At 73.9% G+C, this 107,695-nt stretch carries 84 protein-coding genes and 1 riboswitch; of the genes, 52 read left to right on the top strand and 32 right to left on the bottom strand.

From position 1 onward, the window contains the following. Positions 1-1,067 (top strand): tetratricopeptide repeat protein (locus tag PUR61_RS04420; protein ID WP_329875816.1); only part of this gene is annotated, 1,067 nt, incomplete at its 5' end. A gap of 86 nt (positions 1,068-1,153) precedes the next feature. Here PUR61_RS04420 and PUR61_RS04415 read toward each other — a convergent pair. Continuing rightward, positions 1,154-1,879, bottom strand: coding sequence for an NAD(P)H oxidoreductase (locus tag PUR61_RS04415; RefSeq protein ID WP_329875815.1), 726 nt, complete (start codon positions 1,877-1,879; stop codon positions 1,154-1,156). Between the two features lie 259 nt (positions 1,880-2,138). Here PUR61_RS04415 and PUR61_RS04410 point away from each other — a divergent pair, with 259 nt between their 5' ends. Next, complete coding sequence (locus PUR61_RS04410; protein ID WP_329875814.1) at positions 2,139-5,537, top strand: BTAD domain-containing putative transcriptional regulator; 3,399 nt, start codon at positions 2,139-2,141, stop codon at positions 5,535-5,537. A gap of 199 nt (positions 5,538-5,736) precedes the next feature. Next, the gene (locus PUR61_RS04405) at positions 5,737-6,915 is read left to right on the top strand and encodes an N-acetylmuramoyl-L-alanine amidase (protein WP_329875813.1); all 1,179 of its coding nucleotides are present in this window, start codon (positions 5,737-5,739) and stop codon (positions 6,913-6,915) included. Positions 6,916-7,061: 146 nt separating this feature from the next. Here PUR61_RS04405 and PUR61_RS04400 read toward each other — a convergent pair whose 3' ends face one another. After that, positions 7,062-8,714 (bottom strand): AMP-binding protein, encoded by a 1,653-nt coding sequence (locus PUR61_RS04400; RefSeq protein ID WP_329875812.1) that lies wholly within the window; start codon positions 8,712-8,714, stop codon positions 7,062-7,064. 278 nt (positions 8,715-8,992) lie between these two features. Between PUR61_RS04400 and PUR61_RS04395 the strand changes: the two genes are divergently transcribed. The 3 genes from PUR61_RS04395 to PUR61_RS04385 all read left to right on the top strand — a co-directional run bounded on the left by PUR61_RS04395 (position 8,993) and on the right by PUR61_RS04385 (position 10,882). Next, positions 8,993-9,499, top strand: a complete 507-nt coding sequence (locus PUR61_RS04395; RefSeq protein WP_329875810.1) for a M23 family metallopeptidase — start codon at positions 8,993-8,995, stop codon at positions 9,497-9,499. A 35-nt stretch (positions 9,500-9,534) separates the two neighbouring features. Further along, complete coding sequence (locus tag PUR61_RS04390; RefSeq protein ID WP_329875808.1) at positions 9,535-9,906, top strand: peptidase inhibitor family I36 protein; 372 nt, start codon at positions 9,535-9,537, stop codon at positions 9,904-9,906. Between the two features lie 172 nt (positions 9,907-10,078). Then, a complete protein-coding gene (locus PUR61_RS04385; protein ID WP_329875806.1) occupies positions 10,079-10,882 on the top strand; it encodes an FHA domain-containing protein in 804 nt (267 codons plus the stop codon). A gap of 67 nt (positions 10,883-10,949) precedes the next feature. On the opposite strand, the gene PUR61_RS04380 is transcribed toward PUR61_RS04385, so the two are convergent. Beyond that, positions 10,950-11,294 carry a hypothetical protein gene (locus PUR61_RS04380; protein WP_329875804.1) on the bottom strand — a complete coding sequence of 115 codons (345 nt, stop codon included), beginning with the start codon at positions 11,292-11,294 and terminating at the stop codon, positions 10,950-10,952. A 260-nt stretch (positions 11,295-11,554) separates the two neighbouring features. Then, a complete protein-coding gene (locus PUR61_RS04375) occupies positions 11,555-13,036 on the bottom strand; it encodes an MFS transporter (RefSeq protein ID WP_329875802.1) in 1,482 nt (493 codons plus the stop codon). Between the two features lie 169 nt (positions 13,037-13,205). Here PUR61_RS04375 and PUR61_RS04370 point away from each other — a divergent pair, with 169 nt between their 5' ends. After that, on the top strand, positions 13,206-13,685 hold the full coding sequence (locus tag PUR61_RS04370) for a MarR family winged helix-turn-helix transcriptional regulator (protein WP_329875800.1): 480 nt from the start codon (positions 13,206-13,208) through the stop codon (positions 13,683-13,685). A 191-nt stretch (positions 13,686-13,876) separates the two neighbouring features. Here the strand turns inward: PUR61_RS04370 and PUR61_RS04365 are convergent, their stop codons facing one another. After that, entirely contained in the window at positions 13,877-14,095 is a 219-nt protein-coding gene (locus PUR61_RS04365) for a hypothetical protein (protein ID WP_329875798.1), read from the bottom strand. Positions 14,096-14,326: 231 nt separating this feature from the next. Here PUR61_RS04365 and PUR61_RS04360 point away from each other — a divergent pair, with 231 nt between their 5' ends. Further along, entirely contained in the window at positions 14,327-15,424 is a 1,098-nt protein-coding gene (locus tag PUR61_RS04360; protein ID WP_329875796.1) for a TIGR03617 family F420-dependent LLM class oxidoreductase, read from the top strand. 41 nt (positions 15,425-15,465) lie between these two features. After that, complete coding sequence (locus PUR61_RS04355) at positions 15,466-16,107, top strand: maleylpyruvate isomerase N-terminal domain-containing protein (protein WP_329875794.1); 642 nt, start codon at positions 15,466-15,468, stop codon at positions 16,105-16,107. 51 nt (positions 16,108-16,158) lie between these two features. Here PUR61_RS04355 and PUR61_RS04350 read toward each other — a convergent pair whose 3' ends face one another. The 3 genes from PUR61_RS04350 to PUR61_RS04340 all read right to left on the bottom strand — a co-directional run bounded on the left by PUR61_RS04350 (position 16,159) and on the right by PUR61_RS04340 (position 18,453). Continuing rightward, positions 16,159-16,992, bottom strand: a complete 834-nt coding sequence (locus tag PUR61_RS04350; protein ID WP_329875792.1) for a GNAT family N-acetyltransferase — start codon at positions 16,990-16,992, stop codon at positions 16,159-16,161. Between the two features lie 88 nt (positions 16,993-17,080). Further along, complete coding sequence (locus PUR61_RS04345; RefSeq protein WP_329875790.1) at positions 17,081-17,803, bottom strand: ScbR family autoregulator-binding transcription factor; 723 nt, start codon at positions 17,801-17,803, stop codon at positions 17,081-17,083. Positions 17,804-18,048: 245 nt separating this feature from the next. Next, positions 18,049-18,453: a RidA family protein gene (locus tag PUR61_RS04340; protein ID WP_329875788.1), complete on the bottom strand. Its 405-nt coding sequence runs from the start codon at positions 18,451-18,453 to the stop codon at positions 18,049-18,051. Positions 18,454-18,645: 192 nt separating this feature from the next. Here PUR61_RS04340 and PUR61_RS04335 point away from each other — a divergent pair, with 192 nt between their 5' ends. After that, a complete protein-coding gene (locus PUR61_RS04335; RefSeq protein WP_329875786.1) occupies positions 18,646-19,272 on the top strand; it encodes a C40 family peptidase in 627 nt (208 codons plus the stop codon). A 120-nt stretch (positions 19,273-19,392) separates the two neighbouring features. Here the strand turns inward: PUR61_RS04335 and PUR61_RS04330 are convergent, their stop codons facing one another. The 3 genes from PUR61_RS04330 to PUR61_RS04320 all read right to left on the bottom strand — a co-directional run bounded on the left by PUR61_RS04330 (position 19,393) and on the right by PUR61_RS04320 (position 22,124). Then, complete coding sequence (locus PUR61_RS04330) at positions 19,393-19,611, bottom strand: hypothetical protein (protein WP_329875784.1); 219 nt, start codon at positions 19,609-19,611, stop codon at positions 19,393-19,395. A 253-nt stretch (positions 19,612-19,864) separates the two neighbouring features. Continuing rightward, the gene (gene thrS / locus PUR61_RS04325; RefSeq protein ID WP_329875782.1) at positions 19,865-21,175 is read right to left on the bottom strand and encodes a threonine--tRNA ligase; all 1,311 of its coding nucleotides are present in this window, start codon (positions 21,173-21,175) and stop codon (positions 19,865-19,867) included. Positions 21,176-21,401: 226 nt separating this feature from the next. Further along, complete coding sequence (locus tag PUR61_RS04320) at positions 21,402-22,124, bottom strand: leucine-rich repeat domain-containing protein (RefSeq protein WP_329875780.1); 723 nt, start codon at positions 22,122-22,124, stop codon at positions 21,402-21,404. A 245-nt stretch (positions 22,125-22,369) separates the two neighbouring features. Here PUR61_RS04320 and PUR61_RS04315 point away from each other — a divergent pair, with 245 nt between their 5' ends. Beyond that, a complete protein-coding gene (locus PUR61_RS04315; RefSeq protein ID WP_329875778.1) occupies positions 22,370-24,562 on the top strand; it encodes a HelD family protein in 2,193 nt (730 codons plus the stop codon). A gap of 110 nt (positions 24,563-24,672) precedes the next feature. Here PUR61_RS04315 and lpdA read toward each other — a convergent pair whose 3' ends face one another. Continuing rightward, on the bottom strand, positions 24,673-26,085 hold the full coding sequence (gene lpdA, locus PUR61_RS04310; RefSeq protein WP_329875776.1) for a dihydrolipoyl dehydrogenase: 1,413 nt from the start codon (positions 26,083-26,085) through the stop codon (positions 24,673-24,675). A 271-nt stretch (positions 26,086-26,356) separates the two neighbouring features. Further along, positions 26,357-27,862: a M28 family peptidase gene (locus PUR61_RS04305; protein WP_443035121.1), complete on the bottom strand. Its 1,506-nt coding sequence runs from the start codon at positions 27,860-27,862 to the stop codon at positions 26,357-26,359. A 229-nt stretch (positions 27,863-28,091) separates the two neighbouring features. On the opposite strand from PUR61_RS04305, the gene PUR61_RS04300 reads away from it, so the two are divergent. The 5 genes from PUR61_RS04300 (at position 28,092) to PUR61_RS04280 (ending at position 32,720) form a co-directional block, all read left to right on the top strand. Next, positions 28,092-28,268, top strand: a complete 177-nt coding sequence (locus PUR61_RS04300; RefSeq protein WP_329875774.1) for an antitoxin — start codon at positions 28,092-28,094, stop codon at positions 28,266-28,268. Positions 28,269-28,515: 247 nt separating this feature from the next. Further along, the gene (locus tag PUR61_RS04295) at positions 28,516-29,001 is read left to right on the top strand and encodes a cation:proton antiporter regulatory subunit (RefSeq protein ID WP_329875772.1); all 486 of its coding nucleotides are present in this window, start codon (positions 28,516-28,518) and stop codon (positions 28,999-29,001) included. A 4-nt stretch (positions 29,002-29,005) separates the two neighbouring features. Then, entirely contained in the window at positions 29,006-30,349 is a 1,344-nt protein-coding gene (locus PUR61_RS04290) for a cation:proton antiporter (RefSeq protein WP_329875770.1), read from the top strand. A gap of 347 nt (positions 30,350-30,696) precedes the next feature. Further along, positions 30,697-31,374, top strand: a complete 678-nt coding sequence (locus tag PUR61_RS04285; protein ID WP_329875768.1) for a TetR/AcrR family transcriptional regulator — start codon at positions 30,697-30,699, stop codon at positions 31,372-31,374. After that, complete coding sequence (locus PUR61_RS04280; protein ID WP_329875766.1) at positions 31,371-32,720, top strand: MFS transporter; 1,350 nt, start codon at positions 31,371-31,373, stop codon at positions 32,718-32,720. Before PUR61_RS04285 ends, PUR61_RS04280 begins: the two co-directional genes overlap by 4 nt. A 32-nt stretch (positions 32,721-32,752) precedes the next feature. On the opposite strand, the gene PUR61_RS04275 is transcribed toward PUR61_RS04280, so the two are convergent. Beyond that, on the bottom strand, positions 32,753-33,181 hold the full coding sequence (locus tag PUR61_RS04275; protein ID WP_443035118.1) for an MATE family efflux transporter: 429 nt from the start codon (positions 33,179-33,181) through the stop codon (positions 32,753-32,755). 49 nt (positions 33,182-33,230) lie between these two features. Here PUR61_RS04275 and PUR61_RS04270 point away from each other — a divergent pair, with 49 nt between their 5' ends. From PUR61_RS04270 to PUR61_RS04245, 6 genes are all read left to right on the top strand, one after another. Further along, complete coding sequence (locus PUR61_RS04270) at positions 33,231-33,431, top strand: hypothetical protein (protein ID WP_443035117.1); 201 nt, start codon at positions 33,231-33,233, stop codon at positions 33,429-33,431. A 259-nt stretch (positions 33,432-33,690) separates the two neighbouring features. Then, positions 33,691-34,587 (top strand): class I SAM-dependent methyltransferase, encoded by an 897-nt coding sequence (locus PUR61_RS04265; RefSeq protein ID WP_329875764.1) that lies wholly within the window; start codon positions 33,691-33,693, stop codon positions 34,585-34,587. Between the two features lie 142 nt (positions 34,588-34,729). Further along, positions 34,730-35,653: an acyltransferase domain-containing protein gene (locus PUR61_RS04260; protein WP_329875762.1), complete on the top strand. Its 924-nt coding sequence runs from the start codon at positions 34,730-34,732 to the stop codon at positions 35,651-35,653. A gap of 197 nt (positions 35,654-35,850) precedes the next feature. Next, positions 35,851-36,759 carry an isocitrate lyase/PEP mutase family protein gene (locus tag PUR61_RS04255; protein WP_329875760.1) on the top strand — a complete coding sequence of 303 codons (909 nt, stop codon included), beginning with the start codon at positions 35,851-35,853 and terminating at the stop codon, positions 36,757-36,759. After that, positions 36,756-37,055 (top strand): hypothetical protein, encoded by a 300-nt coding sequence (locus PUR61_RS04250; RefSeq protein ID WP_329875758.1) that lies wholly within the window; start codon positions 36,756-36,758, stop codon positions 37,053-37,055. The genes PUR61_RS04255 and PUR61_RS04250 overlap by 4 nt, the downstream gene beginning before the upstream one ends. Before the next feature lie 104 nt (positions 37,056-37,159). Continuing rightward, on the top strand, positions 37,160-38,152 hold the full coding sequence (locus PUR61_RS04245) for a bile acid:sodium symporter family protein (protein WP_329875756.1): 993 nt from the start codon (positions 37,160-37,162) through the stop codon (positions 38,150-38,152). 166 nt (positions 38,153-38,318) lie between these two features. Here the strand turns inward: PUR61_RS04245 and PUR61_RS04240 are convergent, their stop codons facing one another. Genes PUR61_RS04240 through PUR61_RS04230 form a run of 3 tightly spaced genes read right to left on the bottom strand, consistent with a single transcriptional unit; the run spans position 38,319 to position 41,598 of the window. Further along, the gene (locus PUR61_RS04240) at positions 38,319-39,224 is read right to left on the bottom strand and encodes a hypothetical protein (protein WP_329875754.1); all 906 of its coding nucleotides are present in this window, start codon (positions 39,222-39,224) and stop codon (positions 38,319-38,321) included. After that, positions 39,221-41,245, bottom strand: coding sequence for a GMC family oxidoreductase (locus PUR61_RS04235; RefSeq protein WP_329875752.1), 2,025 nt, complete (start codon positions 41,243-41,245; stop codon positions 39,221-39,223). Before PUR61_RS04235 ends, PUR61_RS04240 begins: the two co-directional genes overlap by 4 nt. After that, positions 41,242-41,598: a hypothetical protein gene (locus tag PUR61_RS04230; RefSeq protein WP_329875750.1), complete on the bottom strand. Its 357-nt coding sequence runs from the start codon at positions 41,596-41,598 to the stop codon at positions 41,242-41,244. Before PUR61_RS04230 ends, PUR61_RS04235 begins: the two co-directional genes overlap by 4 nt. 327 nt (positions 41,599-41,925) lie before the next feature. Between PUR61_RS04230 and PUR61_RS04225 the strand changes: the two genes are divergently transcribed. Beyond that, positions 41,926-42,852 (top strand): DUF4389 domain-containing protein, encoded by a 927-nt coding sequence (locus tag PUR61_RS04225; RefSeq protein WP_329875749.1) that lies wholly within the window; start codon positions 41,926-41,928, stop codon positions 42,850-42,852. Positions 42,853-42,984: 132 nt separating this feature from the next. Here the strand turns inward: PUR61_RS04225 and PUR61_RS04220 are convergent, their stop codons facing one another. Further along, positions 42,985-44,868, bottom strand: a complete 1,884-nt coding sequence (locus PUR61_RS04220; protein WP_443035116.1) for a S8 family peptidase — start codon at positions 44,866-44,868, stop codon at positions 42,985-42,987. A 383-nt stretch (positions 44,869-45,251) separates the two neighbouring features. Here PUR61_RS04220 and PUR61_RS04215 point away from each other — a divergent pair, with 383 nt between their 5' ends. The 3 genes from PUR61_RS04215 to PUR61_RS04205 all read left to right on the top strand — a co-directional run bounded on the left by PUR61_RS04215 (position 45,252) and on the right by PUR61_RS04205 (position 49,098). Continuing rightward, positions 45,252-45,728, top strand: a complete 477-nt coding sequence (locus PUR61_RS04215) for a GreA/GreB family elongation factor (protein WP_329875747.1) — start codon at positions 45,252-45,254, stop codon at positions 45,726-45,728. 45 nt (positions 45,729-45,773) lie between these two features. Next, a complete protein-coding gene (locus PUR61_RS04210) occupies positions 45,774-48,113 on the top strand; it encodes an FdhF/YdeP family oxidoreductase (protein ID WP_443035115.1) in 2,340 nt (779 codons plus the stop codon). 151 nt (positions 48,114-48,264) lie between these two features. Beyond that, positions 48,265-49,098 carry an N-formylglutamate amidohydrolase gene (locus PUR61_RS04205; protein WP_329875745.1) on the top strand — a complete coding sequence of 278 codons (834 nt, stop codon included), beginning with the start codon at positions 48,265-48,267 and terminating at the stop codon, positions 49,096-49,098. A gap of 8 nt (positions 49,099-49,106) precedes the next feature. Here the strand turns inward: PUR61_RS04205 and PUR61_RS04200 are convergent, their stop codons facing one another. Together PUR61_RS04200 and PUR61_RS04195 are read right to left on the bottom strand one after the other, a co-directional pair. Continuing rightward, entirely contained in the window at positions 49,107-49,862 is a 756-nt protein-coding gene (locus tag PUR61_RS04200) for a thioesterase II family protein (RefSeq protein ID WP_329875743.1), read from the bottom strand. A gap of 251 nt (positions 49,863-50,113) precedes the next feature. Further along, positions 50,114-50,749 (bottom strand): AAA family ATPase, encoded by a 636-nt coding sequence (locus PUR61_RS04195; RefSeq protein ID WP_329875823.1) that lies wholly within the window; start codon positions 50,747-50,749, stop codon positions 50,114-50,116. Between the two features lie 845 nt (positions 50,750-51,594). Here PUR61_RS04195 and PUR61_RS04190 point away from each other — a divergent pair. From PUR61_RS04190 to PUR61_RS04175, 4 genes are all read left to right on the top strand, one after another. Beyond that, positions 51,595-52,071 carry an AMP-binding enzyme gene (locus tag PUR61_RS04190; protein WP_329875741.1) on the top strand — a complete coding sequence of 159 codons (477 nt, stop codon included), beginning with the start codon at positions 51,595-51,597 and terminating at the stop codon, positions 52,069-52,071. Positions 52,072-52,219: 148 nt separating this feature from the next. Continuing rightward, positions 52,220-52,405 (top strand): hypothetical protein, encoded by a 186-nt coding sequence (locus PUR61_RS04185; protein WP_329875739.1) that lies wholly within the window; start codon positions 52,220-52,222, stop codon positions 52,403-52,405. A 264-nt stretch (positions 52,406-52,669) separates the two neighbouring features. Continuing rightward, positions 52,670-53,515, top strand: coding sequence for an aldolase (locus tag PUR61_RS04180; RefSeq protein WP_329875737.1), 846 nt, complete (start codon positions 52,670-52,672; stop codon positions 53,513-53,515). A 1-nt stretch (position 53,516) separates the two neighbouring features. Then, entirely contained in the window at positions 53,517-54,404 is an 888-nt protein-coding gene (locus tag PUR61_RS04175; RefSeq protein ID WP_329875735.1) for a dihydrodipicolinate synthase family protein, read from the top strand. Positions 54,405-54,470: 66 nt separating this feature from the next. On the opposite strand, the gene PUR61_RS04170 is transcribed toward PUR61_RS04175, so the two are convergent. The 4 genes from PUR61_RS04170 to PUR61_RS04155 all read right to left on the bottom strand — a co-directional run bounded on the left by PUR61_RS04170 (position 54,471) and on the right by PUR61_RS04155 (position 62,371). After that, positions 54,471-55,046, bottom strand: coding sequence for a helix-turn-helix domain-containing protein (locus tag PUR61_RS04170; RefSeq protein ID WP_329875733.1), 576 nt, complete (start codon positions 55,044-55,046; stop codon positions 54,471-54,473). An 83-nt stretch (positions 55,047-55,129) separates the two neighbouring features. After that, complete coding sequence (locus PUR61_RS04165) at positions 55,130-56,122, bottom strand: ABC transporter ATP-binding protein (protein ID WP_380354460.1); 993 nt, start codon at positions 56,120-56,122, stop codon at positions 55,130-55,132. Between the two features lie 79 nt (positions 56,123-56,201). Beyond that, positions 56,202-59,012: an FtsX-like permease family protein gene (locus PUR61_RS04160; RefSeq protein ID WP_329875731.1), complete on the bottom strand. Its 2,811-nt coding sequence runs from the start codon at positions 59,010-59,012 to the stop codon at positions 56,202-56,204. Continuing rightward, a complete protein-coding gene (locus tag PUR61_RS04155; RefSeq protein ID WP_329875728.1) occupies positions 59,009-62,371 on the bottom strand; it encodes an FtsX-like permease family protein in 3,363 nt (1,120 codons plus the stop codon). The genes PUR61_RS04160 and PUR61_RS04155 overlap by 4 nt, the downstream gene beginning before the upstream one ends. 337 nt (positions 62,372-62,708) lie before the next feature. Between PUR61_RS04155 and PUR61_RS04150 the strand changes: the two genes are divergently transcribed. The 3 genes from PUR61_RS04150 (at position 62,709) to PUR61_RS04140 (ending at position 65,625) form a co-directional block, all read left to right on the top strand. Continuing rightward, positions 62,709-63,422 (top strand): ABC transporter ATP-binding protein, encoded by a 714-nt coding sequence (locus PUR61_RS04150; RefSeq protein WP_329875726.1) that lies wholly within the window; start codon positions 62,709-62,711, stop codon positions 63,420-63,422. A gap of 666 nt (positions 63,423-64,088) precedes the next feature. Continuing rightward, on the top strand, positions 64,089-64,871 hold the full coding sequence (locus PUR61_RS04145; RefSeq protein ID WP_329875724.1) for a sulfite exporter TauE/SafE family protein: 783 nt from the start codon (positions 64,089-64,091) through the stop codon (positions 64,869-64,871). Positions 64,872-65,223: 352 nt separating this feature from the next. After that, positions 65,224-65,625: an SAV_915 family protein gene (locus PUR61_RS04140; RefSeq protein WP_329875722.1), complete on the top strand. Its 402-nt coding sequence runs from the start codon at positions 65,224-65,226 to the stop codon at positions 65,623-65,625. A gap of 150 nt (positions 65,626-65,775) precedes the next feature. Here the strand turns inward: PUR61_RS04140 and PUR61_RS04135 are convergent, their stop codons facing one another. Beyond that, positions 65,776-66,318: an EF-hand domain-containing protein gene (locus tag PUR61_RS04135; RefSeq protein ID WP_329875720.1), complete on the bottom strand. Its 543-nt coding sequence runs from the start codon at positions 66,316-66,318 to the stop codon at positions 65,776-65,778. 422 nt (positions 66,319-66,740) lie between these two features. Here PUR61_RS04135 and PUR61_RS04130 point away from each other — a divergent pair, with 422 nt between their 5' ends. The 6 genes from PUR61_RS04130 (at position 66,741) to PUR61_RS04105 (ending at position 74,023) form a co-directional block, all read left to right on the top strand. Further along, positions 66,741-68,663 carry a S9 family peptidase gene (locus PUR61_RS04130; RefSeq protein ID WP_329875718.1) on the top strand — a complete coding sequence of 641 codons (1,923 nt, stop codon included), beginning with the start codon at positions 66,741-66,743 and terminating at the stop codon, positions 68,661-68,663. Then, positions 68,660-68,821 (top strand): hypothetical protein, encoded by a 162-nt coding sequence (locus tag PUR61_RS04125; RefSeq protein ID WP_329875716.1) that lies wholly within the window; start codon positions 68,660-68,662, stop codon positions 68,819-68,821. The genes PUR61_RS04130 and PUR61_RS04125 overlap by 4 nt, the downstream gene beginning before the upstream one ends. A gap of 79 nt (positions 68,822-68,900) precedes the next feature. Further along, on the top strand, positions 68,901-70,847 hold the full coding sequence (locus PUR61_RS04120) for a RiPP maturation radical SAM C-methyltransferase (protein ID WP_329875714.1): 1,947 nt from the start codon (positions 68,901-68,903) through the stop codon (positions 70,845-70,847). Then, positions 70,828-71,499, top strand: a complete 672-nt coding sequence (locus tag PUR61_RS04115; protein ID WP_329875712.1) for a DUF5825 family protein — start codon at positions 70,828-70,830, stop codon at positions 71,497-71,499. The genes PUR61_RS04120 and PUR61_RS04115 overlap by 20 nt, the downstream gene beginning before the upstream one ends. 30 nt (positions 71,500-71,529) lie before the next feature. Further along, positions 71,530-72,729 (top strand): cytochrome P450 family protein, encoded by a 1,200-nt coding sequence (locus PUR61_RS04110; protein WP_329875710.1) that lies wholly within the window; start codon positions 71,530-71,532, stop codon positions 72,727-72,729. Further along, a complete protein-coding gene (locus PUR61_RS04105; protein ID WP_329875708.1) occupies positions 72,722-74,023 on the top strand; it encodes an MFS transporter in 1,302 nt (433 codons plus the stop codon). Before PUR61_RS04110 ends, PUR61_RS04105 begins: the two co-directional genes overlap by 8 nt. Positions 74,024-74,253: 230 nt before the next feature. Here the strand turns inward: PUR61_RS04105 and PUR61_RS04100 are convergent, their stop codons facing one another. Next, positions 74,254-74,640, bottom strand: coding sequence for a winged helix-turn-helix transcriptional regulator (locus tag PUR61_RS04100; protein WP_329875706.1), 387 nt, complete (start codon positions 74,638-74,640; stop codon positions 74,254-74,256). Between the two features lie 53 nt (positions 74,641-74,693). Between PUR61_RS04100 and PUR61_RS04095 the strand changes: the two genes are divergently transcribed. Beyond that, complete coding sequence (locus tag PUR61_RS04095) at positions 74,694-75,581, top strand: NAD(P)-dependent oxidoreductase (protein WP_329875704.1); 888 nt, start codon at positions 74,694-74,696, stop codon at positions 75,579-75,581. A 208-nt stretch (positions 75,582-75,789) separates the two neighbouring features. Here PUR61_RS04095 and PUR61_RS04090 read toward each other — a convergent pair whose 3' ends face one another. Next, positions 75,790-79,737, bottom strand: a complete 3,948-nt coding sequence (locus PUR61_RS04090) for a ricin-type beta-trefoil lectin domain protein (RefSeq protein ID WP_329875702.1) — start codon at positions 79,735-79,737, stop codon at positions 75,790-75,792. Between the two features lie 470 nt (positions 79,738-80,207). On the opposite strand from PUR61_RS04090, the gene PUR61_RS04085 reads away from it, so the two are divergent. From PUR61_RS04085 to PUR61_RS04060, 6 genes are all read left to right on the top strand, one after another. Then, positions 80,208-88,016, top strand: coding sequence for a ricin-type beta-trefoil lectin domain protein (locus PUR61_RS04085; RefSeq protein ID WP_329875700.1), 7,809 nt, complete (start codon positions 80,208-80,210; stop codon positions 88,014-88,016). A 43-nt stretch (positions 88,017-88,059) separates the two neighbouring features. Further along, entirely contained in the window at positions 88,060-89,502 is a 1,443-nt protein-coding gene (locus PUR61_RS04080) for a WD40 repeat domain-containing protein (RefSeq protein WP_329875698.1), read from the top strand. 294 nt (positions 89,503-89,796) lie between these two features. Continuing rightward, a riboswitch (cobalamin riboswitch) is annotated at positions 89,797-90,001 on the top strand. Between the two features lie 140 nt (positions 90,002-90,141). Continuing rightward, a complete protein-coding gene (locus PUR61_RS04075) occupies positions 90,142-91,086 on the top strand; it encodes an ABC transporter substrate-binding protein (protein WP_329875696.1) in 945 nt (314 codons plus the stop codon). Further along, a complete protein-coding gene (locus tag PUR61_RS04070; protein ID WP_329875693.1) occupies positions 91,083-92,162 on the top strand; it encodes a FecCD family ABC transporter permease in 1,080 nt (359 codons plus the stop codon). Before PUR61_RS04075 ends, PUR61_RS04070 begins: the two co-directional genes overlap by 4 nt. Next, entirely contained in the window at positions 92,159-92,977 is an 819-nt protein-coding gene (locus PUR61_RS04065; RefSeq protein ID WP_329875691.1) for an ABC transporter ATP-binding protein, read from the top strand. Before PUR61_RS04070 ends, PUR61_RS04065 begins: the two co-directional genes overlap by 4 nt. Beyond that, positions 92,974-93,714, top strand: coding sequence for a (2Fe-2S) ferredoxin domain-containing protein (locus PUR61_RS04060; RefSeq protein ID WP_329875689.1), 741 nt, complete (start codon positions 92,974-92,976; stop codon positions 93,712-93,714). The genes PUR61_RS04065 and PUR61_RS04060 overlap by 4 nt, the downstream gene beginning before the upstream one ends. Positions 93,715-93,873: 159 nt before the next feature. Here the strand turns inward: PUR61_RS04060 and PUR61_RS04055 are convergent, their stop codons facing one another. Together PUR61_RS04055 and PUR61_RS04050 are read right to left on the bottom strand one after the other, a co-directional pair. Then, complete coding sequence (locus tag PUR61_RS04055) at positions 93,874-94,734, bottom strand: CbtA family protein (RefSeq protein ID WP_329875687.1); 861 nt, start codon at positions 94,732-94,734, stop codon at positions 93,874-93,876. A gap of 17 nt (positions 94,735-94,751) precedes the next feature. Continuing rightward, on the bottom strand, positions 94,752-94,976 hold the full coding sequence (locus PUR61_RS04050) for a CbtB domain-containing protein (RefSeq protein WP_329875685.1): 225 nt from the start codon (positions 94,974-94,976) through the stop codon (positions 94,752-94,754). A gap of 324 nt (positions 94,977-95,300) precedes the next feature. On the opposite strand from PUR61_RS04050, the gene PUR61_RS04045 reads away from it, so the two are divergent. Beyond that, complete coding sequence (locus PUR61_RS04045) at positions 95,301-95,909, top strand: histidine phosphatase family protein (RefSeq protein WP_329875683.1); 609 nt, start codon at positions 95,301-95,303, stop codon at positions 95,907-95,909. Between the two features lie 67 nt (positions 95,910-95,976). On the opposite strand, the gene PUR61_RS04040 is transcribed toward PUR61_RS04045, so the two are convergent. Beyond that, a complete protein-coding gene (locus tag PUR61_RS04040) occupies positions 95,977-96,099 on the bottom strand; it encodes a hypothetical protein (protein WP_329875681.1) in 123 nt (40 codons plus the stop codon). A 58-nt stretch (positions 96,100-96,157) separates the two neighbouring features. Next, a complete protein-coding gene (locus PUR61_RS04035; RefSeq protein WP_329875679.1) occupies positions 96,158-97,747 on the bottom strand; it encodes an FAD-binding oxidoreductase in 1,590 nt (529 codons plus the stop codon). Positions 97,748-98,108: 361 nt separating this feature from the next. Here PUR61_RS04035 and PUR61_RS04030 point away from each other — a divergent pair, with 361 nt between their 5' ends. The 5 genes from PUR61_RS04030 (at position 98,109) to PUR61_RS04010 (ending at position 106,203) form a co-directional block, all read left to right on the top strand. After that, positions 98,109-98,630, top strand: a complete 522-nt coding sequence (locus tag PUR61_RS04030) for a MarR family winged helix-turn-helix transcriptional regulator (RefSeq protein WP_329875677.1) — start codon at positions 98,109-98,111, stop codon at positions 98,628-98,630. A 181-nt stretch (positions 98,631-98,811) separates the two neighbouring features. Further along, positions 98,812-99,279, top strand: coding sequence for a hypothetical protein (locus tag PUR61_RS04025; RefSeq protein ID WP_329875675.1), 468 nt, complete (start codon positions 98,812-98,814; stop codon positions 99,277-99,279). 86 nt (positions 99,280-99,365) lie between these two features. Then, on the top strand, positions 99,366-100,232 hold the full coding sequence (locus PUR61_RS04020) for an NmrA family NAD(P)-binding protein (RefSeq protein ID WP_329875672.1): 867 nt from the start codon (positions 99,366-99,368) through the stop codon (positions 100,230-100,232). 369 nt (positions 100,233-100,601) lie between these two features. After that, positions 100,602-104,672, top strand: a complete 4,071-nt coding sequence (locus tag PUR61_RS04015; protein ID WP_329875670.1) for a Pls/PosA family non-ribosomal peptide synthetase — start codon at positions 100,602-100,604, stop codon at positions 104,670-104,672. Between the two features lie 145 nt (positions 104,673-104,817). Continuing rightward, positions 104,818-106,203: a M1 family metallopeptidase gene (locus PUR61_RS04010; RefSeq protein WP_443035120.1), complete on the top strand. Its 1,386-nt coding sequence runs from the start codon at positions 104,818-104,820 to the stop codon at positions 106,201-106,203. 96 nt (positions 106,204-106,299) lie between these two features. Here the strand turns inward: PUR61_RS04010 and PUR61_RS04005 are convergent, their stop codons facing one another. Continuing rightward, a complete protein-coding gene (locus PUR61_RS04005; RefSeq protein ID WP_329875668.1) occupies positions 106,300-107,622 on the bottom strand; it encodes a YhgE/Pip domain-containing protein in 1,323 nt (440 codons plus the stop codon). Positions 107,623-107,695 lie beyond the last annotated feature (73 nt).

The following is a 107,695-nucleotide window of genomic DNA, read 5'->3' as shown; positions in this document are numbered from 1 at the left end:
TCACCGACCTCACCGCCGCCCTCACCCTCAACCCCGAGTACGCCTGGGCGTTCGCCGAACGGGGCGAGGCCCACCGCCAGACCGGCCGGCTGGAGGAAGCCGTCGCCGACTTCACCGCCGCCCTCACCCTCGACCCCGCCTATGCCTGGGCCCTCGCCGGGCGCGGCGAGGCGTACCGGCAGGCGGACCTCCCGGAGCAGGCGATCGCCGACCTCACCGCCGCGCTCGCCCTCAGCCCGTCGGACGTCTGGGCGCTCCGCGCCCGCGGCCAGGCCCACCGCCAGGCCGGCCGACCCGACGAAGCCGTGACCGACCTCACCGCCGCCGTCACCCTGAATCCTTCCTACGCCTGGGCGTTCGCACTTCGGGGCGAGGTGCACCGGCTCGCGGGCGACCTGGAGGAGGCGGTGGCCGACTTCGACACGGCGCTCGCGCTCGATCCGGACGACGGCTGGACGCTCGGCTCGCGCGGTCAGGCCCACCGTCAGGCGGGCCACGCGGAGCAGGCCGTCGCCGACCTCACCGCAGCGCTCACCCTCAACCCCGAGTACGTCTGGGCCCACGCCGAGCGGGGCCAGGCGCACCGTCAGGCGGGCCGGTCGGCCGAGGCCGTCGCCGACCTCGCCGCCGTCCTCGCCCTCGATCCCGCCGACACCGCGGTGCGGTGCGCCCTCGTCGCGGCGTACCGGCACGACGGACAGCTCACGGCCGCACGGGAGGCCCTGCGCGAGGTGCCACCGGCGGACGCGGCGACCGCGCCGGTCCTGGCGGAGGAGGCCATGCTGCGGTTGTTCGAGGCGGGGCGGGCGGCCTCGGCCCCCGAGTGGAGCGCCTTCCTCGAAGCCCCGTACGGCGATCCCGAGGACCCCTTCGAGGTGGCGGTCCGGCAGTTCGTCCACGGCCTCGTCCTCGGGGACACCGCTCCGGACGGCCTGGCACGCGCCTTCCTCGCCGTGGCCGGCGCGCGTGCCGTGCTCGCCGACATCCGCCTGTACGTGGCCGAGCTGACCCACGCGGAGCCGCCCGTCTCCGCCCGGGCCGAGGCAGCTCTGCGGCTCCTGGGGTAAGGCGGTAGGGCCGGCGGCGCCGGGCCGGCAGGAGACGGGCGGGGGCCGCGGGCGGGGCGGCGGGAGCAGGGCGGGAACGGGCCGGGCTATCCGACCGGGGCCGGAGCGAGGAGGGCGCCGATCGCGCGGTCCGTCTCGTCCAGGACGCGCCCGCCGGCGGCGAGGGAGTCGTGCAGGAGGACCACCGAGGCGTCCGTGATGCCGCAGAACTCCGAGATGCCGGCCTTGAGCAGGCGGGTGACCGTCACGTCCCAGCCCAGCTCGGCGAACTCCGCCGCCGGGTAGCTGCTCAGCCCGAGCCAGAGCATCCGCTTGGCCGCCAGCCCCGGCCGGCTGCGCCCGTAGGCGAAGCCGTAGTTCCAGACCCGGTCGATCCAGCCCTTCAGGACGGCCGGCGGGCCGAACCACCAGAGCGGGAACACGGGGACGATGACGTCGGCGGCCTCGATCCGCCGCATGTGGGCCCGGACGTCGGCGGAGTAGGTCTTGTCCCGGTGCTGCCAGTCGGGCTCGTCCTCGGGCGTCATCCGGGGATCGAAGCCTTCGGCGTGCAGGTCGAGCAGGTCCACCCGGTAGCCGGCGGCGGCGAACCGGTCTGCGGCCCGGGCGGCCACCTGGGCAGTCAGCGAGTCGGACCGCGGATGGGCGAGGACCAGCAGGACCTGCGGTCGGCGGCTCTCCGGCAGGGCGCCCCCGGAGACCTCGCCGTCCTCGCCTGCGCGGCGGGCTGCGGAGTCGGCACGGTGGAGCGCGGGGTCGGTGACGAGGTCGAGGACGGGGTCGGCGACGGGGTGGGTCACGGCTCGGGTCACGGTGCTGCTCCTCGGGAAGTCGGGCGGCCGGGCGGGAGGTCCCGCAGGGGGCCTGTCCCGGACGCTGTCGCGCGGGCGGTCGTCCGGCGGGCCCCGGTGGGCTCCGCCGTTCACGGGAATCACCCTGCCGGGCCGCGCGCACGGACCGCTCACGGCCTGCGCACGAGCGGCGCCCCGCCTGCCGTCCGCCGCCGGAGCGGCCACCCGCCGTGCACGCCCCGCCCGCCGGTACCGGACCGGCACCGCCTAACGTGGCGTCATGCGCTTCGACCTGCTCGGCCCCCTGCGGATCCGCACCGACGACGGCTCGCCCGTCACCGTCCGCGAACCGAAGGTCCGGGCCCTGCTCGCCGATCTGCTCGCCCACCACGGGCGACCGCTCCCGGCCGACCGGCTGGTGGAGGACCTCTGGGAGGACCGGCCGCCGGGCAACCCGGCCAACACCCTCCAGACGAAGGTGTCGCAGCTGCGCCGCGCCCTGGAGCAGGCCGAACCCGGAGCCAGGGCCCTGGTCGCCCTGACGCCGGCCGGCTACACCCTCCAGGTGGCCGACGAGGCCGTGGACACGGGGCGGTTCGCCGGGCTGACCGCCCTGGCCGAGCAGGCGCACCGGGCGGGGAACCGGACCGGGCGGGCCCGGCTGCTCGGGGAGGCGCTCGCCCTGTGGCGCGGCCCGGCACTCGCCGAGTTCCGCGACGCGACGTTCGCCCGGGCCGTGGCGGTCCGCCTGGACGAGCAGTACCTGACCGCCCTGGAGGCGTCCGCCGAGGCCCGCCTCGACCTCGGCCAGCACCGGGAGCTGGCCGACGAGTTGGCCGCCGCGGTGGCCGAACACCCGCTGCGCGAGCGGCTTCGGGGGGCCCACCTGCGCGCGCTGTACCGGGCGGGCCGGCAGAGCGAGGCGCTCGCGGGGTTCGCCGAGATCAAGGCGCAGCTGGCCGAGGAACTGGGCCTGGACCCGGGGCCCGAACTCAGCGGCCTGCACACCGCCCTGCTGCGGCAGGACCCGTCGCTGGGGGTACCGGCCGCCACCGCGGGCAGCGCGCCCGCGCCGCCGGAGCACGGCGAGGCCCACCTGCCGGCCCCGGTCACCGCCCTGGTCGGCCGGGCGGCGGACGCGGCCCGGGTCCACCGGCTGGTGCGGGACGGCCGGCTGGTCACCCTGGTCGGGCCGGGCGGGGTCGGCAAGACCCGGCTCGCCCTGGAGGTGGCCGCCCAGGCGTCCGGCGACCACGCCGACGGCGTCCGGTTCGTCGAACTCACGCCGCTCGCCGGTGACCTGGCCGCGGCCGTCGCCGCCGCACTCGGCCTCCGGGAGGACCACGCCGCCGGATCGGCCGCCGACCGGCTGGCGCGCGCCCTGCGGGCCCGGGACCTCCTGCTCGTGCTGGACGGCTGCGAGCACCTCGTCGACCAGGCCGCCGACCTCACCGCGCACCTGCTCCGGCACGCCCCCGGCCTGCGGGTGCTGGCGACCAGTCAGGAACCTCTCGCCCTGGACGGCGAGTCCCTCCACCTGGTCCGGCCGCTCGCGGAGAGCGACGCGATCGCGCTGTTCACCGCCCGTGCGCGGGCCGCCGCACCGGACTTCGCACTCGGGCCCGCCACCGCCGACGCGGTCGCCGCGATCTGCGCCCGGCTGGACGGGATCCCACTGGCCCTCGAACTGGCCGCCGCCCGGGTGCGCGCGCTCGGCGTGCACAGCATCGCCGCGCGCCTGGACGACCGGTTCCGGCTGCTCACCGCCGGCCGCCGGGACGCCCCGGCCCGCCAGCGCACGCTCCGCGCCGTCATCGACTGGAGCTGGGAGCTGCTCGGCGACGAGGAGCGCACGCTGCTGCGCCGGCTCGCCGTGTTCGCCGGCGGTTGCACGGCCGACGCCGCGCAGGAGGTCTGTGCCACGCCCGGCCCGCAGCCGGCCGACCTGCCCGCGTCCGCCGTCCTGGACACGCTCGGCCGGCTGGTCGACCGGTCGTTGGTGTCCGTGAGCGCGGGCACGGCGGGCCCGGGTTCCGGGGGTGCGGGTTTCTCCGGCCCGGACGGGGAGGACGGCGGCCCCCGGTACCGGCTGCTGGAGTCCATCGCCGCGTACGGGCTGGAGCGGCTGGAGGAGGCGGACGAGACCGCCGCCGTCCGGCGTCGCCACCGTACGTACTGCACCGAGCTCGCCGAGCACACCGGCAGGCTGCTCCACGGGCCCGGCCAGCACGCCGCGCTGGACCGCCTCGACCGGGAGAACCCCGACCTGTGCGCCGCCCTCGGCGACGCCGTCGAGCAGCGCGACACCGCACTGGCGACCCGACTGGTGAACGCGCTCACGTGGTACTGGTTCCTGCGCGGCCGTCCGGCCGAGGCGCACCACCGGCTGACCACCGTGCTGGCCCTCGCCGGGCCCGCCGACGCGGCCCGCGCCGCCGCACTGGCCCGCCGGGAGGCCTTCGCCCTGCTCACCGGTGAGGCCGAGGCCGCCCGGGGCCCCGGTCAGGGCGCCGGTCAGGGCGCCGGTCGGGGCCTTGCGCCTGACGAGGCTCCGGCGGACGCCGGTGCCGTCGGCACCGAGCACGGCGACGGCACCGGCCACCCGGCCGAGGCCCGGGCCCGCTGGCTGCTGGGATTCGCCCGCTGCGGCTTCGGCCGCTCCGGCACGGGAGGCACCGAGACCGTCCGTCTGCTCGCGGAGTTCCGCCGGACCGGGGACCGCTGGGGCGAGGCAGCCGCCCACGCCACCCTGACGGCGCAGGCCGGCTACCGCGGCGACCTGCCCGCCGTCCGCCACCACGCCACCGAGAGCGCAGCGCTGTTCGCGGAACTCGGCGACGGCTGGGGCCGCCTCCGGGCGACCGAGCACCTCGGTGTGCTCGCCGAGATCGCCGGTGACTACGACCGGGCGCGCCGGCTGCACGCGGAGGGTGTCCGGCTGGCGGAGGAGCTGAGGCTCTGGACCGACCTGTCCTTCCTGCTCTCCCGGGCGGGCCGGATCGCCCTGCTCACGGGGGACCTCGACGCCTCCGCGCGACTGCACGAGAGGGCCCGGACGCTCGCCGTCGAGCAGTCGCACCGACCGGCCCAGCAGTTCGCCGACATGGGTCTCGCCCTCACCGCCCGTCGCCGGGGCGACCTCGAAGCCGCGGAGGTACTGCTCCTCCCCTGGCTCGCCTGGAACCGCGAACAGGGCGTGGACGCCGGCACCGCTCTGATCCTGGCGCAGCTCGGCTTCGCCGCCGAGCAGCGGGGGGACGCCGGGCGCGCGACCGGTTTCCACCTGGAGGGACTGCGCACCGCCGAGCGGACCGGGGACGTCCGGGCGGTGGCCCTCGCCCTGGAGGGGCTGGCCGGCGCCCGTTCCCTCGGCGCGCCCTCGGTCGCCGGGTCCGCCACCGGGCAGGACGAGCAGGTCGGGCACCGCGAGCACGCCCAGTACGCCGAACACGCAGCCGAGCTCCTCGGCACCGCCGCCGAACTGCGCCGCTCGGTCGGCTCCCCGCTGCCCGCGGCCGAGCGTTTCGACACCGACCGGATCGGTGCCCGCGCCCTCGGCGCCCTCGGCGCGGAGGGCTTCGCCGCCGCCCACGCCCGGGGCGAACGGACACCGGTGGCCGACCACCCGGCCCGCTTCGCCCCGTTCGACAGCCCGGCGAGCGGCCTCCCGGCCCGGTGAATCGAAATCGGACTTTCGTGCTGTTTCTGCCCCTTCGGGCACAGGTTTTCTGAAAAATTACGAACCAAAACGATCATCTGGATAGATTCATAGCCGACTGCCGAGCCGTCATTCGGGGCACCCGTCTGCCTCCGTCCGACGGGTCGTCACGTCGGCCGTGCCCGTTTTCACCCGCTCCACACCCCGAGACAGGACACCCATGCCGAACGCCCGACCCGCCGTCACCCGGCGCACCCTGGTCACCGCGATAGGCGCCACGGCCGCCGCACTCGCCACCGCGAACGCCGCGAACGCCGCCACTGCGAGCACCCCTGCCACCGGTTCCCCGGCCGGCACGCCGGCCGCCCCGGCCTCGAACCCCGCCCGTACGGTCACCACCCCCGCCACCCGGGCCCGGTCCGCAGCCGGCGGGGCAGCCGCCGACGTCCGCGCGGAGTTCCCGATCCGCTACGTCGGTGTCAGCTGGGACGGCCCCCGGCGCGGCGCGGCCATCCGCCTCCACCACGACGGCACCGGGCCCGGCGCCTGGAAGCCGCTGACCGCCGGCTGTGCGGGCGGCCCGGACCCGGTCGGCCACTCGGACCTCGCGACGGCGGCCGCCCCCGCCGCCACCGTGCTCGTCGCCGCCGACGGCGCGGTCGGCTACGAGCTGCGCCTGCCCGACGGCGCCGCCAACCTCCGCTCCGCGGCAGTCGACACCACCCACGGTCCGGTCCGCAGCGCCTCGATCTCCCCCAGCGCTCCCACCACCTTCTGCGGCGTGCAGTACCTGCCGCGCGCCGCGTGGGGCGCCGACGAGTCCAAGCGATTCAAGAACGGCGCCGAGAACTCCCCCGCCAAGTACTACCCGCTGCAGACCCTGACGGTGCACCACACCGACACCCCGAACGCCGACGCCGACCCGGCGGCCACCGTGCGGGCGATCTACGAGTACCACGCCATCACCCTCGACTGGGGCGACATCGGCTACCACTTCCTGATCGACGAGGCCGGGCGGATCTACGAGGGCCGCTGGTCCGGCGAGGACGGCATCCCCGGGCACGACGCGACCGGCAACGTGGTCACGGCCTTCCACACCGCCGGGTTCAACTCCGGCAACCTCGGCATCGCCCTGCTCGGCACCCTCACCGGCCAGGAGCCCACCGCGCAGGCGCGGCACTCGCTCACCCTGCTGCTCGCCCTCGCGGCCGGTACGCACGGTCTGAACCCGCAGGCTCACGTCACCTACGTCAACCCGGTCAACGGTGTGACCAAGCCGGTCGACATGATCAGCGGCCACCGCGACTGGCTGGCCACCGAGTGCCCCGGCGGCGTCACGTACGCCACCCTTCCCGCCCTGCGCGCCGACGTCGCCGCCCGTATCGGCTCGGGCAGCTGACCTCCGGCAGGTGACGTCCGTCAGGTGACGTCCGACAGCTGACTTCCTGCTGCTGACTTCCTGCAGCTGACCTCCGGCTGCCGGTGGCACCGGGTACCCCCCGGGGCCACCGGTGGCCTGGCGGCACACCCGCGCAGGGACGCCGTTCAGGCGTGCTCGACGCCGGCCGCACCGCCGAGGCCCAGGAGCCCGACCGCCTGTTCGCGCATCTCCACCTTGCGGACCTTCCCGGTCACGGTCATCGGGAACTCGTCGACCAGGTGCACGTAACGCGGCACCTTGTAGTGCGCGATCCGGTCGGCGCAGTACTCCCGCAGGACCTCGGCCGTCAGCTCCGGCGCACCGGGGCGCGGCCGGACCCAGGCCATCAGCTCCTCCCCGTACCGGGCGTCGGGCACGCCGATCACCTGGACGTCCAGGATGTCGGGATGAGTGTGCAGGAACTCCTCGACCTCGCGCGGGTAGATGTTCTCGCCGCCCCGGATGACCATGTCCTTGAGCCTGCCGGTGACGGTGAGGTAGCCCTCCTCGTCCATCGCCGCGAGGTCACCGGTGTGCATCCAGCCGTCGGCGTCGATCGCCTCCGCCGTCCGGTCCGGCTCCTCCCAGTAGCCGAGCATCACCGAGTAGCCGCGGGTGCAGAGTTCGCCGGGGGTGCCGCGCAGGACGGTCGTACCGGTGTCCGGGTCGACCACCTTGACCTCCAGGTGCGGGCCCACCCGGCCGACGGTGGAGACGCGCCGCTCCAGCGGGTCCTCCGCGCGGGTCTGGGTGGAGACCGGTGAGGTCTCGGTCATGCCGTAGCAGATGGAGACGTCGCGCATGCCCATCCGGTCGACCACCTGCTTCATCACCTCGGTCGGGCAGGGCGATCCCGCCATGATCCCGGTCCGCAGGCTGGACAGGTCGTGGTCGTCGAAGCCGGGCTCGCCGAGTTCCGCGATGAACATCGTCGGCACGCCGTAGAGCGAGGTGCACCGCTCGGCGGCCACCGCGCGCAGGGTGGCGGCGGCGTCGAAGGCCGGCGCCGGGATCACGACGCAGGAACCGTGCGAGAGGGCCGCCAGGTTGGCCATGACCATCCCGAAACAGTGGTAGAACGGGACCGGCACACAGATCCGGTCCGCCTCCGAGTAGCCGCATGCCTCCCCGACGAAGTAGCCGTTGTTGAGGATGTTGTGGTGCGAGAGCGTGGCGCCCTTGGGGAAGCCGGTGGTGCCCGAGGTGTACTGGATGTTGATCGGATCGTGCGGTCCGAGCTCCGCGCCGATCGCCGACAGCCGGGCCCGGTCCCCGCGTCCGCCGGCCGCCGACAGCTCGTCCCAGTCCGCCGAGCCGATCAGCAGCACGTCCCTCAGCTCCGGACAGCGCGGGCCCGCCTCCGCCAGCATCGCCGCATAGTCGGAGGTCTTGAAGCGCGGCGCCGCGACGACCGTCCGGATCCCCGACTGGCGCAGCACGTACTCGACCTCGTGCACCCGGTAGCCCGGGTTGACGGTCACCAGGACCGCGCCGATCCGCGCGGTGGCGTACTGCACGAACACCCACTCCGCGCAGTTCGGGGCCCAGATCCCGACCCGGTCGCCCGCCGTCACGCCCAGCCCCACCAGACCCAGCGCGACCCGGTCCACCTCCGCCGACAACTCCCGGTACGTCCACCGCCGTCCGCCCGGCACGTCGACCAGGGCCTCCCGCTCCGGGAAGGCCCGCACGGCGCGGTCGAGGGCGGCACCGATCGTGTGGTCCAGCAGCGGCGTGGAGGCGCTGCCGGCACTGATGCTGGGAGACGGCGAGGTCATGGCGAGGGCTCCTGGACTCGTCCGGGCACAGGGCGACCGAGTCTACGCAGACCGCCCCACCCCGTCACCCGTCCGGACAGCGGTCCTTCGGGCCCGGGACCGGGGGCCACCGCCCGGACCCTCACAGGTCTGAGGTGCCGGGGAAGGCCCGGACGGGCCGAGGATGGTCGGCGGGCGAGGGCGGGCTCTCCGGGCGGGGCCGTCCGGCCGTCGTCGTCCGGGCGGGGACACACCTGCCGGCAGCGCACCGGAGAGTCGGGACCGTGGGGAGAGGGACCGTGGAGCGAACGACGGGAAGTACGTCGGGGCGAACGGCGTACCGGCGGGGCCTGCCGGGCGTGTTGCTGCCGGTGCTGCTCGCGGTGCTGGCCCTGCTGGGCGGGGCGGTCCCGGCCGGGGCCTCCCCCGCGCAGGGGCGGGCCCCGGCCGACACCAGGCCGATGTTCCAACTGCCCTTCCCGTGCGGCACCGTGTGGCAGTTGAACACCTGGGGGCACGACCCCGCGCTGGACATGGTGGTCGAGCACAACACCGGCTCCGACGGGCTGCCGATCCTCGCCTCGGCGGCGGGCACCGTCTCCGCCACGTACTGGCACAACGGCTCGGGCAACACCGTCCAGATCAACCACGGCAACGGCTGGTTCACGGCCTCCTACCACCTCAAGGACGGCCCGGCCGCGTACGTGCAGAAGGGCGACCCGGTGACCCCGTCCACCGTGATCGGGCGGATCGGCACCACGGGCAACTCCGGCTGGCCCACCTGCATGACGAGCAGCGCCACCTGACCACCGGTGGTGACTTCACCGACGAGAGCCACGGGGTGCCGGCGAGGTTCGACGGCGTCGAGTACGCGGGTGCCGCGCGGGAGTGGCCGAGCGTGACCAGCCGCAACTGCTCCCCCGGCCCGTCCGACGCCTGGCAGGACTGCCCGGCGGGCTGGGTCTGCTTCTACTCCGGCACGGACGGCACTGGCACCGTCTGCCGTACCGACGTCGACGTGCCCTCCAGCTCCTGCGGACTGCGCCGGTCGTTCTTCAACAACGGGAATCCGCAGCCGGGTTACGACCACGTGCAGGTGTACTTCCGGGAGGGCGGGAGCCAGTGCCTGCACTTCGGCCCGACCGACGGCCGCGGCAACCTGCCGTCCGGCGGGCGGACCGTCGACCGGATCGAGTGGCGCGGCGAGTGCTGACGACCGCACGGTGGGACCGGCTCCGGCGCGGACGGCTACGGTCACCCGGAGGACGGAGCGACCGGGATACTAGCTGATCGAGCGTCAAAAACGGTCGAGAAAAGGCACTTTCAACGGAAGTTGGCCCTCTGCACCTACCTTCTCCCGGCTGTCCGGGAGAAGGTACTGTGTCATGCACAGTATCATCGTGGTTCCGACGGCGGCCGACCCGTCCGCCCAGATTCGGCTGGCGCCCGGCGACACGCTCCACTTCGGCCGCAGCGCCCCCGCCGACCACCGCCGGCACCTCCTGCTCCCCCACGCCGGTGTCTCCCGCTCCGCCGGGGAGATCACCTGCGTCGGCACCTTCTGGTCGCTGAGCAACTTCAGCCCCTCCACCACCTACGTGGTCGAGAACCCCGAGGGCGCAGGTGAGCACATCAAGGTCGCCCCGGGCCGGGTCGAGGCGCCCGTCCCCTTCGAGTTCGCCCGGATCGTCCTGCCGGCCGGGGGCGACCTGCTCGGCCTCGACGTCTGGGCGCCACGCCACGAGTACGTCGAGTTCGGGGCGCCCGACGGCCCCGACGGACCGGACGACGCCGGCGGCCAGGGCGACCGCGGCGGTACGCCCACCGTGGTGGCCTTCCCGCTCGACCGCACCAAACGCTACTTCCTCGTCCTCACCGCCCTGTGCGAACCCCGGCTCCGCGGACGGCCACACGCGCCGCTGCCCACCGTCGAACAGGTGGTGACACGGTTGCGGCCGATCTGGCCCGAGGTCAACCGGGCGGCGGTGCAGTGGAACATCGGCTATCTCGCCGTCAAACTCCGCCTGCGCGCCGCACCGGACACGGCCGCCGCCGACCCGGACGGCCCGGGCATCCGGCTGAACGGGAAGAAGGACGCGCTCGTGTCGCTGGCGCTCCGCTTCGACCTGGTCCGCGAGGAGCACCTCGCCGCCCTCGCCGCCCCGGTGACGGGCAGGCCCCGCCGATGAGCGGGCCGGAGCAGCACCCGGCACTCACCCGCTCGGCGTCCTCCGGGTCGCTCAGCGTCCCGTCCGGCTACCGGGTCGGCCCCTGGGAGGTCGGCGAGCCGCTGGGCGCGGGCGGTCGGGCGGCAGACTCCGGTAGTACGCGCAGCGCGCGGATCAGCAGCTGCTCCGCGCGCTGCCACACGTCCAGCTCGCCCTCGGTCGGCCTGCGGACCGGACCGGCCGCACCGCCCCCGGCCGGCGCCGGGTCGGCCGCACCCCAGAGCCAGCCGCCGACGGCCAGCAGCGCCACGGCGGAGGCGAGCGCCGACAGCCGACGTGCGGCCGGGCGGTGGCGCCTCGACGCGACGCGCTCGTCCGCGCCGTCGGGCGACGCGTCCGCCGCCGTCCTCTCCCGTCCACCGAACACGCCCATCGGGCCGTCCCTCTCACCGTGCGGTCACTGCTGCCAGCGGCCATACAACCCGGGGCGCGCGGCGGCGTGAATCTGTGAAGAGTGAGGTTGACGGCGGCCCGCCGGTGGGCGGGCACAGGTCTCGGCGAACGGCTCCGCGCAGGCCGCCTCCACGCAGGACGACCGGCGCGGGACGACCGACCCGGGAGGGACGGCACGGGAGGGACGGCGAACGACGAAGGCCCCGACCCGCCGGTGGGCGGGTCGGGGCCGCGCGCCGGTCAGGCGCGCGCCGCGCCCTCCGTCGCTCCCGCCCGCTCCCCGCCGGCCGCGTCGACGCCCGGATCGGAGGCTGCCCGTCCGCCCGCGTCGTCGCGCGACACGGGGATGGTCGCGGCCACCGCGGCGGCGCCCAGCGCGACACCGCAGCCGATCAGCAGGCCCACCCGGAAGCCGGCCTCGGACGGCAGCGTGTGCCCGCCCACGGTGGTGTTCAGCTGCGCGAGGACCACGCCCACGACGGCGGCCGAGAGCGAGGTGCCGAGCGAGCGCATCAGGGTGTTGAAGCTGTTCGCCGAGGCCGTCTCCGACAGCGGCACCGCGCTCATGATCAGCGCCGGCATCGCGCCGTACGCGAGGCCCACCCCGGCGTTGCAGACCAGCGTGACCACCAGGACGCCCCAGGTGGAGCCGATCAGCACCATCGAGAGGCCGTAGCCGGTGGCGATCGCCAGGGCGCCGGCGACCAGCGTGAACTTCGGACCGCGGGCCGCGGAGAGCCGCCCGCCGAGCGGCGAGACCGCCATCATCATCAGGCCCGAGGGCGCCATCCACAGCCCCATGGCCAGCATCGACCGGCCCAGGCCGTAGCCGGTGGCCTCGGGCAGCTGGAGCAACTGCGGGATGATCAGTGCCTGCGCGTACATGCCGAAGCCGACCAGGACCGACGCCGCGTTGGTCAGCAGCACGCGCGGGCGGGCCGTCACCCGGAGGTCGACCAGCGGCTCGACGATGCGCAGCTCCCAGCGGCCCCAGGCGAGAAGCAGGAGGACGGCCGCACCGAACAGGCCCAGCGTGAGCCCGTCGGTCCAGCCCCAGTCACCGCCCTTGGAGACCGGCAGCAGCAGGCAGACCAGCCCGGCCCCCAGGCCGATCGCGCCGACCAGGTCGAAGCGTCCGCCCGCCGGGCGGACGGCGGGGGCCGGGACGAGGAACCAGATCATCGCGGTGATCGCCACGGTGAGGGCGGCGGCTCCCCAGAACAGCACCCGCCAGCTCGCGTACTCGGCCACCGCGGCCGAGATCGGCAGCCCGAGACCGCCGCCGATGCCCATGGAGGCGCTGACCAGGGCTATCGCCGAGCCGAGCCGCTCCGGCGGCAGGACCTCGCGGAGCAGGCTGATGCCGAGCGGCACCACGCCCATCCCCACGCCCTGGAGGCCGCGTCCGACGATCATCGGCAGGACGGAGGAGGTGAGCGCGCAGATCACCGAGCCGACAAACAGGGGAACGCAGCAGGCCAGCAGCATCCGCCGCTTGCCGAGCAGGTCACCCAGCCGCCCGCTGACCGGCACGAACACGGCCGCCGACAGCAGGGTCGCCGTGATCACCCAGGTGGCGTCGGACGGGGTGGTGTTCAGCAGCCTGGGCAGCTCGCCGATCAGCGGGGTGACCAGCGTCTGCATGATCGCGGCCACGGTGCCGGTGAGGGCTAGCGTGGCGACCACACCGCCGGTCCGGGTGGTGGCCTGGGGGCCGTCCATGGGGATCTCCTCGGGAACTCGGTGGGGCGGACGCATGGACGCACACGCCTCGACCTATGCATGGTACACATCATATGTATCGTGCACATTCACCGACCGGTGCACACCCTGCGATACTGGACCGACGCCGCAGGTCAGAGCTGCACGGAACCGACGGGAGGACGGCATCATGGGCGGCCCCACGGACGACGTCGCGTTCGAGTACATGGTGCTCAGCCGACACCACTACCTGAGCCCCTCCGGCGCCCGCCCGCAGGGCAGCCGGCTGGACCGGTCGGCGTACATCCTGCTCAGCCGGATCGGCATGCAGGGTCCGATGTCGATCGGCGAGCTCAGCGACGCGTTCGGACTCGACGCCTCCACCCTCAACCGCCAGACCGCCGCGATGACACGCGCGGGGCTGGTCGAACGGATCCCCGACCCCGACGGCGGGATGGCCCGCAAGTTCCGCGTCACCGAGGAGGGCCACCGTCGGCTCGAAGAGGACCGCGCGGCCCACGCACAGGCCCTCGATCTGGTGATGGCCGACTGGTCCGCCGAGGACGTCGCCGCCTTCGCCACCTACCTCCAGCGGTTCAACACCGACATCGAACGCCTCGACGGGCGCCCCTGGCCCCGCACCCAGGCTCCGTCCGCACGGGACCGGTGAGATCCGCCGGAGGGGTGCCACCGGGGCGGCACGGAGTGAGTCCGCCCGCAGAACAGCACCCGCCGGTGATGGCCCGTGAGTGTGCGTCTCGGGTCCGGCGGGCGCTCGTTCGTAGGCTACCGGGACACGGCCGACGGGCCGGGGATTCGTGCCCACCGCAGGACGAGCGTGTCACCTGCGGCGGGCAGCGCTCAGATCTGCCGCTCCGGATCGGAGAAGGTGAGGCCTCCGGCGGCGAGCGAGCGCCGGGCCGGGGCAGGGGCGGGCACGGCCTCGCCGGGCGGCTGGCGGAAGTCCGCGCCCTGCTCGACCGGAAGCAGCCGGCGCCCACCCGGCTGGGCGGGCACGGGAGCATCGGCGGCGGGCTCGGAGAAGGCGGGCAGCCCGAGGCTGCGACGGTCAGGGTTCATGGCCCCCAGTCTCGCAGCCCGTGCGGGTGCCGCAGGCCGGAGCGCTGTCACCGGTGGTAACAGTCTGACCCTCATCGTGAGGACCACGGGGCCGCCCGCGCGTTTCGGCTCCCCCGCGCACCGCCGTCGAGCCCCTGCCACCGCCGCCCGGCCCGGGGACGTACGGCCGCGCCCCGGGTGGCGTGGGAGGCTACCGGGGCACACCGCCACGCCCGACCAGGAGCCGACACCATGGACCGCCCGCAGGCCGCCGCCTTCCGACTCGACGCCACCGCCTCCGGGCACCCGGCCGGCATCCTCGACGCCGCCGAGCAGGCCGAACGGCGGGGCATGGACCGGCTGGTCGTCTCCGAGACCGCCTACGACCCGTTCCTCCAGCTGGCCCGCGCCGCCGACCGCACCAGCACCGTCGAGCTGGCCACCGGCGTCGCCGTCGCGCTCGCCCGGACCCCGATGACGCTCGCCTACCAGGCCTGGGGCCTGCACGCGGCCTCCGGCGGACGGGCCGTCATCGGCCTCGGCTCCCAGGTCAAGCCGCACATCGAGAAGCGCTTCGGCATGCCCTGGGACCGGCCCGCCGCCCGGATGCGGGAGTACGTCCACGCCGTGCGGGCGATCTGGCAGAGCTGGCAGACCGGTGAACGGCTGCGCTTCCGCGGCGACTTCTACCGGCACACGGTGATGACCCCGGTCTTCTCCCCCGATCCGGTCCCGGCGGGGGTGCCCCGGATCCTGCTGGCCGGCGTCGGTCCGCTGATGGTCCGCACCGCCGGGGCCGTCGCCGACGGCTTCCTCAGCCACCCGTTCACCTCGGTCGACTACCTCACCGGGCAGGTGCTGCCCGCCCTCGCCGAGGAGCGCGGCCGGGCCGAGGCCGAGGGGGCGGCCTGGACCGCCCGGCCGTTCGAGGTCGTCGGCAACGTGCTCACCGCGACCGGCCGCACCGAGGAGGAGCTGCGGACCAACCTGGCCGGCGTCCGCGAGCGGCTCGCCTTCTACGCCTCCACTCCCGCCTACCGGCCGGTGCTGGCCCAGCACGGTTGGGAGGACCTCCACGAGGAACTGCACCGGCTGTCGGTGCGCGGACGCTGGCAGGAGATGCCCGGGCTGATCGACGACCGGGTCTTCGACACCTTCGCCGTCGCCGGCGAGGTCGGGCAGGTGGCACGCGAGATCCACCACCGGTACGCGGGACTGGCCACCAGGATCTCGGTCAGCCTGCCGGAGGACGCCGCGCCGGAGCTGGGCCTGGACGTGCTGGACGCCCTGCGCGAACTGGGCCGACCCGGGCCGGGCGGCACCCGCGGGCGCCGTACCGGCCTCGGTTAGGGTGGGCCGCGATCCGTACGGCAGAGCAGGAGGAACAGGCGATGGCGCAGCGGACGGACCATCAGAACGACCGGTACCGGGTCCTGTTGGCCGAGCTCTGGGCGACGTGGGCCGAGCGGGGGGCGGCCCTGGACGCCGAGCAGTGGGGGCGGGCCACCCGGCTTCCGGGCTGGTCGGTGCGCGAGCTGTACGCCCACGTGGCGCCGACACCCGGGCTGTTCACCCGGATGCGGGAGGCCGTGGTCGACCGGCCGGCGACCGTGGCGCACGGCTCCGCCGTCCTGCGTGCGTACAACCGGCCCGACGGCGTGGCGCACACGGCGGCCGATCTCGTCGCCGATGACGCGCGGGAGCTGGCGGCGGCGGTCGGAACCGGCGCCCTGGTGGCCCGTTTCGCCACGGAGGGGCCGAAAGCGCTGGACGGGATCGCGGACCTGGCTCCGACGACCGTGATCGCCCACCCCCTCCTCGGTACGGCCACGCTGGGCGCCCTCGCCGAGGTCGCGGTGATGGAGGCGACCGTCCACCTGCTCGATCTCACGGCGGCGATCGGCGGCCCGCCGCCGCCGGACGGTGCGCTGCAGGCCGCCCGCGTGCTGCTGGCGGAGGTCGCCGATCCGGTGGAGTTCATCGAGGCCGCGGCGGGGCGGACCCGTACGGCGGTCCTTCCGGTCATCCGCTGAGCCTCGGCCGGCGCACGGCGCTCGGGCCGGCCCGGCCCGGCCCGGGCGCGGTCAGTGGCCGTAGTGGTACGGCGTCGCCGTGGTCAGGGCCGCGAAACCCAGGCGCTCCAGGATCGGCCGGCTCTGCGGCGAGGCGTCCACCCGCAGGTACGCGTACCCGAGTTCGTCCGCGAGCCGGGCCCGGTGCGCGACCAGCGCGCGGTAGACGCCACGGCCCCGCCACGCCTCGACCGTGCCGCCGCCCCAGAGGCCGGCGAACCCCGTGCCCGGGTGCAGCTCCAACCGCGCCGCGCTCACCGGCACCTCGCGGCCGTCCACCTCGGCGAGGGCGAGGTGGATCCGCAGGGTGTCCGGGGACTCGGCCAGCTGGGCCAGGATGCGGCGGCGCAGGCGCGAGCCGTCCGCACCGAAGGCCTGTTCGTGGACGGCCACGACCTGATCCACCCCGGCCTCGTCGGTGACCTCGCGCAACGTGATCCCGTCGGCGCCCGGCCGTCCTGCTCCGGCCGGCCCGGCGAGCAGGTCGGCGACCCGCGCGACCATCAGTGTCTCGGGTTCGTCCGGGGTGAACCCGGCGGCGAGCAACCGGTCCCCGAGGTCGGCCGGGCGGTCGTGCCCGTACAGCGTCCACTCGAAGTCCTGGCCGAGCGCGGTGAAGTAGGCGATCTGGTCGGCGACGACGCGGTCGACGCGGTCGGCGTCCTCGGCGGTGCCGACACCGGCGCGGGTGCCCAGGTCCGACCAGAGCACGCCGTTCCACACGCTGTCCGGGCCGCTCTGCCGCACCACGGCGCCGACGTGCTCGACGCGTGCCGCCGGGGACTCGGGCTGTGCGCCGCGCCGCATGTGCTCGTCGACCAGGGCAAGAAGTTCTTCATGATCCATAGCGACACAGCCCATCACTGCCGAGCTTCGGTGGCAATCGACCTAGGGTTCCCGGGAGGCGATGACGCTACGGAGTCGGGCGGAGCGATCAGGGCTTCACGGGAAAACCGGACACGCTGTTTGGTTCTGGTGCCTCGGCGACGTCGGTTGCCGTCTCCTCCGCAGCGGCCGGATCCGCGGCCGCCATCTCCGCGACGACCCGCGCGCCCCGGTCCGCCGCCAGGTCGAGCGAGGCCAGGACGCCCGGGACGGCGATGCTCGGCATCAGGTGCCGGTACAGCGTGGCGACCCGGACGGCGAGGTCCGCGCGTCCGGTGAACCGCTGCGACTGGAGCTGCACCCCCACCCAGGACGCCGTCATCAGCGCGGCCGTGTCGGCCGGCACGACGTGCGGCAGCAGCTCGCCTCGCTCCCCCGCGGCCACCAGCAACCGCTCCAGGCGCGCTATCCACCCGGGGGCCGCGTCGACGCCGAGACTGCCGTCCGCCCCTTGGTCCACCGAGAGCCTCACACCGGCGCTGAGCATCGGGTCGGTGGGGATCAGGTGGGTGACGACCATCCCCGTGTCCACGAACTCCTGAAGCTTGCAGGCCCGCTCGGGAACGGCCTCGCTGGCGTACTGCGCCTCAATGACGCCCTGGGCCAGCTCCCGTTTCGACGCGAAGTGGAAGTAGACGGCGCCCCGGGTCACACCCGCGCGGGCCACCACCTCGCCGATGGTCGCCCCCTCGTAGCCGGACTCGTCGAACACCGAGGCCGCCGCCTCCAGAATCAGCCGCCGCGTCCGCAGCGCCCGCTCCTGTCGCGCCATCACGACCACTCCCACCCAGGAAACAAAACCAAACAGCCCGTATCTTACCCGGCCGCCGATGCCGCCCACGGGCACGCCACCAGGGCAGCGGGCAGCGGCGCCGCACACTCAGCGTCAGAGAATACCGACCATGCGGTCCGGTATGAACGGTGAGACTTCCTCCCGTCGACCGCAAGGTGAACTCCCCGCCGGGGCGGACCGGGCGGCGGCGGACGACCGGGCCTGATCGGGACCGCCCGCGCCCGTCACCCCAGGACGGCGACCGCCTCGACCTCCACGAGCTGGTCGTGGTACCCGAGGACGGTGACCCCGACCAGGGTGCTCGGCACGTCGTGGTCGCCGAGGTACTCGCGGTAGACCTCCCAGACCGCCACCAGATCGCTCTGCCGGGCCGAGGCGACGTACACCGTGGTGCGGACCAGGTCGGTGAGCGCCGCTCCCTCGTCCTCCAGCACGGTGATCAGGTTCCGCATCACCTGGTGGGTCTGACCGGCGTGGTCGCCCACCGCGACGGTACGGCCCTCGGCGTCGAGCGGGCAGGCCCCGGCCAGCCAGAGCGAGCGGACCGGCGCATCGACCGCCGCCGCGTACGCGTAGTCCACGGCCGGGGTGAGCCGGTGGTTGCGGATCAACTTGACGGCGCTGCTCACGAAGTCCTCCGAAGTGGTCGCGGGTGATGCCGCGCCCATCGTTCGCACGCCGCCCACGGGCCGTCAATCGATTAACGAGGCCGACCCGGACGGCCGCGGACCCGTGTCCGGAGAATTCACCGTTCCGGGTGATGGCGGGTCGCGGCCTCCGGCCGGGATCCTGGTGGCCCGCCGACGACCGAGGAGGCTCTCGTGCTGTTTCCGCCGCCGACACCGGAATTGGGCCGCCGCCGCGTCCTGGGGCTGGCGCTGGGGGCCGGCGTCGCGCCCGCCCTGGGCGCCGGGACCGCGTCCGCCGCGGCCCCTCCCGCCCGACCCGCCCCCGTCCGACCCCGTGCCGACTCCCCCGAGCAGGCCCTGGGGCGCCGGGTGGCCACCGTGGCGACCGCGCAGATCGGAGTGCCGTACGCCTGGGGCGGCGGAGACCGGCTGGGCCCGACCCTCGGCTTCTGCGACGAGGAGAACGGCTACCTCGACGGCCGGTGCCTCGGCGAGAGCACCGTCGGCTTCGACTGCAGCGGCCTGGCGCTGTACTGCTGGTACCGGGCGAGCGGCGGTGCGGTGGAGCTGGCGCACTACACCGTCGCCCAGTACCACCGGTCCGCTCCGGTGGCACGGGCCGACCTGCTCCCCGGAGACCTGCTCTTCTTCTCCCGCCCGGGCGCGCCGCTGCACCACGTCGGCCTCTGGGCCGACGACGGCGCGATGATCCACGCCGAGCGCACCGGCACGCTGATCGCCCGGGTCGAGGGCGTGCTCGACCTGCCGCGCTGGGCCGGCGAGTTCGCGGGCGCCCGCCGCCCGCTTCCACTCGGGTAGGGCCGCCCCGCCCGGCCGTCGGGGCGAACGCGGCGGCCCGTCGTGAACCCGGCCGAGCAGGGCGCGGCGCACACCGACCGCCCGGGCCGGGGCCCGGGCGCCGAAGCGGGTGCGGGTCCGTCAGCTGCGGAAGAACCGGAGGTCGCAGACGGCGTCGGTGTAGGCCCGTCCGAGGTCGTCCTCGGCGGTGGCGTGGCCGACGACCGCGGCGCAGTACCGCGTGTCGGGGACGGGCAGCGGGCGGTGGACGGCGGGAGCCGCCGGGGCGGCGACGGCCGCGGCCGTGAGGGTCAGGGCGGCGGTGAGGGTGGCGACGGTGAGCCTGGGGGCGAGGCGCATGGGGGTACCTCCCGGTGCACGGGGACGGGGTCGGGGACGTCGGCGGCCCCGGACCCGGGCCGCCGGCCCCCATCGAACGGCGGGCCGGCCGTACGGGCGGGCCGACACACCGCACACCTCTGCTAGTCATATGTGTACGACCGCACCGCGGCCGGCCCGTCCGCCGCTCGCCCGCGCGGCCGAGACCCCGTCACGGGCCGGTACCCGGTACCCCGCCGGGCCTCCGGCGGGGTACCGGGCGCCGGCGGCCTCGTCAGCCGCCCGACTCCCGGCCCGCGGGCTCCTCGTCCCACAGGTCCAGGCTGCACGCGCCCACCAGAGCGCCGATCCGGGACAGCGCCTCGGCGGCCGGCAGCGGATCGAGCCGCCGCCCGTCCCGCAACCGCAGGGCGACGAGGTCGTCCGCCGCCTCCCGCGGCCCGATGACCGCCAGGTACGGGGCCGGCAGGGCCGCACGGATCCGGGCGCCCAGGCTCCCCCGGTCGGGCCCGGCGACCTCGGCGCGCAGCCCGCGGTCCAGACACCGCGCGCGGAGCCGCTCGGCCTGCTGCCGCTCGCCCTCGGAGAGCGGCAGCAGGACCAGCTGGGTCGGGGCCAGCCAGGCCGGGAAGGCCCCGCCGTACAGCTCGATCAGGTGCGCGACCACGCGCTCGACGCTGCCGATCACGCTGCGGTGGACCATCACCGGGCGGTGCCTGGCACCGTCCGGGCCGATGTACCGGAGCCCGAACCGCTCCGGCTGGTGGAAGTCGATCTGCACGGTGGAGAGGGTGGACTCGCGGCCGGCGGCGTCGGCGATCTGGACGTCGATCTTCGGGCCGTAGAACGCGGCCTCGCCCTCCGCCGCCTCGTACGGCACCCCGGAGCGCTCCAGCACCCCGGTCAGCAGCGCGGTGGCCCGCTCCCACAGTGCGGGATCGGCCACGTACTTGCCGCCCGCGCCCGGCAGGGAGAGGCGGTAGCGGACCGGCCGGATCCCGAGCGCCCGGTACGCGTCCCCGATCAGCTCCAGTGCGGCGACCGCCTCGTCGCCCGCCTGCTCGGGGGTGCAGAAGACGTGCGCGTCGTTCAGTTGGATCGCCCGGACCCTGGTCAACCCGCCGAGCACACCGGACGGCTCGGACCGGTACATGCCGCCCAGCTCGGCGATCCGCAGGGGGAGTTCACGGTAACTCCGGGCACGGGAACGGTAGATCAGCGCGTGGTGCGGGCAGAGGCTGGGCCGCAGCACGACCTGCTCGGCTCCCAGGTCCATCGGCGGGAACATGTCCTCGCGGTAGTGCTGCCAGTGACCGGAGATCTCGTAGAGCTCGCGCTTGCCCAGCACCGGCGAGTAGACGTGGCGGTAGCCGGCCCGGCGTTCCCGGGCACGGACGAACTCCTCCAGGGTGTGCCGGATCTCGGCCCCGTCGGGCAGCCAGTACGGCAGTCCGGCCCCGATGAGCGGGTCGGTTCCGAAGAGTTCGAGCTCGCGGCCCAGCCGCCGGTGGTCGTCGGCACGATCACCGGTCACGGGGCCGCTGCTCGCGGCGTGGGCGTGGTCGGGCACGGAGGTGCGGTTCATGGCGGCGGTCTCCACTCGGATCTGCGGGCGAGTGGACCGGTACGACGAAGCCCCGGGGCACTCGCCCCGGGGCTTCGGACTAGGTCAGCAGTCAGCGCACCGGGACTCTCTCCGGCGTCGTCGTGAGGACGGCAACAGCGCGCTTCATGTGTTCCACGGTAGCAGGGGCCCCGGACGGCGGCGAGCGGCTTTCCGCCCGCCGCCCTGTGCCGGACCTCACCGGACCTCACCGGAGGACGACGCACCCGCGTTCGGCCAGGGCCCCCAGCACGCGGGCCGCGGGCCCGAGGTCGTTCCACCGCAGGTCGAGCTTCTCCAGGGCAGGCAACTCCGCCAGCCAGTCCGGTAGTTCGGTGATCAGGTTGGCCCGCAGGTCGAGCCTGCGCAGCAACGGCAGGCCGGCCAGCGCCACCGGGACGGCGGCGAGGGCGTTCTCCCGGAGATCGAGTTCACGCAGTTCACCGAGCCCGGCGAAGGACGGCGGCAGGGTGGTCAACGCATTCCCCCGGAGCCAGAGTTCACGCAGGGCGCGGAGTCCTCCGAGCGAGCCGGGCAGCGAGGTGAGCCGGTTGTGCTGGGCGCGGAGTTCGACCAGGCCGGTCAGCTCTCCGAGGCTGTCCGGCAGCCGGTCGATCCGGTTCTCGCCGACGTTGAGGTAGCGCAGTGCGGTGAGCCGGCCGAGTGCCGCGGGGAGGCCGGTGAGCGCGTTGTCGTGCAGGTAGAGGAAGTCCGTGAGCCCCGCGAGGTCGCCGATCTCCTCGGGTACGGCGGTGAGCCGGTTGTGGCCGAGGTCGAGGGTGCGAAGTCTCCCCAACCGTCCTACGGTGGGCGGCAGTTCGGCGATGCCCGTCTCGGCGAGGATCAGGACCGTCAGGTCGGTGCGGTCCCAGACTTCCTCGGGCACCGTGCCGAGGGGCTGTCGCCAGAGGTTGAGGGTGGTGTCGGTCACCCGGTCATTCTCCCGCGCGTCCGGGTGCGGGCGCTTCAGGGGCGGGCGTTCCACAGCCCCGCGGCGATCTCGGCGTCGGCGAGCGTACCGGCCGGCGTGCCGCTGTGGACGACGACCCGTCAGTCCGGCCACGCGCCAGGGGGTCCGACGCTCCCGGGAGGACTCAGGAATCCAGTGAAGTCAAGGCTTTCGTTCGGAGGGGATCCACCGCATAGTGGTGCGCCGGACCGAGAGGAGGACCTGTCTTGTCGCAGGTCAATGACAGCACCGTGCGTGTGGTGGAGGCCGAGCGGGCCGAGGTGTCGGCCGTGTACGGGCTGCTCGACGAACGCCTCGCCGACGCGCGGGCGCGGTTGGCGCAGGTACTCACGGCGGCGCCCGGCAGCGCGGGCGAGGTGCATGAGCGGGAGCTGGCCGCACACCGGTGGGCCGCCGAGGCGCGCCGGCTGGAAGGCGCGGCGGACGGACTGGTCTTCGGCCGGATCGACGCCGGGGACGGCTTCGCGCTGCGGATCGGACGGATCGGTCTGCACGTGGAGGACGCCGATCTCCCGGTCCTGGTCGACTGGCGGGCGGACGCCGCACGGCCCTTCTACGTGGCGACGGCCGTCCACCCGATGGGCCTGCGGCGCCGCCGCCATCTGCGGACGGCCGACCGCACCGTCGTCGGGGTGAGCGACGAGCTGCTGGACGGGTCCTCGCCCACCGAGGAGGACGTGGTCGGCGACAGCCCGCTGACCGAGGCGTTGCAGGCGCGGCGGACCGGCCGGATGGGCGCGGCGGTCGCCACCCTCCAGGCCGAGCAGGACGCGATCGTCCGCTCCGCGAACCGGGGGGTGACGGTGGTGCAGGGCGGACCCGGCACCGGGAAGACGGTCGTCGCCCTGCACCGGGCCGCCTACGTGCTGTACGCGTTCCCGAGGGCCGCGGAGCGCGGTGTGCTGGTGCTCGGGCCGAACACGCGGTTCCTCGACTACATCTCGCAGGTGCTGCCCTCGCTCGGCGAGAACGACGTCGTGCTCGCCACCTGCGCCGACCTCGCCGGGATCCGGCCGGCGACCGCGGACGGTCCGAGCGGCACGGACGCCACGGACGCCACGGACGTGGCCCGGCTGAAGGGCGGCGCGGAGCTGGCCGACGCGCTGGCGGAGCTGGTGCGCTCCCGGCAGGCCCCGGAGGGCGGCTTCACCGTACGGTCGGGCCAGGAGTGGGTGGAGCTGACGGAGCAGGAGGTCGCCCGGTCCCGGGAGGTGGCCACCCGCACCGGCCTGGGCCACAACCAGGCCCGACAGGTGTTCAAGGAACAGCTGGTCGACGCCGTCACGGATGCGCTGGAGCGGGGTACCGAGGCGGTGCTGGACCTCATCGACGCCCAGGTCGCCGAGCTCACCGGCATCAACCTGGACCGGACCGCCGCCGCGGACCTGCGCCAGCTCGGCCTCGACGGGCCGCCGGTGGTCGACGCGACCGACGTGTTCGACCCCGACGCCGTCCGGGGCGCCCTGCTGGACGACCTCGGCGTCGAACGGGCGGTGGAGGAGCTCTGGCCCCGCCTCGGGGCCGAGGACCTCGTCCGGGAGCTGCTGGACCGGCCCGACGTGACGGCCCGCTACCTGCCACGGCTCACCGCCGAGGAGCGGGGCCTCCTGCGACGGAGCCCGAACGCACCGTGGACCGCCGCCGACGTGCCGCTGCTGGACGAGGCCGTCTGCCTGCTCGACGGGCCGCCGCAGCGCACCTACGGCCACGTGGTGGTCGACGAGGCCCAGGAGTTCACCGCCATGCAGTGGCGGATGGTGGCCCGTCGGTGCCCGGCGCGGTCGATGACGCTGGTCGGCGACTTCGCGCAGGCGGGCCCGGCGACGACCGCGCGGGACTGGGAGGAGGCGCTGACCCCGCAGCTCGGCTCACGGTTCACCCTAAACACCCTGACCGTCAGCTACCGCACCACCGAGGAGATCCTCGCCACCACCCGCGAGCTGCTGGCCCGGATCGCCCCGGGCCAGCAACCGAGCCGGTCGATCCGTCACGGCGAGGCTCCGCGTACGGTCGTCACGGCGCCGGACACGCTGGCCGCCGCGGTCCTCGGGGAGGTCAACGCCCAGGCCCGGGAGCACCCCGGCGACCTGGTCGGGGTGGTCTGCGCCGACGACCGGGTCGCGGAGCTCGCCGCCGTCCTGCCCGGCCCGGTCCAGCTGGTGCCGGCCTCCCAGGCGCGGGGTCTGGAGTTCGACGGTGTCGTGGTCGTCGATCCCACCGGGATCACCGGGGCGCACCCCGGCGGGGAGCGGGACCTCTACGTCGCCCTGACCCGGGCCACCAAGCGCCTCACCACGATCACCGCAGTCGCCGCCGGCCCCACGGCGGCCGGCACCGAGACCGCAGGTGTGGAGACCGCGGGCGCCGGGTCCTCCGGCGTCGCCGTGTCGCGGGACTGAGCCCGGGATCCGGGCGGGGCCGCCCCGGGATCAGGCCCCGCCTGATCCCGGGGCTCCCGGGCCCGGGTCTCGTCCCGGATCCGGGACGAGACCCGCAACCGGATCCGGAATCACATGTTGATCATGTGCCCGGCCAGCCCGTGGATCGCCTCCTTGACCGCCTCGCCGAGGGTCGGGTGGGCGTGGACGTTGCGGGCCACCTCGTGCACGGTGAGGTCCCACTGCTGGGCCAGGGTCAGCTCCGGCAGCAGCTCCGTGACCTCGGGCCCGATCAGGTGGGCGCCGAGCAGCTCGCCGTGCTTGCCGTCGCTGATGACCTTGACGAAGCCGATCGGGTGGCCGAGGCCGTGGGCCTTGCCGTTGGCGGTGAACGGGAACTTGGCGACCTTGACGTCGTGGCCGAGCTCGCGGGCCTGCACCTCGGTGTAGCCGAAGCTGGCGATCTGCGGCTGGCAGTAGGTGGCGCGCGGGATCATCGCGAAGTCCAGCTCCATGGTCTCCGCACCGGCGATGGTCTCGGCCGCGATGACGGCCATCGCCTCGGCGGCGTGGGCCAGCATCAGCTTGGCGGTGACGTCACCGATGGCGAAGATGTGCTCGACGTTGGTCCGGCCGCGCCCGTCGACGGCGATCGCACCGCGCTCGGTGAGCCTGACGCCGGTGTTCTCCAGGCCGTAGCCGTTGACGCGCGGCGCGAAGCCGATCGCCTGGAGGACCTTGTCGGCCTCCAGGACCTTCTGCTGCCCGTCCTTCGCGGTGACGGTGACGCGGACCTTGGCCGCCGGGTCCTTGTCGTCGATCGAGTCGACGCGGGTGGAGGTGAGCACCTCGATGCCGAGCTTGCGGTACTGCTTGGCGAGCTCGGCGGAGACCTCGGCGTCCTCCAGCGGCACCATCCGGTCGAGGAACTCGACGATGGTGACCTTCACGCCGTAGTTGTGGAGCACGTAGGCGAACTCGACGCCGATCGCGCCCGCGCCCGCGATGACGATGCTGCCGGGCAGGTCCTCGGTGAGGATCTGCTCCTCGTAGGTGACCACGCGGTCGCTGAGGCCGGTGCCGGGGAGCAGCCGGGTGGAGGCACCGGCGGCGATGATGCAGTGGTCGAAGGTGACGATCTCGAAGCCGCCTCCGTTCAGCGCGACCTGGAGGGTGCGGTCGTCGACGAAGGTACCGCGGCCGTCGTACTCGGTGATGCCGTTCTTCTTCATCAGGTAGTGGACGCCCTTGACGCGGCCGTCGGCGACGGTGCGGCTGCGCTTGAAGGCCTCGCTGTAGTCGAAGGTGACCTGGCCCTCGATCCTGATACCGAAGGTCTTGGCCTCCTTGGTGACGATGTGCGCGAGCTCGGCGTTGCGCAGCAGTGCCTTGGAGGGGATGCAACCGACGTTGAGACAGACCCCGCCCCAGTACTTCGACTCGATGACGGCGGCCTTCAGGCCGAGCTGGGTCGCGCGGACGGCCGCGGTGTAGCCGCCGGGGCCCGCGCCGAGGACGACGACGTCGTAGTGCGTGCTGCTCATGGTGCTGACTCCTCCGAGGGTGTCACGGTGAGGTGATCTCCGTGCCATGGTGTCAGGCGCCCCGGCGGCTCACCCATCGGGCCCCGACCGGCGCCCCGGGCGGTGGGGCGCCTGCGGCCGGGGCGCCCACGACCCCGGCCCGGCCTCCCGTCCGCACGGGGCGGGAGGGGGACCGGGCCGGGTCGGGCGCGGAGGCGGGTGGGGCCTCGGCCCCCTCGGGCGGCAGCCCTCCGGGGCCGGGGCCCGGCCCCGGGTTCCACCGCCGGTACGGTCAGGCCTCGACCTCGTGGGCGTGGCCCTCCTGGAGGCCGCCGCCGCTGCCGGCCTGGCCGTCGGTGTGCTGCGGGGCGACCGGCGCGTACAGCGAGGAGAGGTCCCACGCGTAGGTGCCGACGGCGTTCGCGATCACGGCGATGTTGACGTCGAAGGCGGCGAGGTCGAGGTTCTCCAGGTCGTCGCAGGCCTTGTGGTAGCACTTGTCGAAGGCCACCCCGGCGGTGCCGCCGTAGCGTGCGGCCTGCTCGGCGGTCTTGATCACCTCGGCGCCCGTGTCGGTGCCGCCGGCCGGGATGCCCGCCTCGATGAACGGTCCGTAGTCGGAGCGGCCGGTGAAGTCGGTGCCCTCGTGCGGAACGTCCCAGTCGTCGAGGAAGTCGGTGATGTGGCGTTCGAGCTGCGCGGAGCCGGCCGGGCCGGGGCCCGAGCCGACGTGGTCGGAGTCGTCGCCGTCGTAGACGAACTGGGCGGAGTTGGGCGAGGCGATCATGTCGAAGTTCAGGTAGAGCTTGATCTTCTTCTTCTCGGCCTCGGACAGCGACTTCACGTAGGCCTCGGAGCCCTTGAGGCCGAACTCCTCGGCGGACCACCAGGCGAACTTCACCTTGTTCTTCACCGGCCGGGTGCCGAGGTTCTTCGCGACCTCCAGGATGCCGGCCGAGCCCGAGCCGTTGTCGTTGATGCCGGGCCCGGTCGCCACGGAGTCGAGGTGGGAGCCGACGACCACGGTGTTGTCCTCGTCCCCGCCGCGGGTCTCCGCGAAGACGTTCCAGGTCTTGCGCTTCTCCATGAACGTGCGGATGTCCAGGGTGACGGTCACCGGGCCGGCCGCGGCCTTGGCGGCGAGGGCCTCACCGGCGGCCTGGGAGATGCCGCCGGTCGGGATCCGGCCGGCGGCCGGGTCGCCGAGGGTGCCGTTGAGGTCGCCCGCGGTGTTGTTGTAGACGATCGCCCCGGCCGCGCCGGCGTCGGCCGCCGCGGCCGCCTTGACGGCGAAGCTGCACCCGCCGCGGCGGATCAGGGCGACCTTGCCGGTGACCGTGCCGGCCGCGTAGTCGGTGGCCTCGCAGCCGGTCGTGGCATCCACCGGAACGACCGCGAGCCCGGTGGTCAGGCCGCCCGCCGGGCCGCTCACCGAGTAGGTCATGGTCCGCACCGTCAGCTCCTCGGCCTGCGGGGAGACCACGGCGAACCGCTCGGACAGGGCCTGGAAGAAGGTGTACTCGAACTCCTGCTTCGACACCTTCAGGCCGGCCCGGCGGGCCTGCTCGTAGACGTAGCCGGCGGACTGCTCGTGGCCGCGCGCGCCGGCCACCCGGTTGCCGCCGTTGCGGTCGGCGAAGCGCTGGAACGCCTCCAGGGTCTCGAAGGCCTCGTCCGCGCTGCTGTCGTCGACCAGCCGCGCGGCCAGCTTGGCCCCCTTGCGGGCCGGGTCCGAGTCTGCGGCGGCGGTGCCGGTGCCGACCAGCAGCAGCGGGGTCACCAGCGCCGCGACGGCCAGCGCGGCGCCCGCCGTGCGGCGGGCGGTGGCGGCCCGGGGGCGGGGCGTGGCGGCCTGGCGACCGGTCCGAACGTTCAAGGCGAGTCCTTCCGACGGTCCGTGGGACTCCCGATTTGACATGTTCCTCGCCGCCTTGCCAACCCCGGCGCGCAAGCTGACCGGATGCGGACACTCCGGTGCGCGGTGATGCTGGAGGGAGTGGGGCCGTCTCATCCAGGAGTGTGACCACATGTCCATGATGGACAAGCTCAAGCAGATGCTGAAAGGCCACGAGAGCCAGGCCGAGAAGGCCGTCGACAAGGGCGGTGACATGGTCGACGACCGGACGCAGGGCAAGTACAGCGGCCACGTCGACACGGCCCAGGAGAGGGTGAAGGACCAGCTGCGCGACCAGCCGCCCCAGTAGGGCCGCCGTTCCGGCGGTCCCGTCCCGACCGGCGGACCGCTTCCCGGCAGGCCGTCTCCCCCGGTTCGAGGTGTCGTTCTCGGCCCCTCGGACCGGGGTGTCATTTTCGGACTTTACATACTCATTACTATTGATCCGGTTGCGCGTTCGCGTGTCACACGCGGTCAGGCGCCGGCGTTCCTCTGTGCTCCGGCGCGCCCGCGCCACACGCAGCCCCGCGGAGCACCCTGACGAGAGGACAGCCGCCGTGTCGATCCCCCGTGTCCGGACCACCCCGCTGCCCGGTGTCGGCGTCCAGTACGACCTCACCACCCGAGAACAACGGCACCTGTCCGTGATCGCCCACCGGGACGGTGCGCGCAGTCTGAACGTCTACCGCTCGGACGACCCTGACGCCTGCTCCCAGGCGTTCCGGCTCACCGCCGAGGAGTCCGCCGCCCTGGTCGACGCCCTGACGCCCGCTCACCACAGCCCGGGCCTGCTGCACACCACCGACCTCGGTCTGGTCGCCGAGCGGCTCCCGGTCGAGGGCGCCTCGTACTGGAACGGGCGGCTGCTCGGCGAGACCCGGATGCGTACCGAGACCGGCGCCTCGATCGTCGCCGTCCTGCGGCGCACCGGCGCCGTGCCCTCCCCCACACCCGACTTCCGGCTGGCCGGCGGCGACATCCTGATCGTCATCGGCACCCGCGAGGGCGTCGACACGGCGGCCTCGATCCTGGATCGGGAGTGATCGGATGCACACCGCCACCGTCTTCATCGAGCTCGGCTCCGTCATCCTCGTCCTCGGCCTGCTCGGGCGGATCGCCGGACGCTACGGCTTCTCCCCGATCCCGCTCTACCTGCTCGGCGGGCTGGCGTTCGGCAAGGGCGGGCTGCTGCCGCTGAGCGCCAGCGAGGAGTTCGTGGCCACCGGCGCCGAGATCGGCGTCGTCCTGCTGCTGCTGATGCTGGGCCTGGAGTACACCGCCGCCGATCTGGTGACCAACCTCAAGGCCCAGTACCCGGCCGGCGCCGTGGACTTCCTGTTCAACGCGACCCCCGGGGCGGTGGCCGCGCTGCTGCTCGGCTGGGGCCCGGTGGCGGCGGTGGTGCTGGCCGGGGTGACCTGGATATCGTCCTCGGGAGTCATCGCCAAGGTGCTCGGCGACCTCGGACGGCTCGGCAACCGGGAGACCCCGGTGATCCTCAGCATCCTGGTGCTGGAAGACCTGGCGATGGCGGTCTACCTGCCGATCCTGACCGCGCTGCTGGCCGGCGCGGGCCTGCTCGCGGGCTCCGTCACACTGGCCATCGCCCTGGCCACGGCCGGCGCGGTGCTCTTCGTCGCCCTCCGCTACGGACGCCTGATCTCGCGGTTCGTCTCGCACGACGACCCGGAGAAGCTGCTGCTGGTGGTCCTCGGGCTGACCCTGCTGGTCGCGGGCATCGCCCAGCAGCTCCAGGTGTCGGCCGCGGTCGGCGCCTTCCTGGTCGGCATCGCCCTGTCCGGCGAGGCCGCGGAGGGCGCGCACATCCTGCTCAGCCCGCTGCGGGACCTCTTCGCCGCGGTGTTCTTCGTGTTCTTCGGTCTCAGCACCGACCCGACCAGCATTCCGCCGGTCCTGCTGCCGGCCCTGCTGCTGGCCGTGGTCACCGCGCTCACCAAGGTCGCGACCGGCTACTGGGCGGCGCGGCGCGCGGGGATCGCCACGCGGGGCCGGTGGCGGGCCGGCGGGGCGCTGGTGTCACGCGGGGAGTTCTCGATCGTCATCGCCGGCCTGGCCGTCACCGCGGGCATCGAGCCCGGCCTCGGCCCGCTGGCGACCGCGTACGTGCTGATCCTGGTGGTCACCGGGCCGCTGGCCGCGCGCTACACGCAACCGGCCGTCGAACGGCTCGGCACGGTGCTGGGACGGCAGCGGTGGGTACCGACCCGCGCGCCCGGCTCGGGGCCTGCGCACCTCCCCGGGCAGGGCGGGGCACCGGCCCAGGAGGCCGGACCGACGGTTCCGGACGCCGAGCAGATCCCGCCCGGCACGCCGACGCCGGGCTCCACGGCGGCCGATTCGGGCCAGACGCTCGACGGGCTGTCGCGCTGACGCCCTGTTCGTTCCCACGTCCGTTCCCGGGGCGGGTCACCGACGGTGACCCGCCCCGGGGCGTTCCCCGTCCGGCGCGGTGTCCGTGACGCCGTCCGGTCGTCCGTCCGTCCGTGCGTCCGCACCGGCGCGCGCGCCGGGATCCGCGCCGCCGACCGGCCCGGCGCCGATGCCGCAGTGTTCACAGGGCCCGGGCCCGGGACGCTCCCGCAGGCACCCGCACTCCTCGCACACCCGGTCCAGCCAGCAGGCCGGCTCGCCGCCTTCGTCCATGCCGCCGATTCTGCCCGCCGACCCGCTCCGACCGTGAGTAGACAATGTCTACTCGATCTTGGTAGACAGTGTCTATGACCGATCAGGACTCCACCACCGGCCTGCGCGGGCGCCTGGTGACGGCCGGCGTCGAGCTGGTGACCCACGAGGGCGTGCACGCCCTCACCCTGCGCGAGATCGCCCGCCAGGCCGGCGTCTCGCACGGCGCCCCCCGCCGCCACTTCGCCACCCACGTCGAACTGCTCGCGGCCATCGCCCGGCGCGGCTTCGACGACCTGGCCGCCTCGCTCGGCCTCGCCGGGCCGGCCGCGGACCCTGTCGGAGCAGGCGGCCCCGCCGCCGCCCGGGCGGCGCTCGGCCGGCTGGCCCGCGGCTACCTCGACTTCGCGGCCGCCCAGCCCGGCATGTTCGAGCTGATGTTCCGCCACGACGTGCTGGAGGGCAGCGGCTCCGACCTGCGGCAGACCACCCTGCCGCTCTTCGAGGTCATCGCCCGCCTGGTCTCCGAGGCCCGCCCGGACACCGCGGGCCGCACCGGCGGGCCCGGGCCGTACGCCGCCACCCCGCCCGGCGTCCCGGACCCGGCCGGCGTGCCCGACCCCGTCACCGCCGCGGCGGCGTTCTGGGCCAACCTCCACGGCCTCGCCCAGCTCCGCGCCTGGGGCACCCTGCGGCTCGTCACCGGTACCGACACCCTCGAACCGCTGCTGTGCGCCGCCCTCGACGCCCACCTCGGCCCGGAGCCCCGGTGAACGCGGCCACCCGGCAGCGCCTCACCCTGGCCGGCAGCATCACCGGGGCCGCCGTCGTGGCCCTCGACGGGACGGTGCTCACCGTCGCCCAGCCCAGCCTCCGACGCGACCTCGACGCCTCCCTCTCCGACGTGCAGTGGACCAGCACCGCGTACCTCATCACCGTGGCCAGCCTGCTGGTCTTCGCCGGGCGGCTCGGCGACCGCTACGGACACCAGCGGGTCTTCGCCGTCGGCGTGCTCGGGTTCGCCGCCAGTTCCGCGGGGATCGCCCTGGCGCCCGACATCGGCTGGGTGATCGCCCTGCGGGTCGCCCAGGGAGTGGCCGGCGCACTGCTCCAGCCCGCCACCCTCGGACTGCTGCGGGCCGCCTACCCCGCCGACCGGCTCGGCACGCCGATCGCGCTGCGCACCAGCGCGATCGGCCTGGCGGCCGCCGCCGGCCCGGTCGTCGGCGGTGCGCTGACCACCCACTTCGGCTGGCGGTCCGTCTTCGTCCTCACCGTCCTGCCCGCCGTCGCGGCCGGCGCCGCCGCCCTGTTCGTCCGGCTCCCGCACGCGCCCGGCGACCGCGCCGCCGGGCTGGACCTCCCCGGCGCCGCGCTGCTGGGGGCGACGCTGTCCTGCCTGGCCTTCGCCCTGACCGGGATCCCCGACCGGGGCTGGACGGCCGGCACCTGGCTCGGCCTCGCCGCGGCCGCCGCGCTGGGAGCCGCCTTCCTCCGGCACGAGCGGCGCACCGCGCGCCCGCTGCTGCCACCGGCCGTGATCGGCTCGACCACGGTGACGGCGGCCCTCGGCGTGCTGTCGACCGCCTCGGCCGCGCTCTTCGGCACGATCTTCCTCGGCACCTACTTCCTCCAGGACGTCCTCGCCCTCGACCCGCTCGCGAGCGCGGTGCGGTCCCTGCCACTGGCGGTGGCGATGGTGGCGTCCGCGCCGGCCTCCGCCGTGCTGGCCCGCCGGTACGGTCCGCGCCGTACGGTCGTGGCGGGGATGTCGGCGATCGTGGCCGGGGCCCTGGGGGTCGCCGGGTTCGGACCGACCACCGGCGTGCTCGCGATCGGTGGGGCCTTCCTCCTGCTGGGCGCCGGGTTCGGGACGGTGATGGTCACCGCGACGGCGGCGATCGTCCGTGCCGCCTCGCCGGCCGACGCCGGGGTGGCGGGCGGGCTGCAGCAGACCGCGATGAACATCGGTCCGGCCGTCGGTGTGGCCACCGCGGCCACCCTGACCGCGGGCCATCCGCTGGTCACCGCCCTGGGCCCGGCGCTCTGGGCCCTGGCCGCCACCGCCGCCGCGGGCGCCCTGCTCGCCACCCGCCTGCCGCACGGTCGCACCGCCTGAGGCCCGCCCCGACGCCGGGCTGCCCGCGGGGGTCACCCGGCGGTGACCCCCGCGGGCAGCCCGGCGGACTCCACGGACCCCTCCGGCGGCCCGGCCGGCCGGCGGCGGACCGTCAGGACGTGGAGCAGCGCCAGCTGGACGAGCGCGCCGACCGCCGTCCCGGCCCACAGACCGGCCACCCCGATCGGGCCCGACAGCGCGATGCCGGAGGCGAGTTGCGCCGTGAGGCCGAGCAGCACGGACACCATCAGCGGACGCCCGGCGCCGACCGCCTGATGGACCCCGCCGAGGGCGACCACCAGCGCGTACGGCAGCAGGTAGAGCCCGGCCATCCGCAGGAATCCGACCGCTTCGCCGGCCACCGCCGGGTCGTCCGTGAAGAGCCGGGCCAGCGGCACCGCCGTGACCGCGCAGAGGACGGCCGCACCGCCGCCGAGCGCGCCGGCCAGCCGGGCGATCACCGTCGCCGCCTTCCTCCACCGCCTCCCCGACCCGGCCCGCCAGGCCGCCGTGCTCCGTCGGCGACTGGCGTTCCTGGACGCGCCGAGCAGCTTCTTCTACGACGCGGACGGCCGACCGGTCGCCGCCGAACAGGAGGACAACCCGTTCCGGCGCGGCATGCTGCTGGTCGCCCGGGCCTCCGGCGCGGCAGAACGGGCCTGGCTCGCGGAGACGATCACCCAACTGGAGGGCGCCGGTCCGGCGAGGTAGCCGGGCGTTGCCCGCCCGGCGACGCGTGGACGCCGGGACGACGCCCCGGGGTGTCCGCACCGTGACGCGAGGATGAACACGGGGCCCGACCGGCGCGTGCGGAAAGTCCTTCCGCACGACTCCCCGCGGCGCCCGCCCGTCGCTATGATGACGCCCTCGCAGCACGGCCGGTCCGCCCCCGGACCAGGGCACTGCCGCGCGTGAACCGCTCGCCGGGCCCCGCCCGCGCACGCTCCGCCCCGTCCGCAGGGAGACCGCCGTGCCCAGTGCCGACACCGCCGCCGGCCCCGCCGCCACGACCACGACCACGGCGGCACCCCGCCCGGCCCCGAGCCGGGACGCCATCCCCGGCTGGTTCTTCCGGCTCGACCAGGAGGCCTTCCGCCACCTGCTCGCCGCCCAGAGCACGGCCGGGCGCACCGGCGACATCCTCGAACTCGGGACCTACCTCGGCCGCAGCGCCGTCCTCCTCGGCGACCACCTGCGGCCGGGCGAGCGGCTGACGGTCTGCGACCTCTTCGACTCCGAGGCCGGCGACGCCGACAACGCCGCCGAGATGACGATGTCGTACCGGACCTCGCTCACCAGGGCCGCGTTCGAGGCGAACTACCTGGCCTTCCACCCGCGGCTGCCGGAGATCGTCCAGGCGCCGACGTCGGTGCTGGCCGACGGCCGGATCCCGGCCGACAGCTGCCGCTTCGTCCACGTCGACGCCTCCCACCTGTACGAGCACGTGGCCGGGGACATCGAGGTGGCGCGGGCGGCACTCGCCGAGGACGGCCTGGTGGTCCTGGACGACTACCGCTCGGAGCACACCCCCGGCGTCTCGGCGGCGGTCTGGCAGGCGGTGTTCACGGGCGGACTGCGGCCGGTGCTGCTCACGCCGATGAAGTTCTACGGGACGTGGGGCGACGCCGAGGCGGTCCGTCGGATCCTGCTGGCCCGGGACTGGCGGGCCGAGGGCTTCACCGTGGACGAGGACACCATCGCCGGGGTGCCGGTCGTCCGGCTGAACAACGCCGTACGGTCGGGCGCGGCGCCGCGGTCGACCCCCCGACGACTGCTGCTCGACCTCCTCCCGCCGGTGGCCACCCGGACGGTTCGACGGGCGCTCCGGGCGCTGCGCGACCGCCGCGCGGGCGGCCGGCCGCGCTGACCTCACGGGCGCGGTCGGCGCCGGCCCTCACCCGGCCGACCGTGCGGGCCCGGTTCCCCGCGCCCGGACACCCCGCCGGTCGATAGGGTCACCCGGTCGCCCCGCTCGGACGGCCGAGCGGGCCGCGCACCGAGGAGGAACCGTGGAGCAGTACCTGCCGGCGGACGAGGAACTGGCGGACGCGCTGCTGGAACTGGCAGTCCCGTTCGACGCGGTGAACGGAGTACTGGCCGCGCGGTCGCGGCTGGCCCGGGACCGCGGCCTGCGGACCGTCTTCGAGGAGATGCTGCACCTCCAGACCACGGCGGTCGGAACGCTCGGACGGCCGTCCGGACTCACCCCCGACTGGCCGGCCGACACCGACGGCGGCGGGTTGCTCTCCACCCTGCTGTTCGTCGCCCTGGCACCGCACACCCGGGCGTACCACCGCACGCTGGGAGTCGCGCCGGAGGTGACCCGGACCACCCTGGCCGATCTCGGCCGGCAGCTCGCGGTGAGCCGGTGGCGCGGACGGCCCACCGGGCTGGGCAGCCCCTCCTGGCTGACACTGCACTTCCGCGGCGAGCTGTTCCAGCTCGGCCGGCTCCAGTTCCAGCGCAGGAGCACGACCGGCAACGGCGGACCGGACGCCCGGGTCACCGAGGCCGCCCGGGCGGCGGGCCTCGGCGAGTGGATCCTCCAGCTGCACGTCCCCGACAGTTCCGGCCCGCTCTCCCCCGGGGCCTGCGACCGCTCGCTGGAGCGGGCCCGGGGGTTCTTCCCCGCCCACTTCCCCGCCGAGCCGTACCGGGCGGCCTGCATCTTCTCCTGGCTGCTGGACCCCCAGCTCGGGCACTACCTGCCCGACGACTCGAACATCGTGCGGTTCCAGCGGCGGTTCGTCCCGCTGCGCCGCCCCGGTGGCCCCCCGGAGCCCGAGGACACCAATCCGCTCCGCTACGTCTTCGGCGACGCCGGGCAGCCCCTCGCCTCGCTCCCCCGCGACACCGCCGTCCAGCGCGCACTCGTCGACCACCTGGGCGCGGGCGGCCACTGGTACGTGATCGGCGGCCGGCTCGCGCTCTGAGCGCCGTCCGCGCCCCATTCTCGGCGGATTCCTCGGATCAATATGACTGCATATCACTCTCGCGAGGGAACTTCCCTTAAAGATTTGCCCACGGAACATTAAAGAGAGCATAGTGATGTTGCCTCAGTTGGCCCTAGGAATGGCCAATTTATGGCAAAGTCCCGTGCGTCCCGCGTGCGGGTCCCGCAAGTGAGGAGATGGCGTTGCGACACGAGAACCTTCACGAGAGCGGCATCGCTGCCGCAAGTCACGGACAGCGGCTGCGCGAGCGGATCGCCACCCCGGGAACGACCCCGCTCATCGGCGTCTACGACATGTACTCCGCATCGATCGCAGCCGAACACTACGACGGAATGTTCGTCTCCGGTTTTGGATTCGCGGCGTCCTACTACGGTCTGCCCGACATCGGATTCATCGCCTGGCCGGACATGGTCGCCTTCGTGGAGCGGCTGCGCGGCGCCTTTCCGAAGCACCACCTGCTGGTCGACATCGACGACGGCTACGTCGATCCCGAGGTGGCCTGCCACGTGGTGCGGCGGCTGGAGCGGATCGGCGCGTCCGGTGTGATCCTGGAGGACCAGAAGCGGCCCCGGCGGTGCGGCCACGCCGACGGCAAGCAGGTCCTCCCGCTCGACGAGTACCTGGAGAAACTGCACCAGGTGCTCGCCACCCGCACCGACCTCGTGGTGGTCGCCCGGACGGACGCCACCGAGGAGGCCGACATCCTCCGGCGGGCGGAGGCGCTCGCCGCCACGGACGCGGACGTCGTCCTCGTCGACGGCGTGCGCAGCGAGGAGTGGATCCGACGGATCCGGGAGGTCGTGGGCGACAAGCCGCTGCTCTTCAACCAGATCGCCGGCGGCAAGTCACCGCGGCTCTCCCTCTCGGAGCTCGGCGATCTGGGGGTCGACGTCGCGATCTACAGCACCCCCTGCCTGTTCGCCGCCCATCAGGCGATGGACGAGGCACTGGCCGGCCTCAAGGGGGCGGACGGCCGGCTCCCGGCCCCGGTCGGGCAGCGGCGCGAGATCGGTGTCCGCGAGTCCACGGAACTGCTGGAGCGGAACATCGCACGGCCGCACGTCCGCGAGGAGGTGGGCGTGTGAAGGGCTTTGGACCGGGCCGACCCGCCCGGCCGCGCCGGGGGCGGCGGCACATGGCCGCCGCCGGACTGGCCGGTGCCTGGGCGGCGCTCGGCTGCGCCGTCCCGGCGGCGGCGGAGCGGAGCCTGATCACCGTGATCGACAACCCCAGGATCGACTCGATCGTCGAGGTGGACCGGACGGCCAACCTCCAGACCGGTCGGGGCTCGGCCGGCAGTGACCACGACGGCGGCGTCGTCCTGGCGACCGGTCTGCTGGGAGTGCCCGCGACGGGCCCGGAGGCGGAGGGGGAGACGTGAACGCGGCCCGTCGGCACCGGGCACCGCCACCGGAGGCGCGGGGCCGCACGGCACCCGGCGGCGCGGGCCCACCACGGCCCTGGTGGCGCGCCCTCGATCCCTACGTGGCGGCCTTGGCCGGGGCGGTGCTGCTCGCCGCACTGCTGCCCGCCACCGGACGGGCCGCGCGCGGCGCCGACCTGGCCTGCGACCTCGCGGTCGGCCTTCTCTTCTTCCTCTACGGCGCCCGGCTGTCGGCCCGCGAGACGGTCGCCGGACTCCGGCACCTGCGGTTGCACGGGCTCGTACTCGTCTGCACCTTCGTCGTGTTCCCGCTGTTCGGGGTCGCCACGGCGATCCTGACGCCCGTCCCGCTCACCGAGCAGGTGCGGGCCGGGGTGCTGTTCCTCTGCCTGGTCCCGTCGACGGTCCAGTCCTCGGTCGCGCTCACCGGCGCCGCGCGGGGCAACGTAGCCGCCGCGATCTGTGCCGGGACGTATTCGAGCCTGGCCGGTCTGGTACTGACCCCGTTGCTGGCGGCCTGGTTGCTCGGCGCCCGCGCCGCCCTGTCGGCGGACGGCCTGGTGCGGATCTGTGCCCAGTTGCTCGCGCCGTTCGTCGTCGGGCAGCTACTGCGCCCGTGGATCGGCGCCTTCCTGAGCCGCCACCGGCGGGTGCTCACCCCGGTCGACCGGGGCTCGATCCTGCTGGTCGTCTACACGGCGTTCAGCAGCGCGGTGGAACAGGGCATCTGGCACACGGTCACACCCACCGTCCTGCTCGGCCTGGCGGCGGTCCTGCTGCTCCTGCTCGCCACCACCCTCGCCTGCGCCGCGCTGGGCGTCCGGCTCCTGGGGCTGGACCGGGCCTCGGGCATCGCGGCGGTACTCTGCGGTTCGCAGAAGAGCCTGGCCGGCGGGCTGCCGATGGCCACCGTGCTGTTCGGCCCGCAGGCCGGCCTCCTGGTGCTGCCACTGATGATGTACCACCAGCTGCAGCTCGTGGTGGGCACGCTGCTCGCGGGCCGCTGGGCCCGGTCGGCGACGGACGGCCCCACGGCCCCCGCCATCGAGGAGGAGGCGGTGGGCACCGCTCGGGCCTCACCCGAACCGGCCTGAGCCGAACCGGCCTGGACCGAACGGCCTACCTGTCCCTGTGGACGCCCGCACGCCTCCGTTCCCGCACCCCGACACCCAGCGCCCCTGCGCGCCTGCCGGTGCGCCCTCCGTCCGGGCACGCCGGCAGGCGACGGGCGAGGTCCGGACCGTACGCCCGGCCCGGGCCTCAGGGCAGGTAGTAGGCGCGGTGGTGGGCGGCCACCGGGGCCGACTGGTACGTCCACACCCCCGCGGCGGGCGCCTCGCCCACCAGCCGCGCGAGGTCTCCGACGGCCTCCGCCGTCCGGTCGCCGAGCGTGAGCCGGATCCGTCCGGCGGTGCGGTCGTCGAGCGGGTGGAAACGGTACGGCTGGTGCACCAGGAGCGGCCCGGCCAGCAGCCTGCCCTCCTGGTCGGTGCCGTACCCGGTGATCGGGGTGTTCACGACCGGCTCGCCGTCGAGTCCGGCGAGGTCGGCCTCGACCGCGAGGAGTTCCTCGTCGTACCGCCGGAGGCGGCGCGGTGCGTCGGCACCGTCCTGTCCGTCCGGCCCGTTGTGTCCGTCCGCGGCGTCCGTCCGGTCCGGCTCCAGGGCCGCCCGGCGGCAGGAGAAGGACCAGCGGTCGTGGACGGCGGCCGCGTTGAGCGAGGGCAGCACCGTCACGAACCAGCCGGGGTACTTGGGTTCGGCGTAGAGCCGGGTGCCCGCGTCGATGGCGAACGGGTTGTCGCAGAGCACGTGGAGGCGGGCGATGCCGAGCAGCCCGGTCCGGTCGTAGCCACGGGCGTACTCGCCGTAGCCGACGGCCGGGAGCCGGTCGGCGGCGTTCCGGGGGTGGGCGATGACGTTGATCTCCACCTCCTCGGTGATGCCGCCGCCGGTCGGGTACTGCGCGAAGTAGAGCTGGTAGTTGAGCGAGACGCACGCCCGGCCACCGAACTCGGCGGCGGCCAGCGCGGGGTGGCGCTTCGCGAGCAGTTCGCGAACGGGCCCCGGCTCGACCAGGTAGTCCACGCCGATGTTGTGCAGGGCTCCGTAGTGGAACGGCAGGTGGTAGGGCTCCGGTACAGGTGGGAGAGGCAGACCGGTCACAGGGACTCCCGGAGGGGTGCGGCCGACGGACGGGCCGAAGGGACGACGGCGGACGGAGAAACGGCAGGAACGGCGGGAACGGCGGGAACGGCAGCGGGACCGACAGCGGAAATGACAGGAACAGCGGGCTGCGGTCCGGTCGGCGGCGGTGTGGCGAGTGGCGCACCGTCAACGGTCGGTGCCGCAGGCGGTACGGCGGTCGGCGGCGTCGAGGTCGACGGCCCGGCGGGCGACGGCGCCGAGAGCGTGGCCCGGTCCCGCAGCGCCAGCAGGTCCTGGTGGATCCGGTCGGCGCTGCGCAGCGCGAGCGCGGCCATGGTGAGCGAGGGGTTGGACGTGCCGAGGGAGGGCATGGAGCCGCACCCGACGGCGTAGAGATTGGGGTGTTCCCAGCAGCGTTGCCACTGGTCGACCACGGACGTGGCCGGCGACTCGCCCATGACGTGGGTGCCGCCGGCGTGGCCGGCGCCGCGGTAGGCGTAGCTGCGGCCCTCGTGCTCCAGCCTGCCGGGCCAGCCCGGGCCCGCCTCGTAGCGGGTGTGGTCCTCGGCACCGAGCAGCGCGAAGAGCTGGTCGGAGACCGCGCGGGCGGAGGCCATGCCGGCCCGGACGTACGGGGAGAGGTCGTAGCGGATCGCCGGGCGCGGCAGGCCCAGGCGGTCCCGGCGGTCGGGGTCGAGGGTGACCCGGTTCGCCGGGTCGGCCGGCTGCTCCAGTTCGAACTGGAGGGAGAACTGACGGCCGAGCCGGTCGCCCAGCCGATGCCGCAGCTCCTTCCCGCGCAGTCCCGCACGGAGCAGCCCCTCGACCTCGACCTGGGGCGGTCCGACGGCCCAGGACCAGCCCCAGTTGCCGATCTCGACCCGGTACGGCGCCCGGCGCGTGCGGGCCGGACCGAAGCGGAAGGACTCCAGCCCGCTGGTCGACCCGGGCCCCCGGTAGGGGCCGACGGGCTCGGGCATGAGGCCCCAGGTGAGCAGCGCCGGGTGGTCCATCAGGTTTCGGCCGACCTGGCCGCTTCGTTCGGCGAGGCCGGAGAGGAGCAGCAGCCGGGCGTTCTCGACGGCGTGGGCGGCGAGGACGACGAGGTCGGCCTCTGCGGTGTGGACGGTGCCGTCGGCGAGGTACTCGACACCGGTGGCGCGGCCGGTGCCGTCGACGAGGACCCGGCTCACCACCGCGTCGGTGCGCAGTCGGACCGTGGCCGCCCAGCGGGCCTGGGTGCGCAGCGGCGTGTACTTCGCGCCCGTCGGACAGACCGGGACGCAGCCGGCGCTGCCCCGGCAGAGCGGGCCGTGCCGGTCCCCCGGGCCGGACGTGCCACCAGGCCGGACGGTGGTCCGGCCGTTGCGGGCGTGCGGGGTGGCGGTGACGGCGAGCCGGGCGTCCTCGGTCATCGCCGGATCGCGGACGGTCCGGCCGTCGAGGGCGCGGGCGACGGTCCGGTCGAGGTGGCTCGCGGGGATGGCCCTCATCGGGAACGCGTAGTCCTCGGGGAGGGGGAGTCCGACCGCGTGGCGCTGTTGCCCGGCGTCGGCGGCGACGCCGAGTTCGTGCTCGGCCTCGCGGTAGTACGGTTCGAGGTCGTGGTAGCCGATCGGCCAGTTGCGGCCGTGTCCGAGGTCGGCGGTGCGGAAGTCCTCGGGGTGCATGCGCGGGGTGAGGCCGGTCCAGAGCAGTCCGGTGCCGCCGTTGGCGCGCAGGTAGCCGCTGGCGTAGGGCAGCGGGCCGTGCTGGACGAGGTGTCCGGTCGCGGTGAAGCCGCCGCCGGGGAGGCCGACGAGGTCGGTGACGTCGGGAGAGGGGGCGTCCTCGCTCAGGGGGTACGGGGAGGTGGGGGCGCCGCCGCCGGCCGCGCGGTACGCGGTGGTGGTCGCGATCGCGTCCGGGACGGGGCGGCCGGCCTCCAGGACGAGGACCCGGTGGCCCTGCGCGCCGAGACGGCGGGCGACCAGCGAGCCGGCGAACCCTGCGCCGACCACGATGACGTCCTGGTCCCGGTCTGTCGGTCGGCGGTTCACCGGTCACCGCCGCCCTTCGGGGCTTCGGACCAACTGCCGTGTCCGGGGGCGGTGGAGCCGGGCGGGGCGCCGTGGAAGGTCCGCCACATCAGTCCCTGGTCGTAGGCGCGGGGCGAGGAGGGCGGTTCGTCCGGCCAGGCTCCGACGTACCAGAGGCGGAGGAGGGCGTGTTCGTCGCGGGCCCGGTGTGCGAGGAGCGTGCGGTGATGCTCGTCGGCCATACCGGTCGCGCGCAGCTCGGCCTCGTCGAAGCCGGTCAGCTCGGCGGAGACCCGGAGGAAGGCGTCGAAGTCCGCGAGGTCGGCGGGGCCGCCCCCGTCGGAGAGGTGGTCGTGGTCGTCGATCGCTGGCAAACCGGAACCCCCACGGCGGGCACTGTACGTCCTGGACATGGCAGCGCACCTGGCCGGGACGGCCCGTGCTGTCACGTCGATGCTGCCGCGCGACTCCTCGACCCCGAACCGACTGTTCGAAACCGGCCACAGACGTTCGTTCTCTTGCTGTCGACGACCGCTGTCCGACCGATCTGCCGCCCTTAAGCGCAGGAATATGACCGTTTCACCGACCGCGCCGTCCCCCGGGCGGCGCAGTACAGCGCGCGGGGGCGGCGGGCTGCTGCGATCTTCGGAGCACGCGGCGGGTCAGCCGCGCACGCCTGGCGTCGAGACCTGGAGGCACGGATGTGGCAGGCACCCCCCACCCCCGCCCCCCGTCCGAGCGAGTGGCTGCCGGCCCTGGACATTCCGGCGCCGGGACCGCAGAACCGGCTCACCGTGCTGGTGCGTGTCCTGCTGCTGATCCCGCAGTTCATCGTGGTCTGGGTGCTGTCGGTGGTGGCGTTCCTGGTCGCGGTGGTCGGCTGGTTCGGCGCGCTGGTCCTGGGCCGGCTGCCGGTCTTCGCCGCCGACTACCTCTCCTCGTACGTGCCGTACGAGACCCGGGTGAACGCCTACCTGCTGCTGACGGTCGACCGCTATCCGCCGTTCGCGTTCCGGACCCCGGACTACCCCGTCCAGGTGGAGCTGCGGCCCGGTGAGCTCAACCGGCTCGCGGTGTTCTTCCGGCTGATCCTGGTGATCCCGGCGGCGATCGTCCAGGGCCTGCTCTACGCCGGGTGGTGGGTGGTCGGGTGGATCAGCTGGCTGGTGGTGCTGATCCTGGGGCGGATGCCCCAGCCGCTGTTCGAGGCGACGGCCGCGATCCTGCGCTACCGGATGCGCTACATGGCCTACCTGCTGATGCTCACCTCGGCCTACCCGAAGGGGCTGTTCGGTGACGAGCCCGACGGGCCGGTCCCGGTCCCGGTCGTACCGGCGTCGGGCGCCTCGGCACCGGGCGTCAAGGAGCCGGGCACACCGCTGTCCGCACAGGGCGCCGTCGGCCGGGCGCCGGGCGCCCGGGTCTCGGCGACCCGCCCCCTGGTGATGAGCGGCGGCGGGCGGGCGCTGCTGGTGGTCTTCCTCCTGCTCGGCCTGATCTCCGGGGTGACCAGTTCCGTCACCACGAGCTTCACCTCGGACGACGACGACGCCACGTGGTACTCCGGCCCGCCGGCGCCCGGGCCCGCGCTGTCCGGGCCGGTGGTACCCGGACCCGCGACGCCCTGATCCGACGGGGTGCCGGGCCGCCCCGCCGGCCGGGCCCGGCCGGCGGGGCCCGGCCGGCGGGGCGGCCCGACGGCCTGCGCTCCGCCGCCCGGGAGGCGGCGGAGCGCAGGCGACGGCAGAGGTGCGGAAGGGCTAGAAGGTGAGGTTCCAGGCGTCGATCGTGCCGACGTCGCCCGAGGCGCCGTCCTTCACCCGCAACTTCCAGGTACCGGCCGCGAGACTCGCGGAGGCGTTCACCGTGTACGTCTTGACGACGTTGTCGGCGCTGTCGTTGTTCGCGAAGTCCTCCAGCAGGTACACCGTGCCGTCCGGGGCGACCAGGGAGACGACCAGGTCACCGCGGTAGGTGTGCTTGACGTCCACGCCGACCTTGAGGGTGGCGGGGGCGTTGCCGGCGACCCCGGTGACGGCGATCGGGCTCTCCGCGGTCGCGTTGTCGGCGACCGCGACGTCCGTCAGGTTCTCGAAGTACTTCCCGGTCGGCGGGGTGCCGCCGCCGACCGCCTTCAGCGCGTCGACCTGGCCCTCGCCGAAGAAGGCGTTGTTGGGGGTGGTCCCGGTGCAACGGCTGTCGGAGGCCGGGCAGGCCACGTCGTTGGCCTGGGTGGCGAGCCGGGACCGGATGTCGGCCGGGGTGAACGTCGGGTTGGCACCGGCGATCAGCGCCGCCACGCCGGCGACGTGCGGGGAGGCCATCGAGGTACCGCTCTTGCTGCCGTACTTGCCGCCCGGCAGCGTGGAGTAGACGCCGGTGGCGCCGTCCCCGCCCGGCGCGGCGACGTCGATGACGCCCCTGCCGAAGTTGGAGTAGGACGCCTTGCCGGTGCCGCTGGCCATCGCGGCGACGGTCACCACGCCGGGCAGCTCGGTCGGGATGTCGATGCAGGCGTTGGTGATGGTCCGGGTGACCTTGGTCGAGTCGTTGGGGCTCTCGCTGTCGGTCGTCTTGTTGGCCAGGTCGTAGTTGGAGTTGCCCGCGGCGGCGACCTGGAGGGAGCCCTTGCCCTCGGCGTACTCCTGGGCGCGCCGGACGCCCTCGATGATGGCCGCCTGGTCCACGTTGTCCGGGCAGTTGAACTGCCACGGGTCGGTGTAGTAGCTGTTGTTGGTCACCTTGAAGCCGTGGTCACCGGCCCAGACGAAGCCGCAGACGGTGTTCTCGGCGAAGAACAGCGTGCTGGTCGGCTCGGCTATCCGGACCGAGGCGATCTTGACGCCGGGGGCCACGCCGATGACGCCCTTGCCGTTCTTCGCCGCGGCTATGGTGCCGGCGACGTGCGTGCCGTGGGTGTCGACGTCGCGCCAGGCACCCGTACGGGTGTCGGCCTTGCCGTACGCGCAGGAGGCGGAGTCGGCGGCGTCGAAGTTGGGCGCGAGGTCCTGGTGCTGGTCGTCCACGCCGGTGTCCAGCACGCCGACCTTGACCGCGGACGAGCCCGTGGAGACGGCCCAGGCCTGGTCGGCCTTGATCTGGGTCATGTCCCAGCGGTTGCTCTCGGTGAGCGTGGTCGCGGACTGGCCGGGGTTGGCGGGAAGCGCCGGGCTGTAGGCGTCGGCGGGGACGTCCGAGGTCCGGGTCGCACCGACCTGCTGGATTCCGGCCACCCCGCGCAGGGTCGCGGCGAAGGTGCCGGAGGTCGAGTGCGCGACGACGACGCCGATCGCGTCGTAACTCGCGAAGACCGTGCCGCCGTTGGCGGTGACCGCGGTCCTGGCGGCGGCGGTGTCGGCGGGGGCGCTGATGACCAGGTAGGCGCGGGTCCCGGCGGCCCAGCCCGCGGCGATCTGCGGCGCGGTCGCGGCGGCGGGGGCCGCGAGGGCGGTCGTGGTGCCCGGCGCCCCGGCCGGACCGGTGGCCGACTCGGCGGCGAACTTCGCGGAGACGGCGGGGGCGGTGGACGCGGCCGGCGCCGCGGCGGCCAGGGTGGCGGGTGCGGCCAGGATCGCGGCGGCGAGCAGGGCGAGCGCGGCGGCGGGGCGGCCTGCGCTCCGGGATATCAGGGGTGACACGTGCATCCTCCGATCGACCCGTGCGTGAGGGGATCACACGGGGTTTGAACGCAACATGCCAGAACCGTGAGCATCTGGGGAAGGCTTTACGCATGACTCGTTGTCACAAACGTGTCAACTTTTGATGTCCCACCGATTGCCCCCGTCCGGCACCCGCCCGAAAACGACCACACGCCCGCCGGACGGAGGAGGGGGGAAGCCCGGAGGAAGGGCGGAGGAGACGCCTCGGGGGCGGCGGAGGAGGCGGGCAAGGGAGCGGCGGCCGAGCTCCTCGCCCCGACGGCCCCACCCCCGCCGCGGCGTGGCGATTTGACTGATATCTTCGAAAAGGCCCCAATTCTGCGATTGGCCGGAGACACCTCCCGTCCCCCGGCACGACAGGAGCAGGAATGACCGGTGGACCAGAGCCCATCAGCGAGGTCGCCCGCGAGGCACTCCGGCAGGACCTCGCCGACCTGCACATCGAACGCGAGAAGGTCGCCGCCACCCTGCGGAGCGGGGACGAGGTGGGTGATCCGGCGGACCAGGCCGACGAGTTGCAGCGCGCCACGGAGCTCGACCGCCTGGACCGCCGGATCGCCGAGATCGACGAACGGCTCCACGGGGCAGCCGTCGCGGGCCGGCCCAGCACCGACGCCGTCGGCGTGGGCAGCACCGTCACGGTCCGGTTCGAGGACGGCACGGAGATGACCGTCCAGGTCGGCGAGGTCGCCGAGGCGCTGGACGAGACGCTGGTCACGGTCGACAGCCCGCTCGGCCACGCGCTGCTCGGCCACCGGGCCGGCGACACCGTCGACTACGAGACGCCCAGAGGGCGGACGGCCGCGGTCGTCCTGTCGATCGGCGCCGAGGACGGCGGGGTGTGACCTGCGGGGCCGAAGGGTCCCCGCACGGCGGAAGGGTGGAGAGCTTTGAGCACCGACAAGGACGAACAGGCCCCCCGGGACTCCGTGGGGCCCGACGGTCCCACGGAGTCCCGGGTCGGGCCCGTGCCGGAGGGGGAGCCGGAGTTCCGCCCCTACCACCACCCCGCCGCCGCCTGGGGCGCGGCCAAGAGCGTGAGCCGTTTCCTGGTCCGCAAGGGATCGCCGGTCGACAGCCCACGGGCCATCATGCGGATGAACCACGAGAACGGCGGATTCGACTGTCCCGGGTGTGCCTGGCCGGACGACACCAAGGGCCTGCACCTGGACATCTGCGAGAACGGGATCAAGCACGTCACCTGGGAGATGACCCGCAAGCGGGTCGGCCGCGAGTTCTTCGCCGCGCACTCGGTGACCGAACTGTCCGGGTGGAGCGACTACGACCTGGAGAACCAGGGCCGGCTGACCGAACCGATGGTCTACGACCCCGCCTCGGACCACTACGTCCCGATCGACTGGAAGGACGCGTTCGAGCTGGTCGGCCGCACCCTGCGGGAGCTGGACGACCCGGACCGGGCCGCGTTCTACACCTCCGGCCGGCTCGGCAACGAGGCGACGTTCCTCTACCAGTTGATGGCCCGCGAGCTGGGCACCAACAACCTGCCGGACTGCTCCAACATGTGCCACGAGGCCAGCGGCCGCGCGCTGCAGAGCTCGCTCGGCACCGGGAAGGGAACCGTCGACCTCCAGGACTGGGAGGCCGCCGACGCGCTGTTCATCCTGGGGGTCAACGCCGCCTCCAACGCGCCCCGTATGCTCACCGCCCTCGCCGCGGCGTACCACCGCGGGGCCCGGATCGTGCACGTCAACCCGCTGGTCGAGGCGGCGGCCACCCGCACCATCGTCCCCCACGACTTCCTCGACATGGGCTTCTACCGCACGACCCGCACCAGCACCCTGAACCTGCAGCCCCGCATCGGCGGCGACATGGCCCTGCTGCGCGGCATGGCCAAGGCCGTCCTGGAACAGTCCGCCACCGACCCCCGGGCGCTGGACCGGGAGTTCATCGACCGCCACACCGCGGGCTTCGAGGAGTACCGCGCACTGTGCGAGGCCACGGCCTGGGAGGAGATCGAGCGGCAGTCCGGGCTGGTCCGCGCCGACATCCTGGAGGCGGCGCGCGTGTACGGCGAGGCCGACCGCAGCATCGTCAGCTGGTGCCTGGGGCTCACCCAGCACGAGCACGGCGTCGACACCGTCCGGGAGGTCGTCAACCTGCTCCTGCTCCGCGGCAACGTGGGCCGCGAAGGCGCGGGTCCCTCCCCCGTCCGCGGGCACAGCAACGTCCAGGGGAACCGCACCTGCGGCATCGACCACCGCCCCACCGACGAGTTCCTGGACCGCCTCGGCGAGGTCTGCGGGATCCGGCCGCCCCGGAAGCACGGCCTGGACACCGTCGGCACCATCAAGGCGATGCACGGCGGTGGGATCTCGGTGTTCGTCGGCATGGGCGGCAACTTCGCCCTCGCCGCGCCGGACACCCCGTACACCTTCGAGGCGCTGCGGGCGTGTGACCTGACCGTCCAGGTCAGCACCAAGCTGAACCGCAGCCACCTCGTGCACGGTCGCCTGGCCCTCGTCCTGCCGTGCCTGGGCCGGACCGAGAAGGACCATCAGCGCCGCGGCGTGCAGAGCACCTCCGTCGAGGACTCGATGAGCATGGTCCACCTGTCGGTCGGCATGAAGCGGCCCGCGTCCCCGCACCTGCTCTCCGAGCCGGCCATCGTCGCGGGCATGGCCCGTGCCGCCCTGCCCGACAGCGCCACGCCCTGGGAGTGGTACGTCGAGGACTACGACCGGATCCGCGACACGATGTCCCGGGCGCTCGACGGCTTCGAGGACTTCAACCGCCGGGTGCGCCTGCCCCTCGGCTTCCGCATCCGGCAGCCCGCCCGCGAGCTGGTCTTCCTGACGCCGTCCGGGCGCGCGGAGTTCTCCGCCGCCGCCCTGCCCGACGTCGTGCCCGCGCCCGGCACCCTGGCCCTGGGCACCATGCGCTCCCACGACCAGTGGAACACCACCATCTACTCCGACAACGACCGCTACCGGGGCGTCAAGAACCTGCGCACGCTCGTCTTCATGAACCGCGCCGACATGCGCGACCGCGGAATCGCCGACCTCGGTCCCGTCGACATCACCAGCACCGCCAAGGACGGCAGCCGGCGCTCCCTCCACGGCTACCTCGCGATCCCGTACGACATCCCCCGCGGGTGCGCGGCCGGCTACATGCCCGAGATGAACGTGCTCTGCGCGCTCGGCGACTACAGCACGCAGAGCGACCAGCCGATCATGAAGCACGTGAAGGTCACCATCGACCCCGCTTCCTGAGCGGGGCCTCGCAGGGGAGTTCCGCAGGGCCGGCGCGGATAGGACGATCGGTCGGCCGGGTGATCCGCCGATCGGGTGATCGGGGCGGCCCCGGGCGGACATGATGGCGGTGACACTCCCGTGGCACCACCGGACGCGCAGCGAGGCACAGATGACCGACGCACCCAGGACACCCGGGACACCCGGGACACCCGACGTGGCCGGCCCCTTCCGGCTCCACCCCGGATCGCCCGACTCCCCCGTGATCCTCCACGTCCCGCACTCCGCCCGAACGGTACCCGCCGACGTCCGCTCCGGAATCGTGCTGGACGACCGGGAGCTCGCCCTCGAACTGGACCACATCACCGACGCGCACACGGCGGAGATCGCCCACCGGGCCGCGCAGGCCGCCGGGTCGACGCCCTGGCGCTTCGTCAACCGGCTTTCCCGGCTGGTCGTCGACCCCGAGAGGTTCCCCGACGAGCGCGAGGAGATGCTCGCGGCCGGCATGGGGGCGGTCTACACCCGGACCACCCACCGCGAGGACCTCCGCCCGGCCGGCTTCGACGGAGGGCCGCTGCTCGACCGCTACTTCCACCCGTACGCGGAGGCGATGACGGCCGCGGTCGCCGAACGCCTCGCGGCGGTCGGCCGCGCGGTGGTCGTCGACGTCCACTCGTACCCGACGAAGGCCCTGCCGTACGAGCTCCACGGCGACGGCCCCCGGCCGCCGATCTGCCTGGGCACCGACGCCCGCCACACGCCCGCCCCGCTGATCGACGCGGCGCAGCGGGCGTTCGCGGGGTTCGGCGGTACCGGCCTCGACAGCCCGTTCGCGGGAACGTACGTGCCGCTGCGGTACTACGGCGGGACGGCGGACGTCAGCGCGCTCATGGTGGAGATCCGCCGCGACCTCTACATGGACGAGCCCGGCGGGGCGGCCGGGCCGGGCCTGGACGCGCTCGCGGCAGCCCTGGCCCGACTCGTCGACCTGGTCTCCGTCTGACGCCGGGGTCAGCCCCGCAGACGGGCGGTCAGGACCTCCACCACGGCGGCGCGCTGGTCGGCGAGGTAGAAGTGGCCGCCGGGGAACACGTTCAGGTCGAAGCCGCCGGTGGTGTGGGCCGCCCAGCCGCGGACCTGGTCGAGCGTCGCGCGCGGGTCGGCGTCGCCGGTCAGTGCGGTCACCGGCAGGGAGACCGTCGCGTCCGGCGCGGCGCAGTACGTCTCGATGGCCGTGTAGTCGCCGCGCAGTGACGGCAGGATCAGTTCCCGCACCTCGGGGTCGGCCAGGACGCGCTCGTCGGTGCCGCCGAGCCTGCCGACCTCGGCGAGCAGGCCGTCGTCGTCCAGCAGGTGGACCGTCGAGTCCCGGGGCACGGAGGGCGCGCGGCTGCCGGAGACGCAGAGCCGCACCGGTCCGGCCACCCCGTCGCGCTCGAAGCGGCGCGCCACCTCGAAGGCGACGGACGCGCCCATGCTGTGCCCGAAGAGGGTGAGCGGGCGGTCCGCCCAGCCCAGCAGCGCCTGGTAGGCCCGGTCCGCGAGGACGGCCAGCGAGTCGACCGCAGGCTCCCCGAACCGGTTCTGCCGGCCCGGGTACTGGACGGCAAGCACGTCCGCGTAGGGCGAGAGGGCGGCCGACCACTCCAGGAAGTAGCCGGCCGACCCGCCCGCGTGCGGGAAGATCACGACCCGTGCGGGCGCCGCGTCGACGGGGTGGAAGCGGCGGAACCAGAGGCTCTCGGTGACGGCGGTGTGGCCGGGCATGCGGGGGCTCCCTCTCGGCGGACGGATCGGTCGGTGATCTCTCTCCCCAGTCTCCCCACCCGACCACCCCCGCCACCAGATCATCAGCCGGAGCGGCGCCGTGACGGCCGCCACTTCCGAGCGCCGCCGGATTCCCGGCAGGCCCGCGCCACCGGCCGCCGAGCCCCGCCCGTCCGCGCCGAAGCCCCACCGAGAACGGGGCGAGGACGGGGCGGGACAGCGCGGGACGAGCCGGGACGGGGCGGCCCCGTTCAGGCTCCGGGCGTCGTGCCCGACGGCCCCGGTCCGAACCGTGCCCGCACCGCCCGTGAGCGGGAGGCCCCGTCCAGCAGCAGCACCGACGCGGCCTCGGGCGTGGGCGTCGCGCCGTCGCCGCGGGCGTGCCGGGTGAGCGAGGCGACGAGGCGGTCGAGGCCGCGCCGATGGCGGGCGAAGGCTCGGCGGGGCGCCCACCGGCCGCGGGCCTGCTGCCCGGCCAGGGCGGTGGCGGCGCCGACGTCGAGCAGGACGAGGTGCAGCTCGCGTCCCTGGCGGGCGGCCGAGCGGGCGAGCCAGCGGCGCATCCACGCCCGGCTGCCGCAGTCGTGGACCAGCAGCGGTCCGCCGCGGGAGACCGACCGGCGGAGCAGCCGGACGTGCTCCAGCCGTGCCCACGGCCGGTAGACGCCGTACGGCAGGCGCGCGGGCATGACGGCGGCGCAGGCCTCGTGGACGGCCCTCGGGTCGACGGTGGCGGCCGACGGCGCCCCGGCGGACCACCGGCGCAGCAACGTGCTCTTGCCGCTCCCGGGCAGGCCGGAGACGACCACGACGGCGTCGCCCGGGTACTCGACGGCGAACGGCTCGCCGGCTTCGCCGCGCAGGTCGACCGGCCCGCGCGGTGCCATCGTCACGCCCACGCCCACACCCGCCGCCGGCGTCGGCCCCGTCCGGCTTCCGGTCCGCGGCCGGACCGCCGTCGGGCCACCCGCGCCGGTCGACCCGTCCACGGTGCTCACCGGCGCTCTCCCGGGAGGCCCCCGCCGTCGGGCCGGGGAGACGGGGGTGCCCCCGCCCTCAGCGTGGCGGCGGGTCCTCGGCCCGGATCCGGGGAGCGGCGGAGCGGACGCCGGGACCGTGGACGGACCGCGTCGCCGGTCGGGGCCGCCGGTGGGACTGCCGTGCCTGTGGGGTGTTCCATGATCCTGACCTCAACGCTGCTCGAAGCATCCTGCCCGCCGGGCAGGCGGACGGACTGTACGCCCATCGAGGGCCGGCACGTCCTCGCGTGGCGATCGCACGCCGAATTCGGGCCGAGGAACGGGAACCCGCCCCGGCGAACCGGCCGAGGGCGCGCGTCCGTACCCGCAGGACGGGAGGAATCCCCGACCTGGAGGGCAGGAAGGGTGCCGGCCCTCCCGTCCGTGCCCGACCCGGCACGATAACAATCCACAACAGTCCACGTCGGAGGCCGGGTCCCCGGTTCCGGCAACGTGCCGCGGGCCTGCCCCACGAAGCCGGTGCGGTCCGCCGGACCGGCCACCGACGGACCGGCCACGGACCGGCGCCTCCGCCACGACGGCCCGGACATACCGGCACGGACCTGCTGGAGCCGGCCGCGCCGCTGCCGGCCGAGCCGGTGGCGCCCCGGTTCCGGCCCGAGGACGTGATGGCGGTCCGGTTCACCGGAGGGTCGACCGGGAGACCGAAGGGGGTCCTGCGCCGATTCGTCCGCCCGCCGCGGCCGGAGCTGGTGGCCGCCACGGTGCGGACGCCCACCGCGATGCAGGGCTACTGGCGTGACCCGGAGCTGACCTCCAGGGTCCTCCGCAACGGCCTGGACACCGGCGACCCGGGCAGTCTGGACGGGGCCGGCTACCTGACGGTGGCGGGGCGGCGCGATCCGATGGCGATCGTGGACGCGCACAACGTGTTCCCCCGCGACGTCGAGGAACCGCTGCTGGCGCACCCTGCGGTACGGACGGCGGTCATGTTCGCCACGACCGGACCGGACCGGCTCCAGCGGGCGCACGCCGCCGTGACCGTGCTGCCGGGCAGCGGGGTGACGGCTGAGCAGCTGCACCGGTGGGTGCGGGACCGGAGCGGGCCGGTCTGCGACCCGGCGACGATCCTGGTCCTGCCGGGCATCCTCCTCACCGGGCCCGGCAAGCCGGACCTCGGGGCCCTGCGGGCGCCGGCCGTCCCACCAGGGGCGCACGTGCCGGAATAGTGCGCCTCCCGCGCTTCGACCGCCCGCGCACGCCGCCGTTCGCGCGGCGGACGCGATGCGGAACCGCCCGTGAACACTCGACCTGGCGGGCCGGTCTGCCGATATCCCCGGCGGTACCCTTCGCGCCGCCCTCCAGGAGGCACCTTCCGTGACCTGGCTCCGCGTCCTGACCGCGCTCGGCATCCTCGCCGTGGCGGCCAGCGCCCTGATCGTCTTCGCCCTCTGCACAGCCGCGGCCCGGGGCGACCGCACCGACCGCGGCGCCCCCCGGGGCGGTCTCCGCGAGGACGCCGAGAGGTCCGGACTGATCCGGCGCACGGGCGGGGAGAGCTGACCACCGGTCCGGCCCCCGCCGGGTGACCCCCGGCAGGCACCTCCGCCGACCGTCACCCTCGCGGCGGCGCCCGGGCACCCGGAACGCCGCCCGGTACGCCGCCCGTTCGGCGTCGACACGAGGACACAAGGTGTCCTAAGGTGAACGACGTGTCCTTCGTCGATCCTCCGGCGCACGACACCGACGCGCCGCACGCCCGGCGGCGCGCCGCACCCCGGCGTCCCCGACGGACCCGGTGTCCCCGCACGAAGGAGAAGCACCGTCATGGCCGAGACCCTGACCGCCGCCAAGGCGGACCTGGTCGACCTCGCACACCGCAGGATGCAGAGCGCCATCCCCGACAACGACTGGACCGTCCGCCAGAAGCTCGCGCTCACCTGCCGGATCCTCTTCGACGCCGGCCACGACTCCGGCCTGGCCGGTCAGATCACCGCCCGCGCCGAGCGGCCCGGCACCTACTACACCCAGCAACTCGGTCTCGGCTTCGACGAGATCACCGAATCCAACCTGCTCCTGGTGGACGAGGACCTCAACGTCCTCGAAGGCGGGGGCATGGCCAACCCGGCCAACCGCTTCCACAGCTGGGTGTACCGGGCCCGCCCGGACGTCAACTGCATCATCCACACCCACCCGCTGCACATCTCCGCACTGTCGATGCTGGAGACCCCGCTGGTCGTCTCCCACATGGACCTCTGCCCGCTGTACGACGACTGCGCGTTCCTCGAGAAGTGGCCCGGCATCCCGGTCGGCAACGAGGAGGGCGAGCTCATCTCGGCCGCGCTCGGCGACAAGCGGGCGCTGCTCCTGGCCCACCACGGACAGTTGGTGGCCACGGGCACCGTCGAGGAGTCCTGCACCCTCGCCGTGCTCTTCGAACGGGCGGCCCGGCTCCAGCTGCTGGCCTCCGCGGCCGGCCGGATCCAGGAGATACCGGAGCTGCTCGCCCGCGAGGCCCACGACTGGACCTCCACCCCCAAGCGGGGCCAGGCCAACTTCGCCTACTACGCCCGGCGCGCCCTGCGGGCCGGCCACGGCGACGCACTCGTCCCGCCCGGCTCCCCCCACGCCCACGACGCCCACGACGCCCACGACACGAACGGCGGTGCCTGAGATGACGAGCCTCACCCTGGAAGGGATCATCGCCTACCCGGTGACCCCGTTCGCCGCCGGTGACGGCGGCGTGGACACCGACGCTCTCGCCGCTCTCGTCGACCGCCTGATCGTCTCCGGCGTCCACGCCGTCGCACCGCTCGGCTCGACCGGCGAGAGCGCCTACCTCGACGACCAGGAGTGGTACACCGCCGCCGAGACCGCGCTGGCGGCGGTGGCCGGACGGGTGCCCTCGGTCGTCGGCGTCGCGGACCTCACCACCCGCAACGCGGTCCGGCGCGCCCGCTTCGCCGAACAGGCGGGCGCGGACGCGGTGATGGTGCTGCCGGTGTCGTACTGGAAGCTGGACGAACGCGAGGTGGTCCGGCACTTCACCACGGTGGCCGAGGCCGTCTCCGTGCCGGTGATGATCTACAACAACCCCGCCACCAGCGGGATCGACCTCTCCCCCGAGCTGATGGTCTCCCTCGTCGACCGGGTGGAGAACATCACCATGGTGAAGGAGAGCAGCGGCGACGTGCAGCGGATGCACCGGCTCTCCCAACTCACCGACGGCGCACTGCCGTTCTACAACGGCAGCAACCCGCTGGCGCTGGAGGCGTTCGCCGCCGGCGCGGCCGGCTGGTGCACCGCGGCGCCGTGCCTGATCCCCGAACCGGTGCTGGAGCTCTACCGTGCCGTCCGGGCCGGCGAGCTGGACACCGCCCGCAAGGTGTTCTACCGCCAGCTGCCGGTCCTGGAGTTCATCCTGCGCGGCGGCCTGCCCACCACCGTCAAGGCCGGCCTGGCGCTGCGCGGGCTGGACGTCGGCACGCCGCGCCGCCCGCTGCTGCCGCTGGACGAGGAGCGGACCGGCCGGCTGGCCGAGCTGCTCGCGGCGGTCGGCTGACGCCCGTCGCCCCCGGGACCCGCCCCCGGGACCTCGTGTGAGGGCCGTCGCGTCAGGGTCCTCGTGTCAGGGCAGGGTGGGAACGCGGTCCGCCGGGCCGGCCGGGTCGTCGTGGATCACCACGAGAACCGCGGCCGGCCCGGCGCCGGTGGAGCGGCAACGGTGCGGCAGCGCCGAGTTGAAGTAGACGCTGTCGCCCGGCTCCAGCCGCACGGTCTGCTCCGGGAACTCCAGCTCGACCGTCCCCTCGTGGACGAAGAGGAACTCCTCGCCCGCGTGGGACTTGAACGGCGAGTCACCCAGCTCGGTCGGCGGGTGCATCATGAACGGCACCATCTGCTTGCCGGTCAGCCCGGTCGCGATGCCCTCGTAGTGCGGGGTCCCCGGGCCGGTGCCCCCCGCCATCGGCGTCCGCTCGCCGGCCCGCACCACGGTCACCAGCTCGGGCTCCACCTCGTCCGAGAACAGCCGGCTGACATCCACGTCCAGCGCGTGCGCGAGCTTGAGCGCGGTGGAGATCGACGGGTCGCTGAGGCCGCGCTCCACCTTGGACAGGTAGCTCTTGGTCACCCCGACCTTGGCCGCCAACGCCTCCAGGCTGAGCCGGTTCTGCTTCCTCAGCACCCGCACCCGGCTGCTCATCGCGCCACCTCTCGCCCCGGAACGTCCCGGTCCAGTATCCCATCCGCGCCCGCCGCGCCTCCACCGCGCCCGCGCCGCGGCCCTCAGTGCCCTTCGAGGTCGTCCGGGCGGACGGAGATGTGGTCGGGCGCGAGCTCCACGGCCACCCGGTGCTCCATGCCGAGCGCCTCCAGGAACTTCGCCGGCAACTGCACCCGGCCGGTGCGGTCCAGCATCACGTACTCGGTCTCGTTCACCGACTCCTCGCCGTGCTCGTCGGTGAGCGTCCGGCGGAGCACCTCGCTGCTGGTCCGGCCGTCGCGGATCGCGACGGTGCGCCGCACCTCGCCGGCCACCATCGGGTCGTGGGTGACGATCACGACCGTGGCGCCGAGGTCCCGGTTGACGGTGCGGAAGGCCTCGAAAATGCTCGCCCCGGTGTCCGAGTCGAGCTCACCGGTCGGCTCGTCGGCGAGCAGCACGGGCGGGTTGTTGGCCATGCCGACCGCGATGGCGACCCGCTGCTGCTGGCCGCCGGACATCTCGGAGGGGCGCCGGTGGGCGAGGTCGCCGATCTCCAGGGCCTCCAGCAGTTCGGCGACCCGGGCCGCCTGGCGGCGGGAGGCGCTCCGGGTGGAGCGGCTGCCGCTCAACTGCATCGGCAGGGCGATGTTCTCGGCGGCGGTGAGGAAGGGCAGCAGGTTGCGGGCGGTCTGCTGCCAGATGAAGCCGACCACCTCGCGGCGGTAGCGCAGGCGCTCGCGGGCCGACATCTCCAGCAGGTCGCACCCCGCCACCGTCGCGGTTCCGGCGGTCGGCACGTCGAGGCCCGCCAGGATGGTGAGCAGCGTGGACTTGCCGCTGCCGGAGGCGCCGACCAGGGCGACCAGGTCGCCCTTCCGGATGGTCAGTTCCAGTCCCTGGAGGGCCTGCACCTCGACGCCCTGGGCGCTGAAGATGCGGACCAGGCGGTCGCAGACGATGGCCGCGTCCGCATCTCCGAAGGCCTTGGGCGCGGCGGCGGCACGCGCCCGTTCCTGCAGTTCCTGGAAGGTGGGGACCGGGACGGCCGTCTGTTCCTGGGCGCTGCTGTTCACCGCTGCACTCCTCTCGTCGACGCTGTGCTTCTGTCGCGGTCGCACTGTCGTGCTTCCGTCGTGTGCCGGACCGGGACGCTCATTGCTGGTCCCCCGCCCGGAGTTCGGTGGCGATCTGGCGGCGGCCGGAGACCAGTGCCTCCGCGACCACGCCCGCCGAGACGAGGGCCGCGAGGCCGACCGTCTGGAGCAGGACCGGCGGGACGGCGACCGGCAGGCCGGCCGGGATCGCCGCGCCGACCAGGGTGGACAGGTCGAACGCCGGGCCGAGCAGGGCGACCGCGGCGACCGCGACCAGCCCGCCGCCGACCGCCGCGACCAGCGTCTGCGGCAGGGTCTCCACCAGGATCAGGAAGAGGCCCTGGCGGGGGCGCAGGCCCATCGTCCGCAGCCGGGCCAGCAGGGCGGCCCGTTCGGGCGCGGCCCGTACGAGGGTCAGCAGGACCGCGAGCAGGGCGAGCACCCCGGCGCCGAGCACGGCGACCCAGAACAGCCGCTCGGCGGACTCCTGGAGCGGATCGTCGCCGAGCTCGGCGACCACGCCCGCACCGGTGCGCACCGTGTACCCGGCGGGCAGTGCGTCCTTCTCGGCCGTCGAGCCGGTGACCCGGCCCTTGGTCGCCGTGGCGGCGATCAGTTCGCGCACCAGCCGCTTCAGCTCGGCCTCGTCGACGGAGCCGGCGGCGAACCAGAGGTTGGGGCGGCCGAGTTCCGGTGCGCGGGCGACGGCCGGCGCGGCGGGGAGGACGACGAACATGCGGCCGTCGCCCTGGAGGGCGGGCGTGCCGTCGACGGTCCCGACCGCCCCGACGAGCAGTTCGCCGCCGCCGGGCAGCCGGAGCCGGTGCCCGGTGGCGTCCCCGGCCAGCTTCTCGGCGAGGGCGGTGGAGACCAGCGCCGGCAACGGGGCGTCGGGGCCCTCGGATCCGCCGGCCAGGACGGCCGGGTCGAACGCGCCGTGGCCGAGCGAGCGGGAGATCGCCGCGTACGCGACCGGATCGGCGACCACGGCGGAGATCCGGGTGGAGCCGCTGCCCGTGCCGAGCAGGAACACCTCGGTGTCGGACCAGACCGGGGCGGCGTCCCGGACACCGGGGAGCGCGGCCGCCGCGGCGGCGAAGGCCGGCGTGACGTTGACGCCGATCGGGAGCAGGACCGAGGCGTCGCCGCCTACGGTGAGCCGGGCGGCACGGGTCCGGGCCGACTCGACGGCGTCGAGGACGGTGGCCCCGAAACCGGCGGTGGTGACGGCGAGCAGGAGGGCGAGCAGCGGCAGGACGGAGGGTCGCGGCCGGGTGTCGGTACCGCGGGCGGCGCGGGCCAGCCCGAGGAAGCCGACCACGCCGGGCCGCCGGCCCGCAGCCCTGGCGAGGGCCCCGACCAGCAGCGGCTGGATCCGGGCCAGCACCAACCCACCGGTGAGGGCGAGCAGCAGCGGCGATGCGACCAGCAGCGGGTCCAGGCCGTCGCCGACGGGCGCGACACCGCGCCGCCGGACCTCGGCCACGGCCGCCACGGTGAGGGCCAGCACGGCGAGTTCGCCGACCAGCCGGCGCCGGGCGCCGGCGGCGCGGGGCCGCGACCAGAGGAGTGCGGCGCGGACCGGGAGGGCGAGCAGGGTGAACAGGCCGACGCCGAGCGCGGCCAGGACGGCTCCGCCCCAGCGCGGGGTGGGCAGCAGCCACAGGGCCAGCGCCGTCGCCAGCGCGGCGGCGGGCAGCACGGTGACGGCGCCCTCGCCCAGCAGCCGTCTCGTCACACCGCCGCGCGAACCGCCGCGGGCCTGGAGCAGCCGGAGTTCGGCCGTACGCCGGTCGGAGGTCAGCGCGGCGGCCAGACAGAGCACCACCGCACCGACCCCGGCCAGACCGGCCGGGCCGAGCGCGGCGAGCGGGGCGACGGCCTGCTGCCGGGCGGTGGCCTGGGTGAACAGCTGCGGCAGCTGGGAGTTGATCCGCAGGTCCGGGTGGTAGGTGGCGGCCATCAGCGCGGTCGCGGTGGGACCCGTGAGGTAGGAGGCGATCTCCTGCTGGACCCGGGGCAGTTGGTCGGCGCGCAGGCGGTCGACGTCGAGCGGCAACCGCCAGAAGTCCTGGGCGCCGGTCTCCCAGCCGTCGACCCGGTCGAGGGCGCCCCCGGCGACCATGCCGGTGACCCGCCAGTAGGCGTCCGGGAACTTGCCCGTGGTGTAGGCCAGGCAGGCGTGCACGGGGCAGGGCAGCTCGGTCCAGTACGGGTCCTCCGGGGCCGGGGCGGTGAAGAACCCGACGACCTCGGCCTGGGGTGCCTGGCCGGTGACGGACTCCGTGGTCCGGAGTACGTCACCGAGGTGGATGCCGACGGTGTCCGCGGCGTTCTTGCTGATCGCGATCCGCACGGGGGCGCCCTGCGGGCCGACCTCCGGCCAGCGGCCCTCGACCAGCGTGGTGCGGTCGCCGAGGCCGTTCACGTAGAGCAGGTCCATCATCGGGAGGACGCCCTCGGGCATCGCGAGCCCCGGGTTGGCCAGGGTGCGGGGCTTGCCGCTGCGCGCGCCGTAGACCGGGCCGCCCGGGGCGACGCCGAAGGTCTTACCGGTGTGGGCGGTCAGCTGCGCGGCGGCGGCGTCGAGGTCCTTGGCTCCCCCGCTCAGGCGCGAGGTGGCGAACAGGCTGGTCGCGGCGGGGCCGCGGTCCTTCAGGAACTCGCGCAGCCCCTGGTCGGCCGTCCGGTCCAGGATCCTGGGGAAGGCGGCGGCCAGGAAGACGGTGCCGAAGGCCAGTGCCGCGGTGAGCAGGGCGGCGAGCGGCGTCGCCCGCAGCCTGGTGCGCACCCAGGGCGCGGGGCGGTGGGCGGCCGAGGGGAGGGCGGTCGCCCCGCCCGTGCCGTCCGTTCCGGTCGGGCTGGTCACATCTCCTCCATGTTCCGGAGCCGTTGGGCCACGTCCCGGCGCCGGCGGCCGCCGAGGAGGGCCGAGAGCAGCGGGACGGCGGCGATCACGACGGCCAGGAGCACCGCGGTGCCGACCGGCAGGTCGACCACGGCCTCCGGGACGGGACGGCGGGCCGCCGGGGTGAGCACCACGAGCGGCACGATGAGGTGGACGATCAGGGCGCCGAGGCCGAGTCCGACGAGGCTGCCGAGGCCCACCAGGACGGCCTGTTCGGAGGCCGCGGTGCGAACCAGACGGCGCCTCGGCGTACCGAGGGCGAGCAGCAGCGCGAACTCACGGGACCGTTCGCCCGCCGCGGCGGCCGAGGCGGCGCCGAAGCCGATCGCGGCGAGCACCGTGGTGACGACCGCGATGGCCGCGAGCGCGTTCTGCGGGGCGGCGCTGAGCGGGTCGCCGGTCAGTGCGGCGGCGACCTCCTCGCGCAGTTTCAGGTCCGGCGTGCCGGGGGCGGCGCGCAGGGCGGCGGCGGCCCGGGCGGGTGCCGGGTCGTCGGAGCCGGTGGCCGGCAGCCACCATTCGGCGGGGACGGGGGTCTCCCGGCCCTCGGCGGCGAGCGCCCGGCTGACGGTGGCGAGGTCCAGCAGGAGGGACTTGTCGCCGACGACCGGCAGGGACTCGACGACCGCGCTGATCCGCACCCGCAGGACGGTGGGGCCGACGGGCACCCGGACGGTCTCGCCGACGGCCCCGCCGTTGGCGGTCAGGAAGCCCCGGGTGGCGACGCCGGCGACCTCCTGCGGCGTGCCCGCCGCGGCGGCTCCGGCCGCAGCCGCCGCGACCGGCGTGTAGACGCCCCGGACGCTGCCGGAGGCTCCGTTGACCGGGCGGTAGCGCACCTTGAACAGCTGCTGGGCTTCGGCCCCTCCGAGACGGCCCTCGGTGGCGAGGACGCCGCTGACCGCGGAGCCGGTGGGGGCCCAGGTCAGACCGGCCGGGACCTCGGCGGGCGCGGCGGGAGCGTCCGCCGCGTCGGCGGCGGAGATCCGGCGGACGGTCAGCTCCCCACCGTCCCGGACGTCCGCGGAGACGATCAGCCCCACGACCGAGAGCGGTGCGGACGCCGTGCTGAGCGGGGCGTCCGTCAGGGCGCGCAGGTCGGCGGTGGCGCGGCCCTCGCCCGAGGCGGGGACGCCGATGAGGGGGGCCTGGAAGGTGAGGCCGTAGCGGTCGCGCAGCAGCACCCAGACCTCCGGTCGGCCCTTGGACGGTATGACGTAGCTGTCGCGCGGGTTCTCGGCCTGCTCCCTGGGCACGAACGTGACGTCGGCGTCGATCCGTTGCGGTCGGCCGGGCAGCGGTACTCCGGCCGCCGCCCCGGTGGGCGCGGCCTGGGCCAGGGGGTCGAACAGCGTGTGCGGGTCCTGGTTCTCCAGGAGGTCGGAGCGGACCGGCACGCGGTCGGCGAAACCGGCGGCGTCCAGGATGAGCACCTGCCCGTAGCCGTTGTCGGGGAGCGACTGCTCCTGCCGGACGACCGGGAGGACCCGGTCTCCTCCGGGCAGGGCGCTGTAGCGGCTGCCCTGGCCCATCGGAGCGGTCTTGGAGTTGTAGATCCTCAGCCCGCCGGCGGTGGTGAAGCTCGCCTGGTCCTGCTGGGAGGTGTTCCAGGTGGCGTGCTGGCCGAGTGCCAGGACGCCGGTGGAGACACCGAGGACGAGGAGGAGGACCGGTCCGCTGGCGCGGCCGGGCCGGCGGGCCAGCTGCCAGCCGACCAGGGCGGGCGCCAGGCCGCGACCGCGGGCGGCCAGCCGGGCACCGAGCCGGGCGGCCAGCGGCAGCAGCCGCAGCGCCAGGAGGGTGCCGGCGCAGAGCGCGAGGGTGGGGGTGGCGACCAGGACCGGGTCCAGGCCGAGCCGGCCGTCGGAGTCCGGGGACAACCCGCCGCTGTACTGCGAGAGTTGGTGGTAGGCGAGCACGGCCAGGGCGAGCAGGGCGAGGTCGGCGCCGGACCGGGCGGCGCCGGAGGCCAGGGCCTGGCGGCGGCCGGCCCGGCGCAGCACGGCCGCCCCGGCGCCGCGCAGCACGGCGGGTACGGCGGCGAGCAGGACGCAGCCGAGCGCGCAGAGGACCGAGACCGGCCAGAGCGTCCAGCTGAGACCGGTGTCCAGCGGCACCCGGCGCAGCGGCCCGAAGCCGCCCAGGACGCGGAGCAGCGGCGGGGTGAGCAGGGGGGCCAGCAGCGCGGCGGGCAGGGCGAGCAGCGTCGCTTCCAGGGCGGTGAAGGCGCCGAGCCGGGCGCCGGACGCACCACGGGCGGCGAGCAGGGCGTTCTCGGACTGCTGACGGGTCGCGATCAGGTGGACGACCAGTAGCAGGGCGGCGGCGGCGAGGACGATCAGCTGCAGGGCGCCGATCAGCAGGGTCGACCGGGCGACCAGCGCGCTGGACTCCAGTTCGTCGAGCAGGTCGGGGAGTTCGCTCCGGGCGATCAGGCCGCCGTTCTTCGCGAGCTCGTCGCCCAGCCCGGCGGCCCGGGCGCGCAGGGCGTCGACGGTGGCGGGGGCGGTGCCGGCGAAGTCGGCGTCGAGCAGCCAGCTGCGGCCGTTCTGCGGGACGCCGGCGGCGGTGAAGACACTGTCGTCGACCAGCAGGGGGCCGTAGGTGGTGAAGCCGCCGGCCTGGATCTCGCGCCCTTGCAGCGGATCGAGCCGCCAGTAGAGGTCGGTGGCGTCGGTGGCGCGGTAGAGGCCGGTGATCCGCACGGTGAGCGGCGCGCCGCCGTAGCGGTCGGCGAGCCGGACGTCCGCGGGCAGCGCCTCGGCGGTGAGGCCCAGCCGGGTCAGGACGGTCTGCGGCACGGCCGCCTGGACGGGGCCGCCCGCGCCGCCGGCGGTGGCGACGGCGGGCAGGGTGCCGGCGAGCACGGTGACGCGCTCCCGGTCGAGGGTGGCGAGGAGGGTGAGGTCCGCTTCCTTGCCCCCGGGCTGGCCGGTGGCCTGGCCGCTCGGCTGCCCGGTGGCCGCACTGCTCGGCCGGCTGCCTGACGGGCTGCCCGACTGCGTGTCCGGCAGCCCGTAGGAGCGGCTGCGGGCCAGGCTGTGGACGGTGGTGGGGAGTTCGCCGAAGAGGGCGCGGTTGTAGTCCGCGACCGCCGTCTCGTCCTTGGCCCGCTTGTCCAAGCCGTGCTCGGAGTTGACCACCACCGTGGTCCGCGGGTGGCCCGCGCCCTGGAGCGCCTGGCGCTGACCGACCTCACCCACGGTGCGCTGGAACGCCACCAGTGCGGTGAGCACCGCCGTCGTGATCAGTACGGTGAGCAGCGCCGCACTGGCCAGGGGCAGTCGCCCGCGCAAACGGCGCACGACAAAGCCGAGCATCCTGATTCCTCCCCCGGTCCATCATGGTCCCCGCGCCGCTGCCCCTACGGGCAGACTTGTCCCACTACGCGGATGGGCGCCCTCGGCGCACCGATACGGTGATCACCGGCACTTGATCACCGGATAGCGGACGATGCTGTCAGATCCGGCCAAAGAAAGGAAGGGACTTGCGCGAATCATGTAAGTAATGAGCAAATGCTCCGCACCGCAGCGCTGTTGCGGCTGACAACAGGTCAAGCCGCTCGGCTTTTGCGTGACCGATAGCCATGAACACCTCAGCCCTTTGCCCCCGGCAAGGAGCCCCGTAGGAACACCCGAACACCGAGGGGACGTCGTCATGACGCAGCAACCGGTCGGCACCGTCACGGCTCCCATGGTGGCCGTGACCGATCTCCGACGCAGTTTCGGATCCGGTGAGCGCGCCGTCCACGCGCTGCGCGGGGTCAGCTTCTCCATAGGCAAGGGCGAACTCACCGCCCTCAAGGGCCGGTCCGGCTCCGGCAAGACCACGCTGCTCAACCTGGTCGGCGGCCTCGACAGCCCGAGCGGCGGCACCATCACCCTCGACGGCACCGACATGGGAAGCCTCGACGAGGAGGGCAGGCTCGCCCTTCGCCGCGACCGCCTCGGCTTCGTCTTCCAGTCCTTCGGCCTGCTCCCGGTGCTCACCGCCGCCGAGAACGTCGGCGTACCGATGCGGCTGCGGAAGGTCCCCGCGGCCCAGCGCGAGGAGCGCGCCCACACCCTGCTCGCCCTGGTCGGGCTCGCCGACCACGCCAACCAGCGTCCCGGCGAACTCTCCGGCGGCCAGCAGCAGCGCGTCGCCATCGCCCGCGCCCTCGCCAACGAGCCCGACCTGATCATCGCCGACGAGCCGACCGGCCAGCTGGACTCGGAGACCGGCCGCGCGATCATGCAGCTGCTGCGCGCGGTGGTGCGCAGTGAAGGGGTGACCGTCCTGGTCGCGACCCACGACCCGACCCTGATGGAGCTCGCCGACCGGGTGGTCGAGCTCCGCGACGGCCGGATCGTCGAGGAACCCGCCGCCTGAGCCCGGACGCCACCTGCCGCCGGTCCCGCCGTCGGCCGCTGTCGGCCGGTGGCGTCCGGTCGCCCTGCCGCCGCTCGGACCGGCGGCAGGGCGACCGACCGGGTGTGGCCACAGCGAATGCCCGCACGGACAAAAGGCCGGGCAGCGCAATGCGCCGGGACGGCAGACCGGGGAATCCGGCCCCACCGGCCAGGAATAGGCAGAGGCCCCGCTCACCAGCGATCCGCCACCGCTCAGGAATTCCCCGCCGCGCCCGCACAAGGCGAAGCGCACCGAGAATTGTCCGGCCGGCGGGGTCGGGCGGCTCCGGCGACGAACCGCGGAGGTGAGCACGGAACCGCCGACGAGCGGGGCTCGCCCTGTCACCCGCAATTCGCCGGGCCGTCGATGCCGCGAGCACGGTGACCGCGCAACCGCTGGGCAGACCACCCGCCCCTGGCCAAGCTCTCGAAGCTCGGCGGCCAGGGCCACACGGGCCGTCGGCCGGGCCCTGCCCGCCCCGGGCGTCACCCTGCCGGCCTTCCTCACAGCCGACGTCCTCCCCGGCCTGGTCCGCCGCACCGGCGCGGACCGGTCCGGGCGCTCCGGTCCGGTCCGTGGACACGCTCCCGACGGGTGCGCGGGCATGGCGGATACTGCCCCGAGGACCGACGGAGGGGGCTCGCGATGGGCTGGTCTTCGAGCCTGCTCGGGTTCGGCACCGGACTGCTGATCTCGACGGTGACGGCGCCGGTGGGTGTCTCGGGAGCGGTGTTCCTCCTGCCGGTCCAGGTCAGCGTCCTGGGGGTGCCGAGCCCCGCGGTGACGCCGACGAACCTGCTGTTCAACGTCGTGGCCGGCCCGGGTGCGCTCCTGCGCCACCGCAGGGCCGGACGACTGGGCGGGCCGCTCACCCGGCTGCTGGTCGCGGGCACCGTTCCGGGTGTCGTCATCGGCGCCGCCGTGCGGGTGTTCGCGGTGCCCGGGCCGGAGGTCTTCCGGCTGCTGGTCGCCGCCCTGCTGCTGCCGCTCGGCGGCTGGCTGTGCCTCCGCACCCTGCGTCCTGCCCGGGACCGCGCCGCCACCGCGCCGACGGCCCGGACCACGACCGGACTCGCCCTGGCCGTCGGTGTCGTCGGCGGGATCTACGGGATCGGCGGCGGTTCGATCCTCGGCCCGGTCCTGGTCGGCCGCGGCGTTCCGATCGCCGAGGTGGCACCGGCCGCACTGGCGTCGACGTTCGTGACCTCGCTCGTGGGTGCCGGCACCTACGCGGCGCTGGCCCTGGCAGCCACCGGCGACATCGCCCCCGACTGGGTGCTCGGTCTGTCCTGCGGGCTGGGCGGCCTGGTCGGCGGCTACCTCGGCGCCCGCTTCCAGCCTCATGTGCCCGAGACCGCGCTGCGGCTGCTGCTCGGTGTTCTGGCCGCCGCCGTCGGCCTCCTCTACGCCGTGCAGGGCCTGCGCTGACCGGTGCCCGCCCCGTCGGGGCGAGCGCGGCGGCGAGGTCCCCGTCGGCGGCGCCGGGGACGAGAGGCTCGCGGACGTGTTCACGGCGTGGCGGCAACGGCCGCACGTACGGGTGAACCGACCGGTGGGCCGTGCTGCCCGCCGCCTCGCCGATTCCTCGGCCGCACGACGGCGACCGCGTCAACGCGGCGTCAAGGCCGCGTCAAGGACGAGGGCGGCCGGATCATGAAAGCGTCAGGGACGGGGACGGAGCGGGCACGGGCGGGCATACGGTCATGGTGCTAGCCCGGCCGGCGACGGCGCCGAGGACCGGGGCACCGTCCGTCCGTGCCGTCCCTGCCTGGAGGCAGCCATGAACCGCCGTTCACTCGCCGAGGACCCCGAGCCTTCCGAACCCGTCCCGGCCGGACTCCTCCTGGTCCCCGTCCGGCCGGGTCCGCTGGGCCACACCGCCCGGCTCTTCCGCACGCCCCTCGGCGACCGCACCGCCGTCGCCTTCACGACCGAGCAGCTGCTCATCACCGTCCTGGGCCCCGCCCAGCCGTGGATGACCCTCGCCGAACCCGCCCTGCGGGCCCTCACCGAACCGCTGGGCGTCACCGTGCTCACCGTCGACCCGCAGCTGGCCGCAGCCGCCGCCCGGCCCCGGCGCGAGGGCACCTTGGACGGTCCCCTCCTCATCACCCCGTCCTTCGCGGGCGCTCCGGGCCGAGGGCCCGCGCCCGACGTGCTGCCGCACCGGGCCCGCCGGTAGAGCCTCCGCTCCGACGGGCGGCCGGGCGGCACGGCCGGGTGACCGGCCCGGTGGCACCGCGAAGCGGCAGCCCGAGCCGATCCGCGTCAACATCACCGTCGGCGTCGCCGTCGGCAGGCGGGACTTCAGCGCTGCCCGCCCGAGTTGCGGTCACTGCTCCGGGATGCGGCCGCACATCGCGTTGCCGGGCTCGGACGGGTCGGCACTGATCCAGAACTGCGCCCACAGGAGGGCGAATTCGGGCCGGCTGAGGTACCCGTCGCCGTCCAGGTCGAGCAGGTCGAAGACGTCGTCGGTCTCCACGCTCCGCCCGTGCCAGATGTCGACGAGGCGGCGGTGCTCGGCGCGCGAGATACGGCCGTCCCCGTTCTCGTCCACGGCGTCGAAGACCGTGTCGGCGGTCGCCGTCACGACCTCCCGCAGGGCGGGGAGCCGGTCGACGAGGGCCAGGAACTCGTCCATGTCGACCGTGCCGTCGTGGTCGGTGTCGGCGACCGTGAGCAGGTGGTCCCACCAGCCCGTCATGAGCGCCTCGACCCTGGCCCCCAGCCCGGCGTCCCGCTGGACGGCCGGCAGCCGGCTCCAACGCTCCGCCAGGGCACCGAAGTCGCTCTGCCGCAGGCAGCCGTCCCCGTCCGCGTCGAACGCGGCGAACACGTTGCGGAGCTTGCGCTGCTGGAACTCGCTGGCCATGGACGGGCCTCCCCTGTGCCGACTGCCCCACCACGTGTGGCGACAGGCTGGTGACTTTAAGTGCGCAGCGCGGGCGTCGCCGGGTTTCGGGGGAAGAACCGAGGACTCCCGGCGCGGCCACCCGGAGTGTGCTACGCATCGCCCGGCGATCCGGCGCGGCCCGTGACCGCCGGGGCGCGGCCCGGCGCCGTGCCGGATCCGGCGGCCACGAAGGGCAGGCTCCCGAGGCGTGGAGCATCGCGGCGGGCCCGGGCAAGCGACATGTTCAGATAAATTGCGTCGCCTTCTGTTCGTATCCGCGACACCCCCCTACAGTGGACCGCGACCCCCCGACATGTGTCCTTCCCCACATGCCGGTTCACTGGCTCCCGGAACGTCCAGCGCAGCGTGTTCCCCACCGTCGAGCCGGAAGGGCCGGGTCAGTGACGCAGGCGTTCCAGTCCCCCGGCTTCGCCGCGTTGGCGGCCGACCGCGCGGTCGAGACGCGGCTCGTCGACGAGCGCTGGCAGGCGGTCGCCTGGGACCTGGGGACGGGTCGGCGCCGGGTGGTCACCGACCGACCGGGGGGCGTCCACCTGAGCGAGATCGAGCCGGACGGCGATGCCATCTGGTGGTTCGACGCCGACGGTGCCGGGGAGGGGCGGTGGCAACGCGAGCCGTTCGCCGGCGGACCGGGCGGCGCGGCACTGCACGGCGTGCCGCACGGGCGGGCGTACGGCGTCGCCTTCGACCGGACGGGCTCGCTCGCGGCCGTGGCCGTCGGTGTCCACGACGCCTCGCACCTCTATGTCGGGCCGCCTGCGGGCGAGGCGCGACCGGTCGGTTCGGCGCCGGGGTACCTGGGCCTGGCCGACCTGTCGCCGGACGGTCGACTACTCGCCCTCGGCGGGCGGCCCGACGGGGACGACGCAGCGGTCCTGTGGCCGACGGACGCTCAGTCGGGCAGTCCGTTACGGCTCGCCGGGGACCGGCGACTGCGGCTCTGGCCGATCGAGTTCAACCCGCTCGCGCTACTCGAACCGGAGCTGCTGCTGGTGGTCGAGGAGGACGAGCGGTACACCGTCGCGACCTGGCGGGCGGGCGCGGGGCTGAGCAGGTACCCGAGGCTGTCGTTCGACTCGCAGATATCGGCCGGCTGGTACCGGGGGCCGCGCGGGGTGCTGATCCAGCACGAGCGGGCCGGGCGGAGCCGGCTGCTGCTCGCCGACCTCGACCCGCCGGTGGGGTCGGGGGCGGCGCGGCCGGGGCCTGCGGGCCGGGCAGCGGTCGGCCGGGCAGCGGTGGGCGGCGAGACGGCGGGCCAGGGGGTGAATGCCGACCAGGAGCCGGCCGAACAGGCCCCGACCGCCCGGGAGATCGACACACCCGGCGGCACGATCCACGACCTCTCCTGCGCCCCGGACGGCACCCTGCACTGCGTCTGGAGCCGGGAGTCGACGCCGCCCCGCCCGCTGGTCCTGCGCCCCGGCACGGAGGTCGCGGACCACACCGAACCGGAGCAGGGCGACACCTCCCGCAGCCGGCGCTGGACGCCCCGGCCGTACGGGAGGATCCACAGCTTCGTCAGCACCCCCGTCGGCGGGGGCCCGTGGCCGACCCTCTTCCTGGTGCACGGCGGCCCCGCCACCCACGACCGGGACTCCTACGACCCGCGGGTGAACGCCCTGGTGGGCCACGGCTACGCGGTGGTGCGCACCAACTACCGCGGTTCCACCGGCTACGGCGCCCGCTGGCAGCACGAGTACGGCCACCGGGTCGGGCTGGCACAGATCGAGGACCTGGCCGCCGTCCGCGCCGAGCTGGTCGCCGACGGCACGGCGCTCGCGGAGCGCACCGGCCTGTGCGGATTCTCCTGGGGCGGCTACCTGACGCTGCTGGCGATCGGTGCGCAGCCGGAGCTGTGGTCGCTCGGCATGGCCGCCCAGCCGATCGCGGACTACCCCGCCACCTACCGCACCACCACCCCCGCGCTGCGCGAGCTCGACCGGCAGCTGTTCGGCGGGACCCCGGACGAGGTGCCCGAGCGCTACCGCGCGGCCGACCCGCGATCCTACGTGCACCAGGTCCGCGCGCCCGTCCTGCTGGCCGCCTCCCGGACCGACGAGCGGTGCCCGCCCGACCAGGTGGCCCGGTACGCCGCGGACCTGCGCCGGCTGGCGGTGCCGCACGAGCTGCTCTGGGTGGACGGCGGGCACTACAGCAGCCGGACCGCCGACCACCGATCCGTGCTGGCCGCGATGGTCCGGTTCGCCGGGCACGCCTGGCCGGCACCGCTCCCCCGAGCACCCCGGGGCAGTCGTCCCGGGGTACCCGCCGATCTGACGGAAGGAGGTGAACAACCATGAAGCGACGCAGCATCCAGAACGACCCGATCAGCACCCCGGAGCGTGACCGGGGCGCCGTCGTGGTCCAGAACTTCGCGCTCGACATCACCAAGGCCACAGCGGTCGCGCCTGCCCTCAAGGGGCAGCCGAAGCCGAAGCCTGAACTCAAGGGCAAGTGACCCACGGTCGCTCCGGGGCATCTGCGGTGCCCCGGAGCGACACCTCGCCGACCGCCTGCGGACAACAGAAGTGGCCATCATGCGTATCGTCCTGCTGCACATGCCCTGGGGCGCGATCGACGTGCCGTCGCTGGCGCTCGGGATCCTGCACACCGCCGCCGCACGCGCCGGCCATCAGGTCGAAGTGCGGTACGCCAACCTAGACTTCGTGGACTGGGCGGCCTCGACCGCGGGTTTCGGCGTGGACGACTACCAGTACTTCTCCGAGAAGTCCTACTTCCAGGGCGCGGGCGACTGGGCGTTCGCCGGTGCGCTGTACGGTGACGACGGCCCGGCCCCCGGCGTCGACGGCGGCCTCGACGGCGACGGCAACGGCGCCGGCGACAGCGATGTCGAGTTCGCGAGCTACTTCGAGCACCTCGCCGCCAACGGCGCGAGCGAGCAGGACATCGCCCTGACCCGGGCCACCCGCACGATCGCCCCCGCCTTCATCGACCGACTGGTCGACGAGCTCGCCGCCGACCCACCGGACCTGGTCGGCTTCACCACCACCTTCCAGCAGAACACGGCGAGCCTCGCCGCCGCGAGGGTGCTCAAACAGCGGTGCCCGCAGGTGCGCACGGTGTTCGGGGGCGCGAACTGCGACGGTCCGCAGGGCGCCGCGCTGCACCGCAACTTCCCCTTCCTGGACTACGTGGTGCGCGGCGAGGGCGAAGCCGCCTTCCCGGCGCTCCTGGAGGGCGGCGACCTCTCCGCCGTCCCCGGGCTGTGCTGGCGTGACGACTCCGGGACGTCGACGGCCAACGAGATGACGAAGCGCCCGCTGCCGCCCTCGGCGATCCTGACGCCCCGCTACGACGGCTTCTTCGAGCGGCTCGACGCCTCCGTCGCGGCCGGCTGGGTCGATCCCAAGCTGGTCCTCGAAGGCTCCCGGGGCTGCTGGTGGGGCGAGAAGCACCACTGCACCTTCTGCGGGCTCAACGGCTCCTCGATGGAGTTCCGCTCCAAGCCGCCGGCGGACTTCCTCGCCGAGGTGCTCACGCTCGCCGAACGCCACCAGCTACTGGACGTCTACGTGGTCGACAACATCCTGGACATGGGCTACTTCGACACCGTCCTGAAGTCGCTGGCCGAACTCCCGGTCGATCTGCGCCTGCACTTCGAGATCAAGGCCAACCTGCGCCGCCACCAGTTCCAGCTTCTCGGCGACTCGGGCGCGGCCCAGGTGCAGCCCGGCATCGAGAGCCTGAGCACCCGGGTCCTGCGGATCATGGACAAGGGGGTGACGGGCTGCCAAAACGTCCGCGCGCTGCGGGACGCGCAGAGCGCCGGGGTCTCGGTCAGCTGGAACTACCTCTACGGCTTCCCGGGCGAGCAGCCGGCCGACTACGAGTCGGTGATCGGCCAACTTCCCGTGCTGCACCACCTGGACCCGCCGACCGGGGCGGGACGGATCGCGATCGAGCGGTTCAGCCCGTACTTCGACCGCCCCGAACTGGGTTTCGCGATCACCCGGCCGGCCTTCCAGTACCGCGCGACCTATCGCCTTCCCGAGAGCGAACTGGCCCAACTGGCGTACGTGTTCACCGCACCGCCGCGCGGGATCGGCGGCGACCTCGCGGAGCGTCTGAGCGCGGCGGTGGACACCTGGATCGCGCGGTTCCCCGACAGCCGGCTCAGCTACCGGGACGCGGGCGGGCGAATCGTGCTCGTCAACACCCGGCCCGGGTACGACTGGCGGGTGGTCGAGCTGACCGATCCGGTGGAGCTCGCCGCCTTCCGGCTGCTGGCCCAGCCCCGCTCGACCGCCACGCTGGCCGCCAAGGTCCCCGGCGGCGCGGCGGCGGTCCGGCCCGTGCTGGAACGCTTCACCGCGCTGGGCCTGCTGTTCCACGACGGGGACAGCTTCCTTCAGGTCGCCGTCGAGTCCGACAACCAGGTGCTGATGCGGATGCAGCACCGGCACGGCCCGGCCGCCGCCCGTCCTCGTACCGAGGAGGTGCTCGATGCCGTCACGATCGGCTGAACGGACCGACGCCGCCTGGCGCGCCGCCGACCCGGAGGTCGAGCTCTGGCTCGACTACGACCCGGCCGCCAGGGAGTTGCCGGGCTTCGCGCTCGGTCGCCGCACCCTGTCCGGCCCGGCGCAGGCGGAGGTGACCGAGCTGCACCGGGCCGGGGTCCGCTGCCTGCGGCTGACCGAGCCGGTCCGGCTCTGTGCGGACGCGCCGGCGGCCTCCGCGCGGGCGCTGATGCTGCTGCGCGAGGCGACCGGACAGGGGCTGGCCGTGCTCTGGCAGGCGGTCTGCACGGACGGCTGCGCGGCGCGGCGCCGCTTCCACCACCTCTACCCGCCCGAGCGGTTGACCGGCGCACCGGAGGACGTCGTCGCCGACTGGCGCGCCACGTACTTCCCGAGCAAGTGCGTCTTCCGGCGCGGCCCCGGCTTCGTCGAGGTGCGCGACCGCCGGTTCGGGATGCTGGAGCTGTTCACCATCGACGAGCCGGGCCACCTGGCACAGGTGGACGCGCTGGCCGAGGGTGTCGAGATCGGCCGGCTGCCGGACGCCGTCCACCAGGACTTCGCCGTGGCCGGTCTGATCGCCGAACAGGCGGGCCGCGCGTGGTTCCTGCCCATGCGGGTCCGCCGCTGGCCCTTCCCGTCACTGACCGTGTAGTTGCGAGAGTTCGAGTCCGAGGAGAGATCCATGACCACCGCGGTCGACGACGCCGCCTCACGGATGTCCGCCTTCATCCGCGACCCCTACCCCACGCTCGCCCGGATCCGCGAGGCCGGCGCGGTCTCCGTCGTGGAGTTCGGCGAGGGCCTGCCGGTCTACCTGGTGACGCGTTACCAGGACGTCCGGGCCGCGCTGATGGACCCGCGGTTCGGGCAGGACGTCCGCCGCAGCCAGGCGATCGCGAGCGGGCGGGGCTCCGGCCTGACGCTCGGCTCGGAGGTCGTCCACATGCTCAACAGCGACCCCCCGGACCACACCCGGCTGCGCCGGCTGATCCAGGGCGTCTTCACCCGCCGGCGCGTCGATCAGATGCGACCGCTGGTCGAGCGCATCACCGACGGCCTGCTCGACGGCTTGCGCGGGCGGGAGACCGCCGACCTGGTGACGGACTTCGCCTTCCCGCTGCCGATCATGATCATCTGTGAGCTGCTGGGCTTCCCCCCGGAGGACATGCAGGACTTCCGCACCTGGTCGACGGCGATCCTGACCCAGGGCGGGGACATGTCGTTCCACCAGGCCACCACCGAACTCAACGACTACTTACGGGAGTTGATGAAGGACCGACGGGCGGCGCCGCGCACGGACATCCTGACCGACCTGGTGCAGGCGTCCGACGCCGGCGAGCTCACCGAACAGGAGGTGTTCTCGATGGTCTTCCTGCTGCTGATCGGCGGTCACGAGACCACCGTCAACCTGCTCGGCACCGCCACCCTGGCACTGCTCCACCACCCCGACCAGCTCGCCCGTCTGCGCGCCGACCCGGCGGCGATGCCGGTCGCGATCGACGAGTTCCTGCGCTACGAGTCCCCGGTGAGCATGGCCACACTGCGGTTCACGAACGCCGACGTGACGGTCGACGACGTGGAGATCCCGGCGGACGAGCTGGTGCTGCTCTCGCTCGGCGCGGCCAACCGGGACCCGGCTCGCTTCACCGATCCCGACCGGCTGATCCTCGACCGGGGCGATCCGGGCCACCTGGCCTTCGGGCAGGGCCTGCACCGGTGCCTCGGTTCCTTCCTCGGCAAGCTGGAGAGCGAGGTCGCGCTGACCGGCCTGCTGGAGCGCTTCGAGCGGATCGAGCTGGCCGCCGCGGAGGAGACCCTGCCCTGGCGCAACACCATCATGCTGCGCGGCCTGGAGTCGCTGCCCGTCTCGCTCGATGGCTAGCGGCGCGGGGACGGGCGGTACGGGGACGGGCGGCGCGGGGACGGGCGGCGCGGGGACGGGCGGCGCGACGGGGCTGTTGCGGTTCCGCCCCCGGATCGGCGTCGCGCCGCTGCGCTCGCGCGGTTACCGGCTGCTGGTGATCGGGCAGGGCACCTCGGAGTTCGGCAACGCGTTCCAGGTGGTCGCCCTGCCACTGCTGGTCTACTCCCTCGCCGGCGGCGCCCGCCAGTTGAGCCTGGTGGTGGCCGCCTACGGCGCGGGACGGCTGGCCGCCACCCCCCTGGGCGGGGTACTCGCCGACCGGTTCGGCGCCTGGCGGGTGATGCTGGCCGCCGACCTCCTCCGGCTGCTCGCCACCGCCGGGCTGTGCGCGGTCGCCGCCGGCGGGGCGGCGGAGTTCCTGCTGATCGGCGGGCTCGCGCTGCTGGTCGGCCTCGGGGCCGGGGTGTTCCTGCCGGCCGCCTGGGCGATCACCCCGACCCTGCTGCCCGCCGAGGACCTCCACGCGGGCAACGCACTCAGCAGCACGGTCACCTTCGGCGCCGGTCTGCTCGGTCCGGCGGCGGCCGGCCCCCTGGTCGCCTGGCTGGACCCGGCCGCCGCACTCGGCCTGGACGCGGCGACCTTCGCCGTGTCGACCGTCACGCTGCTGCTCATCGGTCGCGGCAGCCTCGCCGCACCGCCCCGACCGATCTCCGAACGTTCGTCCGTGCCGAGGAACTTCCGCGCCCTGCTGCGGGAATCGCCGCTGCTGCGCGCCGTACTGACGGTGACGGTGATCGCGAACCTGACCGTGGGCGGCGCCACCAGGGTCGCCCTGCCGACCCTGGCCACCGACGGCTTCGCCGCCGGTGCCGTCGGGCTGGGCATGCTGCTGGCCGCGTTCACCGGCGGTGCCCTGGTCGGCGGCCTGTTCGCGGCCGGTCTCACGGAGTTGCGCTCGCGGGGCCGCACGGCGATGCTCTCCGGCCTGGTGATGGGTGCGGCGATCGGCCTGGTGCCGTTCACCGGCCTCGTCGGCGCGGTGCTGCTGCTCTGCGTGGCCGGCGGCGCCAGCACGGTGACCAACGTCCTGGTCGTCACCGGCGTGCAGAAGAACACCCCGCCCGCGCTGCTGGCCCGGGTCATGGCGGCCATCACCTTCTGCGCGCTGGGGGTCTTCCCGCTGTCGGTGATCGCGGCCGGCGCGGCGGTGGAGGCGTTCGGGAGCCGGGGGGTGTTCGCGACGACCGGGCTCTGCCTCCTGGGCGCGTTCGGGTACGCGCTGACCAGGCGCGAGATCCGCGCGCTGTGAGGCCACCACCCCCGCCGGCGTCGCCCGTCGACCGGAACGGTTTGCCCGGCCCTCTTCCGCACCGCGTACGGCAGGAACTCCCTCGACGGCGAGGGCGGCCCGCCGGGGCCGCGGATGTGAACCTGCCGCCCCTCGGCCCCGGCCGGTAGCCACCTTTTTGTGGGTACTGGGCAACGACGTGCGGCGCGACGAGACTGGTCCCCAGAAGGACGGAAGGAGATGACAGCGGGTCAGGAGGCCGACAGTTCGACCTGTTCGACCTGTCCGACCCGTCCGGCCTGCTCCGCCGTCATGCGGTCGAGGCGCTCGTGGCCCAGGTCGGAGACCGGGCCGAGGGCGTCGGAGAGCCGGCGGCCGAAGTCGGTCAGCGAGTAGACCGTCTTCAGCGGAAGGACGTCGTGCACCTCGCGGTGCACCAGGCCGTCGGACTCCATCTCACGCAGGGCCTGGGTGAGGACCTTCTCGCTGATCCCGGGCAGCCGTCGACGGATTTCGGCGGGGCGCTGCGGTCCGGCCTCCAGTAGCCAGAGCAGGGACGTCTTCCACTTGCCGTCGATCACGGCAATCGCGGCGGTCACCCCGCACACGTTCGGGTTCACGGCCTGGCTGCGCGTCATCTCTTCCCCCCGGGGTCGTCGTTGTCCACCACCATGTCTACAGGAGATGAAGTATGCCCACCAACCACACCCTGCCCACCGTCACCGTGCTCGGCCTCGGGCCGATGGGACGCGCCCTGGCCGGTGCCCTCGTGGACGCCGGCGTCCGCACCACGGTCTGGAACCGCACCCCGGGGCGGGACGCCGCGCTGGTCGCCCGGGGCGCGGTGAGCGCGGCCACGGCGGAGGAGGCCGTGGCGGCGAGCGAGCTCACGGTCATCTGCGTGGTGAACTACGACGCCTCGGACGCCGTGCTGCACCGTGAGGAGGTCGGGGCCGCGCTCAAGGGCCGGGCGGTGGTCAACCTGACCGCCGACTCGCCGGACCGGGCCCGGTCCACGGCCGCGTGGGCGGCCGAGCACGGCGTCGAGTACCTGGACGGCGCCATCATGACGCCGGCCCCGAGCATCGGCACGCCGGAGGCGGTCTTCATCCACAGCGGGCCGGCCGACCTCTACGAGCGGTACGCGCCGGTGCTGGCCGTGTTCGGCGGTACCCACACCCACCTCGGCGAGGAGATCGGCCGGGCGGCCGGCTTCGACATCGCGCTGCTGGACATCTTCTGGACGACGATGGCCGGGTACGTGCACGCGCTGGCACTGGCCAGGGCGGAGGGGATCAGCGGGCGGGAGCTGGCGCCGTTCGCCCAGGGGATCGGTGCGATCCTGCCGCCGCTGTTCGCGGAGTTCGCCGAGGACTTCGACAGCGGCAGCTACTCGGGCGCGATCAACCCGCTCACCTCGGGGGTCTCCACCATGGCCCACGTCGTGCACACCGCGGAGTCGCACGGCATCGAGTCCGGGGTGATGCGCGCGGCCGAGGGCCTGGTCCGCCGGACCGTCGCCCTCGGCCACGGCGAGGACGGGGTGAGCCGCCTCGCCGAGGTGCTGGGCCGACGCTGAACCCCGGCGGACCGGCCCCCCGGCCACCCGCGCGCGACAGCAACCCCGAGGGCCCCGGACCCGAGCGGGCAGCACCACCAGCTCGGCGAGGAAGACCGGGCCGACCCCACCGGCCCGACCCTGCCGCGGCCGGTGGCCGAGCGGAAAGGCCCGTGCCGGGCGGAGGTCCGACCTCCGCCCGGCACGGGCGTGATGCGCGGGTCGGGTCTCAGACCGCCGTGGTGACGCTGAGAATCCACCGCTGGTTCGCGCCGCCGTGGCAGGACCAGATGCCCAGCCCGGTGCCGTTGGTGGTGTCCCAGCCCGGGATCTCCAGGCAACGCTGGGCGAGCGGATTGTACAGCTCGCCGCTGGGGCGCAGCGTCCACTGCTGGCCGCGGGCCCCGACGCACTCGGACATCGCGACCGGAGAGCCGTCCCCGGCCCCGCTCTCGGGAACGGAGAGGCAGGCCGCGCCGGACCGCACCGTGCCGTCCGGGGCGAAGGTGAGCTTCTGGTTCACCCCGGCCCAGCAGTTCCAGACGGCCGGGCGGTGGCCGTCTGCGGTCGTCCCCATGCTGTCGACGCACTTGCTGCCGTTGGAGGCGGAAACCAGCTGGTAGCCGACGGGCCGGTTGGGAACGCCGAGGTTGACGCGCCCGGAGAACTGCGGAAGGCCGTTCGCCGCAGCCGCGCCGCGCAGGACCGTCAGGGTGCCGTCGGCGGCGACCACGTACAGGTCCGGGTGGCCGTCGCCGTCGACGTCACCGGGCGAGTCGACCTTCGGGAAGGCCGAGGAACTCAGACCCAGCGGGAGGACCTCCTGCGCACCGGCCTGCTCGGCCGGGATCCCGGCGTCCCACTTCTGACCGGCGCTGCCGTCACAGTTCCGGATGGCCAGCACGCCGCCGACACCGGTCGCACCTCCCTCCACACCCAGGCAGAGGCCCGAGTGGGGGTTGCGCAGCGCGCCGGTGGACGCCTCGGGCACCCACTTCTGGTTGGCGCCGTTGTTGCAGTCCCAGAGCACCAGCCTGGTGTCGTTGGCCGTGGCGCTGAACGGGACGTCCACGCACTTGCCCAGCACGTGCAGCGAGCCGTCGGTGCCGAGGGTGAACTGCTGGTTTCCCGCGCCGGCGGCGCAGGTCCAGTTGAGCAGCGCGGTCCCGTTCTCGGTCAGGCTGTGGTCGACGTCCCCGCAGAGGCCGGACAGCCCGGAGGCCAGCAGCCGGCGAACGGGCGCCGCGATCGTCGCGGTGGGCGTGCCCTGGGCGTCGAGCGACAGCGGGTAGGTGTGGATCGCGCCCGTGAGGTCGTCCCGGGCCCACAGGGTCGGGGTGGAGCCGACGGAGCCGGGCGGGAGCAGGGTCACGCCGGACCAGTCTCCGGTGCCCAGATCGGTTCCGGTGGCGAACAGGCAGCCTCCCAGTGTGCTGCCGGGGTAGTAGCGCAGCCTGCCGTTCTCCACGGTGATCAGGTTGGGCCGCTTCGCCACGTTGCCGTTCGGGGCCGTGGCGACCATCTGGGTCAGGTGGTTCCAGGTGCTGTCGATGCCCTGCGCACAGGTCGACGAGGTACCGATCGGGGAGATCGCGCGGCGGCTGAAGTGCCCCGCGATGCCGGGCGGCACCGCGGTGGCGTCGTTGTAGTAGACGTAGAGCTTGCGGGTCGCCCTGTTGAAGGCGATCAGGTCGTCCTGGCTCCCCTCGCTCACCGAACCCCGGTGCGCCACCAGGTAGTTGTTCCAGCTGTCGTGCTCGGGGCTCTGGTCCTGGGTGGAGGCGAGCCCGGGCTTGGCGGTGAAGTCGCTGTTGCCCGGCACCAGGGTCAGGGTGCCGTCGGTGGCCTGGGAGAGGAAGTCCGGGGTGCCGTCGGACGTCACGTCACCGGGGCTCACCACGTTCGCCGGGTTCCACGGAGCGTAGAAGTCGTACCGGGCTGCCTGCTGCTGGGTGTTGCCCGCGGCGTCGACCGCGCGGACGAACAGGGTGTGGACGCCCCAGTCGTCACGGTTGAGGTTCACCGGGATGTCCGCGACGGCGGTCCCGTCGGCGTCCGGCCACACCCACATGGTGTTGGCGCCGGCCGGCGGGATGTTGTCGTCGAGCGCGTACTGGAAACCGCGCACGCCGCTCTTGACGCACGCGGCGCGGTTGCATCCGCCCGGGGTGGGGTCGTTGCTGCTGACCCTGATGGTGAGGTTCTGGTCCCCGGCGTGGGCGGTCGGCGTGAGGCCGCTGCCCAACGGTGGGAGGACCGTCGACCGCTCGAACTCGGCGAGCGACGGCGGGGTCAGGTCGACGCCGAAGTAGCAGTACGCCGAATCCGGCCCGTTCAGCAGACCGTCGGTCGCCCGGGCGTTCCACCCGTACTGGTGGCCGTCGGAGACCGGGCTGCCGATGTAGGCCTGTGCCAGGCCGCCCGACCCGATCGGCTGGCTCGCCGGCCAGCCCACGTCCGCCGGGTTGCCGTTGCCGTCGGCGACCATGTTGTCCCAGACGTGGAAGCCGACGACCAGGTTGGTCCCCGGCATCGGCGTGGTGGCGCGCGCGTTGAGGATGATGTTGGAGGAGTTGCCGGCCATGCTGGTCATCCCGATCCAGCCGGGCTGCCCGCCGCCGCACGCCGGCCCTCCGGGGTTCTGCGAGTCGGGGGTGGTGGACATGTCGTAGGGCCGGTCCGGCGCGATGTCGTAGTTCGCCTCGACGTACGGGTTGGTGTTGAACCGCATGAACCCGAGGTTGCCCGCGACCTTGGACTCGTTGCCGAACAGGCCGACGGTCCACCGCGGGATCTGCTGCTGGGCGACGGTCCGCATGGCGTCGGTGACGTTGAACACCACCGGCTTCCAGCCACCGCAGTCGAACCAGGCGCTCTTGGGCCACTGGGTCTCGAAGGACATCTCGACGTTCTGCGGCTGGTGGTTCCAGTCGGTTCCGCCGCCGATGCCCTCGCGCATCCACTTCGCCGTCACGGGCGCGGTGGCATTGCAGTCGTGGTTGGCGCCGTACGTCTCGTACATGATGAGCTTGGCCTCGTTGACGACCATCCGGTTGGTCATCGCGCCGGTGTTGAACTCGTAGTACGACCGCTCCAGGCCGCGGCAGGTGGCCGCGTACTGCTGGTAGCCGACGCCCTGGCCGTTGGCCTGCGGGATGTCGTACTTCGGGGCGCCGGCGCACCCCTCCATGACCTGGGCGAAGTGGTTGGTGCCCATCGGCCCGGTCGGCGTCCATGACGGGTCGATGTACAGCGGCCAGGTCGTGCCGTCCCCACCGAGCAGGCCGGTGTCGGGGGTGAGGGTGACGCCGCCCGGCTCGGCCTTGACGGCGACCGGCCGGACCGTGGCCCCGTTGCCCGGCCCCGCCGAGGACGAGACCGGCGCGCCGGTCGCCGCGGAGTGGGCGACGGCCTCGGTGTCGTCCGGGCCGGCGGCCGGGGCCGCCGCCCTCGGGGCCGCCCCGCGGGCGGAGGCCGTCGCGTCCGCCGAGGGACCGGAGGAGCCGGCGGGAGCGGCGGGGGCCGTCGAGGAGTCCCACATCACCGGAGTGGGGGCGGTGAAGACCGACGTGCCGTCGGCGGCCTTCGCGGCGAGGCCGCCCGCGGTGTCGGCCTCGACCGTGAGGTTCCCGCCCGCGGTGCCCATCCGCAGCGCCTTCAGCCCGGGGTTGGCCGCGGCCTCGGCGTCGCGGACGACCAGGACCTCGCGGACCGCACCCTGCTCACTGACCGTCACGTCGAGGTCGACCCCGGGCAGGACGTTCGCGTACCGCGCGCCGGCGCCGGTCACCACCGGCTCGGGCAGGTCGAACGGAAGCGAGAGCGCGAGGCTCCGGCCGTCCGTGTCCGTGAGCGTGGCCAGCGGCCCCTTGCCGCCGCCGGACAGGACGACGCCGGACGGGGTCGCCTTCGGCGACCAGCTGCCGTCGGCGTTCCGGGCCAGCCCGGCGTCCACCGGCGTCCAGGCGCCGCCCTTCTTGACCCGGGCGGCCTGCAGATGGCTGGTGAGGGTGATCCGGCCGTCCGGTTGCGCGACGGTGAGCGAACTCCCGGTGGTGAGCTCGTCGACGGTCACGGGCTTCCCGGTGGCCTTGGCCTTGAGCCGGGCGGCCTGGAGCGGCCCCCCGGCATCCGGGGCCGGAAGTGCCCCGGGGCGGACGGTCTGTCCCGGTTGCACAGCAAACGGGCGGTCATCGGCGAATGCCGGAACGACGTTTCCGAGCGCGAGTCCGCCGAGCGCGGATATGACGGCAAGGCGGGCCGTCAGCCCGCGCGTCCGAATTCGGCAGAATCGGATGGGTTTCCCCACGGGTTATCCCTTTCAATGAGCTGAATCAGCATCAGAACCCTGCGCGAACAAGGTCGCACGGCGACCGTCAGGCGAACAGGGACTTGACATCGGTGGAGCTCCCCCTTTCACCGACGGCGTCGAACCACCTGGTCAGGTGGGCCTCGCGAAGGGTATTGCGCGGTTCGCACGTCTGGCAATACGGTTCCCGCGCCGCAATCCTGCGGTACAACGGGTCGTCAATTGGCTTTACTCGTCCAGGAACTGTTCTCAAGTGGGGGGTATGGTTAGTGCGCACTAGATTGCGCCGGTTCGTCTCCGCCGCCGGTGGGGGTCGCCGACGAAGCAGGATGGCCCCGGTGGCCGCCCTGACCGTGGCGATGTCCCTTCTGGCGCCGATGGCGGGCGCCGAAGGCGTCAGAATCGTCGGCGGTTACCGCAACGACAATCCCGGGCAGCCGGAGAAACCGCTACCCCCGCTGCCCCGGGTGTCGGGCAGCAACGCGGACGGGCCCGGCCGTCCGACGCTTCCCGCCCAGCCGGGCGCCCGGGACCTGACGGCCTACAAGCCGTCCCCGGCGCAGTGGCCGGTCGAAGCCTCGGCCACGGTCCGGCTCGGTGCCGCCGGTCCGGCGGGCACGTGGCCGGCCTCGCCGCGCTCCGCCGATGCCGGGGACAAGGTGCGGGCCGGCTCCACTCCGGTCCTCGTCGGCCCGGCCCCGGCCGGTGAGCGGCCGAACACCGCAGCCGAGGCGCAGGCCGGCGCAACCGGCACGGACCGTACGGACGGCGCCGCAGGTACGCCGTCCTCGGTCGACGTCAGGGTCGCCGATCGGGCGAAGACCCAGGCGGCCGGCGTCGACGGCCTGCTGGTCGGCCTGGCCCGGAGCGACGGCCGCAGCGAAGCGGGCGACGTCTCGGTGAGCCTGGACTACGCTTCGATCGCCCAGGCCTACGGCGGCGGCTGGTCGTCCCGGCTGCGCCTGGTGGCCCTTCCGGCCTGTGCCCTGACGACGCCCCAGGTCGACGCCTGCCGTGTCCAGGCCCCGGTCGAGCACACCAACGACCCGGCCGCCCGGAGGATCAGCGCGACGGTGACCCTGCCGGCCGCCGAATCCGGGACCGGTTCCGCCGCCCGCAACACGACCGCGTTCGCGGCGCCGTCCTCGGACCAGGCCGCGCCGGCCTCCTCGCCCGCGGTGCTGGCGGCCGTCTCCGGCACGGAGGGCTCGCAGGGTTCGTACAACGCGACCTCCCTGTCGTCCTCGGGGTCCTGGGCCCAGACCGGGTCCGGGGCGTTCACCTACGGCTACCCGGTCGCCATGCCCCCGTCGCTGGCCGGTCCCGTTCCCTCCGTCGGTCTGTCGTACAACTCGCAGGCCGTCGACGGACACACCTCCGCCCGCAACTCCCAGGCCTCCTGGATCGGCGACGGCTGGTCGTTCAGCCCCGGCTACATCGAGCGCTCGTACAAGGCGTGCCGCAACGCCGGCGTGGAGGACTCCTCCGACCAGTGCTGGGCCGGGTGGAACGCCACCCTGTCGCTCGGCTCGCGCAGCGGCGAACTGGTCCGCGACGCCAACGGCGTGTACCACCTGCAGAGCGACGACGGCACCAAGGTCGAACGCCTCACCGACGCGTCCAACGGCCTGTGGCAGGGCGAGTACTTCAAGGTCACCACGCCCGACGGGACCGCCTACTACTTCGGTCTCAACCACGCGCCCGGCACCACGGCGGACAGCGCCACCAACAGCGCCTGGGGCGCGCCCGTCTACCACCCCAACAGCGGCGACCCCTGCTACACCGCCGCCAAGGGCAAGAACTCGCTGTGCGGCCCCCACCAGGTCGGCTACCGCTTCAACCTCGACTTCGTCGTCGACCCGAACGGCAACCTGCAGCGGTTCGACTGGGCCACCGAGACCAACCACTACAACCGGGGCTACGGCCAGGCCCTCCACGGCGGGGGCACCGGCGAGCTGACGCCGTACACCCGCGGCGGGTACCTGACCAGGATCTCCTACGGCTACAAGCTCGACGACGCCAAGGCCGGCCGCGAGCCCTCGGCCCGGGCGGTCTTCGACACCGCCGAGCGGTGCGTCGTCTCCGACACCACCTGCCGGCCCGAGAACCTCAGCACCGGCACCGCCACCAACTGGCCGGACGTGCCGTACGACCTGGCCTGCCAGTCGAACTGGACGACCAGCGGCACCGGCGCCAACGTCTGCAAGATCGGCTCGCCGACGTTCTGGTCGACCAAGCGCCTCGCGAAGATCACCACCGAGGTCCGCACCGCCGCCGGCTGGCGCGGCGTCGACCGGTACGAGCTGAAGCACCTGTTCTCCGACGCGGGCGGCAGCATCGACCCGGTCACCGGTGCCTCCGGCGACCCGAAGAACGCCGGTGCCGTGCAGTCCGTGATGTGGTTCTCCGAGGTCAAGCACACCGGTCTGGACACCACCGCGGGCGGCAGCGGCGAGGCCCCCCTGGACCCGGTGGTCTTCACCGGCAAGGAGTTCGACAACCGCGTCGACGGCCCCTCCCCGGCCGCGCCCGCACTCTACCGGCCGCGGATCGTCGCCGTCCGGACCGAGAGCGGCGCGTACATCACGGTCACCTACCGCGACCCCGAGTGCTCGCGGGTCAACGGCACCATGCCGGCCTCGGCCGCCGACAACACCAAGGCGTGCTACCCGGTCCACTGGAACACCCCCGGCTCCTCCGAGCCCACGGCGGACTGGTTCCACAAGACCCTGGTCTCCAAGGTCACCGTCAACGACATCACCAACGCCGGCTCCCTGCCCCAGGTCGTCCAGTACGCCTACGGCCCCGCCGCCTGGCACCGGGACGACTCGGACCTGACGGACGACCGGTACCGCACCTGGAACGACTTCCGGGGCTTCCGCACGGTGACCACCACGTCCGGCGCCGCGCCCGACCCGGTCACCAAGAGCGTCACCGCCTACCTGCCGGGCATGGACGGCGACTACACCTCCGTCACCGCCACCCGGCCGCCGGCCGACATCAGGAACTCGCTCGGCGAGCGGATACCCGACAGCCCCTGGCTCGCGGGCATGCCGCTGGAGACCTCCACCTACACCGGCGCCGACGGGACGGTGATCGCCAAGTCGCTCCCGGACGTCCCCACCACGGTGCCGACCGCGAACCGCAGCCGCACCGCCTGGACCTCCAGGAAGCCCGCTCCCGGGGAGACCCCTCCCCCGCTGTCCACCCTGCCCGACCTGGTCGCCCGCAAGGTGAGGACCACCGGCGGCCGCAACCTGTCGCTGCTGTCCGACGGCGTGACCTGGCGGACCACCCGGAGCACCACCGAGTTCGACGACCTCGGCCGCCCCTGGAAGGTCAACGACAAGGGTGACGTCAGCGTCCCCGCCCACGAGACCTGCGCCACCACCACCTACGCACCGGCCCCCGCGGCCAACCCGGCGTTGATCCTCGCCCCGAGCGAGAGCGTCAGCGTCTCCGGACCGTGCGCCACCGCCACCAGCGCCAACACGCTCAGCCACAAGCGCTTCGTCTACGACGGCGGCGGCGACATCAACGACCCGGGCGAGTACGGCCGCCTCGGGCAGAACGGCACCACGCTGGGCATGGTCACCGCCACCCAGTCGGTCAAGTCCTACGACGGAGCCGGGCGGCCGGTCTTCCAGACCCTCGCAACCGAGAGCGTCGACGGGTACGGCCGGGTGGTCGGTCACCGGGACACCGCCGGAAACCTCACCACCACCAGCTACACCCCGGCCACCGGCATCCTGCCGACCGAGGTGTCGACGACCAACCCGCAGAACTGGACGGCGACGAGCACCGTCTCCCCGTCCCGCGGGCTGATCACCCGGGCCGTCGACGTCAACCACCGGATCACCGACTCCGCCTACGACGCGCTCGGCCGCCTCACCCGGGTCTGGCTGCCCGGCCGCAAGAAGGACGACGGCAAGAGCCCCGACCGCACGTTCGAGTACGCGATCCACGGCACCGGGATCAAGCCTGCCGCATCCAGCGTCACGACCCGGACGCTGCGGGAGAACGAGACCTACGACGTCTCCGTCACCATCTACGACGGGCTCCTGCGTCCCCGGCAGAGCCAGAGCACCCCGGCCGACGACAGTCTCGGCCGTCTGATCTCCTCGACCCGGTACGACAGCCACGGCTGGCCGGTCATCAGCATCCCGACCTGGTCGGACCCGATCACCGCGCCGGGTTCCACGCTGTTCCAGGAGGTCGAGAACACCCTTCCGGCCGAGTACATCACCGTCTACGACGGCCTCGGACGCCCGGTCGCGCAGCAGCAGCACACCAAGGGGCGGCTGCTGTGGGAGTCCACCACCGCGTACCGCGGCGCGGACCGGACCGACCGGACGCCGCCGCAGGGCGCCTCGCCCAGCACCGTCCACACCGACGCCCTCGGGCAGACCACGTCCTCGGTGATCCACGCCGGGGGCACGATCGGTGACGTCACCACCGGCTACACCTACAAGCCCGGCGGCCAGATCTCCACCGTCAAGGACAACGTCGGCAACACCTGGTCGTACGAGTACAACCTCCGCGGCCAGCTGACCTCGAAGACCGACCCCGACAGCGGCACGGCCACCACCGTCTACGACGACCTGGGCCGGCCGGCGACCGTCACCGACGGGCGCGGCGAGTCCCTGTCCTTCGTCTACGACACCTTCGGCCGGCAGACCGCCAAGTACAGCGGCACCAGTACGACGGACGCCTCCAAACTCCTGACCACGGTCGAGTACGACTCGTTGGAGAAGGGCTACGTCACCTCCGCCACCCGCTACGTCGGCGGAGCGGCCGGCGACAAGTACGTCCAGAAGGTCAACGGGTACAACACCGCCTACCAGCCGACCGGTTCGACCACCACGATCCCCGCCTCCGAGGGCAAGCTCGCGGGCGACTACACCATCGGCTCCACCTACACCGCCAACGTCGGCCTGCTCGCAAGCAACACGTACAACGGGGAAGCGGGCCTGCCGGCCGAGAGCGTGGGCTACGGCTACAACCTCCAGGGCCTGCTCCTCCAGAGCGGCACCGACACCAACCAGTCGCTGCTGGCCCGGGCGAACTACAACGAGCGCGGCCAGCTGCTCCGCTCGACCTACGGCACGGGCGGCGAGCTGCTCCGCACCTCGCAGATCTACGACGACGCCACCGGGCGGCTGGTCAACCACCGGGTCGCGCTCCAGGAGTCCTCGGCCAACCCCCTTTCCGACAGCACCTTCGGGTACGACCAGGCCGGCAACGTCACCAACGTCTCCGAACTGCAGTCCTCCGGCGGGGCGGACCGGACCTGGGACGTGCAGTGCTTCCGCTACGACGGCCTGAGCCGGCTCGTCGAGGCCTGGACGGACACCTGGGGCGTCACCGCCGCGGGGGCCGGCCAGACCTCCCGCTGCAACAACGACAACCCCGGCCCGGCCAGCATCGGCGGCCCCGCCCCCTACTGGCAGAGCTGGGAGTACAACACGCTCGGCGACCGGACCCGGCACGTCCGGCGCGACGTCACCGGGGACACCTCCCGGGACGTCATCCAGTCCAGCAGCTACCCCGGCGAGGGCCGCACCCCCGCCGCCAAGCCCAACACGCTCACCGCGGTCACCACCTCCACCGGGCCCGCGACCAGCAAGCTGGTCTCGGCCATCCCGACCGGCGGGACGGCGCTCTGCCTCGACGTCGAGGGCAACCGGACCGCCAACGGCACCGCCATCCTGTCGTACACCTGCAACGAGGGCGGCGGCCAGCGGTGGACCAAGGCCGCCGACGGCACCGTGCGCTCGCTCGGCAAGTGCCTGCGTCCGGCCAACGGCGGTACCGACCCCGGCGTGGCGCTCGAACTGTGGGCGTGCGACGGCACCACCGGGCAGAAGTGGCAGGAGGGTGCGAACGGTGCCCTCGTCCACACCGCCACCGGGCTCTGCGCCGACGTGCCCTGGGCAAACGCCAACCCGGGCACCCCGGTGACGCTCTGGTCCTGCAACCAGAACGTCAACCAGCAGTGGCCCGCGACGAAGAACGCGCCCACCGGGCCGTCCTACACCGCCACGCTCACCCCGCAGTACGACACCGCCGGCGGCACCGTCTCCCGGTCCGCCACCAGTGCCGGATCGATCGCCTCCGGCATCGCCACCGGCTCGGCCACCCCGCTGTGCCTGGACGACGACCACGCCTGGACCGCGGACGGCACCGCCATCCTCTCCTTCACCTGCAACGGGAACACCTCCCAGCAGTGGACCCTGGAGACCGACGGCAGGCTGAAGACCGGCGGCAAGTGCATCCGCCCGGTCGGCGGCGTCGCCGAGCGCGGCCGGCAGGTGGAGCTGTGGACCTGTGACGGCAGCGCCGCCCAGGAATGGCGGTCCGGCCCGAACGACTCGCTGGTCAACGTCGCCTCCGGGCAGTGCCTCGACGTGCCCCACGGGAACACGACCCCGGGCACCCGCGTCGGCCTGTGGGACTGCAACCAGGGCACCAACCAGAGGTGGCTCTCGGCCGGCGGCACGCCGCCGACCGGCGCCACCCAGTCGTTCACCTACAACGCCGAGGGCCTCACCGCCACCGTCACCACCCCGAGCGGCGGGACCACCCGGACCTCCGGCTACCTGTACGACGCCGGCGGCAACCTGCTCATCCAGCGCGGACCCGACGGCACCGTCCTCTACCTGTTCGGCGGGACCGAGCAGCTGATCCTCGACAAGACCGGTACCACCGTCACCGGCAAGCGCTACTACTCCAACCCCGACGGCACCGTCATCATCCGCACCGGCAACGGCGGACTGACCTTCCAGCCGACCAACCCGCAGGGCACCGCGAGCCTCCAGGTCGACGGCACCACACGCACCGTCACCCGGCGCGCCTTCGACCCCTACGGCAACCCCCGCGGCCCCGTGCCCACCACGTGGGCCGACAACCTCGGCTACCTCGGCCGGCCCGCCGACGCCACCAGCGGCCTCAACCTGCTCGGCGTCCGCGCCTACGACCCGGTCCTCGGCCGCTTCCTCTCCGTCGACCCGCTCTTCCAGGCCGGCGACCCCAACCAGATGGGCGGCTACACCTACGGCGCCGACAACCCCACCTCGGGCAGCGACCCGACGGGGTTCAGCTGGCTCAGCAGCGTCAAGAACTTCGTCAACAAGGTCATGGACGACCCCAAGGCCGCGGCCAACCAGGCCGGAAGCTACGCCGGCGGCGTCGTCGACTCCTACGTCGGCGACTTCTGGACCGCCGGGGTCAACGGCGCGCTGAACATCTACGACGGCGCCCGCAACATGAGCTGCATCGCCAATCCGTTCGGCTGCACGGTGTACCAGCACGAGAAGTACACCAACGACTCGCCGACCGCGACCCTCTTCAACATCGACACCAACTCCAGCGCGTACCAGGCCGGCCGCACCACCGGTGACTACGTCGGGATCGTCACCAGCGTCAAGGGCCTCCTCAAGGGAGTCTCCAAGGGCGTCCGGACCCTGATGAAGTGGCGCTCGGGAACGAAGCTCGCCGACGACCTCCCCACCCCCACCCCCGCCAACCCCGCCCCCGCCCACCCGGTCAAGCCCACGACCCCCGACAGCCCGGGCACCGGCACCAGCACTCCCAAGGGCGGATCCGGCTCCGGCAAGGGCTCGGCCGGCGGAGGTTCGTCGGGCGGGGGTTCGGCCGGCAAGGGTACGTCGGGCGGATCCCCGGAGATGGGCGGACGCGGGTCCACTCCACGGAGCGGCGTCAAGACCAAGATCAAGAACCCGGCCGTCGTGAAGACGGTCGCCGCCGAGGAGGGCTGGACGGTCGAGGGTCAGATCGCCAAGGCGCGGGACATGCTCCACGAGGTCATGGCCGCCGACCACAACCAGCCCATCCGGCGCACCTGGAGCGCCGGCGTGAACACCGAAAGCGGCACCATCGCGGTCGCGTCCTCCGGGACGCCGAAGGTCCCGGGGTGCGGCTACTGCGCCGAAGGAAACGTGGTGAACGCCCTGGGCGGCGACCACCGGCAGGTGCGGTTCACCATGTCGGCGAGCAAGACGAGCCTGAATCCGCTGACGATCGACGGCAACATCCCCATCTGCGACGACTGCATCCTGGACTACGACCCCCGGCAATTCCCGTCCGGCACGATATGGGGGCAGGCGAACCCGAGGATCCTGGAGTGAGTCCTATGATGCCCGCACGGCAACCCTGGAATCGGAGCACGGCATGAGCGGAAGTTCACTGAACTCCTCACCGGAGCTGATAGCCCTCAGCGCCGACGGGGAGTTGGTGGCCGAGGTCGTCCACCGCGGACCGTGTCTCGTCTGGCACCGCGCGACGGGGGCCGTGGTGGCCTCGGTCGAGACCGCCGCGCACGCCACCGCCGTCGCGTTCGGCGACGACCGGTCGGCCCACCTCCTGGTGATCGGTGACGAGGCCGGCGGAGTCCACACGTGGTCGCAGCACGGTGGGCACGTGCCGCTCCACTCGGACCACGGGTGTCGCGTCACCGCCGTCGCCCCCGGCCCCGGCGGGCTGGTCCTGTCCGGCGACGAGAACGGGTCCGTCAGGGTGTGGAACACCACGGCGGGTGCGCCGGGGCGGCGGATCGACCTGGAGCTGCCCGAGCAGTTCGGGAAGCAGGTCACGTCGTTGACCGCCCGTCCGGACGGTGAGCGGTTCGCCGCGGGCACGGCGAGCGGCCGGATGTTCCTCGGCGACGTCCACTCACCGGCGCCGCCGCGCCTGGTGTTCAAGGACGGACCGAGGCTGCAGTCGGTCGCCTTCGCCACCCGGGCGGAGGCGATCCTGGCAGCCGGTGGAACGTCCGCCCAGCTGTGGGATCCGACGACCTTCGGGACGTGGTCCCTCCTCCACGACCACCGGGGGACGGTCGTCGCCGCCGCGCTCGACCCACGCGCCGCACGGGTCGCCACGGGCGGGACCGAACGGATCGTCAGGATCTGGGACACCTCGACCGCCGAGGTGGTCCACCGGCTGACCGACCTCAACGGATGGGTGCTCGCGCTGCGCTTCGTCGCCGACGGCACGCAACTCGTCGCCGTGGACGGCGACGGCGAGGCGGGCCTCTGGGACGTCCGGACGGGCGCGCTGCTGGCACGCTCCCACCGGCTCGGTTCCCGGTCGGAGACGGGCGCAGCACCCGGTGCGCCGGCGGCCCCCTGGCAGCAGGAGGCCGCCCGCCACGACTGGAGCCGCATCGCGTGCTCCTGTCGTCGGGGAGCCCGCCACGTCCCGGAGGACTTCGCACGGCTCCTGGCCGCGCGGACGCCCGAGGAGGCGTCGGGACACGGGCTGGTGGGCGACGTCGAGTCCCAGGGCTTCCTCTCCGAGGCCTCCCTGCCGTTGGCCTCGATGCTCCTCCTGGCACTGGAGCACGAGCAGCTGTCGGCGCCGGCCCGCTACCGGGTGCTCGACCTGCTGATGGCGTGCGTGGAGGGTGAAGCCGACCTCAGCGCCTCGGCGGCCGGCCACCCCGACATCGAGGAGGAGTGCTGCGACGCGGTGCGGCGCGGGATCCCGCTCTTCTACGAGGAGTTGGCCGCCGGGAGCACGCCCGGTGCCGGCGAGCCCGCCTACCTCATCCTGCGTGCCCTCGGCGAGGACACGGAGCGGCTGGACGGCATCCGGAAGGCCGGTCTCGGGTAGGCGTTCCCTGAGGTGTGCCTCGTGATCCGAGGGCCGGGCGGTGATGCCGCCCGGCCCCCGGATCATGTCCGAGCGGTCCCGCAAGGTGGCCGCCGGCCGATCCCGGACGCGGCCCGGAAGGCCAGGTGGGAGACGAAGGGCAGTGCCCCGGGCACCGGGGCCGACGCCGACCACGAGCCCCGGAAACTGATCGGCGACGACGACTGACCGTTCTCGGCCACCCGGGCGCGCTCGCTGACGAACCATCCAAACGATCACCCCAGGTACCGGCCGACACCGACCTGACCACGCCTGATACCTTGCAGTGGCCATGGTGTTCGGGAAACCGGTCTGAGTCCGGTGCGGCCCTCGCCACTGTTGCCGCGGAGCGCCGCGGCCCTCGCTGACCGGCTCTGCCAGCGGTCAGGGCCACTGGGTCGGCTGGAAGAGCCACCCGGGAAGGTCGGCTGCGGCGTGTCGATGCGGAAGCCAGGAGACCGGCCACGGCGCGACATGTTCCACGAGGGTTTTGGAGAACACGTGCCCAGCGCTCTGCCGTACCCGTTCCGTTCCATACGTTCCGCACGTCCCGTAGGTGCCGTAGGTCCCACAGGTCCGATACGCGTCGGCCGCGCGGTCGCGGCCTTCCTGTTCACCGGCGTGCTCGGCGCCTGCGCGGGCGCCCCCGCACCCGACACGCCCACTGCGACGGCCGGCAGTGCCGGGCCCGTCACCGTGAACAACTGCGGGACCACCGTGACGGTCGGCGCGCCGCCCGAGCGGCTGGTGACGCTCAATCAGGGTGCCACCGAGGTGGCCCTGGCCCTCGGCCTGGAGTCCCGCATGGCCGGTACCGCCTATCTCGACAATGCCGTCCCGGAGAGGTGGAAGGCGGCCTACGACTCCGTGCCGGTGCTCTCCAAGGACTACCCGACGAAGGAGAAGCTCCTCGCGGCGCGGCCCGACTTCCTGTACGCCTCCTACTCCAGTGCGTTCACCGACAAGGTCGCGGGCACCCGGGACGAGCTGGGCGGCCAGGGCATCCCGTCGTACCTGTCCCCGTTCGGCTGCTCGGACAAGAGCCAGGTGCCGCCGCCGACCTGGCAGGCGATGTGGGGCGAACTGAACGACGTCGCCAGGGTCTTCGGTGTCACGGAGCGGTCCGCCGCGATCCAGCGGCAGCAGGAGCAGCAACTGGCCCAGTTCACGGCGACGGCCGCGGGCAAGGGCCTGAAGGTCCTGTGGTTCGACTCGGACACCAAGGCACCGTTCGTCGGCTCCGGCCATGGCGGGCCTCAGCTGGTGCTCGACGCCGTGGGGGCCCGCAACGTCTTCGCAGACCTGCCCGGTGCCTGGCAGAACGTGAGCTGGGAGAAGGTCGTCGCCGCGGACCCGGACGCCATCGTGCTCGCGGACGCCGACTGGGACACGGCCCAGTCCAAGATCGACTATCTGCAGGGCGACCCGGTGCTGAGCAAGCTCACCGCCGTGCAGCGCAAGGCCTTCGTGGTGGTGCCGTTCTCCGAGTCGACCCCCGGTGTGCTGCTCGCCGACGGTGCCGCCCGGGTGTCGGCGGGACTGGGCCGACTGCACCCGGGATCATGACCACCACATCCCCTCCCGCCGTGCGGCCCGCCGGTCCGGGCCGCACGGCGGCGGCCCTGGCCGTCGCCGCGGCCCTGCTCCTGGCCACCGTGCTCCTCGGTCTGGCCGTGGGCTCGCACCACGAGCCGGTCCGGACGGTGATCGACGTCGTGGTGCGCCGTCTCGGGCTGGGCGACCCGCACGTGACGCTGCTGGACGACCAGATCGTCTGGCAGTTGCGGCTGCCCCGGGTTCTGGGAGCGGCTGCCACCGGCGCCGGTCTCGCGGTCTGCGGCGCCGTGCTGCAGACACTGACCGGGAACGACCTGGCCGATCCCTTCCTGCTCGGGATCTCGGACGGAGCCGCCGCCGGCGCGGTCACCGTGATCGTCCTCGGGGTCGGCGTGTCCGGCGCCGTGGGAACGGGCGCGGTGGCGACGGCGGCGTTCGCCGGTGCCCTGCTCGCGGCCGTCGTCGTGCTGGCCCTGGCCGGTGCGCGCACCCGGACGCTGCCGACCACCCGGACCGTGCTCGCCGGCATCGCCGTCGGGCAGATGTGCGGGGCCTACACCTCGTTCGCCGTACTGGTCCTCGGGGACCGCGACGCGGCGCGCGGTGTCATGGAGTGGACGCTGGGCTCGGTCGCCGGCGTACGGTGGCCCACCGCCGTCTTCCTGACTGCGGTCGCGCTGGCCGGGGTCACGGTCCTGGCATCCTCGGCCCGCGACCTGGACGCCTTCGCCTTCGGCGAGACCGCCGCCCGCTCCCTCGGCGTCCACGTCGAGCGGACCCGCTGGGTCCTCGTCGCCGTCGCTGCGCTGGTGACCGCGTGCCTGGTCGCCCACACCGGCGTCATCGGGTTCCTCGGCCTGGTCGTACCGCATGTGGTCCGTCTCGTCTGCGGCCCGCGCCACGCCGTCCTGCTGCCCGTGTCGGCGCTGACGGGTGCGTCGCTCCTGGTGGGCAGCGACATCCTGGCGCGCTCGGTCCTCCCCGACCGGGAGATTCCCGTCGGCGTCATCACGGCCGGGCTCGGAGCACCCTTCTTCGCCTGGCTGCTGTGGCGCCAGGGCCGGGCCGACGGGAGGGGGCGGTGACGGTGACACACCCCGTCGACCTGCGCGCGGAGGGACTTCGTGTGCGCATCGGCGGAGCCACCCTGCTGGACGCGGTCTCGCTCACGTTCGGCCCCGGCCGGATCACGGCCCTGCTCGGGCCCAACGGCGCCGGGAAGTCCACCCTGCTGCGCGCGGTCGCCGGACTGACCCGTCCGAGCGCCGGTCGGGTCCTCCTGGACGGCGAGGACCTCCACGCGCTCACGGCCCGCCGACGGGCCCGACAGGTGGCCTTCCTGGAGCAGCAGGCGGACACCCGGCTGTCGCTGCCGGTCCGTCAGGTCATCGAGCTCGGCCGCACCCCGCACCGCAGCCGCTGGCCCGTGCCGGCGAACGCAGCCGCCGACGCCCACGAGCGGGCCGTGTTCGCCGACGCCGTGGCCGCAGCCGACGTCGGCCATCTGCTCGACCGCTCCTGGCCGACGCTGTCGGGCGGCGAGCGGCAGCGGGTCCAGCTCGCGCGGGCGCTGGTGCAGGAGCCCGGCGTGCTGCTGCTCGACGAGCCCACCAACCACCTCGACCTGCGCCACCAACTCGGCTTCCTCGAAACCGTCCGAGGGCTGGGCATCACCACGGTGGCGGCCCTGCACGACCTCGAACTCGCCGCCGCCTACTGCGACGAGGCCGCCGTCCTGCTCGACGGCCGCCTGGTCGCCCACGGGACCGGTCCCGAGGTGCTCACCTCGCCCATGATCGCGCGCGTCTACGGCGTCGACGCCACCGTGGAACCCCACCCCCGGCACGACCGACCGCACATCCGGTGGAACGGACTGCTCCACGAGAGGAAGACGCCATGACCTCCCCGGTCCCCGACGCCAACGCCCGCCGCGGCGCCGTGCTCCTGGTCGGCATGTCGATCGCGGAAGCCGTCCGCCGTGACGAACTCCTCAGAACAGCGGCCTCGCACCGGGCCTCGATCGCGTTCCTGCAGCAGGCCGACCCCTCGCTGTCGGCCGAGCTGACCAGGCTGGCCGACGCGGGCACTGAGACAGTGGTCGTGATCGGCGTCCGGCTCACGGCCTCCGGCCCGGCCCAGTCCTGGCTGCGGCGGATCGCCGCGCACTGGTGGCGCGAGCGCGCGGGCCACCGCCCCGAACTCCTCGTCGCGACCCGCCTCGCCGCTTCGCCCGACGAGGTCGCCGCGGTGGCCGCGACGACGAAGGCCGTCACCGGCAAGGAGCCCGGCCTCACGTCCGCGGCCTGGGAGGACGTCACCGGCCACCGGCACCAGGTCCTGGTGTGCCGCGGTCCGCGCTGCGCGGCCCGGGGTGCCGAGGAGGACCTGCGCGCCCTGGTGCAGAAGCTGACCGAGCAGGGTCTCGGCGACGACGACGTGCTCGTGACCCAGACGGGATGCCAGTTCCCGTGCAACCAGGCACCCGTCGTCAGCGTGCAGCCCGACGATGTCTGGTACGGCGGGGTCGACCCGGCTGTCGCAGACCGCATCGTCACCGAGCACCTCGCCGGTGGACGACCGGTGGAGTCCCACCGGCTCCCCCGCCACCGGAAGGAGCAGACGGGCCACCACGGCTGATCGCGATCACCGGCACGGGAGCGGGGCCGGGCCCGCGCAGAGCCCCCCGAAGGCGTGGGCGAGCGTCGCGCCTGCGGCCCCGCAACGCAGCCGCGCACGACTCGACCCCGCCTGCGCGCCTTCGGCGGGGTCGAGTCGTGCGCGGCGGGGAACCGCCCGTCAGACCGCCGGAGCGGGGACGGCCGTCCGGTCCTCGGCAGGTGCGGCGGGGGTGAGGGCCCGCTGTGCCAGGGCTCCGAAGACCAGGGCGAACCCGGTCCAGAGCACGACCTGCAGACCGATCGAGGCGAGCCGGAAGTCCCACATCAGCCCGGCCGGGAAGCCGTCCGGGATCGCGTCGTCGTTGGACGGCAGGACGACGGCGAGCACGGCCATCACCACGGCGTAGCCGAGACCGGCCGCGACAACGGCGTTCCAGGTGCCCAGACGCGGGGCCAGGCGCTTGCCGAGGATCACCGCGGCCACGCCGATCAGCACGCTGAGGGCGATCATCAGGAAGAACAGCGCCGTGCGCTTCCCGATGGTGTCCGGATTGCCGACCGCCGGTGGCATCGCCGGGTACTTGAGGAACGGCACCAGGTAGATCGTGGTGAACGCGGCGCCCGCGACCAACGCGGCGGTGGCCCGGGGGCCGAACCGGCCGATCCGGCCGAGGGCGAAGCAGAACGCCAGCGCCGCGACGCCGCCGACGGCGACGCCGTACACCAGCACGCCGGTGGCGAGGCCGACCGTGGACTGCAGGTCGCGGCTGACCAGTTCCTCCTCCTCGTCACCGGAATCGGCGGTGCCGGCGGCCTCGTGGGAGTCCTCATGGCCGGCGGCGGGTTCGGCCTCGCTCCCGTGGTGGTGCCCGGCCGGGGCGGACTGTGACTGCTCCTGGGCGATGGCGTCCGCGACGGGGCCCTCGCCGACGGTGTAGGCGAAGAGGAAGGCCACCAGCCCGGCGAGCAGGCCCGCGAGCAGGCCGCGCAGCAGCAGCTTTCCGACGGTGCCGGAGGAGACGGTTGCGGAGTTGTTCATCGGTGCTCGGTCTCCGCTCAGTGGCACGGGAAGCCGAGCAGGTGGCGGCCGTCGTGCACCCACTCGTGCACGGTGGCCCCGGAGAAGACCGAGGTGGCGCCCTGTTCGGCACCGACGAAGTACAGCAGGACCAGCATCAGGGTGCCGAGGAACAGCGCCCAGGGAAGGATGGCGCGGATCGGCAGCGTGGCCGGGGCGGAACCGCCCACGGGCAGGCTGGGAGAGAGTACGGACTGGGCCATGGCAGGACCTCCTGGGGGAAACACGCGTCCCGTTCGGTGGAGCTCTGACGACGGCGGTCGGGTCTGACTTGCCGGACCCCGCCGTTGCGTGAGGCGGCCGGTTCCGGCTTACAGTGGCGCGACCGTGCCGGATTCCCACCGGACTTCCGTCTCGCCGTCGTCTTCAGTTGTCGCAGCAGACCGTAGCGCCCGGGCGGCGGCGGCGCCAAGGGCGTGCACCGAATCGTTGCCGCGCGGTCACCTGCGCATTTGTCCGCGGGCGGGCGCGGAACGCGGTACTCCGAGGGGCTCCCAAGGGTGACAGGTGTACGAAGGGGGAAGGACATGACGGTACGGGTGATCTTCGTCGCACCGGCGATCGGACCCGAGCTGCGGCAGGCCCGGTTCGTCGGCGAAGGATCCTTGGACGAGGGCGATCCGCTCGACGCCGCCGGGATACGCGCCGCCCGCGCCGCCGCACCGGGCCTGCCGGCGGCCGCCCACCGGTTCGTCTCGCCCACCGCCCGCTGCCGCCGCACCGCCGAGGACCTCGGCCTGCCCGACGCCGTGGACGAGCCCGCGCTGCGCGGCTGCGCGGCGGGCCGCTGGAGCGGGCGGACCCTCGACGAGGTGGCGGCCGAGGAGCCGGCGGCCGTGATGACGTGGCTGGCCGATCCGGCGGCCGCGCCGCACGGCGGCGAGTCCGTGCGGCAGTTGTGCGCCCGCGTCGGCGCCTGGCTCGACGGCACCGCGGCCGCGCTGGGCGGGCGGGTGCTGGTGATCGCCGAGCCGGACGTGGTCCGGGCCGCCGCCGTGCACGCCCTCGGCATCCCGGACCATGCCTTCCGCCGGCTCGACGTGCCACCGTTGGCGGGCGTCGAACTGACCGGGCGGGCGGACCGCTGGAACCTGCGCCTGGGCCTCGTCCGGCCCATCACGGATGGAGCCGGATGACGGGGGCAGCTCCTGCGACCGCGCCGGGGCGCCCGTCACAGCGTTCGCCCAATGACCGGGTGCAGCTCTACGACCGACCGGCCGGCGGCCGGTGGGCCCGCACGGCCACCTCGACCCGGACGGCGTCCGCGGTGGCCCGCACCTCGTAACCGCGCACCGCCCAGGCGCTCTGAGCCGCGGCTCTACTCACACCTTCCTCACCGGCATCACCCGATTGCCGGATGGTCGCCACGCCTCTGCGTGCTCGGTCAGGACGGCAGGGTCACCGACTGGGCGTGGTGGAAGACGTTCTTGTCGTCCCAGAGCTTCTTGGCCCGCTGCAGGCGGGCGTAGTTCTGCTTGTAGTAGAGGCGCTGGTAGGCGGGCCGGTCGTCGCCGGCCACGCCCAGGTCGATGTCCGGGTAGTTGACGTAGGCGCCGTCGGTGTTGGTACCGATCTCGGGAACGCCTCCGGTCGCCCGGTACGCGTCCCGGTAGAGGCCGCGGAGGAACGCCAGGTGGTCGGCGTCCGCGGCCGGGTCCGTCCAGTACGTCTGGTACTGGAGCTTCATGACCGAGTCGCGCTGGGGTGCGGCGGTCTCGGTGGGCCCGCGGTCGTTCACCCGGCAGCCGTAGGAGTCGATCTGGACCAGCGTGTTCGTCAGGTCGACACCGGGGACCTCCCTGGTCAGCCACGTCCAGAACGACTCGATCTGCGCCGGGGTGAAGGGTCTCCGGTGATAGGCCGACTTGTACTTGCCGCGCTGGTTGGCACCGGAACCGTTGACCGTCATCGTGGCCTGGAACCACGGCAGCCGGCGCCGCTTGTCCGGGTAGGGCAGGTAGAGCCTCCCCGCGCTCCGGGTCTGGATGGTCGACCTGGTCCTCATCCCGGACTCCACCAGCGCGAGGAACTCGTCCAACGGCGCCGGATCCTCCTCGTCCCACTGGCTGAACAGGACGACGTTCCCGTTCGACCGGTGGGTGAGGTGGAGGATGGAGAACAGTCCCTGGTACACCGTCTCCTTCCGGCCGCTGTAACGGGCGAAGAAGGCACCGAAGTTGTCGAGCAGGGTCCGGAAGTCCTCCGGGCGCCGGACCAACTCGTCCCACGGCCAGGCGACACTGCTCAGCCACACCTGCGGCGGCGGCTTCGGCAGGGCGTGGGCGAAGTGGTAGCGCAGGACGATGCCGAAGTTCCCGCCGCCGCCCCCGGTGTGCGCCCAGAACAGCTCACGCTCCGGCGAGCCCTCCGGATCACCCCGGTGGGCCGTCGTCACCTCCACCCGGCCACCCCGGACGGTGACCACGTCGACCTGGACCAGGTGGTCGACCGTCAGCCCGTGGCGCCGGGAGAGCAGCCCGTACCCGCCTCCGCCGATGTGACCGCCGGCTCCGACCGAGTAGCAGGATCCCGCCGGGATCGTGACGCCGTACGTGCGGAAGAGGGTGGTGTAGACGTCCCAGTTGGTGGCGCCGCCCTCGACGCAGTAGGTGGCCGCGCCGAACTTGTCGGTCCCCGTGCGGACCCCGCGCAGGGTGCTGAGGTCGAGGATCACGCCCTTGTCGTTGTCGACGAATCCCTCGTAGCAGTGGCCGCCACCGCGGACCGTCGGCCGCAGCCCGCGGTCGAGCGTCGTCCGCAGCTCCGCCACCGCGTCGGCTTCGTTGCCGACCAGCCGGATGTGGTTCGGCCGGCTCCGCCAGCGCTGGTTGAAGCCCTGACTGAGCGTCTCGTAGCGGGAGTCCGAGGGGAAGACCGTCCGCCCCTCCGGGAGCTCGACCGGATCGGCCTCCGCACGGCCGGCGGCGCCGGCGGTCAGGCCGAGCGAAGCCGCGGAGACGCCGGCGGCGGTCATTCCGGTGCTGCCGAGAAAACCTCGACGGGAGAATTCACGACTCATCGACTACCCGCTTTTCCGACTCCGATATTCCGGCACGGGAAAGCTACCACCGGTTCCTGACGATGTGAATCCCTGCACGAACTAGTGTGACTGTATATTCCTCCCGGCCTCTTTCCGGAATCGACTCGGGACTCCACCCGGCAACCCCGGCGACACCGCCGACCGGCACTCCGGGAGGTCTCGGCGGACGCACGCCTAAGGAGAGGGGCACCTCGGCGACGCCGACCGCACCACCGCGAAGGCCGCACTCCGAGACCCGCCGCACCGCCGGGAACCCGACTTGACGAGCCATCTAGTTAGGCGCCATATTACTGCCATGACCCCACACCACGAGGTCGACGGCGGCGCACCGACGCTCGACCAGGCACGCAGACAGCTCTCCCGGTACGGCCTGGCGGCCGATCCGCAGGCGGTCCTGGTCGCTGCACGCCTGATGGCCGCCGCCTCCCGACTGGGACAGGCCGGGGAGGCGCACTTCGCACGGTTCGGCCTCTCCACCGGGCGGTACCGACTGCTGGCCGACCTGGAGGACCACGGCGGCGAGAAGTCCCCCTCCCAGCTGGCCGCTTCGCTCGGCGTCTCCCGGGCGACCGTGACCGGCCTGGTCGACGGCCTCGAACGCGGCGGCCTGGTCGCCCGCCGACCGTCCACCGAGGACGGCCGGGGCAACGTGGTGGTCCTGACCACCCGCGGATCGGAGCGCCTGCGCGACATGGCACCGGAACACTACGAGCGGATGCAGGCCATGGTCGGCGGCCTCTCGATCGAGGAGCGCACGGTGTTCCTCGACCTGCTGGCGAGGCTGGTCGAGGGCATGGAGGCCCTGACCGCCGACTGACCGGCCGCCGACCGGCGACGGCCGCCGACCGCCCGACGGTCGACCCCGCACCGGTCGGCCACCCCGACAGCGCGCAGCATCGGACCGCCCGGCGACCGTCGGCGGCCCGCCGTTCCACGGCCACATAGTTAGTGACCTAATCACTAATACTTAGCCACCTAAGTATATCTCGGGAGTTTCCATGCCCAACAGGCAGAACATGCCCACCGATCCGGACGACGCCCGGCCGCCGTTCGTCCTCTGGCGCGAGGTCCTGGTCGCCTACGCCATGCCGGCCGCCATGGCCGGGGCAGGCGGCCTGGCGACCGGGCAGTCCCAGCTGCTGATCGCCGCCGCGACCACCATCGCCGGCACCTCCGCCGTCGTGGCCGCCCTGGTCGGCGCAAGGCTGCGCCGACGTCCGGCCGATTCGTGGAGCACCCATGCGCCGCGCACGCTCCTCGCGGCCGGCGCCGGACTCTGCGCCGCCGCGATAGGCCTGGCCCTCGGCTGGTCGGGCGCCCACTGGCTGCCCCGGGTGCCGGCCCTCGCGGACAGCCCGTGGCCGGACCGGCTCCGGATCGACCTGCCGGTCTCCGCGGCCATCGCCGCGACCATGATCACCTGGCGCTGGCGCAGCACCCGCCCGCGCCGCCGCCGGGCGCGCTGAGAACCGTCCGCCCCCTTGACCCGCGCGACACAGGCACCCCGCCGCGCGGACCGGCCCCACCCACACCCACGGAAAGAGATCCAGAGATGATCGTCATCATGGGCGCCACCGGCGCCACCGGCGGAGCCACCCTCCGCAGCCTGACCGAGCGGGACATCCCCGTCCGCGCCCTCAGCCGCGACCCGGCCCGGCTGCTGGCCGGACTCGACGACCGCACCCGCCCGCTGGTCGACGCGGTCGCCGCCGACGCCGGCGACCCGGAGTCGCTGGCCGCCGCCTTCAAGGGCGCCCGACAGCTGCTCCTCACCATGGCCAACGGCCCCCAGCAGGTCGAGCACGAGCTGCGGGCCGTCGACCTGGCGGCCCGGAGCGGTGTGGAGCACATCGTGAAGATCTCCGCCCCGGCCGCCGAGCCGGACTCCCCCGTCGCCGTCTCCCGGGGCCACCACCGGATCGAGGAGCACCTGCGGGCCTCCGGCGCCACGGCCACCGTCCTGCGCCCGTACGCGTTCATGCAGAAGCTGCTGCTGCTCTCGCCCGGCATCGCGGCCGCCGGGCTGATCCACGGCGCGACGGGCAGCGCCCGCTGCAACTACGTCGACTGCCGGGACATAGGCGACGTCGCGGCGGCCGTCCTCACCGATCCCAGGGCCGCGGGCGGCGTCCACGAGCTCACCGGTGGACGGGCGTACAGCCACCAGGAGATCGCCGAGCTGCTGAGCGCGCTGCTCGGCCGGCCGGTGCGGTACATCGACCTGGCCCCGGCCGAGCTGCACGCCCATCTGGTCTCACGGGCCGGGATGCCGGACTGGCTCGCCACCCACGTGGTGGAGATCCAGCGGCTCGCGGTGGAGCGGCCGGAGTCGCCGACCGACGCCGCCACCAGGCTGACCGGTCGCGCTCCGCGTACCCTGGAGGCATTCCTCCGCGAGCATCTCCACCGGTTCCGCTGACCCCTGCCGGACACCCCGACGGGCCCGCCGATCCCCGGACGGCGGGCCCGTCGCCCCGAAAGGAGCCAATCCGATGTGGCGTGGGTCACGACCGGAAAACACATCTGACGGTCCGTCAAAATGACTGATTGGCCGTCACATCAATGAGCAGGTTGCGCAGTTGCTGGCTGACGGACAGTCAGATTCGGTCATTTCAGCGCCAGTTGGGAAGAGTGTCGGTCGGTACGCCGTTCATCACCCGGGGCTACCATCGGTCGGGTTGTCCGCTCCGGCCCCGGAGTGGGGTCACCCCGTCAGGCGGTTGCTCCCACCGCCCCCAAGGGTCGAGCATCGGTCGGGACGGGGCAGGACAAGGAGCGCACGGCTGTTATGACAGCTGAACCGAACCAGACGGAGGCGGGCGACACGGCTACGAGCCGGACGGCCGCGGACCACACGGACCCGGCGACCGCGGACCGGCCCTCGCCGGAGCCCACTGCCCCCGGACCGCACCCCGGCGACGGGCCGCACGCCGTCGACGGACCGGACACCGACGGCAAGCACGCCCGCTACCCGGGCCGCCCCGCGCCCGCCCCGCGCACCCTGATCGACATCCTCGACGCCAGCGTCCGCGACCACCCGGCCGAGCCGGCCCTCGACGACGGCCACACCGTCCTCAGCTACCGCGCGCTCGCCGCCGAGGTCGAGCAGCTGCGCCGCCGCCTGGCCGCCGCCGGCATCCGCCCCGGTGCCCGGGTCGGCGTCCGCGTGCCCTCCGGCACCAACGACCTCTACGTCTCCGTCCTCGCCGTCCTCGCGGCCGGGGCCGCCTACGTCCCGGTCGACGCCGAGGACCCGGACGAGCGCGCCCAGCTGGTCTTCGAGGAGGCCGCGGTCGCCGCGATCCTGGGCGCCGACCGCTCGCTCACCATGACCGCGGGCGCGGCCACCCCCGAGGCGGCCACCGCTGGCACACCCGGATCCGGCACGCCCGGATTCGGAACGCCCGCCGCCGACCTGCCCACCGAGACCCGCCCCTCCCCCGCCGACGACGCCTGGATCATCTTCACCTCGGGCTCCACCGGCCGCCCCAAGGGCGTCGCCGTCACCCACCGCAACGCCGCCGCCTTCGTCGACGCCGAGGCCGCGCTCTTCCTCCAGGACGAGCCCATCGGCCCCGGCGACCGGGTGATGGCCGGGCTCTCGGTCGCCTTCGACGCCTCCTGCGAGGAGATGTGGCTCGCCTGGCGCTACGGCGCCTGCCTGGTGCCCGTCCCCCGCTCCCAGGTGCGCAGCGGCGCCGACCTCGGCCCGTGGCTCGCCGAGCAGGAGATCACCGTGGTCTCCACCGTGCCGACGCTGGCCGCGCTCTGGCCGGCCGAGGCGCTGATCGAGGTCCGGCTGCTGATCTTCGGCGGCGAGGCCTGCCCGCCCGAGCTGGTGCAGCGCGTCGTCACCGAGGGCCGCGAGGTCTGGAACACGTACGGCCCCACCGAGGCCACCGTGGTCGCCTGCGCCGCGCTGCTCACCGGTGAGGGGCCGGTCCGGATCGGCCTGCCGCTGGACGGCTGGGACCTGGTCGTCGTCGACGAGGCCGGCGAGCCGGTCGCGCCGGGTGGCACCGGCCAGCTGGTGATCGGCGGCGTCGGTCTGGCCCGCTACCTCGACCCGGAGAAGGACGCCGAGAAGTACGCGCCGCTGCCGTCGGTCGGCTGGGACCGCGCCTACCGCAGCGGCGACCTGGTGCAGGCCGACCCCGAGGGCCTGCTCTTCCTCGGCCGCGCCGACGAGCAGATCAAGCTCGGCGGGCGCCGGATCGAGCTGGGCGAGGTCGACGCGGCGCTCCAGGCCCTGCCCGGCGTGGCGGGCGCGGCGGCGGCGGTCCGCACCGCGCGCGGCGGCAACCAGCTGCTGGTGGGCTACCTGGTGACCTCCGAGGGCTGGGACCGCGAGCAGGCCGTGGCGCGGCTGCGGGCCGAGCTGCCGGCCGCCCTGGTCCCGTTGCTCGCGACGGTCGACACGCTGCCCACCCGGACCTCCGGCAAGGTCGACCGGAACGCGCTGCCGTGGCCGCTGCCCGGGCTGCAGCCCACCGGCCCGACCGAGGAGCTGTACGGCACCGAGGCGTGGCTGGCCGAGCAGTGGACGGAGATCCTCGGGGTGCCGGTGAGCGGCCCCCGGGAGGACTTCTTCGCGATCGGCGGCGGCAGTCTGGCCGCCGCCCGGCTCACCACCCTGCTCCGGGCCCGTTACCCGAGCGCCGCGGTGCTGGACATCTACCAGAACCCGACGCTGCGCAAGCTCGCCCGGCACCTGGAGCGCTCGGCGGCGGAGCGCAACGAGGTGCGGACGATCGCGCCGGTCCCGACCCGGGCCAAGGTCCTGCAGCTGCTCCTGCTGGTCCCGCTGTTCACGGTGGTGGGGCTGCGCTGGACGGTCGCCCTGCTGGCGCTCGGCAACCTGCTGTCGCACCTCGACGGTTTCGCCTGGGCCCCGACCGCCTCCTGGTGGGCGGTCGGGGCGGGGGCGCTGGCGCTGTTCAGCCCGCCCGGACGGCTCGCGGTCGCGGCCGGCGGCGCCCGGCTGCTGCTGCGCGGCCTGCGCCCGGGCAGCTACCCCCGTGGCGGTTCCGTGCACGTGCGGCTCTGGGCCGCCGAGCGGCTCACCGAGGTGACCGGAGCGACCACGCTCTCCGGGGCGTGGCTGGTCCGGTACGCGCGGGCCCTCGGCGCCAAGGTCGGTCCTGAGGCGGACCTGCACTCGCTGCCGCCGGTGACCGGTCTGCTCAAGCTGGGCCGCGGCTGCGCGGTGGAGGCCGAGGTCGACCTCTCCGGGTACTGGCTGGACGGTGACCGGTTGGAGGTCGGGCAGATCAAGATCGGCGCGGGCGCCGTGATCGGTACCCGCTCGACCATGCTGCCGGGTGCCCGGGTCGGCAAGCAGGCCCAGGTGGTGGCCGGGTCCAGCGTCACCGGGCAGATCCCGACCGGTCAGCGCTGGGGCGGCGCGCCCGCCGTCAAGCTGGGCCGCACCGAGCGGTTCTGGCCGAAGGGGCGCCCGGTCCGCCACGCTCGCTGGTCCGCGCTGTACGGGGCCAGCGGCACGGCCCTCGGCCTGCTGCCGCTGCTGCCGGCCGTGGCCGGTGTGGCGGTGCTCTCCCTGTTCGTCGATCCCGCGGACGGTCTGGGCGGGGCGCTCGGCGGCGCCCTGCTGGGGCTGCTGCCCGCCACCCTGGCGTACGGCGTGGTGTACGCGGCGCAGCTGGTCGCGGCGGTGCGGCTGCTCTCGATCGGCCTGGTCCCCGGGGTCCACCCGCTGCACGGCCGGGTCGGCTGGCAGGCCTGGTCGGTGACCCAGCTGATGGACCAGGCGCGCGAGATCCTCTTCCCGCTGTACGCGGGGCTGGTGACGCCGCTCTGGCTGCGGGCGCTGGGCATGCGGGTCGGGCGTGGCGCGGAGGTGTCGACGGTCCTGGCGCTGCCGAGCCTGACCACGGTCGGCGACGGTGCGTTCCTGGCCGACGACACCCTGATCGCGCCGTACGAGCTGGGCGGCGGCTGGGTGCGGCTGGGCGAGGCGAAGGTGGGCGAGCGGGCGTTTCTCGGGAACTCGGGGATGACCGCTCCGGGCCGTTCGGTGCCCAAGCGGGGGCTGGTGGGCGTGCTGTCGGCGACGCCGGCGAAGGCGAAGAAGGGCAGCTCGTACCTGGGTATGCCGCCGATGCGGCTGCCCCGGGCGGCCGACAAGGCCGACCAGAGCCTCACCTACGAGCCGCCGGCCCGGCTGCTCTGGGCGCGCGGGCTGGTCGAGGTGGGCCGGCTGCTGCCGGTGCTGGCCTCGGGCGCGCTCGGCGCGCTGATGCTGGCGGCGCTCTCCTGGGTGGCGGTCGAGTGGTCGCCGCTGGCGGCGGCGCTGCTGTCGGGCCTGCTGCTGCTGACCGCTGGCGGGGTGGCCTGCCTGGTCGCGGTGGCCGCGAAGTGGCTGCTGGTGGGGCGGTTCCGGGCGGTGGAGCATCCGCTGTGGAGCGGTTTCGTCTGGCGAAACGAGCTGGCGGACACCTTCGTCGAGGTGCTGGCTGTACCGTGGCTGGTCGGCGCGGTGCCGGGCACGCCGCTGCTGAACGTGTGGCTGCGGGCGCTCGGTGCGAACGTCGGGCGCGGGGTCTGGTGCGAGAGCTACTGGCTGCCGGAGGCGGACCTGGTCACCCTCGGGGACGGGGTGTCGATCAACCGGGGCTGCGTCGTGCAGACCCACCTCTTCCACGACCGGATCATGCGGATGGATACTGTCGTCCTCGGCGAGGGCTCCACCCTGGGGCCCGGCGGCATCGTGCTGCCCGGCAGCTCGGTGGGTGCGCGCAGCACACTGGGCCCGGCCTCGCTGGTGATGCGCGCCGAGTCGGTCCCCGCGGACACGCGGTGGCTCGGCAATCCCATCGAGGTGTGGCAGACCACCTCCTGACCACCGTTTCCCCCGCCCGCCGCCACGCCGCCCCCCTCCCCCTGTCGCAGGAGCGTACGACCCGGTGAAACCCCGCCCGGTGCAGTCCCAGCAGTCCCCGCAGATCCAGCAGCCCCCGGGTCCTCCGGCCGCCCCCGCGGCGCCGGTGGGCTCCGTGAACGGTGTCCACCGGGGCCCGGCGGCGGCGCCCGCCGCCGGGCCGGACCCGTACTTCCCGAACAGCGGGGACCACCGGTACCGCGTCCACCGCTACGAGCTGGCGCTCGACTACCGGCCCGGCCCGAACCGGCTGGGCGGCACGGCCCGGCTCAGCGCCGTGGCCGTGACCGCGCTGCCCGAGTTCGCACTGGACCTCGCCGAGTTCCGGATCGGCCGGGTGCTGGTGGACGGCCGGGCCGCCCGGTACACCCACCGGGCCGGCAAGCTGCGGGTCCGTCCGGCGAAGGCGCTGACGGCGGGTGCGGCGTTCACCGTCGAGGTGCACTACACCGGCAACCCGAGGCCGGTGCGCAGCCCGTGGGGCGGCCTGGGCTGGGAGGAGCTGACCGACGGCGCGCTGGTGGCCAGCCAGCCGGTCGGGGCGCCGTCCTGGTTCCCGTGCAACGACCGTCCGGCCGACAAGGCGACGTACCAGATAGCGGTCACCACGCCCTCCCCCTACACGGTGGTGGTCGGCGGCCGGCTGCTGACCCGGACCACCCGGGCGTCCAGCACCACCTGGGTGTACGAGCAGTCCGCGCCGACCTCGACGTACCTGGTGACGGTCTCGATCGGCCAGTACCTGCCGGTGGTGCTGGCGGAGCGCCCGAACGTGCCGCAGACCGGGTTCGTGCCGGAGCGGCTGGCCGGTTCGTTCGCCGCCGACTTCGGCCGGCAGCCGGCGATGATGGCGTACTTCGAGGAGGTGTTCGGCCCCTACCCGTTCGGCGAGTACGCGGTGGTGGTGGCCGACGAGGAGCTGGACGTGCCGGTCGAGGCGCAGGGCGTGGCGACCTTCGGCACCAACCATCTCGGGGGCGGCTGGGAGCGGGAGCGGCTGATCGCCCACGAGCTGGCCCACCAGTGGTTCGGGAACAGTCTGTCGGTGGGCGACTGGAGCCACATCTGGCTGAACGAGGGGCTGGCCAAGTACGCGGAGTGGCTCTGGTCGGAGCGGGCGGGCGGACCGTCGGCGGCGGCGAGGGCCGCCTCCGCGCACCGGCTGCTGGCCGGGCTGCCGCAGGACCTCCGGCTCGGCGACCCGGGCCGGAAGCTGATGTTCGACGACCGGCTGTACCAGCGCGGCGGGCTCACCGTGCACGCCCTGCGGCAGGCCCTCGGGGACACCGCCTTCTTCCGGATGCTGCGGGACTGGGCGGGTTTCCACCGGCACGGGACGGTCACCTCCGCGGACTTCCTGGCGCACACCGCCCGCTACACGCAGGCGCCGTTGGAGGGGCTGTTCGAGGCCTGGCTGAGGCGGCCGGAGCTGCCGCCGCTGCCGCCGGGCTCACCCGGCTCGACGGTCCGGGCCTGGTCCCCGCCGGCCTGACCGGCCCGGCCGGCCCCCGCCGGCCGTTCCCGGCGGTACGCGGCCGGGCCCGCCCGGACGGCGTGCCGGGACGTTGCCGCACCACCGTGCCCGGGCTCAGGAGAGCTCGGGCACGGTGCGGTGCAGCCCCTTGCGGTCGTAGTAGCGGGTCATCCCGAAGCCGAAGAGCAGCGCCGCCACCGTGCCGATCCCGATCCAGACCCACGCCCTCGTCAGGCCGGCGTCCGCCTGCGCGTCGAAGAAGAGGATGGCGCGCACGCCGTCGGTGAGCTGGCGCATCGGCTCGAACAGCGCCAGGAACCGGTAGAACGACGGCAGGGCGTCGAGCGGGATCGTGGCGCCGGAGGACGGCAGGCCGAGCACGATGAAGACGAACATGCTGATCAGCAGGCCGATCCCGCCGAAGGCCGCGTTGATGGCCTGGACCCCGAGCCCGACGGCGCTGGTCGCGCAGACCGAGAAGACCCAGAGCAGCGGCAGGTGGGCGGCGTCCATGTCGAGGACCACCACACTCGCGAACATGATCAGCGAGGAGGTCAGCAGCGAGAGCACGACGGACATCGCGCACTTCACGGCCAGGGTGCCGGTGCGGTCGATCGGGACGACCGGGTGGCGGGCGCGCCAGGGACCGATCTCGTTGTCGGCGTAGCCGAGGGCGACGTCGACGCCGTTGCCGATGATGTTGGCGCCCATGAAGCCCGCCAGGACCAGCAGCAGGGTGTAGTAGAACGCGGTGAGTCCGAGCCCGCTGCGGCTGCCGATGGGGTGGCCGACGGCGGTCGTGACGGTGATCGGGTCGGCGATCAGCAGCCGGGCGGCGTTGTCCAGGCCCTGGGTCCCCGGCAGGGCGGTGAGCGTGCCGCCGAGCCGCAGGGACGCCTCCCGGACGGCCTGCTGGCCGATCTGCGCGGCGAGCGAGGAGCCGAGACTGCCGACGCCCGGGTTGGTGTACTGGACGACGGTCGGCCGTGCGGGTTCCGCACCGCCGCTGCTGCCGAGGGCCGCGACCGCCGCGGTGAAGTCGGGCGGCACCTGGAGGACGCCGTACAGCTTGCCGGAGGCCAGCTGTTCCTTGGCCGCGGCCTCGTCGAGGCGGCGCCAGGAGACCGTGTCCCCCTGGCCGGGGGCGGTGGCGATGCCGGTGACGACCTGCTCGCCGAGGTTTCGCTGCTGTCCGGCGACGGTGGCGCCGCGGTCGGTGTCGACCAGCCCGATCGGGATGTGGTGCAGGTCGGCCCGCGGGTCGAGGATCCCTCCGAGGTAGAGCAGCGACATCAGCAGGCTGAGCAGCCCGACCAGGACGGCGGGGATCACCCAGAGCCGGGGGTTGCGCAGCACCTGCCGGGCGCGGACGCCGGTCGTGGGCGCCGTGGTCGGCGGCGGGGGCTCGGGGAGGTTCGGTTCGGGGACGTCGGACATGAGTCTCCGTACGTGGTCGGCGGCCCGGCCGACACTAGGAGCGGCGTTCGGCGGGCGCACGCCGCCACGCCGC

Source organism: Streptomyces sp. BE20 (assembly GCF_036322525.1).
GTDB lineage: Bacteria > Actinomycetota > Actinomycetes > Streptomycetales > Streptomycetaceae > Kitasatospora.
Note: the sequence above shows the minus strand (reverse complement) of the source record. Positions and strands in the feature narration are given on the sequence as shown.

Bases quoted from the DNA above. Each gene is read 5' to 3' on its own strand.
- PUR61_RS04380 (WP_329875804.1), bottom strand. From the start codon at position 11,294: ATGGGCGTGTTCGGTGGACGGGAGAGGACGGCGGCGGACGCGTCGCCC.
- PUR61_RS04150 (WP_329875726.1), top strand. From the start codon at position 62,709: ATGACGCAGCAACCGGTCGGCACCGTCACGGCTCCCATGGTGGCCGTG.
- PUR61_RS04405 (WP_329875813.1), top strand. From the start codon at position 5,737: ATGCCGAACGCCCGACCCGCCGTCACCCGGCGCACCCTGGTCACCGCG.
- PUR61_RS04015 (WP_329875670.1), top strand. From the start codon at position 100,602: ATGACAGCTGAACCGAACCAGACGGAGGCGGGCGACACGGCTACGAGC.
- PUR61_RS04375 (WP_329875802.1), bottom strand. From the start codon at position 13,036: ATGGACGGCCCCCAGGCCACCACCCGGACCGGCGGTGTGGTCGCCACG.
- PUR61_RS04115 (WP_329875712.1), top strand. From the start codon at position 70,828: ATGCCGTCACGATCGGCTGAACGGACCGACGCCGCCTGGCGCGCCGCC.
- PUR61_RS04350 (WP_329875792.1), bottom strand. From the start codon at position 16,992: ATGGATCATGAAGAACTTCTTGCCCTGGTCGACGAGCACATGCGGCGC.
- PUR61_RS04045 (WP_329875683.1), top strand. From the start codon at position 95,301: ATGACGGTACGGGTGATCTTCGTCGCACCGGCGATCGGACCCGAGCTG.
- PUR61_RS04200 (WP_329875743.1), bottom strand. From the start codon at position 49,862: ATGCCCGGCCACACCGCCGTCACCGAGAGCCTCTGGTTCCGCCGCTTC.
- PUR61_RS04175 (WP_329875735.1), top strand. From the start codon at position 53,517: ATGACGAGCCTCACCCTGGAAGGGATCATCGCCTACCCGGTGACCCCG.
- PUR61_RS04095 (WP_329875704.1), top strand. From the start codon at position 74,694: ATGCCCACCAACCACACCCTGCCCACCGTCACCGTGCTCGGCCTCGGG.
- PUR61_RS04355 (WP_329875794.1), top strand. From the start codon at position 15,466: ATGGCGCAGCGGACGGACCATCAGAACGACCGGTACCGGGTCCTGTTG.
- PUR61_RS04370 (WP_329875800.1), top strand. From the start codon at position 13,206: ATGGGCGGCCCCACGGACGACGTCGCGTTCGAGTACATGGTGCTCAGC.
- PUR61_RS04105 (WP_329875708.1), top strand. From the start codon at position 72,722: ATGGCTAGCGGCGCGGGGACGGGCGGTACGGGGACGGGCGGCGCGGGG.
- PUR61_RS04145 (WP_329875724.1), top strand. From the start codon at position 64,089: ATGGGCTGGTCTTCGAGCCTGCTCGGGTTCGGCACCGGACTGCTGATC.
- lpdA (WP_329875776.1), bottom strand. From the start codon at position 26,085: ATGAGCAGCACGCACTACGACGTCGTCGTCCTCGGCGCGGGCCCCGGC.
- PUR61_RS04060 (WP_329875689.1), top strand. From the start codon at position 92,974: ATGACCTCCCCGGTCCCCGACGCCAACGCCCGCCGCGGCGCCGTGCTC.
- PUR61_RS04155 (WP_329875728.1), bottom strand. From the start codon at position 62,371: ATGCTCGGCTTTGTCGTGCGCCGTTTGCGCGGGCGACTGCCCCTGGCC.
- PUR61_RS04140 (WP_329875722.1), top strand. From the start codon at position 65,224: ATGAACCGCCGTTCACTCGCCGAGGACCCCGAGCCTTCCGAACCCGTC.
- PUR61_RS04400 (WP_329875812.1), bottom strand. From the start codon at position 8,714: ATGACCTCGCCGTCTCCCAGCATCAGTGCCGGCAGCGCCTCCACGCCG.
- PUR61_RS04050 (WP_329875685.1), bottom strand. From the start codon at position 94,976: ATGGCCCAGTCCGTACTCTCTCCCAGCCTGCCCGTGGGCGGTTCCGCC.
- PUR61_RS04330 (WP_329875784.1), bottom strand. From the start codon at position 19,611: ATGCGCCTCGCCCCCAGGCTCACCGTCGCCACCCTCACCGCCGCCCTG.
- PUR61_RS04290 (WP_329875770.1), top strand. From the start codon at position 29,006: ATGCACACCGCCACCGTCTTCATCGAGCTCGGCTCCGTCATCCTCGTC.
- PUR61_RS04365 (WP_329875798.1), bottom strand. From the start codon at position 14,095: ATGAACCCTGACCGTCGCAGCCTCGGGCTGCCCGCCTTCTCCGAGCCC.
- PUR61_RS04100 (WP_329875706.1), bottom strand. From the start codon at position 74,640: ATGACGCGCAGCCAGGCCGTGAACCCGAACGTGTGCGGGGTGACCGCC.
- PUR61_RS04195 (WP_329875823.1), bottom strand. From the start codon at position 50,749: ATGGCACCGCGCGGGCCGGTCGACCTGCGCGGCGAAGCCGGCGAGCCG.
- PUR61_RS04285 (WP_329875768.1), top strand. From the start codon at position 30,697: ATGACCGATCAGGACTCCACCACCGGCCTGCGCGGGCGCCTGGTGACG.
- PUR61_RS04030 (WP_329875677.1), top strand. From the start codon at position 98,109: ATGACCCCACACCACGAGGTCGACGGCGGCGCACCGACGCTCGACCAG.
- PUR61_RS04385 (WP_329875806.1), top strand. From the start codon at position 10,079: ATGCACAGTATCATCGTGGTTCCGACGGCGGCCGACCCGTCCGCCCAG.
- PUR61_RS04025 (WP_329875675.1), top strand. From the start codon at position 98,812: ATGCCCAACAGGCAGAACATGCCCACCGATCCGGACGACGCCCGGCCG.
- PUR61_RS04170 (WP_329875733.1), bottom strand. From the start codon at position 55,046: ATGAGCAGCCGGGTGCGGGTGCTGAGGAAGCAGAACCGGCTCAGCCTG.
- PUR61_RS04125 (WP_329875716.1), top strand. From the start codon at position 68,660: ATGAAGCGACGCAGCATCCAGAACGACCCGATCAGCACCCCGGAGCGT.
- PUR61_RS04360 (WP_329875796.1), top strand. From the start codon at position 14,327: ATGGACCGCCCGCAGGCCGCCGCCTTCCGACTCGACGCCACCGCCTCC.
- PUR61_RS04135 (WP_329875720.1), bottom strand. From the start codon at position 66,318: ATGGCCAGCGAGTTCCAGCAGCGCAAGCTCCGCAACGTGTTCGCCGCG.
- thrS (WP_329875782.1), bottom strand. From the start codon at position 21,175: ATGAACCGCACCTCCGTGCCCGACCACGCCCACGCCGCGAGCAGCGGC.
- PUR61_RS04020 (WP_329875672.1), top strand. From the start codon at position 99,366: ATGATCGTCATCATGGGCGCCACCGGCGCCACCGGCGGAGCCACCCTC.
- PUR61_RS04255 (WP_329875760.1), top strand. From the start codon at position 35,851: ATGGCGTTGCGACACGAGAACCTTCACGAGAGCGGCATCGCTGCCGCA.
- PUR61_RS04215 (WP_329875747.1), top strand. From the start codon at position 45,252: ATGACCGGTGGACCAGAGCCCATCAGCGAGGTCGCCCGCGAGGCACTC.
- PUR61_RS04080 (WP_329875698.1), top strand. From the start codon at position 88,060: ATGAGCGGAAGTTCACTGAACTCCTCACCGGAGCTGATAGCCCTCAGC.
- PUR61_RS04055 (WP_329875687.1), bottom strand. From the start codon at position 94,734: ATGAACAACTCCGCAACCGTCTCCTCCGGCACCGTCGGAAAGCTGCTG.
- PUR61_RS04110 (WP_329875710.1), top strand. From the start codon at position 71,530: ATGACCACCGCGGTCGACGACGCCGCCTCACGGATGTCCGCCTTCATC.
- PUR61_RS04300 (WP_329875774.1), top strand. From the start codon at position 28,092: ATGTCCATGATGGACAAGCTCAAGCAGATGCTGAAAGGCCACGAGAGC.
- PUR61_RS04410 (WP_329875814.1), top strand. From the start codon at position 2,139: ATGCGCTTCGACCTGCTCGGCCCCCTGCGGATCCGCACCGACGACGGC.
- PUR61_RS04120 (WP_329875714.1), top strand. From the start codon at position 68,901: ATGCGTATCGTCCTGCTGCACATGCCCTGGGGCGCGATCGACGTGCCG.
- PUR61_RS04070 (WP_329875693.1), top strand. From the start codon at position 91,083: ATGACCACCACATCCCCTCCCGCCGTGCGGCCCGCCGGTCCGGGCCGC.
- PUR61_RS04345 (WP_329875790.1), bottom strand. From the start codon at position 17,803: ATGGCGCGACAGGAGCGGGCGCTGCGGACGCGGCGGCTGATTCTGGAG.
- PUR61_RS04205 (WP_329875745.1), top strand. From the start codon at position 48,265: ATGACCGACGCACCCAGGACACCCGGGACACCCGGGACACCCGACGTG.
- PUR61_RS04180 (WP_329875737.1), top strand. From the start codon at position 52,670: ATGGCCGAGACCCTGACCGCCGCCAAGGCGGACCTGGTCGACCTCGCA.
- PUR61_RS04220 (WP_443035116.1), bottom strand. From the start codon at position 44,868: ATGCACGTGTCACCCCTGATATCCCGGAGCGCAGGCCGCCCCGCCGCC.
- PUR61_RS04225 (WP_329875749.1), top strand. From the start codon at position 41,926: ATGTGGCAGGCACCCCCCACCCCCGCCCCCCGTCCGAGCGAGTGGCTG.
- PUR61_RS04035 (WP_329875679.1), bottom strand. From the start codon at position 97,747: ATGACCGCCGCCGGCGTCTCCGCGGCTTCGCTCGGCCTGACCGCCGGC.
- PUR61_RS04005 (WP_329875668.1), bottom strand. From the start codon at position 107,622: ATGTCCGACGTCCCCGAACCGAACCTCCCCGAGCCCCCGCCGCCGACC.